Annotated in this window: 87 protein-coding genes, 1 riboswitch and 1 other annotated feature (1 of these 89 running past the window's edge); of the genes, 12 read left to right on the forward strand and 75 right to left on the reverse strand. The window is 45.5% G+C overall.

Translation table 11 applies throughout. From position 1 onward, the window contains the following. The 23 genes from GC096_RS09305 to GC096_RS09415 all read right to left on the reverse strand — a co-directional run. The coding region (locus GC096_RS09305) for a hypothetical protein (protein ID WP_171629974.1) at positions 1-1,925 on the reverse strand (1,925 nt) is incomplete at its 3' end. 69 nt (positions 1,926-1,994) lie between these two features. After that, positions 1,995-4,370, reverse strand: a complete 2,376-nt coding sequence (locus GC096_RS09310; protein ID WP_171629975.1) for a preprotein translocase subunit SecA — start codon at positions 4,368-4,370, stop codon at positions 1,995-1,997. Positions 4,371-4,715: 345 nt separating this feature from the next. Beyond that, entirely contained in the window at positions 4,716-5,051 is a 336-nt protein-coding gene (locus GC096_RS09315) for a hypothetical protein (RefSeq protein WP_171629976.1), read from the reverse strand. After that, positions 5,023-5,244 (reverse strand): hypothetical protein, encoded by a 222-nt coding sequence (locus GC096_RS09320; protein WP_171629977.1) that lies wholly within the window; start codon positions 5,242-5,244, stop codon positions 5,023-5,025. Before GC096_RS09320 ends, GC096_RS09315 begins: the two co-directional genes overlap by 29 nt. Positions 5,245-5,393: 149 nt before the next feature. Next, the gene (locus tag GC096_RS09325) at positions 5,394-7,289 is read right to left on the reverse strand and encodes an ATP-dependent protease PrkA (RefSeq protein WP_056624593.1); all 1,896 of its coding nucleotides are present in this window, start codon (positions 7,287-7,289) and stop codon (positions 5,394-5,396) included. A 177-nt stretch (positions 7,290-7,466) separates the two neighbouring features. Next, positions 7,467-9,755 carry a glycoside hydrolase family 95 protein gene (locus GC096_RS09330; RefSeq protein ID WP_216626076.1) on the reverse strand — a complete coding sequence of 763 codons (2,289 nt, stop codon included), beginning with the start codon at positions 9,753-9,755 and terminating at the stop codon, positions 7,467-7,469. Between the two features lie 11 nt (positions 9,756-9,766). Further along, complete coding sequence (locus GC096_RS09335; protein ID WP_171629978.1) at positions 9,767-11,602, reverse strand: cache domain-containing sensor histidine kinase; 1,836 nt, start codon at positions 11,600-11,602, stop codon at positions 9,767-9,769. Further along, the gene (locus tag GC096_RS09340; RefSeq protein WP_171629979.1) at positions 11,599-12,618 is read right to left on the reverse strand and encodes a response regulator transcription factor; all 1,020 of its coding nucleotides are present in this window, start codon (positions 12,616-12,618) and stop codon (positions 11,599-11,601) included. The genes GC096_RS09335 and GC096_RS09340 overlap by 4 nt, the downstream gene beginning before the upstream one ends. A 79-nt stretch (positions 12,619-12,697) precedes the next feature. Next, positions 12,698-14,824: a glycoside hydrolase family 31 protein gene (locus GC096_RS09345; RefSeq protein WP_171629980.1), complete on the reverse strand. Its 2,127-nt coding sequence runs from the start codon at positions 14,822-14,824 to the stop codon at positions 12,698-12,700. Between the two features lie 12 nt (positions 14,825-14,836). Next, positions 14,837-15,799 (reverse strand): Gfo/Idh/MocA family protein, encoded by a 963-nt coding sequence (locus GC096_RS09350; RefSeq protein WP_171629981.1) that lies wholly within the window; start codon positions 15,797-15,799, stop codon positions 14,837-14,839. A 175-nt stretch (positions 15,800-15,974) separates the two neighbouring features. Further along, complete coding sequence (locus GC096_RS09355) at positions 15,975-17,552, reverse strand: extracellular solute-binding protein (RefSeq protein WP_171629982.1); 1,578 nt, start codon at positions 17,550-17,552, stop codon at positions 15,975-15,977. A gap of 503 nt (positions 17,553-18,055) precedes the next feature. Beyond that, on the reverse strand, positions 18,056-19,960 hold the full coding sequence (locus GC096_RS09360; RefSeq protein ID WP_171629983.1) for an S-layer homology domain-containing protein: 1,905 nt from the start codon (positions 19,958-19,960) through the stop codon (positions 18,056-18,058). Then, positions 19,950-24,857: a X2-like carbohydrate binding domain-containing protein gene (locus GC096_RS09365; RefSeq protein ID WP_171629984.1), complete on the reverse strand. Its 4,908-nt coding sequence runs from the start codon at positions 24,855-24,857 to the stop codon at positions 19,950-19,952. Before GC096_RS09365 ends, GC096_RS09360 begins: the two co-directional genes overlap by 11 nt. Positions 24,858-25,112: 255 nt before the next feature. Beyond that, a complete protein-coding gene (locus tag GC096_RS09370) occupies positions 25,113-25,982 on the reverse strand; it encodes a carbohydrate ABC transporter permease (RefSeq protein WP_171629985.1) in 870 nt (289 codons plus the stop codon). Between the two features lie 28 nt (positions 25,983-26,010). Beyond that, positions 26,011-26,934, reverse strand: coding sequence for an ABC transporter permease (locus GC096_RS09375; protein ID WP_376769485.1), 924 nt, complete (start codon positions 26,932-26,934; stop codon positions 26,011-26,013). A gap of 175 nt (positions 26,935-27,109) precedes the next feature. Next, positions 27,110-28,309 (reverse strand): glucuronate isomerase, encoded by a 1,200-nt coding sequence (locus GC096_RS09380; protein ID WP_171629987.1) that lies wholly within the window; start codon positions 28,307-28,309, stop codon positions 27,110-27,112. Positions 28,310-28,614: 305 nt separating this feature from the next. Continuing rightward, positions 28,615-29,607 (reverse strand): aldo/keto reductase, encoded by a 993-nt coding sequence (locus GC096_RS09385; RefSeq protein WP_171629988.1) that lies wholly within the window; start codon positions 29,605-29,607, stop codon positions 28,615-28,617. 44 nt (positions 29,608-29,651) lie between these two features. Continuing rightward, positions 29,652-31,430 carry a glycoside hydrolase family 36 protein gene (locus GC096_RS09390; RefSeq protein ID WP_171629989.1) on the reverse strand — a complete coding sequence of 593 codons (1,779 nt, stop codon included), beginning with the start codon at positions 31,428-31,430 and terminating at the stop codon, positions 29,652-29,654. Next, positions 31,427-31,801 (reverse strand): cupin domain-containing protein, encoded by a 375-nt coding sequence (locus tag GC096_RS09395; RefSeq protein ID WP_171629990.1) that lies wholly within the window; start codon positions 31,799-31,801, stop codon positions 31,427-31,429. Before GC096_RS09395 ends, GC096_RS09390 begins: the two co-directional genes overlap by 4 nt. Positions 31,802-31,805: 4 nt before the next feature. Next, the gene (locus GC096_RS09400; protein ID WP_171629991.1) at positions 31,806-34,016 is read right to left on the reverse strand and encodes an alpha-galactosidase; all 2,211 of its coding nucleotides are present in this window, start codon (positions 34,014-34,016) and stop codon (positions 31,806-31,808) included. Positions 34,017-34,040: 24 nt separating this feature from the next. Next, a complete protein-coding gene (locus tag GC096_RS09405) occupies positions 34,041-35,423 on the reverse strand; it encodes an MATE family efflux transporter (RefSeq protein WP_171629992.1) in 1,383 nt (460 codons plus the stop codon). Between the two features lie 13 nt (positions 35,424-35,436). Then, entirely contained in the window at positions 35,437-36,822 is a 1,386-nt protein-coding gene (locus GC096_RS09410; protein WP_171629993.1) for a family 4 glycosyl hydrolase, read from the reverse strand. A gap of 411 nt (positions 36,823-37,233) precedes the next feature. After that, complete coding sequence (locus GC096_RS09415) at positions 37,234-38,532, reverse strand: sn-glycerol-1-phosphate dehydrogenase (RefSeq protein WP_246302664.1); 1,299 nt, start codon at positions 38,530-38,532, stop codon at positions 37,234-37,236. Positions 38,533-38,652: 120 nt separating this feature from the next. Between GC096_RS09415 and GC096_RS09420 the strand changes: the two genes are divergently transcribed. Next, the gene (locus GC096_RS09420) at positions 38,653-39,366 is read left to right on the forward strand and encodes a DUF2161 domain-containing phosphodiesterase (RefSeq protein WP_171629995.1); all 714 of its coding nucleotides are present in this window, start codon (positions 38,653-38,655) and stop codon (positions 39,364-39,366) included. A gap of 334 nt (positions 39,367-39,700) precedes the next feature. On the opposite strand, the gene GC096_RS09425 is transcribed toward GC096_RS09420, so the two are convergent. The 5 genes from GC096_RS09425 to GC096_RS09445 all read right to left on the reverse strand — a co-directional run bounded on the left by GC096_RS09425 (position 39,701) and on the right by GC096_RS09445 (position 45,625). Then, positions 39,701-40,651: an NAD(P)/FAD-dependent oxidoreductase gene (locus GC096_RS09425; protein ID WP_376769483.1), complete on the reverse strand. Its 951-nt coding sequence runs from the start codon at positions 40,649-40,651 to the stop codon at positions 39,701-39,703. Between the two features lie 452 nt (positions 40,652-41,103). After that, positions 41,104-42,333 carry an MFS transporter gene (locus GC096_RS09430; RefSeq protein ID WP_171629997.1) on the reverse strand — a complete coding sequence of 410 codons (1,230 nt, stop codon included), beginning with the start codon at positions 42,331-42,333 and terminating at the stop codon, positions 41,104-41,106. A 104-nt stretch (positions 42,334-42,437) separates the two neighbouring features. Further along, positions 42,438-43,760 (reverse strand): ABC transporter substrate-binding protein, encoded by a 1,323-nt coding sequence (locus GC096_RS09435; RefSeq protein ID WP_171629998.1) that lies wholly within the window; start codon positions 43,758-43,760, stop codon positions 42,438-42,440. Positions 43,761-43,919: 159 nt separating this feature from the next. Further along, complete coding sequence (locus GC096_RS09440) at positions 43,920-44,756, reverse strand: carbohydrate ABC transporter permease (protein ID WP_171629999.1); 837 nt, start codon at positions 44,754-44,756, stop codon at positions 43,920-43,922. After that, on the reverse strand, positions 44,756-45,625 hold the full coding sequence (locus GC096_RS09445) for a carbohydrate ABC transporter permease (protein ID WP_171630098.1): 870 nt from the start codon (positions 45,623-45,625) through the stop codon (positions 44,756-44,758). The genes GC096_RS09440 and GC096_RS09445 overlap by 1 nt, the downstream gene beginning before the upstream one ends. 199 nt (positions 45,626-45,824) lie before the next feature. On the opposite strand from GC096_RS09445, the gene GC096_RS09450 reads away from it, so the two are divergent. Genes GC096_RS09450 through GC096_RS09465 form a run of 4 tightly spaced genes read left to right on the forward strand, consistent with a single transcriptional unit; the run spans position 45,825 to position 50,811 of the window. Then, on the forward strand, positions 45,825-47,624 hold the full coding sequence (locus GC096_RS09450) for a cache domain-containing sensor histidine kinase (protein ID WP_171630000.1): 1,800 nt from the start codon (positions 45,825-45,827) through the stop codon (positions 47,622-47,624). A 1-nt stretch (position 47,625) separates the two neighbouring features. Beyond that, entirely contained in the window at positions 47,626-49,254 is a 1,629-nt protein-coding gene (locus GC096_RS09455) for a response regulator (protein ID WP_171630001.1), read from the forward strand. Positions 49,255-49,306: 52 nt separating this feature from the next. Further along, on the forward strand, positions 49,307-49,738 hold the full coding sequence (locus GC096_RS09460; RefSeq protein ID WP_171630002.1) for a hypothetical protein: 432 nt from the start codon (positions 49,307-49,309) through the stop codon (positions 49,736-49,738). After that, on the forward strand, positions 49,738-50,811 hold the full coding sequence (locus GC096_RS09465) for a phosphodiester glycosidase family protein (protein ID WP_171630003.1): 1,074 nt from the start codon (positions 49,738-49,740) through the stop codon (positions 50,809-50,811). Before GC096_RS09460 ends, GC096_RS09465 begins: the two co-directional genes overlap by 1 nt. 432 nt (positions 50,812-51,243) lie before the next feature. Here the strand turns inward: GC096_RS09465 and GC096_RS09470 are convergent, their stop codons facing one another. Beyond that, a complete protein-coding gene (locus GC096_RS09470; RefSeq protein WP_171630099.1) occupies positions 51,244-51,498 on the reverse strand; it encodes an AbrB/MazE/SpoVT family DNA-binding domain-containing protein in 255 nt (84 codons plus the stop codon). A gap of 194 nt (positions 51,499-51,692) precedes the next feature. Then, a complete protein-coding gene (gene trmL, locus GC096_RS09475; protein WP_171630004.1) occupies positions 51,693-52,157 on the reverse strand; it encodes a tRNA (uridine(34)/cytosine(34)/5-carboxymethylaminomethyluridine(34)-2'-O)-methyltransferase TrmL in 465 nt (154 codons plus the stop codon). A gap of 142 nt (positions 52,158-52,299) precedes the next feature. Here trmL and GC096_RS09480 point away from each other — a divergent pair, with 142 nt between their 5' ends. Next, positions 52,300-53,013, forward strand: a complete 714-nt coding sequence (locus tag GC096_RS09480) for a response regulator (protein WP_171630005.1) — start codon at positions 52,300-52,302, stop codon at positions 53,011-53,013. A gap of 71 nt (positions 53,014-53,084) precedes the next feature. On the opposite strand, the gene GC096_RS09485 is transcribed toward GC096_RS09480, so the two are convergent. The 23 genes from GC096_RS09485 to liaF all read right to left on the reverse strand — a co-directional run bounded on the left by GC096_RS09485 (position 53,085) and on the right by liaF (position 78,121). Next, the gene (locus GC096_RS09485; protein ID WP_171630006.1) at positions 53,085-54,635 is read right to left on the reverse strand and encodes an MDR family MFS transporter; all 1,551 of its coding nucleotides are present in this window, start codon (positions 54,633-54,635) and stop codon (positions 53,085-53,087) included. A 56-nt stretch (positions 54,636-54,691) separates the two neighbouring features. Further along, entirely contained in the window at positions 54,692-55,432 is a 741-nt protein-coding gene (locus GC096_RS09490; RefSeq protein WP_171630007.1) for a hypothetical protein, read from the reverse strand. A gap of 25 nt (positions 55,433-55,457) precedes the next feature. Next, a complete protein-coding gene (locus GC096_RS09495) occupies positions 55,458-56,138 on the reverse strand; it encodes a polymer-forming cytoskeletal protein (protein WP_171630008.1) in 681 nt (226 codons plus the stop codon). A 12-nt stretch (positions 56,139-56,150) separates the two neighbouring features. Further along, on the reverse strand, positions 56,151-56,780 hold the full coding sequence (locus tag GC096_RS09500) for a YhbD family protein (RefSeq protein WP_171630009.1): 630 nt from the start codon (positions 56,778-56,780) through the stop codon (positions 56,151-56,153). A gap of 446 nt (positions 56,781-57,226) precedes the next feature. Continuing rightward, positions 57,227-58,213, reverse strand: coding sequence for a class 1b ribonucleoside-diphosphate reductase subunit beta (nrdF, locus tag GC096_RS09505; protein ID WP_171630010.1), 987 nt, complete (start codon positions 58,211-58,213; stop codon positions 57,227-57,229). Between the two features lie 21 nt (positions 58,214-58,234). After that, entirely contained in the window at positions 58,235-60,319 is a 2,085-nt protein-coding gene (nrdE, locus tag GC096_RS09510; protein WP_171630011.1) for a class 1b ribonucleoside-diphosphate reductase subunit alpha, read from the reverse strand. Beyond that, the gene (gene nrdI / locus GC096_RS09515) at positions 60,306-60,665 is read right to left on the reverse strand and encodes a class Ib ribonucleoside-diphosphate reductase assembly flavoprotein NrdI (protein ID WP_056609533.1); all 360 of its coding nucleotides are present in this window, start codon (positions 60,663-60,665) and stop codon (positions 60,306-60,308) included. Before nrdI ends, nrdE begins: the two co-directional genes overlap by 14 nt. Before the next feature lie 590 nt (positions 60,666-61,255). Then, complete coding sequence (gene serC, locus GC096_RS09520) at positions 61,256-62,344, reverse strand: 3-phosphoserine/phosphohydroxythreonine transaminase (protein WP_171630012.1); 1,089 nt, start codon at positions 62,342-62,344, stop codon at positions 61,256-61,258. 80 nt (positions 62,345-62,424) lie between these two features. Then, positions 62,425-62,934 (reverse strand): G/U mismatch-specific DNA glycosylase, encoded by a 510-nt coding sequence (gene mug, locus GC096_RS09525; protein WP_171630013.1) that lies wholly within the window; start codon positions 62,932-62,934, stop codon positions 62,425-62,427. An 18-nt stretch (positions 62,935-62,952) separates the two neighbouring features. Beyond that, positions 62,953-64,185, reverse strand: a complete 1,233-nt coding sequence (locus GC096_RS09530) for a DUF1501 domain-containing protein (RefSeq protein ID WP_171630014.1) — start codon at positions 64,183-64,185, stop codon at positions 62,953-62,955. Positions 64,186-64,196: 11 nt separating this feature from the next. Beyond that, positions 64,197-65,525, reverse strand: a complete 1,329-nt coding sequence (locus tag GC096_RS09535; RefSeq protein ID WP_171630015.1) for a DUF1800 domain-containing protein — start codon at positions 65,523-65,525, stop codon at positions 64,197-64,199. 125 nt (positions 65,526-65,650) lie between these two features. Then, complete coding sequence (locus GC096_RS09540) at positions 65,651-66,208, reverse strand: NADPH-dependent FMN reductase (protein ID WP_171630016.1); 558 nt, start codon at positions 66,206-66,208, stop codon at positions 65,651-65,653. Positions 66,209-66,393: 185 nt separating this feature from the next. Continuing rightward, positions 66,394-67,818: a type I glutamate--ammonia ligase gene (gene glnA, locus GC096_RS09545; RefSeq protein ID WP_171630017.1), complete on the reverse strand. Its 1,425-nt coding sequence runs from the start codon at positions 67,816-67,818 to the stop codon at positions 66,394-66,396. A 239-nt stretch (positions 67,819-68,057) separates the two neighbouring features. Beyond that, on the reverse strand, positions 68,058-69,101 hold the full coding sequence (gene aroF / locus GC096_RS09550; RefSeq protein ID WP_056609517.1) for a 3-deoxy-7-phosphoheptulonate synthase: 1,044 nt from the start codon (positions 69,099-69,101) through the stop codon (positions 68,058-68,060). A 161-nt stretch (positions 69,102-69,262) separates the two neighbouring features. After that, positions 69,263-69,802, reverse strand: a complete 540-nt coding sequence (locus GC096_RS09555) for a DUF2062 domain-containing protein (RefSeq protein ID WP_171630018.1) — start codon at positions 69,800-69,802, stop codon at positions 69,263-69,265. Positions 69,803-69,838: 36 nt separating this feature from the next. Beyond that, the gene (locus tag GC096_RS09560) at positions 69,839-70,795 is read right to left on the reverse strand and encodes a 4-hydroxy-3-methylbut-2-enyl diphosphate reductase (RefSeq protein WP_171630019.1); all 957 of its coding nucleotides are present in this window, start codon (positions 70,793-70,795) and stop codon (positions 69,839-69,841) included. Between the two features lie 46 nt (positions 70,796-70,841). Continuing rightward, on the reverse strand, positions 70,842-72,317 hold the full coding sequence (locus GC096_RS09565) for a sensor histidine kinase (protein ID WP_171630020.1): 1,476 nt from the start codon (positions 72,315-72,317) through the stop codon (positions 70,842-70,844). A gap of 1 nt (position 72,318) precedes the next feature. Then, positions 72,319-73,008, reverse strand: a complete 690-nt coding sequence (locus GC096_RS09570; RefSeq protein ID WP_171630021.1) for a response regulator transcription factor — start codon at positions 73,006-73,008, stop codon at positions 72,319-72,321. A 115-nt stretch (positions 73,009-73,123) separates the two neighbouring features. Next, a complete protein-coding gene (locus tag GC096_RS09575) occupies positions 73,124-74,710 on the reverse strand; it encodes a S1C family serine protease (protein WP_171630022.1) in 1,587 nt (528 codons plus the stop codon). A 139-nt stretch (positions 74,711-74,849) separates the two neighbouring features. Then, entirely contained in the window at positions 74,850-75,263 is a 414-nt protein-coding gene (locus GC096_RS09580) for a YugN family protein (protein ID WP_171630023.1), read from the reverse strand. A 102-nt stretch (positions 75,264-75,365) separates the two neighbouring features. Then, the gene (locus GC096_RS09585; RefSeq protein WP_171630024.1) at positions 75,366-76,016 is read right to left on the reverse strand and encodes a response regulator transcription factor; all 651 of its coding nucleotides are present in this window, start codon (positions 76,014-76,016) and stop codon (positions 75,366-75,368) included. After that, positions 76,013-77,053, reverse strand: coding sequence for a HAMP domain-containing sensor histidine kinase (locus GC096_RS09590; RefSeq protein WP_171630025.1), 1,041 nt, complete (start codon positions 77,051-77,053; stop codon positions 76,013-76,015). Before GC096_RS09590 ends, GC096_RS09585 begins: the two co-directional genes overlap by 4 nt. A 9-nt stretch (positions 77,054-77,062) precedes the next feature. Next, entirely contained in the window at positions 77,063-78,121 is a 1,059-nt protein-coding gene (gene liaF / locus GC096_RS09595) for a cell wall-active antibiotics response protein LiaF (RefSeq protein WP_171630026.1), read from the reverse strand. Between the two features lie 271 nt (positions 78,122-78,392). On the opposite strand from liaF, the gene GC096_RS09600 reads away from it, so the two are divergent. Further along, a complete protein-coding gene (locus GC096_RS09600) occupies positions 78,393-79,682 on the forward strand; it encodes an ammonium transporter (RefSeq protein ID WP_171630027.1) in 1,290 nt (429 codons plus the stop codon). 45 nt (positions 79,683-79,727) lie between these two features. Here GC096_RS09600 and GC096_RS09605 read toward each other — a convergent pair whose 3' ends face one another. The 9 genes from GC096_RS09605 to metA all read right to left on the reverse strand — a co-directional run bounded on the left by GC096_RS09605 (position 79,728) and on the right by metA (position 91,396). Next, positions 79,728-80,108, reverse strand: coding sequence for a hypothetical protein (locus GC096_RS09605; protein ID WP_246302665.1), 381 nt, complete (start codon positions 80,106-80,108; stop codon positions 79,728-79,730). Between the two features lie 78 nt (positions 80,109-80,186). Next, a complete protein-coding gene (locus GC096_RS09610; protein ID WP_171630028.1) occupies positions 80,187-81,710 on the reverse strand; it encodes a methyl-accepting chemotaxis protein in 1,524 nt (507 codons plus the stop codon). Between the two features lie 327 nt (positions 81,711-82,037). Further along, complete coding sequence (locus GC096_RS39055) at positions 82,038-82,688, reverse strand: 3D domain-containing protein (protein WP_281366765.1); 651 nt, start codon at positions 82,686-82,688, stop codon at positions 82,038-82,040. 187 nt (positions 82,689-82,875) lie between these two features. Further along, complete coding sequence (gene thrS / locus GC096_RS09620; protein WP_171630029.1) at positions 82,876-84,810, reverse strand: threonine--tRNA ligase; 1,935 nt, start codon at positions 84,808-84,810, stop codon at positions 82,876-82,878. Between the two features lie 357 nt (positions 84,811-85,167). After that, positions 85,168-86,115, reverse strand: coding sequence for a putative sporulation protein YtxC (locus GC096_RS09625; RefSeq protein ID WP_171630030.1), 948 nt, complete (start codon positions 86,113-86,115; stop codon positions 85,168-85,170). Between the two features lie 683 nt (positions 86,116-86,798). Then, on the reverse strand, positions 86,799-87,935 hold the full coding sequence (mqnC, locus tag GC096_RS09630; RefSeq protein WP_056609487.1) for a cyclic dehypoxanthinyl futalosine synthase: 1,137 nt from the start codon (positions 87,933-87,935) through the stop codon (positions 86,799-86,801). 136 nt (positions 87,936-88,071) lie between these two features. Next, complete coding sequence (locus GC096_RS09635) at positions 88,072-89,250, reverse strand: trans-sulfuration enzyme family protein (RefSeq protein WP_171630031.1); 1,179 nt, start codon at positions 89,248-89,250, stop codon at positions 88,072-88,074. Further along, the gene (locus GC096_RS09640) at positions 89,247-90,416 is read right to left on the reverse strand and encodes an aminotransferase class I/II-fold pyridoxal phosphate-dependent enzyme (RefSeq protein WP_281366775.1); all 1,170 of its coding nucleotides are present in this window, start codon (positions 90,414-90,416) and stop codon (positions 89,247-89,249) included. The genes GC096_RS09635 and GC096_RS09640 overlap by 4 nt, the downstream gene beginning before the upstream one ends. A gap of 35 nt (positions 90,417-90,451) precedes the next feature. After that, positions 90,452-91,396, reverse strand: a complete 945-nt coding sequence (metA, locus tag GC096_RS09645; RefSeq protein WP_171630033.1) for a homoserine O-acetyltransferase MetA — start codon at positions 91,394-91,396, stop codon at positions 90,452-90,454. A 112-nt stretch (positions 91,397-91,508) separates the two neighbouring features. Further along, a riboswitch (SAM riboswitch) is annotated at positions 91,509-91,635 on the reverse strand. A 241-nt stretch (positions 91,636-91,876) separates the two neighbouring features. Between metA and GC096_RS09650 the strand changes: the two genes are divergently transcribed. Beyond that, positions 91,877-92,104: a hypothetical protein gene (locus GC096_RS09650; RefSeq protein ID WP_171630034.1), complete on the forward strand. Its 228-nt coding sequence runs from the start codon at positions 91,877-91,879 to the stop codon at positions 92,102-92,104. A gap of 302 nt (positions 92,105-92,406) precedes the next feature. Continuing rightward, positions 92,407-93,345: a magnesium/cobalt transporter CorA gene (corA, locus tag GC096_RS09655; protein ID WP_171630035.1), complete on the forward strand. Its 939-nt coding sequence runs from the start codon at positions 92,407-92,409 to the stop codon at positions 93,343-93,345. A gap of 87 nt (positions 93,346-93,432) precedes the next feature. Here the strand turns inward: corA and tyrS are convergent, their stop codons facing one another. Both tyrS and GC096_RS09665 read right to left on the reverse strand, forming a co-directional pair. Further along, positions 93,433-94,689: a tyrosine--tRNA ligase gene (tyrS, locus tag GC096_RS09660; RefSeq protein WP_171630102.1), complete on the reverse strand. Its 1,257-nt coding sequence runs from the start codon at positions 94,687-94,689 to the stop codon at positions 93,433-93,435. A 61-nt stretch (positions 94,690-94,750) separates the two neighbouring features. Then, positions 94,751-95,014 (reverse strand) — a binding site (T-box leader). A gap of 65 nt (positions 95,015-95,079) precedes the next feature. Next, positions 95,080-96,093 (reverse strand): HRDC domain-containing protein, encoded by a 1,014-nt coding sequence (locus GC096_RS09665; protein WP_171630036.1) that lies wholly within the window; start codon positions 96,091-96,093, stop codon positions 95,080-95,082. A gap of 205 nt (positions 96,094-96,298) precedes the next feature. On the opposite strand from GC096_RS09665, the gene GC096_RS09670 reads away from it, so the two are divergent. Continuing rightward, positions 96,299-96,592 carry a DUF3055 domain-containing protein gene (locus GC096_RS09670; RefSeq protein WP_056609472.1) on the forward strand — a complete coding sequence of 98 codons (294 nt, stop codon included), beginning with the start codon at positions 96,299-96,301 and terminating at the stop codon, positions 96,590-96,592. A gap of 52 nt (positions 96,593-96,644) precedes the next feature. Beyond that, positions 96,645-96,956, forward strand: a complete 312-nt coding sequence (locus GC096_RS09675) for a hypothetical protein (RefSeq protein ID WP_171630037.1) — start codon at positions 96,645-96,647, stop codon at positions 96,954-96,956. 60 nt (positions 96,957-97,016) lie between these two features. On the opposite strand, the gene GC096_RS09680 is transcribed toward GC096_RS09675, so the two are convergent. Next, positions 97,017-98,501, reverse strand: a complete 1,485-nt coding sequence (locus tag GC096_RS09680) for a tagaturonate epimerase family protein (RefSeq protein WP_171630038.1) — start codon at positions 98,499-98,501, stop codon at positions 97,017-97,019. 177 nt (positions 98,502-98,678) lie between these two features. On the opposite strand from GC096_RS09680, the gene GC096_RS09685 reads away from it, so the two are divergent. Then, entirely contained in the window at positions 98,679-99,527 is an 849-nt protein-coding gene (locus GC096_RS09685) for an AraC family transcriptional regulator (RefSeq protein ID WP_171630039.1), read from the forward strand. 76 nt (positions 99,528-99,603) lie between these two features. Here the strand turns inward: GC096_RS09685 and GC096_RS09690 are convergent, their stop codons facing one another. The 10 genes from GC096_RS09690 to GC096_RS09735 form a co-directional block, all read right to left on the reverse strand. Then, positions 99,604-101,715: an alpha-galactosidase gene (locus GC096_RS09690; RefSeq protein WP_171630040.1), complete on the reverse strand. Its 2,112-nt coding sequence runs from the start codon at positions 101,713-101,715 to the stop codon at positions 99,604-99,606. Between the two features lie 21 nt (positions 101,716-101,736). After that, the gene (locus GC096_RS09695; protein ID WP_171630041.1) at positions 101,737-102,555 is read right to left on the reverse strand and encodes a carbohydrate ABC transporter permease; all 819 of its coding nucleotides are present in this window, start codon (positions 102,553-102,555) and stop codon (positions 101,737-101,739) included. Further along, on the reverse strand, positions 102,555-103,433 hold the full coding sequence (locus GC096_RS09700; RefSeq protein ID WP_171630042.1) for a carbohydrate ABC transporter permease: 879 nt from the start codon (positions 103,431-103,433) through the stop codon (positions 102,555-102,557). Before GC096_RS09700 ends, GC096_RS09695 begins: the two co-directional genes overlap by 1 nt. Positions 103,434-103,498: 65 nt before the next feature. Continuing rightward, positions 103,499-104,833, reverse strand: coding sequence for an ABC transporter substrate-binding protein (locus GC096_RS09705; RefSeq protein ID WP_171630043.1), 1,335 nt, complete (start codon positions 104,831-104,833; stop codon positions 103,499-103,501). Positions 104,834-104,960: 127 nt separating this feature from the next. After that, the gene (locus GC096_RS09710; protein ID WP_171630044.1) at positions 104,961-106,568 is read right to left on the reverse strand and encodes a response regulator transcription factor; all 1,608 of its coding nucleotides are present in this window, start codon (positions 106,566-106,568) and stop codon (positions 104,961-104,963) included. Then, complete coding sequence (locus GC096_RS09715; RefSeq protein WP_171630045.1) at positions 106,543-108,360, reverse strand: sensor histidine kinase; 1,818 nt, start codon at positions 108,358-108,360, stop codon at positions 106,543-106,545. The genes GC096_RS09710 and GC096_RS09715 overlap by 26 nt, the downstream gene beginning before the upstream one ends. A 205-nt stretch (positions 108,361-108,565) precedes the next feature. Next, positions 108,566-109,906, reverse strand: a complete 1,341-nt coding sequence (locus GC096_RS09720; RefSeq protein WP_171630046.1) for an ABC transporter substrate-binding protein — start codon at positions 109,904-109,906, stop codon at positions 108,566-108,568. A 578-nt stretch (positions 109,907-110,484) separates the two neighbouring features. After that, positions 110,485-111,360: a 5'-3' exonuclease gene (locus tag GC096_RS09725; RefSeq protein WP_171630047.1), complete on the reverse strand. Its 876-nt coding sequence runs from the start codon at positions 111,358-111,360 to the stop codon at positions 110,485-110,487. 131 nt (positions 111,361-111,491) lie between these two features. Continuing rightward, positions 111,492-112,034, reverse strand: a complete 543-nt coding sequence (gene ssuE / locus GC096_RS09730) for an NADPH-dependent FMN reductase (RefSeq protein ID WP_171630048.1) — start codon at positions 112,032-112,034, stop codon at positions 111,492-111,494. Between the two features lie 167 nt (positions 112,035-112,201). Beyond that, positions 112,202-115,343: the 3' portion of a glycosyltransferase family 39 protein gene (locus GC096_RS09735; RefSeq protein WP_246302666.1), read on the reverse strand. 95 nt of this gene lie beyond the right edge of the window; the window shows 3,142 of its 3,237 coding nt (coding positions 96-3,237); its start codon lies off the right edge, out of view; the stop codon is at positions 112,202-112,204.

Below are 115,343 nucleotides of genomic sequence, written 5' to 3' on the forward strand. Positions count from 1 at the left end.
CCACCGATCACATTCTGAAGCGAAGCTGGAGCCACCGTTTCACGAGAGTAGTCCGACAAACTGTCACTGGTTGTATCATAAATTACGGTATCGCCTACTACAACCGTAGCTTCAGTACCTAACGTTACGCGAAGCGTCGTCGAATTTTGCCATTCTGCGCTGCCGTCTGTACCTAACGTGTGTCCAGAGATCGTTGACAATTTGTTAAATGTCGCTAAATCCCCACCCACCTTGTTCGTCGGCGCATTAAAGACGATATCAAAAGACTGCCCGCTATGACGATAAGTACTAGAATTATAATTCGCATCAGATGCGGTGATCCCCAATAGATTTGTACCAAACGACCCTTCATCAATCGAATGAGAAGCTTCACTAACAGCGCTTGTGCCTGCCGCATTTTTCAAGCCTGCGCTTTGATCAATGGCGATCGCATCACCCTTATACAACACAGCATTTGTATCCAAATAAACAACCAATGTCTGGTTGCCAGTCCAAGAAACGCTAGGAGCCGTTCCTAAAGAACGTTCAGCAGGAAGGGTCAATTTCGATAGCACATTACTAGTGTTAATGGTTTGATTAGTCGCAATATCAAAAGCAATTGTTAATGTATCCCCAGCGCCAGCGCCGTTCTCGGATGCACCCGCTTCCGCTGCCGTGATGCTTGTAATCGCCGGCACTTGCAAATTCGCAAGTGTAATTGCAACATTACCTGCGCTTCCATTAGCTTTACTCGTATCGAAGTAGTTAACAAACATATTGTTGTCAAATGCTGCAACTTTCAATTCCATTGGTGTAACAGACTCATTCGTAGCCGTAGTTACAGGCTTAAAACGTCCTGTGAATACGCCCGTAGTTGGCCCTGTTTCCGTCAAAGTCAAAGTCAAGCCTGCTACGTCGTCCACAGAGGATACAATGACTATCCCCGAATCCTGAACTGCCGGATTCACATCCAAATCCGTATCATCCAATGATACTTCGATAACTTCCTGACCGTTTACGTTCAGCCTTTCATACGAAATAACCCCCGTTTTCTTGTCCTTGCGCTGCATCGTAGCCGTGGAGGTCGCATTCGCAGTGTTGTCCGCCTTATAAGCGTCAGTGTAGGTCACTGTCACCTGCTCCAGATTTGTTACCGCCTGAATAGCTCCAGCGCTGCTAGCCCCTGAAGTAATCGTGAACGTGCCCGTAAATACACCAGTATTGCCAGCTTCCGTTAAAGTTACTGCAATACCTGGAGCATATGTTGCAGAAGCGACATTAACATCGAGTGTTTTATTGGGAGTGGTAGTAATTAGATCCGCGTCGTTCACCGTAATCGTTACTGTCTCGCCTACGACGGCGTAATTTTTATCAAGCGTAACTGTCCCAGTCACATGATCTTTTCTAGTAATGGTTCTGGCAATCGGATTGAGAGTAGGCGAATGCGTGTCCGAATCAACGACAGTTACCTGGTTATTGTTCTGCACTCTGATTTCAGTACGGTTAAGGTCATTCGAATCTATAACCGTGCCTACATCTACAAGTTTCAATGAACCTGTGAATACGCCAGAGTTAGGATCAGTTTCTGTAAGTTTAACACTAATTGTTTGACTATCATCAGGAGAAGAGACGACGACATAAGTTGTTTCCCTAACACTAGAATCAGCGTTCAAATGGACATCGCTGCCAGTCGTATCGACTGTTATCGTCACGCTCTCTCCGGCAGCCGCATAAGAAGCGCTAACCGATAAAGCAGCTGGAATAATAGCAGAAGCATAAGCCGTTTGAACAGGTAAAAGCGGCAAAAGAGACCCCACCGCCATAATTCCTCCAGTGATGACAGCCGTCTTGTTTTTGGATGAAGTGCCCTTACTTCTTCGCTTAAACTTGGCGCTTGGCTGATTGACTTCTTTTTCATCTTGGTTGTGATTGTTGTTATCCGACATGTTAGCCTCCTATAAATGCAATCAAATTTTACTTAATCTATGATAAATTGAGAGAATAACCAGTCTGTATCAACAAGCTACGTTTGGCCTAAGGCGTTGCAGCTGAAGCCAAACGTTACGCAAGCTGTCCTGACGGATGGCATGCATCATCTCTTCAAACATCGTTGAAATTTCTTTTTCAAACTGTATGTAGGGATCCATGTTGCCATAGGCCTGTAAGCCGACACCCTTTTTAACCTCTTCCACAGCTTCTATGAAATTCATCCAGTGAAGATCTAAGGCTGAAATCATCGCCTGCCTTTCCACCTGATGAACACTCTCACCGCAAAGCTCCGTTATTTCCTCGAAAATTAAGGAAATTTGAGATGCAAGACTCACTGTTATGGTGTCTGCCGTCACCTCATCTTGGAATTCCAGCTTGAGGGGCCTCCGATCGGGAAAAACACTTCGAACTGCTGCCATAATCCCCGCAAAATTGAACGACTCCGCTGAGTTTGAAAAGAAGCCCTGAACAATGTTCAAAATCACATCTGGTATAGAGTCTGTTAACTTGGCATGTACCTCTCCTGTTTCCAGAAGCGCGTCCCTGATCGAATACATCGCCAATCTTTGAAGATTAAGCACACAATCGAAGGCTAGGAGTTGTTTTCTCATGAAAAAATGTTGCGATTCTACTTGTTTCTGAGCGTCACTGATTCCTTTGAAAAAACGTTTTCGAGGGATAGGCTCTAACAAATCGAAATTAGCGTTTTCCAATTCATCCAACAGTCGTTCCGGATAATACTGCCATAACATTTCGTCTTCCAACGAAGCATAAAATCTTGAATACCCCGGATCTCCTTGACGCCCGCTGCGTCCACGAAGTTGGTTGTCGATTCGAGAAGATTCATGGCGGGAAGTACCTAAAACATATAGCCCGCCAAGCTCTTTTACACCAGGCTCAAGTTTGATGTCAACCCCTCTTCCAGCCATGTTCGTAGCAATCGTGACTGCGCCATACGCCCCTGCCTGTTCAATAATTTTCGCTTCCTCGTCAATATGCTTTGCATTTAATAATCGATGTGGAATTCCTGCTACGGTAAGCATTGAGCTTACATATTCGGACCTTTTGATATCCGCTGTTCCAACAAGCACAGGCTGTCCGGTTTCATGGATACGTCTTATATCATTTATGACTCTATTAAATTTCGCTTCTTCCGTGAAAAATAATAGATCTCGCAAATCTTTGCGAATGACAGGTCTATGGGTAGGAATTCTCACAACATCTATACCGTAAATATCACGAAGCTCGTCCTTGGATTCCATCGCAGTACCCGTCATGCCGCATATTTGGGCATACATAGCGAAGAAGTTTTGCAAAGTTATCGTTGCAAGGGTCTTTGGCTGCCCTTGAACCAGAATTCCCTCTTTGGCTTCTATGGCTTGATGTAGTCCTTCCATAAACCTTCTTCCTAACATAGGTCGTCCTGTGCTCGGATCGATAATAACGGCTTCCTCGGATCCGTCATCATGGCGGATAATGACATAATCAACATCTCGTTTGAAGACATAGTTTGCTCGTAATGCCTGAACAATATAATGATAGAGTTCCGAATGCTCTTGCTTTGTCAGATTATCAACAGAAAAAAGATTTTCACAATAATCCATTCCTTCTTCCGTTAACACGACATGTTTATGGGACTCCACGATCTGAACATGGCTTTCGCTAAGTTTTTTTATTTTTTCGTCAATAAAAAATAAATACTGTTGCCCACTACCTGGAGGCGCCGAAATAATCAAGGGAGTGCGCGCTTCATCTATTAGGATACTGTCCACTTCATCTATAATGATATCGTATAAACCACGCTGAACCTTTTCACCTGTGCTCAGCACCAAATGATCCCTTAAATAATCAAACCCAAGCTCCACATGAGTGGAATAAATAACATCTTGTAGGTACTCTGCCTTCCTTACAGCAGGTGACATTCCAGCAATGATGCAACCAACGGTAAGTCCAAGCATGCGAAATATGTCTCCCATTTTGCGACTATCCCGCTCAGCCAAATATTCATTTACTGTAGCAATATGTACGCCGTGCCCTTCCAAAGCTTGCAAAAATGCAGGGAACACAGCGGTTACTGTCTTGCCTTCCCCTGTTTTCATTTCAGCAATATGCCCTCTGTAAAGCATAATTGCCCCGTAAAGCTGGACATCGTGCACAACAATTCCTAAGACTCTACGGCATGCAAGCTTGACTAGAGCATATGCCTCAGGTAGCAGAAATTCTCCGGCTGTTCCACTTCGGATTTGTTCGGATAGTTCTTTTGACCGATGTTGCAATTCTTCATTTGCCAAACGTTCTTCCATCGCTAAATACAGATTATTGATTTCACTAATGATAGAGACAATATCTACCGGCAATTCCACTTGATTTCTAGTTATATTTTTGAATAATCGGGCAAGCATCTACCTGTCACCCCCTTCTGTAAAGATGCCTTCTATATTTCGACATTACCGTCATAATGCTACAAGTTAATATATATCTTACAAAAAGATAGATCATTGGTCCTAATTATAACTAACAATGGTTAATATAGCTATCCATACACCAAATAAAATAATCCAAAAGACCTTAATTTTGTATTTAATACACCAATCAGACATGGGTCACACTTACTATTGCTTTAAATTCAATTAAAAATCTTGTCATAATATGTTTTATTCGACACATTTCTTCCCGCGATTCAATAAAAAAAGAAACCTCATTGGCATTTTTTTGCACAAGAGGTATTCATAGAATTAGATGCTATCCTAGTTTTTCTTGTTATTTCTAAATCCCATCAAATCGCACAGCCCTACGAAAAAAACAACGATGGTTGTGAGAACGATTAGTCTGAAATCCCAAGCATTCGGAAACTCATTCATTTTGGTATCTGTCGCACGGAGAATAAGAACAAAAAACAATAAAAGTAAATCGAAAAACATGCAATAAGCCATCCTTGCTGAGAGTTTATGAAGTGGGAGTTTGTCCATCATTTTGCCGAATCCAAATAAATCGTTCCACTTCCCGGATTCAGACTTCGACTTCTGGGGGGTGTTGTCTTTATCCTCTTGTTTATCAGCGATCGGCTTTGGCTCGGTTGACATTCTCCTTGCCAACTCCCTGCAATGACTCGGCTGCATCCTGCCACATCAGAATAGCCCCTATGAAGCTTACACCTGCAATGAAACTCCCCCCCAACGGTGACAATAGCGATGGCTCCCAGGTCAAGATGATAGCTAGAAAGCTTACTACGATTAAAATATAAGCGCCTGTTATTTTCATTGAGTTCCTTGCCATGATCTTCTACACCTCCTCTATTATGAAGCTAAAGTAGTATATGAGAGATTAATAGATTTCGTGTTAGGCAACAATCGGCATCCTCTGCACAGGGAAAAAGACCTAAGGGGTCGTCACCCACTCAGGTCTTTGGCTTCAAGCGTATTCGCCTATCTGTTCAATAAGCTTCCTACATACCGCAGTAATTCATTGGCACAAACTGGGCAGTATCCATGCTCGTCGATGAGCTGCTTCGTCACATCATTAATTTTCTTCAGCTGCTTCTCATCCGGTGTTTTCGTTGAGGTCGTAATCTTCACGATGTCCTTCAGATCTGCGAATAGCTTCTTCTCAATCGCCTCACGCAGCCGCTCGTGACTACTATAGTCGAACCTTCTGCCTTTGCGTGAGTAAGAGGAGATGCGGATTAAGATTTCTTCGCGGAATGCTTTTTTCGCATTTTCCGAAATACCAATCTGCTCTTCAATGGAACGCATGAGGCGCTCATCTGGATCCATTTCCTCGCCGGTCAACGGATCCTTGATTTTACCCCAGTTGCAGTAGGCCTCAATATTATCTAAGTAGTTGTCGAAAATAGTTCTAGCCGACTCCTCGAAGGAGTAGACGAACGCTTTCTGTACTTCTTTCTTGGCAATATCGTCGTATTCCTTACGGGCAACAGAGATGAAATTCAGGAAGCGCTCCCGCTCATCCTTGGTAATCGATGGATGCTGATCCAGACCGTCTTTCAGAGCTCGCAGCACATCTAGGGCGTTAATACATTGGAGATCCTGACGGATCAAGGCACTTGAAATTCGGTTAATAACATACCGTGGATCAATTCCGCTCATGCCTTCTTCTTGATATTCATTTTGCATTTCCTTCAGATCAGCCTCTTTGTACCCCTCGACGACTTCACCGTCGTACATGCGCATCTTCTTGATCAAATCCATCCCTTGCTTCTTCGTTTCCTTCAAACGCGTGAGAATCGAGAAGATCGCGGCCACACGAAGCGCGTGCGGGGCAATATGGATGTGCGACATATCACTCTGTCCGATAAGCTTATAGTAAATTTTTTCTTCATCGGATACACGCAAATTATAAGGGATCGGCATAACAATCATACGAGACTGCAAGGCCTCATTTTTCTTATTCGCGATAAAAGACTTATACTCCGTTTCATTGGTATGCGCAATGATCAACTCATCTGCACTGATCAGGGCGAAGCGACCCGCTTTGAAATTCCCCTCTTGCGTCAGTGAGAGTAGATTCCAGAGGAATTTCTCATCACATTTCAGCATTTCCTGGAACTCCATGATCCCCCTGTTCGCCTTATTCAGCTCGCCATCGAAACGATACGCACGCGGATCCGACTCAGAACCAAACTCTGTAATCGTTGAAAAGTCAATGCTTCCCGTTAAGTCGGCGATATCCTGCGATTTGGGATCGGAAGGACTGAAAGTACCAATCCCTACCCGGCCTTCTTCGGAGACAAAAACACGTTCCACATGCACATCTTCGATACAACCGTTGTACTCCGTTTTCAACCGCATTTGGCACGATGGGCATAAGCTGCCTTCGATTTTCACATTCAACTCGCGCTCAATCTCTGGTCTCAGCTCCATCGGAATCAAATGAAGCGGCTCTTCGTGCATCGGACACCCTTTGATCGCATAGACTGCCCCTAAATCCGTTTTGGCAAACTGCTCTAATCCGCGTTTCAACATGGTCACAATTGTGGATTTCCCACCGCTTACAGGACCCATTAGCAACAAAATACGTTTGCGAACATCTAATCGACGGGCAGCGGAGTGGAAATATTCTTCCACTAGCTTCTCAACGGCACGATCCAGACCGAAAATCTCTTGATTGAAAAATTTGTAGGATTTGTGGCCAACTTGATCGTTGATACCTTGCGAAGCAATCATGTCATAGACCCTAGAATGCGCAGTTCTCGCGAGTCCAGGATTACTGCGAAGCAATTCTATGTACTCCGCGAACGTACCGGTCCAGCTCAATGAATCCTTCTCCGTACGATGCTCTGAAATTCTTTTGAATATGTCCATGGGTACCTCCTTTCACTGCTGCCTTTAATGGCAATAGGTCAGCTCGTGATGGTGAATTGTGTACTACAATCCTATGCACCCAAGAAGGATAACTTGCCCGAAATTTTAAAATGTAACGGATTTCTCTGTTCCCGATTTTTGAAAATGGAAATGACTAGGAATCCAAGTCAATCTTCCCTATTTTCTGAAAATTTCATATGTGCAACCCGCTTCGACTTGAAATTCGATAACCGAATGTTCTCTGTTCACCAAGATGTCTACGCCTCCACTACGCACCAGAACGGCTTCGCGCGTACGGATTCTGCATGTGCCAGAGCCTGCTGCATGGATCACCGCCTCCGATAATTCGCCATCGGACCATTTCAGATCAATCGTATATCCATTGCGCCCTCGCAAGCCGCTCACAGCCCCCTGTGGCCACGCTGACGGCAGGGCAGGAAGCAAACTTAACTCACCCGCATGTGACTGCATCAGCATCTCCACGATACCCGCTGTGGCTCCGAAATTGCCGTCAATTTGAAAAGGCGGATGCGCATCAAAGAGGTTGAGATACGTTGATTTGCGCAGCATATGGTTCAAGTGCGTATGCGATTGTTCGCCATCCTCAAGTCTCGCAAACATATTAACGATCCACGCGCTGCTCCAGCCCGTATGCCCCCCTCCGTTTGCCAATCTGCGCTGTAGGGTTGCTGCTGCTGCCTCAGCTAATTCTGGCGTTCGATGCGGGCTTATTTGCGTGCCAGGATGCAAGGCAAACAATTGTGAAATATGACGGTGACCAGGATCCTCCTCCGCATAGTCCTCCAACCATTCCATGATTTGACCGTGTCCGCCAATCTGAGGCTTAGGCAGCCGCGCTAGCAGCGCCGTGAGCTGTTCCCGCAGTTCTCCATCCACTTGCAGCTGATCGCTGCTCTGGATACAGGCTGTGAACAACTCATGGATGATCTGCGAATCCATAGCGGGCCCCATGGTCAATGCTCCTCTAGTTCCATCTTCCAATACGTACACGTTTTCGGGTGAGACAGAGGGGCCTGTCACAAGCTGTCCATTTGGCGCCTCCACCAAATAATCTACGAAAAAAGCCGCGGCTTCCTTCAAGATCGGATAGGCTCTCCCCCGTAAAAAATCCTTATCTGCCGTAAATAGAAATTGCTCCCACAGATGTAAGCTCAGCCATGCCGCTCCCATTGGCCAAATGACACATGTCGGAAATAAGCCCTCAGGCCGTGTTTCTCCCCATAGGTTTGTGTTGTGATGAGCGACAAAGCCGGAACATCCATACAAATCTCTTGCGGTTTGCCGTCCGCTCACCTGCATGCGTTCAATATGATCAAACAATGGCTCATGACATTCGGATAGTCCGCATACCTCTGCTGGCCAATAGTTCATTTGCGTATTGATATTAATCGTGTATTTGGACTCCCAAGGCGGTGTAAAGCTGTCATTCCATATGCCCTGAAGATTAGCGGGCAAGCATCCTGGGCGGGAGCTGGCGATCAGCAAATACCGTCCATAGTGAAAGTAAAGCTCCATCAATCCAGTATCCATATGCGAATGCGATTCCTGCATCAGCTTCAATCGCTCATCGGTTGCCAAGTCATCTAACGGATCCTGCTCCGTCAGTTGCAGACTCACCCGATTGAACAACCTTTGATAATCCTGAATATGCCGGCGCTCTAGTTCTTCCGTATTAAACTGCTCTGCGGCCGCGATATGCAGCTGACAGGCAGCTAATGGATCCGACTCTCGGAAGGTACTCGCTGCAGCAAGCAGCAACGTCACGGAACTAGCCCCTTCCACAGACAAGAAATCGCCAATAACAGAGACAGTCCCGCCCTCCGTTTTTGCCTTCAGCACACAGGCATATTCGACACCGTGCTTTCCGCATTCGCCGCTCATCCAAATACTGTCGGCCGATAAACGGCCCGTTTCACCCTCGTACGGTCTGCGATTCAGATTCGCAGAGAAGTTCAGTTGACCAGGTTGATCACATGTAAGTCGGATGATAATCGCTTGATCAGGGTAGCTCGCATACATCGTACGACGATAGCTGACTCCATCTACCTTATAGCTCGTCCGAGCTATGGCATTCTTGATATCCAACTCTCGCCGATAGTCTTCAACTTCACCCTTTTGGCCATGAAAATAAAGCCTCAGGTCTCCCAAAGGCTGATACGGATTATAATATTTGGGCGTGGAGAAAAGAGCCATTCGCGTTAATCGCGTGGCCTCCTCCACCTTCCCTTCGAAAAGCATCTCCCGAATTCCCTCCAAATGACGGGAACCATCGGGGTTAATCCCATCCTTAGGACCTCCGTACCAGATGGAATCTTCATTTAACTGAATTCGTTCCTCCTGTACGTGACCGAAGATCATCCCACCTAACCGACCGTTCCCGATCGGGAGGGCCTCCACCCACAACTTAGCAGGCTGCAGATACCACAGTTTCTCACGATTGTTCAAGAATACGCCCCCTATTCACCGCTTGGCTTATCACTCTGTTTAGGCGATGCAGGCATCACCATGATCATTTTGGTCCCTTGCTCAGCTACGCTTTCAATCCGGAGTCCATAGCTCTCCCCATAGACCATTTGAATACGGCGATGGACGTTCAGCACACCGATGCCACCTTTTTTGCCTGCTTCATCTGTTTCCGTATCCGCCAACCGATTAGCATTCAATTTCGCTTGGAGCTGCGTTAATTTAGCCTCCGTCATCCCTGAACCATTATCCTCAACACTGATCCAGAAAATCCCGTCAACAACGCCTCCGTCAATGCGAACGAAGTGATAATCTTCCAACCCGTCAGGAAAGGCATGCTGAAACACATTTTCGACTAAAGGCTGGAGGGTCAAACGAACCATGACATGAAGCAGATACTCCGGTTTTATAGCAACATCAATCTCGAAATCGCGGCCAATTCTGTGCTTCAAAACAACAATATAATACAAAACATGCTTCAATTCGTTAGCAACAGTAATCTCCTCGAGATTCGTTTGAACCGAGTAACGCAGCATGTATGCCAATGCCTTCACGATTTCAGATATTTCTTCTGATTCTTGAATCGTGGCATAGCAAACAATGGTCTCAAGTGTGTTGTACATAAAATGAGGATTGATCTGCAGCTGCAGAGATTGATACTCCGCTTTCTGGCGTTCCATCCGAATCTCAGAGTTGCTGATTTCAACCTGAACCACGCGGTCAACGGCTTCGGATAGCCGCTTCACCATCAAATTGTAGCGCACCATCAACTCAACAATTTCATCTTTGTGAGGAGGGAGTGGAATCGTAGCCCAGTTCCCCTTCTCCGTCTCTCTCATCCCGCTTTTCAACACTTGAATCGGCTTCGTAATCGATTTACCGAATCTGTACGCAAGTAAAATCGCCAACATCAATGTAAATAAACCGACAATCAACGTTGTCGAACGAATGTTCATTAAAGGCTTACGCAGTTCACGCAACGGCATAGATACGACAAGCTGCCAATCCGAATAATCAGACTTCCGACTCACATACATGCGTTCATCCCCCTCACTGCTGTCGATGAAGGAAGAAGTTCCTGCTTTTTCCATCTTTTCTACAAACGCTTTGGGGACATCGGACCCGACTTTCTCCCCATTGGGATGATAGATGTATCGGCCTTTATTATCAATGATAAATAAGTATCCATATTTACCTAGATCAATCCCTTTCCATAGGGCAGACAGATCCGCCGATCGCATCTCAATAGCGAGTATGCCACTCAGTTCAGGCGAGGTAAATCCTCGAAAACGACGAACTAACGTAAGCATTTGATTCTCTTGACCTTCAATGATCGTATGGTTCAAAATACTTAATTTACCGTCAGCAGCTGTATTGGCGAGAAAATATTCGCGCTGCTTCCGCTTATCCTCGGCGTTGAAGGATTGTTCACCTACACCGTTATAGTAATAGATGGCATTCAGTTCATCGCTAATTACATACACGGATGACAACTTTGGATTACGGATAAATAACGGATCGACACTCAGTTCGCGAATCGTTTTCCGAGCAATATAATAGTCATATTCCTCCCGGTCTGCCTTCAAATCTACAAACTCCATAACCTGTCTGTTTGTCAAAAGAGAGACAATCGACCGCTCATAATCCTTCAAATACAAATCCGTGTGATGAACCGCATTTCCGACGATTTGGTTCATTTGATTCTCAACCATCTCAGCTAACTCTCCGGAAGAAGTCATGTAGGAGAAGATGCCAACACTACTAAGCGAAAGAATGATAACAATCAAGAAATAAACGAATATTTTCTTCGTTAACCCTCTAATTTTCATTTGATACCCAATCCTGCACGATATTCAGAAGGGGATACGCCAACTATTTTTTTGAAGGTTTTTGTAAAATGCGGGTAATCGTCGTACCCCACATCTGTGGCTACATCCACGATTCGGACATAGGGAATGGCCAACATTTCCTTCGCTTTCATCATTCTTTTATTAATCCGATACTGAACAAAGGTCTCTTGGGTTACTTTTTTAAAAAGCGAGCTGAAATACGTCGGTGTCAATCCGACCATGGCCGCAACTTGATCCAACGTGATATCCTCAGATAATCTGCTGTCAATATAGCTTTTGGCCTCTTCCATCGGATCTTTAAAGCTTCCACTTCGAACGGCTTGCAAGCCCTTGGCCATTTGAATTAACCCTTTATTGAATATGTCAACAGCTTCCTTCACACTATCTGCCTGCAAATAGGCTTGCGCGATGGAAGGGGAGTAGTTACGGGCTTGGAAGCGCTTGACTAATAGGGCGTAACAATCATCCAATAGTTCTTTAAGTCCAGCCAGCGATAGTTGCACAGAGAGACAATAGTCACGCCAACGGTCGATTAAGCTGCCTAGCTCCTCCATTTGCAAAGCCCATATTTGCTGCTCCATCTGATCAATCCACTCAATATAACGGGAAGGCGGCATGTAGCCGCGTGAAGGCTCTTTGATTAACTGATTCAGCATGTCATGGACATCCGCTGTCGTAACAGGTTTTAACATATAATGACGTACACCATAATTCATACTTTTTTGCGCATATTCAAAATCACTATAACCAGATATCACAACGGTTTTGATTTGCGGGAAATCTTCATGAATGATTCTGCAGAGCTCTAACCCGTCCATTTTCGGCATACGAACGTCTACTAGCACAAGATCAGGCTCGCAAGCCCGAATTCGCTCCAACGCTTCCACGCCATTCTCAGCTGTCTGAATGCGTGAGAACGCAGGTTGGTACATTTCCGCCATCTTCACGATTCCTCTGCGTATGACAGGCTCATCATCTACGATCAATACATGCATGTTCAGACCTCCTACCCATGTCTCAGAATCAATATCCAATTATGATAACTCACCGTGATCAGTTCTTCAACGGAAAGCGCTACAAACGAATTTGTGCGAAGCGCCACGTGACAGTGCTGTAGGCTTGCGGCTTCTCAGTCGGTCCAGTAAGTTGTCCCTCGTAGGAGCCATCTGTATGTTGGATGACAGTTGCTTTCCACAAGCCGCATACGCCGGCCTCATAGTCAAACGATTCCCCATCATCGTCATATAAATTCCCTTCACCTGCAGCATCACCGAAATGAATCAGCTCAAGTGGGACTTGCGTTCCTAGCGGTGGGACATGCGACAGCGCAGGCATCATAGGAATGATTGATCCATTTTTAACAAATACTGGAATCCTCTCTAGACCGCATTGAATCCGAATGATACAACCACCTTCGTATCGTTCCCCCGTCTCTAATCCATACCAGACTCCCGAAGGGAGTAGGACTTCTCGCTCAGTTTCCCCTTCGACAAGTGGAGCAACTAACAGGGCATCACCGACCATGTATTGGTCGTCCCATTCTCTCACTTTCTTCTTGCCATATGCACCATCTGTCGTGTTCAAGGTTTGCTCAGCTGCTTCAGCTTGGATCGCCTCAGCTTCTGCGATTTCTGCTGGAGACATTACGAATGGCATGGCACGGAAAGGTGGGATTCCCTTCTCCCGGTACGCGGCGAATGCCGTATACAAGTAAGGCAGCAGTCTCATCCGCAGCTTGATATAGTGGCGAACTGTATCCTCAACCTCTGGGAAAGACCACGGTTTCGTGCCGTCCCCCCAGGCATTGAGCATCGCAAGAGGCGAGAAGATGACCGTTTGCATCCGTCTGACCCAGTCTTCGGCATTCCTAGCTCTGCGAACTTCCGGCGTCCACAGCAACCCGCTGAAAGAGGCGTTGCATACACCACGAATGAATTGCTTGTGATCGTAAAGATCTGAATACAAGACATACGGCATGGAAGAAGCCGCGGTATTCGAAGCCCTGACAAGCCCATACGTTCTCCGATTCTTACTGCGGTAAAGTTCTGTCGTCATCTTTTGAAACATTAACCCGTACATTTGTCTCATCTGCTCGCCATCAAGACCCGATGGGAACTGAGCGTGCCCAGGAAACATCCATGAGTTGTTGGTCAGATCACTGCCGTCACATTCATCCAGCTTGTAGCCGGCTACCCCGATATTGACATGCTCCTCTTCATGCTGCTTCTTATAAAGCGACACAGCTTCAGGCAGCGAATAATCCGGAGCAAGCCCTCCCCATACCGAGTGACTCCCCGACAGCGGCTTCAAATCCTCATACAACTCACTCTTCGGTGATACAAAGGGATGCTCCCACAGGTTCACACGAAAGCCTTTACGATCCAGTTCCTTTACGAATTGTTCCGGTTCTGGGAATCGGCTCTTCTCCCATTCATAGGTGACCGGGTAGCTGTGGCTGTGCCAACCAGGTTCGAGTCCAATGACATCACAGGGCATATCATGCTGACGGAACTGCTCTGCTTCTTCGAGCACTTGTTCGTCCGTATATAGCGTCGGAACCCGATGCCAGAAGCCAAGTCCCCACTTCGGAGGCAGCGTGCCTCCACCGCAAAACAAATTATATCTAGCTACGACATCGGAGAGGGTTGGTCCGCCAAACAAATAAACGTGTGCTCCTTCCCTAGGCAGTTTGATTTCCACCCGCGATGCGACTAGTGTCGCTTTCCATCCCTTATTGGTGTTGCGATCACGTATATCCTCGCTTAGCGTTTCCTCTTGTCTCATCGTTGAGCCGCAATACATGGTCACGATGCGCGAAGTATCCACCAACACGCCATACCCTAGATCGCTTATATAGAAGGGTACTGGCGCATGCGTCTCGCCTGTATCTTGCTTAGGATCGCTGTTTACCCGCAAATAACGGTTTCTTCCTCGTTGATTCATTCTTAATAATTGTAAGCCTGTCCCATATAGCTTTTCCGTACGATTAAGCGGGATGGATAGTAAAAGATAATCACCAAGGTCCTTGATTTCGATGCTTTCTCTTGTAAAAGGAGGATTCACTTGCGGAAGCTGCTGCAGCGCCTCATCTTTCGGTAACACCCCCATCAAAGAGAGCGGTGTTATGCCTTGCGGATTTCCAATCGTAAGGCGCCATACGCCAGGTGCTGTTTGTTGCCAATTCGATGTTTGCACACTCATTTCCCCAATCCTTTATAGTGTTGGAACCTCAATGGACATCGTTCTGCCGGACTCATTAGCCAGCTTCGTGTAATGAACAAGTGCTTGGGTTTTCAAATAATCCCTGCCACTCGTTTCCGCTTCGCGTCCTTCACGGAGTGATGCCAGAAATTCGGCCAGTGTATCGGTTTCATCAACACCACTTATGTCATCAATAACGTCAACTTTGCCGTCCCGAATGAGGCGAATTTCTTTATCGACGACTTCCATAGCGCCCTCCGTTCCTTCGATTCGCCAATTGCCGCTCCATGGCGTCTCCGTCCCTCTGGCCGAGATGGATGCGTTGTAGCTCACTGTGATACCACCCTCCAATTCAAAGAAAGCATACGCATTAATAAGCGCTCCTTCTTCTTGCCAAGCGCCAATTGGATTGTACAGCTTCGATTGCACGGACGTCCCTTCTCTACCCGTGAAATAGCGGATAATATCTAAGTGGTGCACTCCGATATCATCCAGAATACTAACGGTATATCTCCGCTGAACATGGTGGTATCTGTAGAACTGTATATCCATAGACGAAATACGGCCGATGACACCTTCGTCCAAAAGCTGTTTCATTTTACGAATATAAGGCATCCTGCGGTAATTCTCTGCAATCATAAACGGGAGCTTATCCCTGGCAGCTCTAGCTACGATCTCGATGGATTCCTCATAATCAAAGGAAATCGGTTTCTCGCACAAGACAGCCAACTTATGATCAAATGCCGCATGGTTCACTGCTGTGTGCCGCATAGGTGAAGTTACATTGACTAGAAAATCAGCTTGTTCGTTCTGCAAAGCCTCTTCTAATGACGTGTAAAAAGGGAACGGATCGTCCAGCATCTTCTCTTTCATTGCTAGATCAACCTCAACAACTGCTGCTAATAATCCTTGATCTCTTAGACGTTTATACCAGCTGAACCCGGCTGAACCTAAACCAACCAATATCGCTTTCATGTAACAAATACCCCCTTAAAGTTCCATAGATTTTAGTTGCCTTCATTATAGGAGATTGACCGTCCAAGAAAAACGTATTAACTTACGGCAGTATGTGTTTTTTTACGATTTTCGAAAAGTAAAGACATCCCTCCGCGAATTCCGTTGCGAAAGGGATGCCTCTTTAGACCTGTACTTATTTCGTGTCAATCATAATCGCGCCTTGCTTCTTATTCCAACGCTCTGTCGCTTCTTTAATAATTTCGGTGCCGCCTTTGGATTTATACTCTTCGATGACTTTCGGCCAATCGGAGATTGGCTCTTTGCCATAAATCATTTTGATCATGTGGTCCACGATGATTTTCGGACCTACGTCTGGTTGAGGCGCTGCTAGATCTGGGAATTTAGCAAAGCTGCTCAAATCCGGATAGAATCCAATACCAGGTAAACCTTCCTTCGAAAGAATCTCGTCAAATGCTTTCAAGGTCGATTGTCCATCATCGTTTAGCTGCATTCTTGGTTTATTGTAGGTAGAGTCATGTACCGCCCAAAGTGTTCCGCTGCGGAACCCTTCTTCATCAATTTCTTCCTTCGTTACTGGGAATTTATAGTTAATCGCGCCACCGCTGTCTTTGGTATACGTATCGCCTTCAATGCCGAAGGTAAAGAATGTTTCTGCGTCCTTGGAAGTCATCATCCACTCGAACATTTTGATAATACCGGCAGCCGTGTCTTGCTTCACATTTTTATTGATATAGAACGTTCGAACGACAGGTGAATAGTAGAAGTAACCGCCTTTGCCTTCCGGACCCTTCGGAGAAGCAATGATATCCGCTTTAAAGTCTGGGTTGAGCGCTCTTAGCTTGGTTTTGGCCCCTGGTAAGCCGGAAGCATTCTGCGACCAGATACCCGCTTTCCCCGCATCTAGGCTTTTATTGTAATCCGTTGCGGAAATGGTAGCGAATTCCTTCGGAATCAAACCTTCTTCGTACATGGTTTTATATGCGGTTAGTGCTTTCTGTACATTTTCCGAATCGAAAAATTTAGGAACCACTTGACCATCCACGAGTTCAAATTGATCTTTATACGGCAGTACGTCGTAAGCTCCTAGAAGAACGTCCGCATACTTGAAATTTTCCCTCATTTGATACGGACTCTCGACACCTAACTTCTTGAAAGCCCTTAGGACATTCAGAAACTCATCTACCGTTTTGGGAGCTTGAAGACCCGTTTTCGCTAGCAAATCGGTACGAATGTAAGTGGCACGACGGGAAGGATTGCTCAAATATTCGGGAATGCCATAAATCTTTCCGTTATACGAAACACTCTCCCACGCTGCTTTGGGTACCATTTTCAACAAATTTGGTCCATACTGCTTCAACAGATCGTCCAGCGGCATGAACACACCATTCTCAACCGAACCTGACATCGACTTACTGCCTGGACCACCGATACTGCCAACAACATCGGGAATATCGTTACTTGCGAACATTACCCCGAACTTGGCATCTTCGACAACCCTAACATCCAAATCCGTATTCGTTAATTCTTCCAACTTCAAGACCCACTTGTCCTTGTTTAAATCGGGAATTCGAGTGTGGTAACCTGTGCTGACTGTCGTTGGAAAAAGTAACGAGAACTTGACTGGTGCTGCCTTTACATTGCCTGATGGTTGTGGTGAAGCCGTGCCTGCCACTTTTCCGTCTGAGGAACACGCGGTTAGTGCGGTAGCTGCCATCATGACAGCTAGACTTAGACTGATTGTTTTTTTCATTGAAAGCCCCTTCTTTCTTCATGTACTGTAAGCGATTCCATCGATCTGTGATTATCATAACGATTACGATCCGATTTCTGAATGTATAAATTTAAGACGCTATGTGATTTTATACGATTGAGGAAAGTCCTGAATTTGATTGCACAGTGCCATCACGATCACACTTGTGTCAAACGTAGTGGGTTCTCCATGTTTAGATGGAAAAAATACAGGTAATATTCAGTATTTCGCTGTGTTTTCGCGAATAGATGAAAAAACTACAGCTAATTTATCTGTTTTTTAAAATATCGAGCTCCTACATGAAAATTAACTGTAGAAAATACAGCTACTCCCTCAAATTCGGGGTACTTGGCACAAATAGATGGAGTAAATCCATTTAGATGACTGGGTGACAGCTAGAATTAGCTCGGTATCGGGAAGTCACCGTATGATGAAGGTAACCATATGCCGTAAACCCAGGTGAAAAAAAGACCGCCAAACAGCTTTGGCGGTCTGGGTGTGAATCAGTTAATAAATTGTAACGATTGCAGCATGCGCTTCAGCATTGTGGCCGCTTGTGCGCGTGTGGCAGGCTCTGTCGGTGCGAAGCTATTGTCCGATAAGCCTTGAACAAGACCTGCTGTCAGCGCCTGTGCGACGGCTGCCTTCGACCATTCGCCGATCGTCGAACGGTCGGCGAAGCGATCAATCACTGTGCTACTGGCTTGGATTTCCTTGCCTCCAACTTTCATCGCGCGCATCATCATCGCCACCATCTGTTCGCGAGTGATGTTGGCATTCGGCCTAAAGGTACCATCCTCATAACCGTTAATCAACCCGGCTTGATGCGCCGTGCTGACGGCTCCAGCGAACCAGTCGCGCGGGCTTACATCACGGAACGCATCTGCTTGCTTCTCTACGAGTCCAAGGGATCGAACTAGCATGGCCGCAAACTCAGCGCGCGTAACTTGCGCCTCTGGTGCAAACTGCTTATCCGTGATTCCGTTAACGATCCATTTATTGGCCAGCAGCTCAACATCCGCTTTGGCCCAATGCCCTGCTAAATCTGCAAATGATTGATTGGATTGGATGACCGTGTACGTACTGTTGTGCGGCGAACGAATCGTAACTTCAGATGATCCATTCTTCGTCGTAAGTATGGCTGGTACGAAATGGATCTGATTATTCGCATCGATCCAGAGCGCAGTTACCTTGCCAGGGTCACCTGTCCATGTCCCCAAGTTAAGTGTGCGGTTCACGTAAACGCCACCAAAATCATTCATTTCTTTCCCGTTGACCGTGATCGTAAATTCGATCGGGTTTGCAACGAGCTGCTTCGCGTTCAACTTGTTCACTGCGGCAGTGACATCGTCTCCGGTTTTACCCGAAACTTTTGAAATTACAACGCTTATGGTTGAATCCTTAGCTATATCTTTAAACAATTGAACTGGCAGCTCATATATGGCACCATTCGCTTTAATCTGAATTACTGTGTTGTTATGCTTACTGATTGCGTTCAGGATTGCTTGGCCTGGCAGTTCCACATTTACGATGGAAGCACCGTCCTTCACTTCAATCACGACGACTGGAATCGCTGATGCTTTCTCCAGTTTATCCCGATCTAAGGTGACTTTCGTAACCGTCTTCCCATCTGCCGTTGTTTCTTTGGTCACTTTGGCATCTTTATCAAGATCGATGATCCCCGTAGTTCCTGAACTTGAACTAGTGCCAGTGCCAGTGCCAGTGCCAGTTCCACTACCTGTCCCTGTACTAGGTCCCGGATCCGTCGTACGCTGTGTAACTGTGATTGTTGCTTCTGCCTTCAAGGAGGTGCCCCCAACTGTTCCCAGCACCTTAAAGGTACCTGCCGAGGCATATTGTGAAGCCTCTATATTGCTCCAGACGACACTTAGCTGCTTAGTCGTATTGTCGCTGTAAACCGCTGTAACTACCGTTGGTAAGATAGGTGCTGTTCCAGCTGTTGTCGTTATGTTGATTGGCGAATAGCTGACAATAACAGGTAGTGGAATGTCTATGGCTGTAACTGTAATATTAGCCAAAGCCTTATAAGTTACGCCGGTGACAGTTCCTTGCACGCTAAAGCTCCCTGCTACAGCATATTGAGATGGATCAATAGCGTCCCAGATGACCCCTCTTTGTCCCGTCGTGTTGTCACTATAAACCGCTGTGACGACTGTTGGTAAAACAGGAGCTACACCCACGCTAGTTGTAATGCTAATCGGTGCAATCCCAACGATGTCCGTTGACATGTTAAGTAAGGTCGGTGCCGAAACCATAAACTTACGTGAATACGGGTCTGTTCCTTTGGACCTTACGGTCACTTTGGAGAAATCAGTCAGGTTACTCGGTAACAGATAAGTAGTTGCTCCTGCTGGTAAATCAGCCAATACTGTTGTCTCATTGTACACCGTATAACCTTCGCTTAAACATCGTCAGATGCTGCGGAGGAAGTGGCGCATTGAACACTTGTACTTGTGTCAAGCGTGGAGGTCCCGTCAGATCTGTGCCTGTATTACCACCAGAAGCATTCTCCACCGTTACTTTGAGATATCTGGCATGATAGGTCTTGCCCAAGTTAATAGGGTGCGAACTATCTGCTGAATCGATACCACCATTACTAGTGCCTGTCTCATACGTATAACCTTGGGCCGTCTGCTTTTCCACTTGTTGAAAAGTCATAGTGTTAAAATCAGCAGCCGATGAATGCTCTCCGATCTCATTGGATACAAACACGGTTGCGCCCTTTAACCTCGTGGATTTGGCAAACAGTCTAATCTGGCTGAAATCCATCGCCTGCCCAAGGTCGATGACAAAGCTGCCTTTGCGCTCCCCGTCGGTACCCAGCCAAGAATAATTGCCGATTTGATCCAAATTGGTAACGTTCGTTACCGTCCATTTGGTCGGGTCTTGTAATACGCCATTGGTCAATTTATTAGCATTTCCGTACATATTCGCCGTAGCTGATTGCATCTGAATCGGATTAGCACCACCTGTTGGCCCAACATTGTACGCCTTCTTATTAAGCGCCAAGTTAACAGATGACAACCCTGATGCAACTTTGCTTATGGTGATGTCCGATAGCCCGAGCTGAACGTCATACGCAGAGTTGGTACCGTTAGCAGAGCTGCGGTAGATCCCCCACTTTGGACGCAAATATTGATCAAACGCAGCCGGATACTCGGTCTCAAAGCCACCTGCTCGTTCGGGTCTTCGCCATAAGTCTTTGACACCGTCACCTGTACCTTGATTACCGAAGACTTGATAGACATCCGGACTGTCAAAGGTATATGCCTTGCCCGTCACTTGATCGGTAATCTTAATGGTCAGCCAACCGCTGTCCGAAATGTGAGCTTTGAGCTCAACTTTAATCCAGTGCCCATCGATTTCTCGTAATGGAATTCGCATTAGCGTCTTATCGCCATCATAACGGTTATGATTGACAACTAGATCACGGTTCGTCGTTCCAGAAATGGACATCGCAAGAATATAGGCGCCGTTCTCACCGCCATTATTGCCAACTGGTAAAGTATCAGGAGCTTGGCGATTCGTAGCCTTCAACTGGAAGATATGCCTGAAGTTTGACTGGTTCCACTGGATGCCGTCTGGAATATTCCACATCCACTCATAGGAAACCAAATCGCCTTCGTATGCGACAAAATCGTTATTCGAATCTTCGCTTGGGCGAATCTCAACTCTTTGCCGATCGGTAGTAGCTGCGCCGTCAACAATATAGCCTACACTCGGGTCGAATACACCTTTGTGACCATACTCGCCATCACGCGTTTTATCCAAGAACTCATTATTCAAACCTCTGCCGTATTCAAAAATCTTGAACACATTTTTTTGCAATGTGCTATCCCACACACTCTGGATATGATCATCCGCGGCTGTCGCCCGAGGCTGATTACCATAGAAAGCGTGATAAGCATCTCTAATTCTTTTCGTAACACCTTCTACAGGTTCATCGGTACCCATGGCTCCGCCTAACACATTGTAAGGAGATACGCCTTCGATTGCGTTCATCTTGATCGTCTTATCATTTGCGCCATAACCACGGGCTATGACATCCAATGCAAATAGCGAAGGGGCGCCGCTGTTAAATTGAAACGTAAATTCATTCGTGCCCAGCGGCAACTTGGCAAGGTAGGGAGATGTGAAAGTAACCTTATTGCCGGCAAATGTGTAATCCGTATTTAATAGAAGCGTACTGTCACCATTCGTAATGCTCGTAAGCACTTTCCCACCCAGGTTAATCGTTGTCGATATAGGTGCAACCTGATCCCATGTACTATAGGTGTCCTTAGCTGGCACTAGTGCGGTAGTGTTCGTATACGGATCTTTACCATAAATCGCTAAGGCGGATAGACCCATCATGGAATTGGCATCATTCGCTCGCTTATCGCTAGGACCAACCAATACGGTGTTTATCATCACATAACGTGCTGTAAACGGATACAGAAAACGCTTCGTATCATAGCCCCATTGCTGACCGTTATACGTCACGTAAGACCACAAACCTTCAGTCTCTGTACCACCAGCTAGCGTCCAACCGTTAGCTTTCCAGTCATACTGCTGTGCCCCATCCGAAGCCGTAGGTGCACTTGACCATGCTGCAGGATCATTGGTGTAATAGACCTCAAATCTTGTAGCATTACTTTGAATATTGGCGATGGTGTTAGGAATTTCAAGGTAAAGTTTATCAATCGTTTTAGGCGCGCCTAAGTCAAGACTTAATGCTAGAGAGGATGGCGAATAGTCACCCTTATAGGCATTAGAGCTTGCATTCCGCCAATACCCGCTGCCGCCTGACCGCAAAGCATCTACACCCGGATGATCATTGGCTTCCGAGCTTACCTTGAGATTGACACCAGCCTGCGGTGTAAAACGAGATGGATCTAACAGGTTAACAGAGCCTGTCGGTATAACCGGAATAACCGTTGCCGAAGGTTCACCGAAAACATTGAATACATTCGCTTTAATTCCGCCAGCACTATTATCGAGTGTGACATCGGATACTAGCAATATATATTGCGCTGCAATCGGCACAGCCAACGTATGATTGGCTTTTTCGTTATTTTCTAGTTGTGTCGTTTTTCCCACGCCTGCGATTGGTTGCCATAGGGAACCATTTGCCGTCTCAAGCGGTTTGCGCGTTGCATCTGAAGTCGCTGATAGGGCATTTCCCTCTTTGAGTTCATTAAAAGCTGCAGCATCATTCGCGTAGTATACTTGATAATTTTTCAAAAACTTACTATTACTCGTCCATTCAATTTGAATGTTACTCACATCTATTTTCTTTTCCAGTTGTACGGCCGCCCAGTATTGATAACCATCTGTCTTAGTTAGAGAGCTGTTGGCCTGCCAAGCTGTCGTAGCATTATCATCAATAAAGTTGTTTTTACTGTTGCTGCTGCTAGAAACAACCTTAAGCGTAGCTCCGGGAGTTACCGCCCAGTTTTTATAACTAGAAAGATTAACTTCAATAAATGGTTTAATATGGGTTGAGTTCGTTATACCTGGGCCATTAAACTCACCATAAATCGTATTGATTCCTGTATGATCTGGATTATAGCCCGATGAGCTCCATGTTACATTCACCGGCTCTATTTTCCCCGTGCTCAGGGTGACATCTAGCTTGGAAGGTAAAGTTAAATTGCCAAATGCCGTACCTTGGGAAGCTGAAATCGCTGCTGGCCTTGCCCATGCAACAACATCTTTCGCTTGTGTATTGGGGTTCCAGCCGTCAGGGAAAATATAGCTGTCCTCATCCCGTTTGATTAAGTGTACGTCAGACAGATACATGGTTGCTGCTTGCCATTCATCCGCATAGGCTGCATCAGCCGGGCTGTTATACAACCCTCGGTAAAGCCCCCATTTGGAACGATTTTGTTGACCCGCTTCAACGGGTAAATCCGTTCTTTCGAGTCTGCCTGTTGTCGGATTGCTCACTTCAGGGCGTCTAGAGGTTTCAGCCGTCATCCCACCTTCGAACAGTACATCGCCTGACTCCAGATCGACAAGTTTACCGTATACATAACCTTTATCTGCTGTTAAGATCGTTACTTCAAAATCCAGCCAGCGATCTGCGATCTCTTCAAAAGGAATCGTGAACAATGGCTTAATGCGATCCGCATTGCTGCCATCTGGATTGTTCCTGAATTCAAGCTGCCCTTTGCCTCCGCTGGAAACTAAGGTCAGTGTAGTCACTGGTTGGCCCGCTGCGTTGCCGGCGATTTCTTTCAATTGAAAGATGTGCCAAAACCGGTGCGGTTCAATGAATTCACCTGCTTTTTTCTCACCAACATCTTGTTGAAACCTTAACGTTTCCGATGGGAGCATAAGTCTCCAATGATGGGTCATAATATCGCCGCCTACGCTATTTGCATCGATGTTGGCTGCGCTGGTATTGCTCTTAATCTCCAATCTCTGCCGGTCACTGCCTACGGCTCCGCGATCACCGTCGTCACGGCCTACACCTCCTGGCGTCACAAAAGGTTTAAATTCGTGAAACCGCAAAATGTCCGAGTTGAGCTTAGACGTGCCTGGTACGCCTGCAATGCCATATTTCGTAAGCGCATTCAAATCATTTCGTCCGATCGTTTGCAAATACATATTGTCTCCCAACCATGATTCATTCACAGTCGAAGCCACAGGGTAGTCACCCGAACGGTCATATACAGATTCTGACCATGGTTTCCCACTGTAAGAAGAAGGGCTCGTTGGACCTTCGATGGAACCCGTACCGCTGCCATTGCCAATTTTGGATGCGCCCATCACATCCCATGCGGACTCGCCTGCCTGAATGTTCAGCGGCAAGTATTTGTCATTTGGCCCCATTGGGCCACTTAAAGAAGGCACTGCCGTATCAACCGTAACCGTTATGGTGTATTTTTTGCTATTGCTGCTGTTATTGTTATCGGTTACTACTAAGTAATATGTCGTGGTTCCGCTGGCTGAAAATTGGTCCATTTTCGCATCGCCTTTGTTAATGCCGCTGGCTGCAAAAGGAATCACCGTTGTTTCGTCACTTCTGTATAGAACTGCGTTTGCACCATTTGTGGTTACATTCAGCATTTGATAGATGGTACCATAGGGTAAGGATACGTCAATTGTGGCATCATCGAGATCGACAACTGCGCCCACTGGCTTGTTCACGTGTATGTCCAAAATGCCCAAGCTGTCCTCCTGTGCTGCGTAAACCGTTTCTACTGGATTCATGTTAATTAATGTAAGAACAAGTGCTAAGGAAAGCACTATGCTTACCGCCTTTTTAAGTACTTGTTGCTTCAACATCTTACTGAACATTCTAAAGCCTCCTTAGAGTCAGTTACACCTACTTGAAACAAGGGGTTATCATTCATATTGCAATCGCTTCCATTATAAATGGTAAGATCATCTCCTTCCTCCCCTGCTTGCCTAAGTGTAAATCACATTCTTATTTCCATAGATGGAAAAATTTACGATTGGGGTTGTTTTATTTACGATATGAGCTGCAATCCGTTAGGTTGAAAAAACCACCCCATATACGCTTACGGGGCGGCCGATTTCACACTATTTGTATTAAGATTTCACCGAACCCACCATCATACCTTGGATAAAATGCTTTTGTAGGAACGGGTACACACATAGGATTGGAATCGTAGCGACGACAATGACCGCCATCTTAATTCCTTCTGGAGATAGAAGCTGCATGAGTTCCGAAGATACATCCGATTGCCCCATCTGATCGGTAAATACAATTTCCCTCAGCCGCACTTGCAGCGGTATCCATTGACGATGATCAATATAGAAGACGGCCTCCGCATAACGGTTCCAGTGACTGACTGCATACATAATTCCCATCGTAGCCATTGCAGGCTTAGATAGCGGCAAGACAATATTCCAGAGTATACGGAACTCGCCGCAGCCGTCCATTCGTGCCGAATCCAGCAGTTCCGATGGTAGATTCAAGAAAAATGACCGCATCACGAATAAATTAAAAGCGCTAATCGCCATTGGCAACATTAAAGCCCAGAGGGTATTCAGCAGCCCCAATTGCTTGATCAACAAATAATTGGGAATTAACGGTGCGCTGAAAATTAAAGTAAACAACACCAACATTAGAATTGATTTACGAAACAAATATTCAGGTCTGGACAACGGATACGCAAGCGTTGTTGTCATAAATAAATTAATAAAAGTACCAAATACCGTAATAATGACACTATTCCTGAACCCGATCCAGATCGTCGGATCCTCCAAAATAAGTTTATAGCTGCCTAATGTGAAGCCTACAGGCCAAAACGATACATCTCCTGCATTAATGGCCGTGTTATTGCTTAAGGACTGAGCAATAATGTGAATAAGGGGCAGCACCATGCTCAATCCGAGAACACCTAACAATATAAGGTTGAAGATATTAAAAATTTTATGGCCTCTTGTCATAATCATAGCGATTCACCTCCGGTCTCCTTCCGTATCAGTACAAGCCTTCGCCAGTCATTTTTTTACTAAACATATTACTGATCATGATCAACAGTAGACCCACAACCGACTTGAACAACCCGATAGCCGTCGTGTAGCTGTATTGACGATCAACAAGCCCTGCTCGATACACAAACGTATCAATAATCTCCCCATTCTCATTGTTAAGCGGGTTAAGAAATACGAAGACGCGTTCGAAACCGAAATCGAGAAAATTACCAATTTGAAGCAAAAATAAAATGACGATGGTTGGTAAAATACTAGGAATCGTGATGGAGAACACTTGACGAATGCGACTGGCTCCATCGATTTGCGAAGCTTCGTACAGGTCAGGATTAATGCCTGCAATCGCTGCCAAATAAATGATCGTTCCCCAACCGCTATCCTTCCAAACGCCAGAACTAATGAGAATGGTTCGAATGTAGCTATTTTCCCCCAAGAAATAGATAGGCTCAACGCCGAACAATGAGAGTAAATGATTAACAATTCCCGTGGAAGGGGACAACACCCCAACAACGATGCCTCCGACGATGACCCACGACAGGAAGTGCGGCATATACACCACCGTTTGTACAATCCGTTTATAAGCCATAATGCGTACTTCATTAATGAGAAGAGCCAAGACGATTGGAATCGGAAAAGCGAAACACATATCATAAATACCGATTAATATCGTATTTTTTAAAATTTGCAGGAAATCGGTGTAGGCGAACATGCGTTGGAAATGTTCTAATCCTACCCAGTCGCTTCCTTTAATGCCCTTGAAAATGTTGTAGTTTTGAAACGCGATAACGGAACCGAATAATGGGATATATTTAAATAGTAAAAAATAAATAATTCCCGGTAATGAGATTACATAAATTGGCCAATGTTTTCGTATAAAAGCCCATTTCTGACTCTGTGATGAGAAATTATACATTGCATGATCGGATGGCTGTATTTTGCTGGCCATGATTTCCTCCCCTTCTTGCTTGCTGCATCGATTTGACTTCTTCATCTTACTAGGGTTGTTCCAAGGCAGACATGGTGAAACTTATAGCGCGCTGTGTTTTTTTACGATTAGAACTATGGGAGCGGTGGGAACGATTACAATATCAATGTGCAACCCCGTAGCGCTTCGCTGCACTGTGGTAGAGCCAATGCTCAGCCACATAGATCGCCGTGTCATAATCAATCCAGCCTGCCTGGATCTGACCCCATAGGAAATCGCTCACAATCCGTTTAACAAGCAGAATCTTGCCGTAGCTCCACTCCATGCACCTGGCATCGGATACAATGAGGGAACTTTTTATTGCCGGAAGCGCCTCGAGACGGTACTGCATACTATCGCGATAGGTACTCGCTCGGAAGTTAAACCACCAATGCCCACCTACATGAACATTCGGAAAATTCCATGCCGCTTGCACAATATCCAAATTGTTAAGCTCAGAGGCCACCACGAGTTCAAAGGTGCAGGCATACGATTCAAACAAAGCTGAGAGCTTCAGGATACGAGTGGGGTCATTGACCGGCGTCGCTGTTCCACACCATGAACGTTCCACGCCGAGAAACAGCTGTATGAGAAGTCCCCGTTGCTCAGCAGCAGCCCCTAGTTCGTGCAGAAGCATCATTAGTATTTCATCCTTTGTATTGCCTTGCCCGACCACAACCTTGCGATTCGCTCTAGCTTCATAGCTCGGCAACGTGGTCATAACACCTGCGTAACCAGCTTCCTTATAGGTATCTAATAGCTGATTCAGTTTCTCTCGCACTTGGGCGAATACCCCAGTTGGATTAGGCGATGACTCGATCTCCTTGACCCAGCCCCCTATTCTCCCATCAATTCGCGGGATTAGGATGGCGTTCTCACGCATGCCTTGGAAATCTGCGTGTTCAGGTATATTCACGACGAATCTGCTCACGTTCAGTCGGTCTGCCACCTCTTGCGCCCACGTAACACGCCCAGCACTCTGTTTAACGGCAGCGTCAGCTTCCTTTATCGAGGCCGCGTCACGGATGACAATACCGTATAAATCTCTGAAAATGTGCGTCATCGCCACATTCATCATTGTATTTCGCGATCCATGGTAAGCTTCCAAGAAAGCAGCGATCCGTTCGTCCTCAGGCAGCTCCATGGCATTCGCTGGGTAACCAGCAGCCTGTAGTTCACGAAACAACCAGAAATAGTGGGCAATCTCCCAGAAGTCGCCAGCACAGAGTCGATCCCCCACAAGGTGGGTGTGCGTATCTACAACAGGCAGCTGCATAATCTGCGCCTCAAACTCTTCCTTCCCCTGCTTCATCTGACTATTCATTCTTCTTCTTCCTCCTTCTACACGTCGTATGTCCTGATGGTACATGGATTGTCTGATCTGTTACATGGGATAACTTCCACAGGGTTGTGATTTTTTATGATCGTTTGAAAAGGAAGATAAACCGCCGCTGTCCTTGTACTACTCCGCTCCCATTTCCCCTCCTGTTCGCGAGTTAGTCGATTTTATCTACTAACTCCAAATTCAAACTTCGCAATACCCGATTTTTAGCTTTACATTTATACTTTCATTTATGCTGAAAATAAAAAGCACCGAGTAGACTTCAATGTCCACGCGATGCTCTTAGATTATTTACTTAAAATGCTATCGATCAGATCCAATTCTTCCTGCGTGAAATTAGGCTGCTTCAAGGCCGCCACATTATCATCTAGCTGACTCACTCTACTTGCGCCAATTAATGCGGAAGTCACATGTCCCTTGCGGAGAACCCAAGCTAAAGCCATCTGGGCAAGACTTTGCCCTCTCTCCTGAGCTAACACATTCAATAGACGTGACTTGGCAATCTTTTCTTCCGTAATATCCTCAGGTCTTAGGAACACACTCCCCCCCGCAGCACGGGAATCGGCCGGAATGTTCTCCAAATAACGATCCGTCAGAAGCCCTCTAGCGAGCGGACTGTAGGCGATAGACCCTACGCCTTCTTTTGCCAAAATATCCTGCAGCCCCTGCTCCAGCCGCCTTTCGAACATCGAGTAGTGTACTTGATGAATGATAAATGGCGTGCCAAGACCTTTCAAAATTGCTGCGGCTTGCTCCGTTTGCTCCGCATTATAGTTGGACACGCCGACATACAGCGCTTTGCCCTGACGTACAGCCTGATCCAAAGCGCTCATCGTTTCTTCCAGAGGCGTCTCTGCATCGAAACGGTGCGAATAATAAATATCTACATAATCCATGCCTAGTCGCTTCAAGCTTTGATCAAGGCTCGCGAGCATGCTTTTGCGGGAGCCACGCTCCCCATAGGGACCATCCCACATGCGGTAGCCAGCTTTCGTAGCGATAATCAGCTCGTCACGATACGGCAGCAAATCCTTTTTCAAAATCTGCCCGAACACTTCTTCTGCTGAGCCAGTCGGTGGACCATAATTATTCGCAAGATCAAAATGCGTAATCCCCAGATCAAAAGCATGACGCGCTAGTGCTCTGCTGTTCTCGAATAGATCGACGCCACCAAAATTGTGCCATAATCCGAACGAAATCGGCGGCAGCTTTAGGCCGCTCTTTCCGCTTCGATTGTACGTCATGTCTACATATCTTCCTTCATTTGCTGCATAGTTCATCTTATCGTTGACCCCCTAAATTAAAACTACCGTAATTCTAATCTTTATCTAATGGAGATAGTTGCAAGCCCTGACGCCGGAATCGCAAGCTTATGAATACCTGATCTCCATTCGACAGACTGCTCCTCCGTAATTTCGCCACAACAGTTGCGAATGGTCACCTGCACAATCCCGATTTCACCTGAAACTTCTACATAGAGTCCTTCCTGTCTTCTGCCATTCACAACGATCCATTGAGTCACTGGCACGGTTGCATCAATAGGCACAATTTGCTCATGATAAGCGACAACAATCTCTCGATCCTCACGAATCGCACGGACTAGCGGATATAACAATTCCGGATTCATTGGCGCAATAGTACCATCCAGTAGTAGCGTTCGATTTTCTTTCCAGAAAGCAAGCCAGTAGGTTAGCATCTTCAAATGATCGGAAGGCAGCTTATCCAAAAGAACGGATACCTGCGGCACCGAAAATAAACAGTTAATTAACTGCAAGGCAGCACTTTCAACAGGTTCCTCTGGATGCCACATGATCATATCGGCATGAGCCGCTGTATTTCCACAAATCAGTCTAAGATCCAGTGTTCGCACGCGATTCTGGATGCTGTCGTTTGGACAATCGGAAGCGCGGAACATGTTGCCGTATTTGCGCATCGCAGGACCAATGTACATTTGACGGAACTCGATCATGATACTAGGGTTCAATTCTCTCAATCTACCGATAGAATCCGTCAATAGACGATCAACAGCAGCAGGTATTGACTCATAATCCTTACCTTCCACTGTGGAAGGCAGCTGCAACTCAGGCGAATAGAACGTATCAATGAAATCAAGCTTAAAGCCGTCCAAGCCCCACTCCTTGACCGCTTTCTCATAGGTATTGATGATATATTCCCGGACATCTGGATATCTCGGATCCAGCACAGCGGCTCCGTGGCTTTCATTAAATCGAAGGATTTTATCCTTGAATCGATTCCATGCCTGACTGTATTTACCGATAAAAGGTACCGAGTACCACAGGATAAACTTCATGCCTAACGCATGAACCGCATCCACATGCCGCTTCATGTCGGGGAATTTGCCCTCATAAGTCTCCCAATCTCCGCAATAGGCATACCCTCTGCGGTTATCTGCCGTTTGCCAGCCATCATCCACGATGACGGCTTCCATCCCTAACTTTTTGGCAATACGACACTGTTCTTCGATTTGGACGTCTGTGACATTCTGGTGCATGCTATACCAAGTCGAATACATCGGTTCCTTAGCAGCCTCTGGAACGAACGCCGGGCGATATTCCGGCATCTCGCTCCACCACGCTTGAACGCCATCAAGGCTTTCATAGTAAGGCACATCTCTCGTATCTACGAGGAGCTTCGCTTCATACGATCGGAAAGGCGCCGTCGTCTCTGTAAACAATTGAACGCAACAATGGAAATCGGCGGTTTCCTCACTGATGCCTCCCGAGTAGTGTACCGTGTTCAGGGCATCTGAATAGGCAAATGTTAGCCTATTACGACCCACACTATTAAATAACGCATAAACAGGAGCAGACGCAGCAGCATTGGAACGCAAAGTACGCATCCAATCGGCCTTAAAGCTCTTATTCCGGTCTTGGGCTGGATGCCAGCTGCCTTGAATATCACAGGCAGGATGTGACCAACGTAGTGTGAGCATGGGAGGCGTTAACGCCTCCTCTGCTTCCAGTCGCAACGTGATGACATCGATACCCTCTTGCAGCTTCTCCGTAAACAGCGTGACGGTGAATCCATGGTCCTCACTTGATAATTGAAAGGAATGGATATCCGTGTTTATGATTTTGTTCACACTGCATCCTCCTGTTGTTGATTCTTATGCCGATTCGGGCCTGCATGACACCAGACAGTGACAATCGGGTCATCCTCACTGGAATTGAGATGGTGATCCTCGCCTGGTTCAATAATCACGATATCTCCCGTCGTAACTGGGATATGCTCCCCGTTCATCTCCATCGTTCCCGTTCCCTGCAAAATAAGAAACGCTTCACAATCTCCATGAACATGGTAGTCTCTTCCTTCAGGACCATCATTCGTATGGCTGCGGTCGCCACGTTTCGCGAAAGATAGACCTCCTGACGATAAATAAGCACCTGGTAATACATCCTGCAAAATATGACCGTTCTTCTTATCCTGCAAATCGCTGAAACGCAGCTTTTTCATCTTGTTATTCCTCCATTTGTATGCGGTAAAGGCGGCTTCGGAAATCGCCCTTCCAGATCGGTAAATTAAGACCTACATGCATGAGTTCGTCTCCCCCAAATATTTCCACACGCGTATCCTGATCTCCCGCATCATAAAGTAAATAATTGCTCTCGGGTGCAAGGCCCTTCAATCGCAATTTCCTGAGAGGTGCGTTCGGCTCTGACAGTACTTGAAAAAAAGCGACCAAAGCTTCCTTCTTATCCTCGGAAACAAACATCCAAGCCGCGCTAGCGTTTTCAAAAGGGTTTATCAATCGGTAAAATTCGCCGAACTGGATCAGCGGCCGCAATTGTTTATAGAGTGCGACTTGCTTCTGCACGTCTTCCTTGTCCGCTTCCGTGAAAGTAGTCAGATCAAGTTCGTAACCGAAGTTCCCCGACATCGCCACATGCCCACGCATATCAAGCGGCGTTGTCCGATGCACTTGATGATTAGGAACTGCGGAAACATGAGCGCCCATCGTACTGATGGGATACACCATACTCGTTCCATATTGAATTTTCAGCCGTTCCACCGCGTCCGTGTTATCACTCGTCCATGTCTGCGGCATATAGTAGAGCATGCCTGGATCGAACCGCCCTCCACCGCCAGAACAGCTCTCGAACAATACGTTCGGAAATGCCGAAGTTATCCGTTCCATCACCTCGTAAAGACCGAGCATATAACGGTGTGCCGTTTCTCGCTGGCGCTCTGGCGGAAGCTGGGCAGAACCGATTTCCGTCATATTGCGGTTCATATCCCATTTCACATACGTGATGGGACTGCTCGCAAGTATATCTGTGATGACCTTCACGATGTAATCTCTGACATCTTGACGCGAGTAGTCCAGGATCAACTGCTGCCGTGCTTCTGTCCTTCGCCGGCCCGGCACATGCAGACACCAGTCGGGATGTGCCCGATACAGCTCACTGTCTGGCGATACCATCTCTGGCTCAAACCATAGACCGAACTCTAGCCCTTGCTGTTTCACTCGGCTTACCAAATCCGGCATGCCTTGTGGGAGCTTGTTACGATCAACGAACCAATCGCCAAGAGAACTTTTATCATTGTCACGCTTGCCGAACCAACCATCGTCCAGTACGAGAAGCTCCAAACCGAGCTCCTTGCCCTCTCGTGCAAGCTCTTCAATTTTAGTCGCGTTGAAATTGAAATACGTGGCTTCCCAATTGTTGATTAGAATCGGCCTGTGACGATCACGGAATTGCCCACGACATAACCGTGTGCGGTACAGCTTATGATAGGTGCGCGACATCCCGCCGAGGCCTTCGGCAGAATAAACGAGAACCGCTTCGGGCGTTTGGAAGGCTTCCCCAGACTCCAAGAGCCACGAGAAATCAAAGGAATTAATGCCCATCACGACACGGGTCGTTCCATAAGGGTCCACTTCGGCTTGAGCAACAAAGTTCCCACTGTAAACGAGGCTGAATCCGTAAACTTCGCCGTGATCTTCATCCGCTTGCTTGGAAAGCAATGCCATGAAGGGGTTCAAAGAGTGACTGCTAGCCCCCCGACGGCTTTCAATCACAGATCCACCTGTAGCAAGGGGGCGTCTTTCGATATGACGCTCTCGCGCCCATGTGCCCGATAAATGAAGCATATCGAAATCGCTGTGAGACATATCGAGCCCGAAGCTCAATGCTCGCAACAGCTTGATGGACTGATTACTCTCATTTACGAATCGAACAGACCGGGTAATGGCATCTAAATCACGAAATACCGTATATGTGAGAATAGCCTTTAATCCGATCAATTTATCACTCAATACGATATCGATGCTCTCTGCTTCGCTCTCAACCTCCGTATAGGTTGATGGAAGTCCCTCCAACGGTGCTTTTCCCGCGTAAATCCGGTGAGACTCATAGACAAGTTCACTGACCGTCGTGCCATCTTCCATTTGAACCTGATAAGCAGGAACTCGATAATCACTCCCGCCATATCCCGGAAATTCCTGCGGCAATGTGTCTAATGACAGTGTAAGATCATCCGGATCCGTGGATGGAGAGAAGGAGCATCGACGTCTCATTGCGAGCAACCCGCCGGGATTACTGCCTCGCACTTGGCGCCCCCAATGAACATGAGCTACATATTTGGAATTGATCAGTTGCATGATATAGCTCGATGACTTCCCTTGAAGATGGAAGGTTTGCGAATTCGAATTGTACACAATCCCCATTTTGACGCGTCCCCTTTGTGCGTATTAAACCTTGAGATGCTTCCAAGCCCCGCGTTTAAACCTCAAATAAATCAGATTAGATCGGAGAAACTGATCACTTGCTACCGCACTCCATAAACCGATCATGCCCCAATGGAAGATATAGACAAACAAGTAGCTCAGAACAACCCTGATTCCCCACACGCCAATGAATGTCGAATATAAAGGATAACGGGTATCGCCTGCTCCTCGTAGAGCGCCTCCAAGAACAAATTGCGAAATTTGTGACACCTGAATAAATCCTACGATGCGAAGTGCCCAAGCCCCTTCACGAATAATCGTCTCGTCATTGGTATACAGCCTAAGGATATGCGGTGCTAACAAGATAAAAAGCGCCCCCATACAACCGGCCACGACCATGCCGTACTTGCGGACCTGCCACACATAGCGTTCAGCAAGATCGGGTTTGCTTACACCAAGGGTTTGCCCAACTAGCGTTGAAGCTGCTATAGCAAAGGCAGCACCCGGCATAAACGAGATGCCAATGACGCTCGTTACAATTTGCGTTGCCGCGACGGCAACGGTCCCCAATCCCGCACATATTTTCACAAACGTCATAATTCCTAATCGCATAATCAACTGCTCTAGACTGCTAGGAATGCCAATGCGCAGCATACGACTAATCATAGCTTTATCCAAACGACTGATCTCTGACCAGCCGATGCGGACCGTAAATCTTCCGCTGAACATGACCGCAATAAAGCAAATCATAGCTCCAGTCTGAACAACCAACGTAGCAATCGCTGCACCCGTAATGCCCATTTGCGGTAAATCGAGATGACCGTAAATCAAGAGAAACCCGAGGGTCACATTCACGCAGCCTGCCAGTACATTGATTTTCATCGGTGTTCGAGTGTCTCCCGAGCCTCGCAGAATAGCGGATAAAGCCGACGAAATGGAGGAAAAACCGATCGAGAAAAACATGATCTTCGCATAGGGCAGTCCAACTTGAACGACCTCATCACTAGCGCCCATCAGTTGAAGCAGACTCTCCGCAAAGGTGACGCCAAGTGCCACAATAACGACAGACAAGGCTGTACCAAGCATAAGCGATTGCCCTGCCGCCAAATTCGCATCCTCCATCTTCCCCGCTCCCGTGGAGCGAGCAACGATAACGGTTGTACCCGAATTCAGCGCTGCAAACAGTACGCCCAACAATAAATACGGCTGGCTTGTTAAGCCAACAGCTGCCACCGCAACAGCCCCGAGGTGTCCGACTAGGATCATCATGACCATTTGGGTTGCGTTCATGAGCAGCATTTCCGTCAAAGATGGTCCTGCCAATTTGAAAATCATCCGGCGAACAGCTTTATCATCCTGCGGATTTATGGAGGCGGATTCGCTGTATGTCGCTGCATCTGCACTCATGGCTGACCCGCCATCAGATGTTCCAACCAGGCAAATATGCTTTCGTATTGTGCATCATCTGATCAAACAATACTTCCGCATCATGGATATCCATATTCACTAACGGATCGTTGATAAACGCCTTGAAGGCTAAGTCTTTGTCCTTTTGAAGAGCAGCCTTCAGAATAAGTTCTTGATTCATCGTATGCTGCAGGACCAGATTATTAACTTCCATTGGAAGCTCACCCGCGTAGACCGGACGCAAGCTATTCGCAGAGAACACTGCATTCGTTTCAACAACTGCTCCCAGTGGAATACCCTTCATTTGACCAACGTTAGGAACATTAATATTCGTTACAAATTGCTCAAGTCCAATCAAACCTTTTAACTGCCTAACTTCTTCTTCACCTGATGTCTTAAGCGGTAGTTTCTCCTCGCCACTAAGCAGCTTCCCGTAAAAAAGCTCAGTTGCCGCATGCTTTTCAACACGACTCTGGACCGTCGTTAACCCAAACTTCCAGGATCGAACCGTCTCCGGATCTTTCAAATACCAAGGAGGCATGAACTCTGCCAAGTGGCGATCACCTGCCGCTGCAATAACCCCATAGCGCCGAAACAAATCAAACTTCACGCGGTTCGCCGCCGTATAGGTGTTCGTAACCCAGGCATCTTTGTTGTGTTCAAATCCTGAATCATAGTATTTATCTACAAACTTGCGATACATCGGAAGTAAATCCATATTGTGATACGTGGCTTGATCGATCCAAGTAAAATGGTTAATTCCCAGTACATTCACTTTCACTTGATCACGGTGTACACCTTCAATGCCTTCCATATCGCGAAGCATGCGAATCAATAACCCTTGCACGCCGAAAATTTCATGACAACAGCCAATGGCTTTGATTTTAGGAAATACTTCATACAGCGTTCGCGTACAGAGCGTCATTGGATTCGTGTAATTAAACACCCAAGCATCCGGAGAATATCGCTCGATCGCTTGGGCAATTTCCACATACATCGGGATGGTGCGAAGCGCTCTCAGCAGTCCCCCAGGTCCCGTTGTATCCCCAACGGCTTGGTAAATACCGTATTGTTCTGGCGCATGGACATCGGATTCCATTTCTTCGAAGGTGCCTGGAAGAATCGAGATAAACACAAAATCGCATCCATTCAGCGCTTCTTGAAGCGTCGGATACGCCTTGTATGCCCACTTGGATTTCGTCTCTGGATAATCAGAAACTGAATTCCCCAGTTTTTCATTATTTTTGGCTTTCCCATAGTCAAGATCATACAAGCGAATCGTGCCCGATAATTGACCATCCAGCGCCAAATCGGCAATCAAATTTTTAGCCCAATACATTGAGCCGCCGCCAATATAAGCGATTTGGATATCGCTGACTTTCTCATTTGCAAATTTCATGTTACGCCTCCTTCATGATGTAGAACCGCCTAGCATTAGCTACCAGTATAGAAAACAATTCCACATTAGGGGATGGCAAAAATTAAGTGAGGTTGTGATTTTTTACACTTTTCACGGAAGCATATTGAAAAACGCCAGCCCTCACTCGAGGACTGACGTTTATATGAAAAGATGGATTATCGCGACATTTGGTTGGGAACGAGGATGCGCTATTATGGCTAAATTCGTGAAATGAACAGCTTAAGGGAACTACAGTGCCTTATTTTCCCGAAAGACACCAAAAATTACGAAATTCGAACAAATAGCGTACCTACGTTCCTCTTGGAGGCAATTTCGAACGAAATTGATAAAATAGCGCATCTAGGTTCCCTTCCAACAATGTCATGCTTCTATTCCCCATTGACCTCGTGCTTACAGCAGACGCTGTAAGCGTAAGATCGTAAACCGGTTGCGCACGAACAGCGCATCCTGCAGCGACGCCTCTACCAGCGCGGGCTCCACGCCCAGCTGATCCGGCGCTACAGGCCCCTGCACCGCCGCGAGCCACGCAGCAAGCTGCTCTGGCGGCGGAACCGCCCGGGCGATGCTGAGCACATCGCCCCAGTGCAATGCGATGCGCGCCCCAAGCGCATGCGCATCCCCACCCATCGCCGATGCATTCTCGGCGATGATGGCTTCGGCCATGGCCCCGTAGGCCGCCCGGATGCGTTCCGCATCCGTCTGCGCACTCGGGGCCTGCCCTTGCGCTAGGCGCGCAGCGGCCTCGTCGGCCGTGAGTGCAAGCAGCGCTTGATAGCGCTGCGCCATGAGCACGGTCGCGACGCCGACCTTCGCGCCGTGCAGCAGCGCCCGGCGGCGCTGCTGCAGAAGCACCATCTCCCAATAATGGGAGAGATGGTGCTCAGCCCCGGAGGCCGGACGCGAGTGGCCGACCAAGAGCATGGAAAGGCCGGATAGGATCAGGCCTTCCATGAGACGACGCATGCCCAGCTCGGTGCGCTGCGCAATCTCTTCCAGATGTGCGGTGCACAGCTCCACCGCCTCCAAGGTCAAGCGAGCACTCAGCTCGCAGAAGTGCTCATCCAGCAGCACGCGGCCGAGTGCCCAGTCCGCGAGCGAGGTATGCTTGCCGAGCATATCGCCGACGCCAGCCGCAATCATGGCTTGCGGCGCTGCAGCAAGCAGCCCCAAGTCAGCGAAGATCGCCTCTGGAGCTGAGCAAGGTATCGTCATTTTGAAGCCACGGACGATGAGTGGAGCGCCTACAGAGGCAAATCCGTCAACCGATGGTGCTGTCGGCACGGAAAGGAATGGCCGATTCGTTCGATGACTAACGAATCGCACAATGTCATGGAGCGTGCCTGACCCCACGGCGATCAAAGCCTTCGACGTCAGTGACGTGTCTAACATCAACTGAACGATAGCTTCCTCGTCCGCTGCTACTTCCCCCATCTCATTCTCACGAATGACACAAGTACCAACCTTCACCTGGCCATCTTCCAATAGGGAGCGCAGCTTGTCACCCGCAACAGCGTATGTATTCGCATCCGCAACGAGCGTTACTTCTTCATAGCCCGCTTCCCTTACATAATCAACAACAGTAGCTAAAGCATCTCGTTCTATGACAATACGGCGAATCGGAATCTCATGCTTTTGCCCGCAGGCACACGCAAAGCTTTTACCCAACCACTCATTTAACAACTCACTCATATCTCTCATCTCCTAACCTGTACGTACAAGTTAATCTACCACCTATTCTAGCGCAACCTATGCTATAATAAAAGCCATTCTATCAGACTTTTTGCACGAAAAGAGGAGAAAGAAACCCTCATGCCGATCCAGACTGAAACCGAGCTGTATGCACCGATTAAACACTTCTTCGAACAGCGGGGCTATACCGTCCGTGGCGAAGTTAAGCACTGTGATTTAGTCGCAATTCGAGGCGATGAGCCTCCCGTTATTGTTGAATTAAAAAAAAGCTTTAATATCCCGCTCCTCGTTCAAGGAATTGAACGGCTGCGGTTAACGCAAGATGTCTATGTAGCCTTCGAGCTGCCAAACAAAGGAAAAGCCCCCCACCGCTTACAATGGGAGGATATTCGTCGACTTTGTCGCATGCTTGGACTTGGTATCCTGACTGTCCAATTCTACAAACGCAAACAGCCCACAGTCGATCTCGTCTGTGAGCCTACTCCTTATACATTACGCCCCAACAAGAGGGCTTCTGGCAAGCTAATGACGGAGTTCCATGAGCGCAGCGGCGACTATAATGTCGGCGGCAGTTCTCAGCAGAAACTTATGACTGCATACCGGGAGAAATCATTGCACTGCGCCTATCTGATGCAGCAGCACGGTCCACTCAGCCCACGCAAACTGCGCGAGATGACCAGCAATATGAACGTGAGCTCACTTCTGCAGCAAAACTATTATCGTTGGTTTGTCCGTCAAAGCCGTGGTATCTATCATCTTACCCCCATCGGCGAGAAAGCCTTAGTAGAGTATGCACACGTGGTTACAGCTTTCCCAACGATAATCATCCCTTAGTCTTTACCTTTATTATCTATATAGATTGACCAAAAGTGAACATAGAGTTGTGCCATCACCTTAACAGCCTTCAGAATCGGATTTAGAGAAAAATAAAGTTATCACACAACGCTATTTACAATAATTTAGCGATTATCACCTTATTTTTACCGAATAGCGTTGTGGGATCATCTTATTTCTCGAAATGACCGGGAATAGTGGCATATAGCGTGATGGGAAAACGTTATTCATTCATAAGAGCAACTTTGTCTCAACTTTTTTATTCCACAGACTATCTTACAGTCTCTCTACTGCCTATCGCTACATCTCGTGCTCCCACTTTCTCATCTTCACCCTAAGACCGAATCACAACCCGATGAACATTCGCCTCTTCATTCATTCTAAGCAACGCCTTGTTGATCCAAATGGCTGCCTGTGAGCCTTCCCCCATCGCGATCGTCACTTGCTCCGCATGAACGCCGACATCGCCAGCCGCCCAGACGAAAGGAACACTCGTCATTTTACTGCGAGGATCGGTCATCACGTGCCGATTCTCCATGCGTTCTGCACCCAGCTGACGAGCTAGATCCGATTTCACTTCATTCCCGCCGAAAGCAATAAAGCCTCGTTCCGCTTCAAGACGTCTGCCATCTTTAAGCACAACTCCCTGGAATCGTCCGGGCGAATCCACCACAACTTCATCCAGATCTTCCGTCAAATAAGTAATGCCTTTATTCTTCATTTCCATAAGAAGCTCACTTTTCACGGCCCGATTTTGGTGATTCACATATGTCATTTGCTCGGTTCGATGACGGAGCTTAATCGCCATAGCTGCCCCTGCATCACCAGACCCCATCACTAGGGTATTCCGATCCTTGATCTCATATCCGTCGCAATCGGGGCATACGTATACCGTTAACCCCAAGCATTCCTTCAGGTTCGGGAGTTCAGGCATCCGGTCCATTAAGCCTGTCGCTAGCAGAAGCGTCCTCGCTTCATAGCCTCGGCCACTTTTTCCCCATAGCTCGAAGCCATCACCGATTCTTCCTTTGGCGACAGCCTGCACAATTTCATCTTGGACAAAAGCTACCCCTAATCGCTCTGCTTGCAGCCTGCCTAATTGGCGCAGTTCATCCCCCGATACCCCATCGGGCCAACCTAGAATATTATGATAGCTCCTGCACAGGGTCGAACGGCCGTAGCCTGCATCAACCACAAGTACTTTATGCTCATATCTGCCCAGTTGAATCGCCGCTTGAAGCCCTGCAATGCCTCCTCCGACGATTAGAATATCTACTTTCTCCATATGCATAATTCCCCTCTTCTCCAATTCACTACCATCTAGGATAACCGAATTCTGGGGCAATCATCCTTCTAAAGGTTGTTTAAGAAATACATCTACTTCTAACCTTGCTCTGCATGTAACTTTTGCGGATTTAACAGGATTTCCTACATCTATTTTCGTGTACAACTAGCCTTTACGGAGTTTAACTGGATTTCCTACATCTAATTTTACTCAAAATGTCCCGTTTGACGAAATTGGTTTGAAATAGCGGGAGAAAATCCAGTTATTTTACAAAATGCGATGATTTCGCTTGAATTAGCTGCAGAAAATCCAGTTATTCACTTGGCCAGGATACCCTGTGGTTGCGCCCACAAAACCCAAAATTTTTAAGCTTTCGCTACGCTCCTCATTTCTAGCTTCTTTCCATCTACTCGGTGCTGATAACCGGGCTTAAGGAACTCTCCCTTCTCCCCCTATCGATTCTTAATCGACCAAATCAAACCAAATTGCGTCAAAGCGGCCAACAGCAGGATCCAAGGAATTAAACCGCCATCCAAATCACTCCCAAAGGTAATGAGAACGAGAATGGAAATAACCCGCCCCACATTTAAGAAAAATTCCCGCACGACCACGCTTTCTACCTTTAATTCCCCTTTAAGAGGAAGTCTCGCAATAAGGCTGTAATAGTACCCTGTCATGGTATTCCCTTGCAGCGGTGCAAAGATGGAGTACAGAATCATAAAGCCGACCACAGACCACACATTTAAACTTCCTATAATACAAGAGACACCAACGAGATAACCTACAGTCGAAATGGTCAAATACATCCTTGCCCTGCCCGCATTCGCGTACTTCGAAATAAAGATCCCCATGACGATACTTAGACTCGAATAGAGGACACCGAGATAACCGACCAAATCTTCCCGCGGCAGTACTTTGAATAAAAGAATGTTAGGTAGAAACAACATCGTGCCCTGCAGCAAGCCCATACCGAAGAAGCCAAGCAGCGCATTCGACCACTCTTGCTTTTTCTTCATAATGAGCCCCGTATATTTCAAATAATACACACGGTGATGCCCGCTTGACGCCTTAATTTTCAAAGAGATTAACGCGGCCAATAGAAACATGATGAAAGCAATAGAGAAGACGATGGTGTATCCGCTTAACCCTTCTTTCAATCGAATGATAAAACCAGCAAGTGCTGGCCCTGCAAGCGTAGCCGCTGTGAAAAACATCATATTGAAAGCGAGATAACGAATACGGTTCTGCTCCGTCGACACATCATACATCAAAGTTAAATAACCGACCCAGTAGAAGCTGCTAGCGAGTCCATTAAATATGGCAAAAAGCACGTAATAATCGACAAGCCGTTCCCCAGCAATGCTCACACTTAAATAGAAGAGACCAATCAGTACAATACCTAGTCGGTACGCTACCATACGGTCCTTCTTCTTAATCATATAACCGCCAATAGCGAACCCAATCGGTGTTAAGATGTACACGATTATGTTGTAGGTTCCATTCACGACAACACTATGCGTTAACCGCCACAAATATAAATTGAGAAACACCCCTGACATGGAAGCACCAAATTGAAAAATGGAATGAATAACTAAAGAAATGACTGCTTCTCGTGATAGTCTTTTCTCAAATGGCAGCGTATTCCCTCTGCTCTGCAGCCAAGCTCTGATATTAAGATTCATGGTAAACCTCCAGTCCTCTTCATTGTAACAGCCATTGCCACATCTGTTAAACAGCAAAAAGCCTCAGCATTGGCGCTGAGGCTTGACGTACGTCTAGATTCGGGTTACTTCTTAAGGCTATCCCATGTTTTCTGGAATTCTTCCAACATTTGATCCTTCGTATACTTCTTAGCAACATAACCTTGCATGATATCGCCGAATTTCTTACTGGAAGCTTCTCCACCTGGGAATTTGAACCAGTTCCAGCTCAATGTTTTGCCAGCTTTGCTGTAAGCGATAATGTCAGCTGCTAATGGTCCAAGTACTTTCTCGTCAGCAGGAATAGATTTGAAAGCAGGGATAAACTTGAATTCATCTGTGATATATTTCTTACCGATATCGGAGGTAACCATCCAGTTCAAGAATTTCTTAGCTTCGTCTTTAACTGCAGAGTTTTTGTTGACTACCCAGTTATTCGGTACACCTACGAACAATTTGTCGTTCGCTGTTGCATCATCGCTGATCGGCATTGGCAAGAAGCCAATTTTGATGTCAGGGTTTGTTTTGGTAATTTGAACTTGTGTCCAGTTACCTTGTTGCGTCATAGCCGCTTTACCCGTTGCGAAATCCGTTACTTGCGTATTGTAGTCGGTTTGTAGAGGGTTTTTGTTGCCATATTGCAATTGCAGGTCAAACAATTTCGCCCACTGGTTGAATACTTCGTTGCCAGTAATTTTCGCTGTACCTTTGTTCAAGCCATCGATGAACGCATTCGGATCCTTCTGATAAGCAAATGGAAGGTTTACGAAATGGTTACCAAGTACCCACCACTCGGCATAGCCTGTTTCAAAAGGAGTGATCCCCGCATCTTTCAATTTTTTAGCTGCTGCTTCTAATTGAGAGAACGTTTTTGGAAGCTCTGTGATGCCCGCTTTGGCAAACAAATCTTTATTGTATTGGAAGCCATATCCTTCAAGGTTAAGTGGTTGACCGTATAGCTTTCCACCCTTTGTCATTGGCTCTTTCGCAACGTCGACAAGATCTTTCACCCATGGTTGATCAGATAGATCTTCCAAGTTATCGATCCATTTATCTAGGTCTGTGAAACCACCGTTGTTGAAAATATCCGGTTTGTCACCTGCGTTAAACTTCGCAAGAAGCGCCGCGCCATAGTCAGCTCCACCGCCGACAGTGTCGACTTGGATTTTGACATTCGGATTCAACTTCTGATATTCTTGCACCATTTTACCAAGCTGATCTGCGATCTCAACTTTGAATTGGAAGATTTTAATGGTAACTGGCTTGCCGCTAGCAGCAGGCGTTGTTGTCGCTGTTGATGTACCCGTAGTTGGAGCAGGACTTGCTGTCTCGTCTTTTTTCCCGCAACCAGCTGCTAGTACGGATAAGGATAATACTGCTGCCACTGAAACCATTGTTAATTTTTTCATGTAGGTAATGCCTCCCTTTAACTTGTATCTTCATTTAAACTCGCTTACTTGTTCTTGCCTTGCTTCCTTACATGATTCATTGTAAACACTTACATCCTGGCTTAACACCGAGTATATTGAACATAAAGGTGGAATATCTTGAACTTATTTGCAATTCTGTCATCCTTTTACTGAACCTGCTGTAATCCCTTCTACGATGTGCTTCTGCAAGAACAAGAAGAAAATAACGATCGGCAATACGCTTAATGTTAATCCAGCAAGCGCTAAATCCCATTGTTTCGTATATTGTCCAAAGAACGAGAAGGTAGCAAGCGGAATGGTCCGCAGCTCCGGATTACCGAGTACGAGAGATGGAAGTAAATAGTCATTCCAAATCCATAAGCTGTTCAAGATGATGATGGTGATCGACATTGGCTTGAGCAGTGGAAATACAATTTTCCAAAACACGCCGTACGCTGAACTTCCATCTACTTTAGCTGACTCTTCAATTTCGAGTGGAATGGACTTGATGAAGCCATGGTACAAGAACACATTTAAGGAAACGCCAAATCCATAATAACAGGCAACTAATCCCAGCTTACTATCCATAAAGCCAACTTGGCTCGCTACGCGAACTAGAGGAATCATGATCGACTGGAACGGAATCACCATGGCTGCAACGAAAGCTAAGAAAACAAGATTATTGAATTTACTTGCTTTTCTCACCATGCGATACGCCGCCATTGAGGAAATGACTACGAGTCCTACATTACTCAATACCGTAATGAACAAAGAGTTGAAGAACGCCTTCGGGAACTTCATGATGCTCCACACTTTGGTGTAGTTATCTAGATATAGTGAGCTTGGCAGCTTCGCCGTATTCGCTGCTAATTCAGGAAACGTTTTTAAGGAATTCGCGATGACGAAGTAGAACGGAATCAAGAAGAGTAAGGCAACTAGAATGCCAAGAACTTCAAGAGCGAATAAGCGACCTGTATACTTTTTGACGGAAGCCATTAGACCTCAACCTCCTTGCGCTTGGTGTACATCACTTGGATGGTTGAAATGATGGCAACCACGATGAAGAATACGAGAGCTTTGGCCGTACCTAAACCATACCGATTGTTACGGAAAGCTTCTTGATAAATATTGATGGAAACCGACTCTGTGGAATTGAACGGTCCGCCTTTCGTTAAGGAGAAGTTCAAATCAAAGATTTTGAATGACCACGAAATCGTCAAGAACAAGCATACGGTGACGGCTGGCATGATAAGCGGAACGATGATGCTTCGTAATACTTGCAAGCGGGATGCGCCATCAATATACGCTGCCTCGAGCATATCCTTTGGCACATTCGACAAGGCCGCTATGTAAATAATCATGAGATATCCAGCGCCCTGCCACACACTAACGATAACAATCGCCCAGAAAGCTGTCGGTGAATCACCTAACCAAGGCAATTCGAAGAAACCGATATGCGTGAGATCGCCAAGGGTTGCAAACCCTTTTACAAAGATAAACTGCCAGATAAAACCGAGCAATAATCCACCGATTACGTTCGGCATAAAAAAGATTGTACGTAATACATTCCTCGTTTTCAGCGATTGCGTGAGCAATAACGCCAGTAAGAAGCCTACGAGATTCGTCAGAATCACGTTCGTCACGGTCAATCGAGAAGTAAAGTTAAAGGCATTGCGATAGTCCTTATCATGGAATAGAATTTGTTTGAAGTTCTCCAGTCCATTGAAGGTCACTTTCGTTGTTACGCCATTCCATTCGGTAAACGAATAATAAATGCTCATCAGAAATGGAATCAAGACCACGATGCCAAAAAAGACTAACGCAGGTCCGATAAATACCCATTGCTGAAGCCATCCGGAAAGCATTCTTTTTGTTTTCACTGGGAAGTCCCCCTTACCATTCTGCTACTATACCCCAAGTATAGAGTGCCGCAGTACCCCAAAACACTGACGATCGTGACCCATTAGGTGGAATTTGTTGACCTCTCCTGCTACAATGTAGGGGAAAATCCCATTATAGAAACCGAGCTGATGAAGTCTGATACGACACAGTATTCGTAATAAATTGATCTTATTTCTGCTAATTGCCACTCTTGTACCCTTCCTTACCTCCCTTGGCGTCTCCTATTTCTTCACCAAACAGAAGGTGACAGAAGATACCCTGACCAACAATTCTGCCCTGCTCTCACAAGGTAAAACGAATCTGGTGAACTATCTGGATGGGGTGGTTCAAGCCTCCCTCACGATTTACACAGGAAGGACTCTCTCTGGGCTCGATCTGTTCTATGATATTATTCAAACAAAACAAGAAATCGATTATCAGAGTGATAAAGTGATTAAAAGCGGTCTTCAGGTCATGTCCCATTCTGTGAAGGAAATCAAACAAATTTACCTGTATGCCTCTGTCAGTAATAGTTCTTTCCTAACCAACAATGACATTCAAGTCAGCATGGCAGGTAAATATGAAGGGCTTAAGCCGTTCCCTGAGGGTAAGCTTGTGTATTTTGAAACAACGCACGAGAGCAACCTATATGGCAAGTCACTCTCTGCATATTCTAACCCATCACCAGTTATTTCTATGCACCGTAACATCATGTACTCACCTAGTAATCAATCCATTGGTGAGCTTATTATTGATTTGAATTTGGACCTCGTTTCTAATATTTCTCAAGGCTTATTCACCCATGATCAAGAGGAACTTTACATTTTAGATGAAACGGGACGTATCGTATTCGGTCCTGATCCAAGCAAGTGGGGACTTCAATTAGACGATAATTGGGGGGATGAAGCTGTTCACAGTACCCTTGACAAAGGAAGCTATGAATGGTCGAAAGGCGCTTTTGCAGGGATTAATATGTATGAGAAAATGCGTACAGACTATTTGAACTGGACGATTGTAAAGCGTCTTCCTTATGAGCAGCTCACCAAGAACGCTCGCCAATTGACGTTCATTAACGCCCTCATTCTTTCATTTTCGATGCTGATTGTTATGGCTGGCACGGTATATATTAGCATTCGTTTTACGGCTCCTATCAAACAATTGATTCGTTACATTACACGCATTCAAACAGGACAAGCTGGACTAGGTGATCATCAGAGCGACATTGAGTTGACCCGAACCGATGAGATGGGGATACTTGCGAACCGTTTCCATGGGCTTATGCAGGATTTGAATCAAATGGTGATGCGCGAATATCGATTAGAACTAGCCAATAAATCGAATCAGTTGATGGCGCTTCAGGCGCAAATCAATCCGCATTTTCTGAATAATGCCTTGCAATCGATCGGAACATTAGCCCTGCAACATGAAGCACCTAAGATCTACACCCTCATTAATTCGTTAGCTAAAATGATGCATTACAGCATGAACACGAACGAATCTGTCGTTCCTCTTCGCAAAGAAATTGATCATATTAAAGCGTATTTGGAGCTGCAGAAGCAGCGTTTTGAACACCAATTTGATATTGTCTATGCGATTGAAGAGGGAACTGGTACCATTTCTATTCCTAAAATGATTCTTCAACCGCTTGTTGAAAATTATTTCAAGCATGGTTTTAAACCTAGCCAGTCGCAAGGCGTCGGTCTGTTGCACATCGAATCAGAGAAGCTGACTACTCCTGAAGGAGACTACTTGAAGCTTACCGTGGCGGACAATGGTATTGGGGTGACAGATCAACGACTCCATGAGGTCCGAAGTCGACTGAAAGCATCATCCGTTGCCGATGATTCCTATATCGGTTTACGCAACGTCCTAACGCGTATCCAGCTCTATTTCAATGATGAGGCAACTTTGGAGATTGACCATGTTCATCCCCAAGGTGTGCGGATTGTCATCCATATTCCGATGAAAAAGGGAGTTACCTGATATGAAAGTACTACTCGTAGATGATGAGAAGCACGTGCGCGATGCCATCCGACTACTGGTGAATTGGAAGCAATACGGGATCGATACCATATTAGAAGCGTCCGATGGAGAAGCAGCGACTGCCTTGGTAAGCAGTGAACATCCGGAGATTATTATGACCGACATGATGATGCCCATCATGAACGGTGTCAAGCTGCTTGAATGGCTGCATCGCCATGCGCCTGACGCCAAGACGATCGTCATCAGCGGTCATGACGACTTCTCTTTACTGCGGCACACTGTGAAGTATGGTGGGACGGATTATATTTTGAAGCCGATAGATCCGGATCAATTGAACGAAGCTTTGGACAAAGCGATTCAGACTTGGCTCAAGGATGAGGAGCAGAGGCATGCGAATCGCGAGCTGAATATCGAGGTTAACCAATTCAAGCCTATTTACTGGGATAAGCTGCTTTCCGCGTTAATAGCCGAACCTGGCACCTACGAACCAGTGGCTGACCAACTGGAGCGTGAACTGCATTTATCCAGGAGTGTTGCAACCTGCCGTGTTGCGATTCTCTCTTTAGATACCATGGAAGCTAGTATTAAAAATAAATTCAGTCAAAATATCGATCTTCTCCTCTTCTCTCTAATTAATATTTGCAATGAATTTCTTGTTCCGCATAAGCGCGGCTACGCCTTCCGGCACTTGCACAATTCGAATGAAATTGTGCTCTTCATATGGGCGGCGCCTGCCATGGCAGAAGAACTGTTGGCAACGATTAATGATGGTATTCGCACCGCCTTGCATGCCAGAGTAGATTTCGGGATTGGAAGTTGCCACAGCTTCCCTATTCAATTGAAGCAATCCTATCAGGAGGCGCGAGACGCCTTGCGGCAGCGTAACCTGACAACCAAAGAAACGTGGATTCACACCAACTGGCTCCCGAGCAAGGGATCCCAGCAAACGTTAACTTTTCACCAATTTGATGAGCAAATTCATCTTGCCCTGCGCAGTGGAAATGTTGAGCAGATCCAGGATATCGTTCAGCACTTGATGGATGCCATCAAAAGTTGTGATGTCATTACACCTGCACAGCTCGAGCATTGGTGGGGGGAATATCGGGTGATGATGCGCCGTTGGATCCAGCAATTGATTCCGGATAGCCGTGAGGAAGACATACAGCCTCTTCTTCTTGAGGATAGCGCAGCCGCGATTATTACGCTTGACGAGAAAGGCCTATTGTCCCTAACTCTCTGGCAGCAAGAGCTTACCCGCAGCCTCATTCAAGTGTCCAAGCTTCATCTGGAGAGTCAACATAAAGATAACAATGTCATTTTCGAAATCGCTAGCTTTCTAGAAAAGCATTATCATGAAGATATTTCGCTTGCGGATATTGCCAGTCGGTTCTATCTAAGCCGTGAGTACATCTCCCGCAAGTTTAAACAGGAGTTCGAAGTCAATCTGTCTGATTACTTAGGACAAATTCGGATGAGCAAGGCCAAGGTGCTGCTGTGCAATCCGAATCTGCGCATTTCCCAGGTTTCTGAGATGGTCGGTTACCAGGATGAGAAGTATTTCAGCAAAGTTTTCAAAAAAATGTCGGGGATGACCCCTGGCGAATATCGAAAAACAGCGAATTCTATCTAAAGTTCCGAGAAAATAATGGAATATGCTATACTAGTAGCAAGAGGTGATTTTCATGAGTATGCCCATTGAGAGCGCAACGGCGAATTCTTTTCCCCGCACGTCGAAAGCAACCCGGGTCAAGAAGAAAACGTATGTCTTCCTATTCGTGGGTTGGGTCATGCTGATCGCAGTCGGAGTAACAGCTACGATGATGTACACTGAACATCTGAGGCAACAAATATCGACCGATATCGCACAGCAAACCCAGCAGCAATTACAAGTTATTCAGCAAGATTATCAGAATCAAGTCTCTCAGTTGAAGGATAGTGTATCTACCGATATGAAGACTTTGCAAGCCAAGGTAGATTCATTGAATGAATTACTGGCATTCACCAAGGATAGCGCTAACAGCAAGACCGATAATAGCAATCAACTTTATACCCAGCTCGCTGACGTCAAGAAGAAGCTAGATGAGTTGACCAAAAATCTGGATGTGTTGAAATAATGACAGCGAGTTCGATTCAGCAAATCAATCGTGTTATGTTGCTGGCCTGCGCACCTTTTCTAGGTATGCTGATTTGGCTGCTCTTCGTCTCCCTGGATATTTCCATCCCAGTGAAGTCTCCGGTTACTTCAACACCGATCAATCTAGCGCAAGAGACGACCACTCTGAACAGCATGTTGACACAGGCGAATTCGGATGCGGTCCAAACGAAAACCGTTATTCAGCAGTATTTCCAGCTGTACGAGAAGAGCACGGCAGAAGTTACCGCTATGCTCCAAAGCGCAGCTTCCCAAATCGCCAAACCCGGACTTATCTATGATGCACGGATTACAGCTAAGCTTGGCAGTCCGATCCGCCAGGCCACCTCCGGCAATATCGACATTCAGCTATTCGCTTTGAATGAAAAACATTATTCAGGTTATGCTCTTAAAGTGAACCTCAAAAGCGATAAAGCGATCAAGCTCGTATTGGGGAATGATAAGCTCGGCTCCAGTGAAACCACTTTGGCCGCAGCTTCGCGCTATGGCGCTGTTGTTGGCATTAATGCTGGCGGCTTCGCGGATGATAATCGCGGTAAACGCTATCCACTTGACACAACAGTAATGAACGGGAAATATGTCAACGGCTTCTTCCCCACCAACAATGATACAGCCTTCATCGGCTTGAACAAAGATCGCAAGCTGATCGGCGGCAAATTCAGCTCACAATCGGAGCTCGATAAGCTGAATCCGCTGATGGGCTCGACCTTCGTTCCTGTACTGATGAAAAATGGCAGCAAGACGTCCATCCCGTACCAATGGCAGAGCTCACCAGCAAGAGCAGCTCGAACCGTGATGGCCAACTATAAGCATGACCAGCTCTTATTCCTTGTCACGGATGGCTACGATGAGAGCGGCAACTCAGGCGCTACGCTTGCTGAACTGCAGGATAAGATGCAGCAACTAGGCGTCGTTGATGCTTATAACTTGGATGGCGGCGGCTCAACCACGCTGGTCTGGGGTGGCAGCGTGATCAATCGCCCGTCGGATGGTAGACTCCGTCCGCTTGCTACGAACTTCTTGTTTTTCAAATGACCCAAATTATTCACACAATATTCGTTTCTTTTTTGGGGATGGTTGGGTATAATAAGCCTTAACTATGTGCAAAAATGGTCTTTAACCCTAATAGGGTACGCTTACGAAGTCAGTTTTCTGCCGAAAACTTTTAGGAGGTGCAGCAATGTTCGGTTTATCTACAACATTTTGGCTCGTTAATTCCGTTTTTCTTTTATTCATCGTTGCTATGTTGACGGCTTCCTATAACGAGGACAAAACAAAAGGCCTGTGAGAAAACCTCTATCGAGGTCAATCAATGATGAGCGACCGCGTTTAGATGTAAGTTTTATCGCCAATAAGAAAGCTGTTTTCGTCTAACGAAAACTTATACTTTCTTATGTGGTAAGCCAAGAAAAAAAAGCATCGCCTTCTCCACTTGGAGGAAGCGATGCTTTTTCTTTTTTTAAACTACTAGGCTCTCGCCTTAAGCAGGTTCATTTCAGTTATACAAACGCCGCAAATATAACGATCTTTGAATTCACTGACACTTTCCATGCTACCGCAGAACACACATTTCGGACGATATCTCTCGAGAATGATATGGTCACCCTGCACAAGAATTTCTACAGGATCTCCCTCGTTCATCTGGTACCGCTTTCTTAACGATTTAGGTAATACGATTCGTCCCAATTGATCGACTTTACGTACGACTCCAGCTGGCTTCATCATAGGACTTCACCTCTCTTTTCCCAGACGTTTTCTACACTTCCGGTAATTTCACATCGACCAACATTTCCATATCGAGCTTACCGATACTATTCGCCGTGAATCATGAAATTCCTTCTGCTAAAGCCCCAAAAACTTTCTTTTCTTGTCAAAAATGTCGGTCGAGCACCAATAAACATAGGATGTAAGTCCCCCTACTCGAGACCTACAAACCCTGTTTGGCGTAATCCCTCATATAAAATAATAGCTGCAGAGTTGGAAAGATTTAACGATCTTACCGTGTCGGACATTGGCAACCGGATTAAGGTATCCGGATGCTGACGCAGCAGCTCCTCTGGCAGCCCCTTGGTCTCTTTACCAAACACGAAGAAATCGCCATCTTGGAACGCAAAATCAGAGTAACGTTTGCTTGCTTTTGTCGACGCAAAGAAGAATCTATGCCCCTCATACGCTGCCATCACTTCATCGAAAGAATCGTAGTAGTGAATCTTCACCGAATGCCAGTAATCTAAGCCAGCTCGCTTCAGGGTCTTATCATCGGTGTCAAAGCCAAGTGGTCTCACCAAATGAAGATGAGCACCTGTTGCCGCACATGTGCGAGAAATATTGCCTGTGTTCGCAGGAATCTCAGGTTCTACTAATACAATATGAAAAGCCATCTCTATTCATTCACCTCGTTCTCTATCCTATTATAACCTGTTCTGGAATGCAATTTAACACAGCGTTAACTTTATCTTAATATCGCGATGATAGAGGTAAGTCATAATAGAATTATCCTTCATTAAAAGGAGCATACCTAAAATGAAAAAGAAAATTCTAATTGTTGATGACGAACCTTCCATCTCCATGCTGATTGAATTTAACTTGAAGCTTGCCGGATTCGAAGTACACTGCGTGTTCGACGGAGAAGCTGTCTTCGGTGCTATTCAATCTTTCCGCCCTGATCTCATTGTCCTTGATCTCATGCTGCCCAAAATGGACGGCTTACAAGTATGCCGCAAGCTGAGAAGCCAGAATAACCTTGTGCCGATTATTATGTTAACGGCCATGCAGGATCTTACCGATAAAATTGCAGGTTTGGACAACGGTGCAGATGATTACATGACGAAGCCCTTCTCACCGCTAGAACTCGTCTCCCGCATTCAAGCGATTCATCGCCGCATCCAGACCCTGCCTTCTACGACGGAAGAAGCACCGATTGCCATCGGCCAAATCTCCGTCAAAGCCGAGCAGCGCGAAGTGACGATGAATGGCGCTCCGATCGAGTTGACACCGAAAGAATTTGAACTGCTTCTTTTCCTCTGCAAGCATCGTGGGAAAGTGCTTAGTCGACAACAGCTGCTTCACGGTGTCTGGGACTATCACTTCCTCGGGGATACGCGCATCGTTGACGTCCATATCTCTCATCTCCGTGATAAGATAGAGCAAAATGCACGTCACCCCGAATATATCATGACCATTCGCAACGTCGGATACAAATTGACGGAACCTGCTATTAAGGAGTCTTACGCTTAAGCTTAGGACTCCAACAAGATGGACATAAAAAAGCCTCATCCAGTAGACATCCTACTTGATGAGGCTTCTTTCTATTGACCTTTCAATTCTGCTGCGGCTTGCTCAGCTTGCTTATGCTCCAATGATTCGGTCAAGCGCTCTTTACTCATGAGTACTGCTGCTATGATAGCCAAAGCTGTTGGAATCAGTGCCCACATGAATGTATATGAAATCGAGGATGATAAGCCAGCTGTAATTTTATCAAGTACAGGTGTAGGGATTTGAGCACGCATGTCAGGTGCCAGCAGCACCCTAGGATCACTAAATGCCGGATTGTCAGCCATGTTGCCTTGCCCGCTTCCAGCAAAAATCTCCTTGAGTTGTGCTGTGAAATCATTCCGTTGAATGATTCCGAATAGTGTAATCCCTAAAGTCATACCTAAGGAACGAACGAAGGAGACTGTTGCATTCACAGAACCACGCTGCGATGGATCAAAGTGATGAATCGCCGCATTGGAAAGTACGGAGAAGCTCGCACCGATCCCAACACCAACGACGATCATGCACATTGTCACATACAAGCGGCTTGTATCTGGTTCAAGCTGTGTCAACATGAACATACCCGCTGCTAGAATGACAACAAAGACCATCATAATGTTCCGGTATGGCATCTTATTCATTAAGAATCCGCCGCCTACCGCTGAGAATACAGAGCCTACCATCATCGGCAAGAGTACGAGTCCTGAATTGGTCGCTGTTCCGCCAAGTACACCTTGAATATAAATCGGAATATACACAGATGCCGTGATAAAGCCCATCCCGCTCAATAATCCAAGCGCATTACTCGTCGTAAACAAACGGTTCTTAAACATCGGGAATGAAATTATCGGTTCGATTACTTTTCTTTCAATGAGGATAAAGCAAATCGTTAGCACAGTGAAAGCTGCAAACAGTCCGATAATTAAGCTCGAATCCCATGCGTATTTATTTCCACCAAGCTCAAGGGCAAACATCATGCTGACAACGGCACCAACAAGCGTAGCGGCGCCCCACCAGTCGATCTTCTGCTTCGTATGAATCGGTGACTCTTTGTAGTAGATCGCAATAAAAATAAGGGCCAAAATACCAAGAGGAATATTGACATAGAAGACCCAATGCCAGTTAATATAATCCGTAATATAGGCGCCAAGCAACGGTCCGAAAATACTGGACAAACCGAATACCGCACCGAACAAACCGCCTAACTTCCCGCGTTGCTCGACGGGTACCGTGTCAAACATGATCGTGAACGCAATTGGAATCAGCGCTCCGCCACCGATCCCTTGCAGTGCTCGGTAGATACTAAGCTGTACAATGCTTTCTGCCGTACCACACAAGATGGAAGCGATCAAGAATACAATTAATCCAAAAATGAAAAAACGTTTACGCCCAAACATATCGGACAACTTCCCAAAAATCGGCATACCCGCCATTTCAGCGACCATATAAGCCGATGTTACCCACACAAACTTATCTAGTCCACCGAGATCTCCTACAATGGTTCCCATCGCTGTGGCAACAATTGTATTATCCATTGACGCCATTAACATGGCCAAGAGTAGACCTGCTAAGACGAAGCCTACTTTATTATTTGAACTCGTCATTCGTACACATTCCTTTACGATTTGTTTTCGCCTAACACCCTACACTTACAGACTTATTACAACTTGCGTGATTCTTTCACAATGGCACCCTTCTTCTTCTCTAAGTGTACCTTGTATTCTACTAAATCGACTTCACAACCAGGACCGATGACAACTTGATTGCCGCGAACAACTTTCGCTCTCGTGTGCTCCACGTAGATATCATCCCCTTCAATAACCGATACCGTTACCTTGGCATGTGGTGAGGGTCTGAAGAACAAGCTAAACGGATGAAGTAAACTCGCTTTGCGAATTCTAATTTTCTCGCCGCCAATCTCTTTCGCCGTTGAATCTTGGAAAAGCCTGATGTCGATCTCTCCTGCGTTCAGGAGTCCCCCAACATCAAACATTCCCTTAAGATTAAACACATCGACTTCGCAATCCCCTCCTGCAGCGATATGCCCTTTAAGTGCGATCTTGGTGCCTTGCATATGCCCTTTCACTTCAATCGTCCCTGAACCAGTAAGTGACCCAATTTCTGCATCACCACTGATACTCACCGTCCCCGAATTTTTCATTCTGTCGCTTCGAACATTTCCCGTCAATGCAAAAGTGCCCACAATGCCCGCTTCGCTTGCCTGCAAGTTACCTTCCATCTCTAATGTTCCGATACATTTCAGAAGCCGGCATTTCGTATCGCCTTCAATGATGCCTTCTCCAACAATTTTCATTCGATCATACAGGCCCCCTGCCGCGGTAGAGCTGCCTGTAATTTTCAAATTACTAATTAGCGAACGTTTGTTTGCATCTATTCCCATTGTACCTCAAACCCTCCTCTCTTTGCTACACTTTTTCACTGCGTTTCACCTTAGATTTCTTATCTTGCTCGAGCTTTGCCGTATATTCGATGAGCCCGATCTCACAACCAGGTCCAATAGTAATATCCGCTCCTCTTACGACATCAGCCGTTGTATATTCCAAGTAAATATGGTCGCCTTCGATGGTTTGAACCGTCAAATGATTACCAATTCCCAGAGGCAGAATCTTCAGCCAACTTGCCAAGCCAATCCCCCGCTGCTTACGTATTTGGATCCGTTCTCCGCCGATTTCTGAAATTTTACTATGCCCATGCAAAGTAACAAGAATCGTATCTGCATTAAGCGTGCCAACCTGCAGCTTGCCGTTGGCATTAAACTTCTCCGCCTCACAGTTGCCTGTTATTATTGAAGCTCCATTAATTTCAAGGTTCTCGCCAACATAATTGCCCTCAATCTTGGCTTTGCCATGAATTCGGGTACGCTTGGCTTTCAGATTCCCCTGAATCGTTAGCGTTCCATGCAATACTGCCGTTTCAGATGTAATACTGCCATTCACTTCTGCGCGCCCATTTAGCGTAAAATCGGAACATATAACGTCCCCTTCCAGACGCCCCATGCCGTCTATTTTAACCGAACGAAAGCTACCACCATTAGAAGATCCTATTCCGGAAATCATCAATTTACGCTTCAATTCTGCTGTATGCATAGTGTCACCTCCTCACGTTGTTGTTATTTTCAGCTTCAGTTCTTCAATCTTCTTCGCAACCTGCACCCGGAGTACGACCTTTACGCCCTGCTCGAAGAACAACTCACTGCCTGTCGTAACGAGTAGAAATAAAGTTAAGCCCATCTTACGTATATAAATCAGATCACAAGGCTTGCCTTCGAACTTGGCATATTGCTCTTGCATCGTCAGAAGCAAATGTTTCCCTTCATCCAGGCTCATTTCACCGGATTGTAAGCAATCCTCTAATAGGAACAGAAACAACGTTTCTTCAAAGCTGAATACCGCGGTCCCTCCCAAAAATGGAGTTGCATAGTCTATTGTTTGCAGAGAAACAATGTTTCGTTTGATTAGCTCTAATTTGTCTATTTTCATGTCATTTGGCACCATAGAGAACACATCCGCTAATTCATCTAGCGATAAATCATCCTTCATATTTATAATTTTATCGATTCGCGCCAGCATCTGCCCCTTCGGAAAGAACGTTTCCTGCCCCGTAAACGCTGATTTTCGTATAAACCATTCCTCAGGAACTAAATTTTTGCGTTTCCAGCGATATAATTGACCATAAGATATCCCTGTTAGCTCGAGAAGCTCCTTTTTTGATATCAAATCATCATCCAACGTACATCCCTCCTTCGCCATTTCAGATTAACATAACATTGTTACGCAGTAAATCAGCCTTGAGACTGAATACTCAAACCTAGAATACCCAAACCTATCTCCACCGCCATATACAAATTTAATGGATTTTATGTTGTTATTTTTGCCAATTCTCGGCATTCGAAAGCAATAGATGGATTCCCTACAGTTAATTTCCGCTATATTCCGCCAAACGCCCGATCATCCTCCAATTAGCTGTACATTTTCCATATATTCACTAAATCCAAGGAAAATCAGTCAATATTAGCTCTATATTTTACATTTATTTGAAGATCTAGCTACTCAACTGACCACACTACTTCTACCCTTACAAGTACTCACACTCTATTCGCAGCCAGCATGTCACAAACAGAAAAAAACCACCCAGCAACCGCTGAGTGGTCCATCATCCTCTATATGCTTACATTTTAAAATACAAAGTCATCGTCCGTCAGAGCCTCAACGTGAATCGTGCGCACGTAACCATTGCCCTTTTTGGAGAAAAAGTCATGCTGCTTCGTCTTCGTACTTAGTCCGTTCAATACAATCGGGTTGATATCCTCTTCCGGGAACATCGGTTCAACGCCCAAGTTCATAAACGCCTTGTTCGCGTTGTAGCGCAGGAATGCTTTCACTTCGTCCGCCAGACCCAGCGGTCCATACAGACTATCCGTGTAGCCTTCTTCATTCGCATGAAGCTCTTTCAACAGCGCACACAACGTCGCGTACGCCTCGTCCTGCTCGGCAGGGCTAAGCTCCGCGTAGACTTCTTGTGCCAGCACGCCTATGTACAACCCATGGATGCTCTCATCGCGTAAGATCAAGTCAATGATCTCGCCGCTGCTTGTCATTTTCCCTTGACCAGCCAAGTACAACGGATAATAGAAACCGCTATAGAACAAATAGCTTTCTAGCAGAACTGACGAAGCCATCGCTAGATACAGCTCTTTGGTCGTATTAATATTCTCATAGTAATGTGAAATCTTATTCGCCTTAAACTGCAAGTGTGGATTCCGCTCCACCCATTGAAACAGCTCGTTGATCTCTTCTGTCGTAGACAGCGTTGTGAAAATCGAACTGTAAGACTTCGCATGGATCTGCTCCATCATCCCCATGAAGCTAAGCACAGCTTTGCGCTGCAATCCATCCACATGCTCAAGAATCTTCGGCATCCCGACGCCGCCCTGCATGGTATCGAGCAAAGTCAGACCGCCAAGTACCTTCATATAGAGCTCACGTTCAACGTTGCTTAGTGTAATCCAGGACATTTTATCATCAGACAATGGAATTTCTTCATCTGTCCAAAATTGCATAATATTTTGGTTCCAAAACGTAATCGTGAAATCATCATCGGGCCGGTTCCAATTCACCGCTTTTTTGACGATAGGTTTATTGATCGTTGGTGCACTTGTCATAAGTGGTAGTCCCCTTCCTAATTATACTGAGCAGCTTACACATTCCTCAACAGATAGCTGATTGGTTCGTGTGTAGTAGAGCGATTTAAGTCCTTTGTGTGCCGCATACAGGTATAATCTAGCAAGTTGTCTTGTTGAAACATCACTGTTTACGTGTAAAATGGTCGAGATCCCTTGATCCACATGCGTTTGAATCTCCGAGATGAGGTCAAGAATCTTGAATTGATCCATTTGATAAGCGGATTTATAGTAGAAGAAATTGTCACGAGCCATGAATGGCATCGGATAATACGTTGTCGAATTCGCATACGTACGTGTTTCAATCGGTTCAACAATTGGCATAACGCTGGATGTTGAATTTTGGATATACGAGATGCTTTGTGTCGGCGCTATTGCCAAACGGTACGCATGGTAAAGACCGTGCTTCTGAACGTCAGCTTGCAGCGCTCTCCAATCACTAGGTGACGGAATCGGCATGCCTTCGAATAATGCTTTCACTTTATCCGAGAGCGGACGGTAATCTATTTCTGTATAACGGGTAAAATAGTTCCCATTCGCATATTCCGATAGCTCAAAGCCTTCGAACGTTTGTCCGGATTCTTTGGCAATCTCCATGCTTTTCTCAATGGAATAGAAATTCATCGCTGCGAAGAAGGTGCGAACGAAATCCTTCGCTTCAGCACTTTCATAAGCAATTTTGTTCTTGGACAAATAGCCGTGCAAATTCATAACGCCAAGACCGACTGAATGCAGCTCACGGTTCGCTTTGGCAACACCTGGCGCATTGTGGATCGTCGTCATATCACTCACCGAAGTTAGAGCGATCATGCCTTCGTGCACTGTTTCGCGCAGCTTTTTACGATCCATCACATTGGCAATATTCATCGAAGCTAGATTACAGCTGATATCGCGAAGAATCGTGTCTTCTTGACCGTAATCATTGATTTCGGACGTTTCTTGCAGTTGGAAAATCTCTGTACACAGATTGGACATCTTGATCGTCCCAATCCCCTTCAAAGCATGATCCTTATTCGCATTCGTACGATTCATCATATATGGATAACCGGATTCCAGTTGAGTAGTCGCAATTTTGGTCAGCATATCACGTGCATTCATGATGACTTTCTTCTTTACTTTCGGGTTCGCTAAGAGTTCATCATACATCTCATCCATGTCCAGATCATCCATGTGCTTGCCATAGGCTTGCAGAACCGTGTAAGGAGCGAAAATATGTAGAGGCTTGTTCTCCTCCGCTAACTTATAAAATTTATTCGGTACAATAAGACCAATCGAGAGTGTTTTCAAACGGGATTTCTCATCCGCGTTAATTTTCTTACTATCAAGGAACTCCATGACGTCCCAGCCAAAAATGTTATAATACGCCGCGCCTGAGCCTTTGCGTTGACCCATTTGATCCGCATAGGAGAACGCATCTTCCATCAGCTTAAGAACAGGAATAATTCCTTTCGCCGCGCCCTCAACGCCTTTGATCGTTTCACCGCGCCCACGAAGCTTCGATAAGTTCACGGCAACACCGCCGCCAATTTTGGAAAGCTGCATACACGTTGCTAATACATAGTTGATGGAGTTCAGTGAATCATCCATTTCTAACAAGAAGCACGATACTAATTCACCGCGACGGCTCTTGCCTGCGTTCAAGAACGTAGGTGTCGCTGGCTGCAAGCGCTGCTCCATCATCGATAGGGCAAGTACGCGTGCTATCTCCGCGTTTCCGCGACCCAAGTACAAGGCTACGATCGCTACGCGATCAGGGAAATGCTCCAGGTACAACGTCTTATCATCACTGCGCAAAGCGTAATCTGTATAAAATTTCGAAGCTGCCATATACGATGCGAACTCGAATTGATTGTCATGTGCCACTTGATACACGCTGTTAACTTCATCTTCGGTGTATTTGTCATAAACGTTCTCGTAGAAGTTATTGTCGATCATATAACGAACCTTCGAAGAGGTATCGGGGAATGTGAGGCTTCGGCTGTGGACTTCCTCTATGAACACCTTAACAGCTTCTTTATCCTTCTCTAATTGAAAAAAACCATCCGTACCGCGTTGCATTAATTCATTATTAAGTTCAATGTGCCGCAATTGCTTGTACCCCCTGAACAAATCGTTCTACATCATTTTTAGTGCCGGATAATTCGAATTTGGTTAATACGGGAACATCATACAGTGCTGAGATCGTATCTGCGCTTTTGGCGAAGCCGTCTCCCCAGTTGCGATTACCGCTTGCTGCAACGCCTTGAAGACGAGAAGAATTACTTTCTAGGAAAGAAGCTACCTTGGGAGGAATTTGTCCAAAGCCAGTTGTATACGTCACGAGTACGAATGGCTCGTCCATTGTCATCGCTTCCTCTATTTGAACCGCGGGCATCTGGAGCTTCGCAATAAAACGGCGAACATTTCCAGTCTTCGAATCGTAAGCAATCAACATAGCTTCCGTCTCCTATCATTGTCAATTCTCTATCTTGTGCCATCACTTGAGGGTAACCTATATGTAGTAAAGATACTAATTCTATCGTCTGTCATTCGCGAGTTCGTCTACCCATTAATCGACAGAATCTGCATTTGCTTCACGACTCCGTAAGCGGTCAAAAAAGCTTGGAACCTGCGGTTTTGCTTGATTTTCGGCTCGATTTGAGCCTTCTGCTAGCAATCTCGCAATGCGCTTTTTATCACGACATCTAGTTGATAGATTCAAATTTATATCAATATATTGTGTTTGTCAACGAGCAATACGACCTATTTACAATTCCAAAACACGCAATCCTAGACGGGGCGTGGCTCGATGGGTTTAGAAAAAATATTTTCGTTTTTTACTTGATTTTTTCGGATATGTCGAAATGACTAGGACATTCATCCTCTACTAGATCTAGTCCAAACTCATCTTCCAATTACCGCTTTTAAAGCTGCTCAGAGACTCTCTACAGGCTTCTAAACCCTTCGATCGAAAATACATGCCTCAGCACAAAAAAAGCTATTCACGCGCACACGAGGGTGCCATGAATAGCTTAATTCATTTTCTCAACTGTTGCGTTGTTGGAAATCCGTCATGAAATCAGCAAGTGCTTTACATGATGCGTAAGGAACTGCGTTGTACGTGGAAGCACGTAGACCACCGACACTGCGATGACCTTTCAAGCCAACGAACCCTTGCTGTTCGGTTTCTTTAATGAACTTCTTCTCTAGCTCTTCATCTTGCAAGCGGAACGTAATATTCATCGCAGAACGGCTTCCTAGATCTACAGGTCCACGGTAGAAGCCATTGCTGCTGTCAATTGCGTTATAAATAAGGCCTGATTTTTCTACATTATTCTTCTGAATAACCGTCAATCCGCCTTGCTCTTCAATCCATTTCAACACCAGATTCACCATATAAATGGAGTAAGCTGGCGGTGTGTTATACAAGGAATTGTTTTTGCTATGCGTTTCATAACGCATCATGGTTGGGATTGTTTTTGGCAAATCAACGAGTAGATCGTCTTTAATAATCGCAACAGTCACACCAGATGGTCCAAGGTTCTTCTGTGCTCCCGCATAGATCATGCTGAACTTGGAAACGTCAACTGGACGGCTCAAGATATCACTGGACATATCACCGATCAGAGGAATGTTGCCTGTTTCCGGGAAGGTTTGGAATTGCGCGCCTTCAATCGTTTCATTGGACGTGATGTGCAGGTAAGCTGAATTCGGATCTAAGTTAATGTCACTCAAAGCAGGAATTTTCATAAATTTCTGTTCTTTCGAACTAGCCGCCAGAGAAACTTCTCCGAATAGTGCTGCTTCTTGCACAGCCTTCTCAGCCCAAGCGCCTGTCAGCACATAGCTGCCAACCTTGCCTGGCTTCAAGAAATTCATAGGGATCATGGAGAACTGAGAGCTCGCTCCACCTGTCAAAAAGAGAATTTGGTACCCATCAGGAATACCAAAAATACGCTTCAATAACGCTTGTGTTTCATTGTGCACTTGCTCATATTCCGAACTACGGTGAGAAATTTCCATAATGGACATGCCAATGCCTTTAAAATCAACAAACTCTTCTTGTGCTCTCTGAAGTACTTCGAGAGGTAAAGCCGCAGGCCCTGCGTTAAAGTTATAGGCCCTGTTTCCCATGAGTGACCACACCTTTGCGTTTTGTATTATGGCTATGATAGCAATATTCTGTGCAAGCATCAAGTAAAACCTCAAACAGGCTATACGAGACTTGTCAGAATTCCTCGATAAATCGCTACCATATCTTCCAGCTTCATTCGCACAAGCCCGCTAGAAGACGGACACACATAATCAATAACGCCTTCTACCATTGGCAGCGGTTGACTCCCCCAGGAGATGCCTCTTCGGCTGCTATACTGCTCATAGACACCCTTTCCCACGAAACAAACTACCTTGGGTCGGTAGGTCTCAATTTTCTCTTTTAGAATATGTCTGCCCTCGCGATACTCGTCTGCCGTAATTTCTGCTGCTGTCAAAGAAGGGCGTGCCACAATATTCGTGAAGCCATAACCGATTTCTAGCAGATCGCCATCCTCTTGCGGCTTGTAGAGCCTTGGCGTTAAACCCGCCTGCAACAAAATGCGATAGAATCGATTACTCGGATTCGCATAATGATGCCCGGTTTCCCCTGATCGAATACTCGGATTATAGCCAACGAAGAGAATTTGCATCCCCTCCGCAATATGATCTGAAATTGCCGCTAGTTCCAACCGTGCACCTCCTACAAGTTAAATGAACTTTAAATTTTCATACGTTTTACCTAGCACTGTAGCTGTATCCCCATTTAACCACGAGTTAATTAATGTACTATAGACAGAACGGAAATCAACCTCATATTTCAAATCTCCATTATCTAAGTTACTCAAGCTCGGATAGGCGCCGTATAGACCGCCCTTCACCTTGCCGCCAATGACAAACATCGGTGCCGCTGTTCCGTGATCGGTTCCACCACTGCCGTTCTCTTTAACTCGACGTCCAAATTCGGAGAACACCATCACAGCGACGCGATCCTGCAGCCCCTGTGCCTGCAAGTCCTGATAGAACGCAGTTAGCCCTTCATCGACCTGCGTCAGCATTTGTGCATGCTGCAGTTTCTCATCCGCATGATCGTCGAATCCACCTACTTCTACATTAAAGAGCCGCGTCCCTGATTTGCCAGCCAGCAGTTTCGTTACAAGCTGTAATTCCCTTGCAAAATTCGTATTGGGATACTCAATTTTCTTCGTATAAGTGGCAGCCAGCGATTGGATCGCTTCAACGCTCTTATAGGCTTCCGATCCTCGAGCAGAAATGACCCGCAATTGATTGGGTGAATTCGATGCCCCATACATATCCAAGAACGCTTTGGTTATTCTATTCTTGTCCATCAACGCTGTCTTAGGATCAAATACATGATAGGACTCCAGGGATTGAATCACTGGAAAGCTTGATTGATCAGAGGCGAAGGCTTTGCTGCCTGATCCGCCTATTTGAATCACTTTTAGCGGATTTGGATTCCTCTGTAAGGAAGATTCCGCATATCGTGCCAGCCAGCCGCTGCGGCTCATTTTCGCAGGCTCCGCGGTTTGCCAAATTTCCATAGAGCGAAAATGTGAATGATTAGGCTCTGGATATCCAACTCCTTGTATAATAGCCATTTTACCTAATTTATACAACGCTGCTAACCCTGTAAGACTAGGATGTAAGCCCACGTGAGAATCGAGCGCCAATATTTCCTTCTGTCCATAGGCAAGCGTAGGCCGTGAATCATAATAGAGGCCCTGTCCATATGGAATCAATGTATTGATCCCGTCATTGCCGCCGCTTAACTGCACAACAACCAACACTGGGTCCTCTACGCTAGTTTCGGAGCTGCCTGCCCATAGGGATTTACCCGTTTCTGTGAAAAGTGCACCGCCAAGCCCGAGGGTTGCGAATAACGCCGTACCTTTGATCAGAAAATCTCTTCTCGTTAATTTCACAAGTTTCCCCCCTATTTCATCTGAGCTTCAGGACTAATCAAAACAAGCTGCAGGAGACCTCGCAAGCCGGTTAGTTTTTGCTTTGTTTGGGTTGTATGTACAATAGTGTCATCGGCGTAGGCACGCAAACTGGCTTGTGTTTGTTCGGATAAGTCCGAGATGCCCATGAGCTCTGCATAGCGCTTCGCCCACTCGATAGGTGACTCCGCTTGATTGGGTTGGAACGCTGGCGAATTCAGCTGTTGTCCGTTCATTTGCTTTGCGATGCCCTCGGCGAACTGATACCTTGCCAACAAACAGTTCGTTGTGAGCCAAGAGGCGCCCCCTCTCCAGCCTGCAACATCAGGAGGGACGAATAGTTCCTGCCCCATCTTTCGCATCGCTTGTACATGCCCCTTGGCGACAGAGAGATTGCAGCATTTCAGGATACCCGCTATATAGTCTGCTGGTGTTTTAATAAGCGACATCCGAATGGAATCTGCGTAGAATTCATCGGAGATGAATAGTTCCTGAAGCACTTCCCCCACCGTATTTTTCTGAGTGATTAATCCCGCTAAGGTCTGAATCCAAAGATCCGAAGGTGTATCTGTTGCAAAATAGTTCAACAATTTCGTCGCTAGAAACGTTGGCAATGCTTGTTGATGAAATAAGATATCAATCACATCGTCTGCATCTAATTTGCCGCTTTCCCCGAGCAACGTCTTGGCATCGTTATCGTGCTGTTTGGCGTTGTAGTTGACCTTATGATCATTTTTATTGTACGTCCAGCCTGTAAAAGCGCGCGCAGATTCCTTCACATCCATTTCGGTGTAGTGACCGATGCCAAGTGTGAATAGCTCCATCACCTCACGGGCATAATTCTCATTCGGCTTGCCTTTCTTATTCTGATTCACATCCAGCCAAATCATCATGGCAGGATCTTTGCCGATTTCGACGAGCAGCTCTTTGAAATTCCCCAATGCATATTGACGGAATAGTTCATTTTGCTTCGCCATGAGCGACGCATCTTTCACTTTATAATTCGCCGTCGCGAAATGTCCATGCCAAAACAACGTCATCTTCTCGATGAGCGGCGCAGGTGAGTTCACCATCCGATAAAGCCAGTACATCTGTTGATCTACGAGTAAGAGCGGATCCAAGGCTTTCTTCCCGTCCGCATGAAACTGGTCAAAGGAGGCTAGCTTCGGAGCCTTGTCGATCAACGCTTCACCCGTTACTAAACGTCGAACCGTTTCCTCCCGTCCTAGCGCCAAGCAAGCTGCAACTTCTTCCTTCGTAGAGCCAAATCCCGCACGCAGTAAAAGATGAACAACTTCCTTGTTGGTCCACTGGACGCCCATGATCTCCCCGCCGTTCATTTTTTTCCATACTGTACCATATAAATGTGTCAAAAGTATGTAGAAATACAAATAACCAAGTCTAGTGACTTGGTTACCTAAATTCGTATTCACACGGGATCGAAATGTTACTTTTTCGCTGATCCCACGAGCTGCCCGGCAAGCTGTAGGAAGGATCCAACAACACGTCGTACTCGCTTATCGACATCCGGATGAATGTCTTTGAAGTTGGCGTCTACATGGAAGCTCTTGCGTTGCTCGCCACCAATCGAAATCCATTCTGGACTGTTAATCCCATGTAGGTTTCGGACTGTCGTCTGCATCTGTGTCAGCGAGCTGACAGCAACCGCTCCACCTGAGGAGCTGACGGACAGCACAGCTTTGTTATGGAAGTGATCCTGTCCAACATGATCAAGCGCATTTTTGAGTACACCGGACATTCCACTATGATACTCAGGCGTTGCCAAGACAATGGCATCGGCGGACAACATCGCCTGTTTAAACGCCCCTAATGCTTGGTGATCATTGCCATCATCTTCAGGTGTATAGAAAGGTAATGGCGTCTTATATAGATCTATTAGTGTTACTTCATGTTGATCTTGTGTTGCCAAATACTCAATATATGTGGCAAGTCTTGTACTCGTAGCAGCTCCATGATTGCTTCCTGCAACAATCGCAATTTTCATCGTAAATTCTTCCTTCCTTAACTGTTTATTTACCGATAATTATACCTGACAATTCCAATTTGTACATACTTATTTAGAATTATTATAAGATGATAATTAATATTATAAGAATAAAAAGAAACTGCTCCTCCATAGCGTCCTATGAAGGGGCAGTTCCTATGATCCTATCCTGTAAGTGCTAATGATTAGCAATCGAAGTAAAGGTTGTACTCGTGCGGGTGAATACGGATTGCAACTTGTTTCGCTTCGCCGCGTTTCAAATCGATGTAGTTATCGATGAAATCTTGTGTGAATACGCCGCCTTCAAGCAAGAAGTCGGAATCAGCTGCAAGTGCATCCAAAGCTTCGTCTAATGTACCAGGAACGCTGCGGATTTCAGCTTTCTCGCTATCAGACATTTCATAGATGTTTGTATCGAAAGGACCGTATCCAAGAGCACGTGGATCGATTTTCTTTTTGATACCGTCAAGACCAGCCATCAACATTGCTGCGAAAGCAAGGTATGGGTTAGCTGTGCTGTCTGGTGTACGGAACTCAATACGACAACCCTTAGGTGTCACAGCTGCGATTGGAATACGAACTGCTGCGGAACGGTTACCTTTGGAGAATACAAGGTTTACCGGAGCTTCGTAACCAGGAACTAGACGTTTGAAGGAGTTTGTACTTGGGTTCGTGATCGCGATCAACGCTGGAGCGTGATACAGGATACCACCGATGTAGTTGATAGCCATTTCGGAAAGGTTCGCATATGCGCCTTTTTCGTAGAACAATGGGTTACCTTCGTTGAAGATGGACATATGAACGTGCATTCCGCTACCGTTGTCACCAAATAGTGGTTTCGGCATGAAAGTTGCAACTTTACCATATTCTCTCGCTGTGTTAGCAACGATGTACTTGTATTTAAGCAGGTTGTCTGCTGTTTTAGTCAATGTGTCAAAACGGAAGTTGATTTCAGCTTGACCAGCTGTTGCCACTTCATGGTGATGACGTTCAATGCGAAGACCTGCATCAGCAAGCTTATTACACATTTCGGAACGGATATCTTGTTGAGAATCCATAGGAGCTACTGGAACGTAACCGCCTTTTACTGGAACTTTATAAGCAAGGTTGCCGCCTTCTTCTTTACGAGCTGTGTTCCAACCAGCTTCTTCGGAATCAACTTCGAAATAGGATTTGTTCATACCATTTTCGAAACGAACATCATCAAAGATGAAGAATTCGGATTCTGGTGCGAAGTATGCTGTTGTACCAACGCCTGTTGTTTGCAAATATTCTTCAGCCTTTTGAGCGATGCTACGTGGATCACGGTCATAACGGTCGCCTTCAGGTGTATGGATGTTGCTCATAATAATCAAAGTAGGGTGTGCTGTGAAAGGATCCACATAAGCGGTTTCCGTATCTGGCATCATTACCATGTCAGATTGTTCAATACCACGGAATCCTGGGATGGACGAACCGTCGAAAGCTACGCCATTCACGAAAGTTTCTTCATCTACTTCAGTAGCTGGTAGTGAGATATGTTGTGCTTTACCGGCAAGACCTACGAAACGAAAATCTACCCACTCAATATTCTTTTCCTTGATAAGGTTCAACACGTTTTGAACTGACATTTAAAAAACCCTCCCATTTCCGTACATTCAACGTACTTTGCATGATTAATGTTCAACTTTTGCTTGTTTTCTTTCACATATTATATAGCGATTCCTCTAACACAGTCAATACTCATGTCAGGTATTTTTTAAAGGAGTGTAAGCTATTCTTACACTATTTTCCCACAATTGCCATAAATCCAAAAACAGGCATGGAATTTCTCCTTATGAAGAAATTCCATGCCTATGAAAACCGTATATTACGCCAAAATGGCTTCTTTCTTCGTATCAAACTTCTTACCAAGTAATGGAGCAAGTTTCTCAAGATCAGATAACAAATGGGCAAATTGATCTGGGAACAGCGATTGTACGCCGTCTCCTGTCATTGAATTGTCCGGATCTGTATGCATTTCGATGATTAACCCGTCCGCTCCAGCTGCAACAGATGCCTTCGTCATCGGAACTACCAACTCTCTGCGTCCTGTTCCATGACTTGGATCTGAGATAACCGGCAAGTGACTTAACGATTTAAGTACTGGAATCGCTGACAAGTCTAACGTATTTCTTGTGTAAGTCTCGAATGTACGGATTCCGCGTTCACAAAGCATAACATTCGGATTGCCGCCTGCGAGAATGTACTCAGCAGCATTCAAGAATTCATCATACGTAGAGCTAAATCCACGCTTGAGCAATACCGGCGTTTGAATTGTTCCTAATTTGCGAAGGAGATCAAAGTTTTGCATATTACGCGTACCTACTTGCAGAATGTCCGCGTATTCCGCACATACATCCACGTACTCCGGTGTCATGACTTCTGTAATGGTAAGAAGGCCATGTTTCTTACCCGCTTCCGCCATCATGATCAAACCTTCAACACCGACACCTTGGAAGCTGTATGGACCTGTTCTTGGTTTAAAAGCACCGCCGCGTAGCACCTGTCCGCCAGCAGCTTTCACCAAGCGAGCAATCTCATCGATTTGCTCTGGTGTTTCAACTGCGCAAGGGCCACCCATGACAACAAGTTGTTCCCCACCGATTTCAACACCTTTAATAGAAATAACTGTATCGGCAGGATGGAAATCACGACTAGCCAGCTTGTAGGACTTCGAGATTTTCACAACTTGCTCAACGCCTGACATTTGACGAAGCTGTTCGGCTAATTTCGGATCCGCTTGACCAATGATCCCAATTACTGTACGATCCTCACCTTTGGAAACATGCGCTTGAACCCCTTGCTTTTCGATAAATTGCACAATTTCCTGAATACGCTCATCCGAAGTTTTGTTTGATGTAATTGCGATCATGTGATCCACGCTCCTATTTCATTTATTATTGAATAATTGATTATCATTTCACTAACACGCTTCAACGCTAGTTCGCTTCTACGCTTCTACGCTTCTATGCTTTTAACCGCTAAAGTAAATATACAACGCTTGACGAGATTTCGTCAAGCGCTAATTTATTTCTATTCTTTTGATTCACCAGGAGCTAACTGATCTTTACGTATTCTACGTTTTTCTTTACGGCGATTCGTGTGGTACTTGAGCAGAAGCACGACTGGGAAATAAGCAATAATACCAAGGAAAAGACCTACGACCATCCCACCGACAATTAAATCCAAACCGCTACGAATAATATTAGAGAGGAGATGCGGTAGATGGTGGATCAGATAGATCTTAAAATGCTTCGGCACTAAATATTCCCCGACCTGCTTATTAAGAATGGAAAAAGGTATATAGATGACTTTACCGAACACAAAGCCAATTAAAGCCGCAGGCAAGTTTGCTCTCAGTAGATAAACCAATGGAAAAATAAGAACAAACGCAAACCCTGCAGTCGGTAATGTGAACATCTCAACAAATAGTCCAATCGAAAAGCCTCTTGCTACCATGGAAGGACCGCCCTTGGCACGTAAAAGAAGTAAATATTTGAATTTGAACCAACGTTTAATACTTTTCCAATCGTAGCGAGCTTTCATCATTTTCACCTTCTGAGTACTTTGCATGCTAGTTTCAATCCCGTCGAGTGGAATAAGCAGGAATTACACGGTACTTGCTGCTTTGGATTTAACAGGGGGAATTAGTTTCTTCATATTAATAGTACGTTTTATTTCCCAACTGGTTTCATCTTTCGCATCGTAATTTTCTAAATAAGTAATGACCTCTTTGGTGATCGGTGTGGGTGTAGATGCCCCTGAAGTTACACCTACTTTACGAACATTCGCCAACCATTCTCTGTTTAGTTCAGAAACATCTGAAATACGGTACGCCATGACGCCAGCGATCTCTTGAGAAACCTGAGCCAAACGGTTCGAATTGTTGCTTTTCGGATCTCCAACGACAATGACCAGATCAACTTCCTTCGCTTGCTCCGCGACGGCTTCTTGACGAACCTGCGTGGCTAAGCAAATTTCATTATGAATTTCAGCTTTTGGGAAAAGCGTCAATAACCGATTCATAATATGTTTAATATCCCACTGACTCATCGTGGTTTGATTCGTAATGATGACTCGATTCGACTTCAGATTAAGGTGTTCAGCCTCTTCCAGCTTCTCAATCAGGTGTACATGATCTGGAGCTACGCCAATAGCACCTTCTGGCTCTGGATGTCCCTTTTTCCCGATATAAATAATGTCATAACCGTCTGCTACTTTTTCACGAATCAGATCATGCGTCTTCGTTACATCCGGACATGTTGCGTCCACAACAGTAAGACCTTTGTCACGCGCCAAACGTCTTACCTCAGGAGAAACCCCATGTGCAGTGAAAATAACAGTCCCTGTCTCCACTTGCTGCAAAATCTTAAGGCGATTCTCGCCATCAAGCGTAATGACTCCTTCCTCTTTGAAGAAATCGGTCACATGCGCATTATGAACAATCATGCCTAAGATATATATAGGTCTGGGAAGATTTAAATTTTTAGCAGTTTGCATGGCGAGAGCCATGGCATCAACAACCCCATAACAGTAACCTCTGGGGGATATTCGAACAACTTCCATCTGTTCCACCTACCTAAACCGTTGTATTTCTTCTAATTATATCTGATTATATGGCATGAGGGAAGTTTGCCGGCAGCCAGATTAAAAAGATACTTCCTTCGTCCTTCCGAGTGGTGACTTCGACCGATCCATCATGCTCATCAATGATCCATTTGGCAATCGATAAACCAAGCCCTGTCCCCGTCGTAATCCCTCTAGATAAATCCGCGCGATAGAACCGGTCGAAAATATGAGGAATATCTTCTTTATCCATCCCTATGCCGGTATCTGAGATCCGTATGCCAATAAAACTGTTTCTACGTATTGCATCAATAGTTACAGTGCCTGCCTGCGTATATTTAAATGCATTTTCAATAAAAATGAACAACAATTGCTGCAGGTAATCACGGTTTCCTTGTACAATGGCATCTTCGAGGGCATCAAGATCCCCCACTTGCCATTCAGCCCTATGCTCAAGCAACTGCGCTCTCCTTACGACTTCGTGAACTAGCGGCTTGAACTCAATCGGGTGTTTCTCCATCAGAACACCAGCATCAGCCCTCGCAAGTGCGAGTAAATCATTGACTAACCTGCTCATCCGCTGCGCTTCCCCGGCAATATCGTGCATAGCTTCCAAGGACATCTGAACCTGGTCTGGCGTAGCCAACTCTTTGGTCCCCGACGTTTGCTTCCACATTTTCTCCAATAAATCCACATTGCCGCGAATCGTTGTTAATGGTGTTCTCAGCTCATGTGATGCATCCGATACGAAACGTCGCTGTGCGCGATAGGCTTCATCTAATTCCACATACGTAATTTGAATACGGGATAGCATGCCATTAATCGTATTCGTCAAACGGCCTATTTCATCTAAAGGTCCATCGTAGTGAATCCGCTTCTCTAGATCGTCTCCACTTTCGATTTGATTTGCGGCATCTATGACTCGCTCAATCGGTTTTAATGCCTTACGTGCTAAGAACCACCCTAGGGAGGCAGCGACGAGAATCGTAAGAATCGCCCAAATAATCAGCGTATTACGAAGCGTTACTGCAGTCTTCTCATAACTACCAATTGGTACGGCAGATTGTAAGACACCGATAAGATTTCTCCCCTGTTCATCGGATCGGATACCTAAATGGTAGATGAGAATATCTTGATTTAGAAACTTGGTTTTCTCAAAAAAACCATCCTGTGTTTGCAATTTATTGATAACCGCTTGACTCAAAGGTAATGTTTGTTGATAATTCTGCAAATTCGCTGATCGATTATAGCTCTTAAGCAAAACATTATACAATTGTAAGAAGGTATTCGTAGATAAGAAATCCCTAGCCTCCAACTCTAAATCGAGCGCAAGACCTTTCTTTGAAAGAACGTAACTTGTCTGAATACGCGCCGCGCTTGTGACAGCTTCCTTCTTCAAATCCTCACGAATTTGATCATAAAGGAAGAAGTTCAGAAGGAAATAGAGAACAATGCCAAAAAGCAGCATCGTGATGGCCAATATGCCTGAATACCATAGCGTAAGCCGCAGGCGAAGCGACATCTTAATTTTCCCCTCTCAATACATAGCCTGCTCCTCTGACCGTTTGAATCAAACGTTTGTGGCCAAATTCTTCTGTTTTCTGTCGCAACAAAGCTATGTAAACCTCTAAGACGTTGGACTCACCGCTGTAATCGTAGCCCCAAATCTTCTCCATGATAATATCCCTCGATAGAACTCGCTTCGGATTCTGCATAAATAGATGCAATAAATCGAACTCTTTCGTCGTTAATTCAATTAGCTTCTCATCGCGGAAAACCTCACGTGTATCTAAATCCAAGATCGCATCTTCAAAGCTAAGCCGATTATTCGCCTGTTCAGGTCGTTCCGTTCTTCGACGAAGTAATACTCGCACTCTCGCAAGCAGCTCTTCCAAAGCAAAGGGCTTGACCAAATAATCATCAGCGCCTAGATCCAAACCTTTGACACGATCACTAATATCGTCCTTCGCAGTCAGCATGAGTATCGGCACTTCGCTGCCGCTCTCACGAATCCGACGAACAACTTCCCAGCCATCGATGTGTGGCATCATGACGTCCAAAATAATAAGCTGCGGCTCTGTCACCAGCATTTGCTTGAGACCTTCCAAACCGTTAGCTGCTGTGGTAACCAAATAGCCTTCAAAAGCAAGCCCACGTCTTAACATGGATGTGATTTTCTCGTCATCGTCAATAACCATAATATTCTCTCTCATTGGTTCGCCCCCATTCTATCTTCTATTGTAGCAAAATTACCGATTAGCACAAAGAAGCAGAGCCTGCAAGCTTGAGGCCGCGGACTCTACTTCCCTTCAATTAAGTGTTTGGAACTTACTGAGCTGGTGTCTCAGCAAGTGTATTTTTGTCTCCTACCGTAACTGGAACTTCTGTTTTCTTACCATCACGAATAATACCTAACGTTACTTTGTCGCCAACTTTCGTTGCTTGAACTTTCGTAATCAACTCTTGTGAGTTCTTGATTTTGGCACCATTCAGCTCAACGATGACATCATATTGACGTAAGCCTGCAGTGAAAGCTGGGCTCTTACGTTGAACACTGCCAACCAAAGCGCCGTCTGTGTTAGAAAGCTTCAATTCACTAACCCAATCTTGACCAATATCTTGCAGACCAACACCAATATAAGGAACTGGCTCTTTCGGAATCGTAACATTATTCTTCAAGTTATCTAGAACAGAAGAAATTGTGCTAGTCGGAATTGCAAAACCAATCCCTTGCGCTTGTGAGCTTACCGCTGTGTTGATCCCAATAACTTCACCGTTAAGATTCAAGAGAGGACCACCTGAGTTACCAGGGTTAATGGAAGCATCTGTTTGCAGTAAATGTTTATACTCACGCGTCCCCTTCTCATCAGGGATACTAATTGGACGTTCTTTCGCACTAAGTACACCTACGGTTACTGTGTGGTCGAACCCATAAGGGTTACCGATTGCAACAACCCAATCACCTACGTTTACGTCATCTGCTTTACCAAGAGGAAGGATCGGGAAATCTTTCGTTCCTTCAATTTTCAGTACCGCCAAATCCAAATCGTAGCTGTTACCCAGCAATTTCGCTTTAAACGGCTTCTCATAGCCTTCTACGGTGATTTGAATTTCATCCGCGCCGTCAACCACATGCTCGTTCGTTAGGATATACCCTGTTTTCTCGAAAATAAAGCCGGTTCCCATACCCGCTGGTTGCAATTGTCCGCTTCCTGCGTCATTTTGACCACTCTTAGGTGTCGTTTGACCGCCACCATTATCACCAAAGAACTGACGGAAGAATGGATCGTCGAACAGTGAGTTTCCACCATTGCTGCGACTCGATGTCTTCGGCTTCACAAGTGATTCAACCTTTACAATGGCAGGTCCTGCATTTTGAGCGATCGCGGCAATATTGCCAGGACGAACAACATCAAGAGCAGCATTCTTCACTTCACCGCCATTACTATTCGAGCTGCTTGCTACGGTAGTCGCTGAACTTGAACCAGAAGCTAACGGTTGATTACCTGAAAACATGTTCGTTTTATCCGCTGTAAACATCAACGCACCGACAACGAGCGCTCCTGCCATGAATGCTGCAAAAATGCTTTTTACCGAAGAACGCTTCTTCGCATTAGGATCCCACGCCGCTGGACCTTGAGGTGCATTCTCCGAACCAAAGCTGAAGGGGCGCAACGTCTTAGGCGGTGTTACTTCAACATTTGAAGTGCCTTCCGAACTTGTAGAAGAAGTTGTTAAGGATTGACCTTCACTTTCTTCATTAAAAGCAGATTTGTAAGGCCCATAGGAGTAATAGTAGGAAGGTCTTTCTTTGTTAGGCTCTTGCCCTTCGTTACCGCGGGATTGCTCCTGCTCGTTGTTATCATTATTCTGCGGCTTGAAAAAGTCGCTGTAGTCTTTTTTATTCTCATCCATGGGTCTTACCTCCATAATTAAAGTTATAAGTGCATGTTCTCTTTGAAGGATCATGTTGTTCTCTATGTGTCTATCATGCACTCACAACCTTAAACGAATATTAAAAAACAATAAAATGGAGGTAAAAATAGGACATTTTTTAATGTATCCATGCACTTTCAACTGATTTTAATACGCTTGCGGCTTCTGTCACCCATTTATCCTCAATACTAGCATCGGAATCCAGTGGTGCTTGGAACTGATCAACCAATGCGCCTGCTGTCTCCATGTTAGCTTCAGGATCTAATCCTTCATTATAAACATGTTTCAGAACAAAAGGAGTACCGACCTCAACGACGGCATCCGTCGCTTCAACATCGCCTTCTATTCTGCCCGTGACGACTTGAACGGGAATTCGTAACCAAACTTTATTCGCCTCATCCAGTGATCGATCAAAGTAGCCATGGTCATAATCCCAACCGCCACCTAAATTAAAATCAAATTGTTCTAGCTGGGCACGCACCTTGTCAAATGTTTCCTGTACCTGCTCCAGTGAGGAAGTTAATGGTTTCATAGCGACTCTACACTCCTTAAGCGCTCATATTATTTTACTTACGCATAGAATGTGCCAATTTGACGTTTTTATGTGCTATAGTCCCTCAATTTGTTCGAACTGTTAAACCCATCCTTTTCGATGAGCGAAAATAGCTAATTGTGTCCGATCGTCAAGCTCACACTTCATCAACAGGTTGCTAACGTGTGTTTTAACTGTTTTGATACTAATAAAAAGCTCTTCGGAAATATCCTTGTTGCTTTTTCCCTCAGCAATTAAGAGGAGGACTTCACGTTCCCGCGTTGTTAGCCCTTCCTGCTCCGGTAATTCGCTCCGCTGTCTAATGCCTCTAGTCAACGCTTGCGACACTTCAGCATTCATGACTGGCATGCCGCGGTAGGCACTCTGAATCGCGTGAATCAACTGATCGGAAGAAACCGTCTTCAACATGTAGCTAATAGCTCCGGATTCAACAGCTTCCAGCACCTTGGCTTCCTCCAGAAAAGAGGTCAGCATAATTACTTTTATCTGTGGAAACTGATCACAAATGAGCTTCGTCGCACCAATCCCATCCAACACCGGCATCGTTAAATCCATTAGAATGACATCAGGCAATGATGTAAGGCTTTCTTCCTTCAACTGATCAAAGGCAGATTGACCATTGGACGCTTCCCCCACTACCTCTAAACCAGGCTCCAATGAAATATAAGTACGAAGACCCACTCTCACCATATCGTGATCATCCACGATCATTACTTTAATGTTCGGATTCATTCTTGTTTTCCCCCTGAATGCCCTGAAAATCGCGGAATACGAACGCGCACGCGAGTTCCTGAACCTAATTTGCTATCAATCTCTACTTCTCCGCCTAGCTTTTGCGCTCGTTCTCTCATGGTTGATAGGCCATGGGAAGCAGAAGGAATATCTCTTCGTTCAAATCCTTGACCATCGTCCTGCAATTGCAGCACATATTGATGCTCTCTCTCGTAGATCGCCAATCGAACTTGTTTGGCCGAGGCATGTTTAATGACATTAGCAAGTCCTTCTTGGATAATGAGAAAAAACTGATGTTCTATCGCCTCCGAAATAATTTCAGGCAGCGAAACATCAAGTTGACCCTGAAGTTCATGGGTCCGGCAATATTCCGGGAACCATTTCTCCAAGGCTTCTTGTAAGCTCATGTCTTTTAATTCGATCGGTCTTAGTTGTGAAATGAGGCCACGCATCTGCTTCTGAGCATGATGGGACATCTCAATGAGCTGATTCATTAGCGCTGGTGCAGCCGCTGGGTTTCTTTCTAATATTTTGGGAAGTGAGGAAGCCGACATATGGATCGCGAATAGCTCTTGGCTCACTGTATCATGAAGATCTCTCGCAAGCCTGCGTCTTTCTTCCATCACAGCGCTCTCTGTCAGCTCCTGATCCCGAATGGCTTCGGCTTCCCCTAGCTTTTGCATCAGCTGCACGCGTTCTTCAATGGAAGTTGCCATGCTGTTAAAAGCATCATACAAGTATAAGAAGGGTTCTACTGGCTCCATGTCAATTCGAACAGTGAAGTTCCCTTTTGACAATTCCAGCATTGCGACATGAAGCTCGTCTACCTTGCGCTGCCACCTTCTAGTTGCAATGAAACCTACGGACAAGCTCACTACAAGAATCGCGAAAGCGAACCACAAACGGAACTCCCAAGAACTCAGTTCCTTCTCGTAATATTCAAGTACGATATAAATACCTGAAACCGTTACAACGCTTGAGATTAGAAAGTAATTCAGCAGCTGCCACTTCATATTGAACATTCGCAATTTGTACATGCTCCATCCTTAACCTATCTTTTTAATGGTAATATCGCCAATAAACATACTTGTTGTTACGACGATTTTATGTTCCGCCTCTTCATAATGTGAGGTTTGCGTTCTGATGTTGCGTAGAAAACCACTTTCACGCCGATCAAGAACCTTCATATCCCCAATAAAGGAGCTTGCCATAACTCGAACCTCAACATCCATATCGTTCGGGATGAAAATTTTCACATCGCCAATAAATGCCGTAACATGAATTGTTGTTTCACCACGTGGAATTGATGCACGCGTAAGATCGATAACAGAATCGCCAATAAAGTGAGAGATCTGAATAGGCTTTAATTCCCAAGCCTCTTGGCCAAGGTGAACATCGCCAATAAAACCATGACGGTGTAGAACATTACCTGAATCGAAATTATGAACGAAGCCATCATATTTATGTTGGTGTTTGTGTTGGGAGTCTGTCCATTCCCCATGTTCCTCGTCCTTTGGATACGTGCCGTGGATATCCTTCAGCACTTCCTTTTCTTCAGCAGTAAGGCCGTGTTTCATAGTACTCGCCGAAGTATGATCCATGTGTTCTTTCGAATTATTGGAGAGATCGCCAGACAGGTTCCAATTTCCAGACTCCCAATGTTTCTTATACCCGGAATGTCGTGCTCGATTCGCTTCTCGCCGAGCTTGTCTTTCTTCCTCTTTTGCTTTCTTAATGGAAGGCCACTCTGGCGACTCTTTCTTGCCCGGTTTAAAAATCACATTTAGTCCAAAAAGTATTAAAGCAACTGGCGCAAGAAATTTAAACATTTCTCCAATAGAAAGGTCGGTTACATTTAGATTTTTCAAGAGAAATATAGTTCCTACGCCGCACATCATCAAGCTGCCTATGGATCCACCCCAATGGTACTTTCGCTGTGAGACAAAGCCAATGAGCCCATAAAAAATCAGAATCGCAGGCCAATACGTAGATACTAAATAGCCGATATCAATTTGAATGATTCCTAATTGATTTAGTAAAAAGAGTGCGCCCGCGGATACGAGTACTAGCCCCCAAATCATTCTTTGAAACATATGCGGATTCATACGTTCTTCCTCCATTTGTGTAAAGCGTTGTTAAGATAACTCTAGTTTATAAGATACAAGGGGGAATGAAAAGAGACGGTAGATTGAAGCCGATCTCCGCCTCAAGACCGATATTTCAAAAGCCTTCACTAGCAAACCTAACATGAGTGTCGTATAAGACGAACATTTCGCTGCATATGTCATGTATTCTTACGTGTTGCGTTGACACCCATGTCATCAGAACCGTATAATTGGGCAGAGAACGCAAGTATTATAAGGAGAGATTACAGGAATGGATCAAATCCAACAACTCACTTCTGGCCTAGACACCATTTGGGTCGTATTGACTGCTGCGATGATTTTATTAATGGAAGGCGGCTTCGCCTTACTAGAAGCAGGCTTTGTCAGACAAAAGAATGCCGTCAGTATTATCATGAAAGTATTTGTCGATATCTCATTCGGTGCGCTTATTTTTTACTTTTTTGGATTTGCACTTATGTACGGTAAAGACATCGGAGGAATCATCGGTACAACAGGCTTTTTCATGGGCGGAGATTTATCACACATCTCGTTGACAATCTCACATGATACCTATTGGTTGTTCCAATGTGCTTTTGTTATTGCCGTTATTTCAATTGTATCCGGTGCTGTAGCAGAACGCATTAATTTTCGTGCTTATATTCTTTATACAATAGCCATGACCGGATTAATCTATCCCATTGCAGGCCATTGGGTTTGGAGTGTTGGCGGTTGGCTCGGCAAGCTTGGCATGATTGACTTCGCTGGTTCCGCTGTCATCCACGGACTTGGCGGGTTCTCCGCACTCGCCGCAGCCATGATTATCGGTCCCCGAATTGGTAAATTCTCTGCCGATGGTAAAGCTAACATTGTCCCCCCATCTAATTTGCCCCTAGCCTCTGTAGGCGCATTTATCTTATGGTTTGGTTGGTTTGGTTTTAACTCTGGGAGCACGTTAAGCGCTACCAATACATCGATTGGCCACATCGCGGTTACCACGATGCTTTCCGCCGCAGCCGGTTGTGCGGCCTGCATTCTGTTCACCATGATGCGCTATCGCAAAGCGGACCCGCCCATGGTGATTAATGGCGCACTCGCTGGACTCGTCGGAATAACGGCAGGTTGCGCATTCGTCAGTGATGCAGCAGCGATCTGCATTGGCGCAATCTGCGGGATTGCCATGGTCTACGCAACGGAAATACTGGAAGCTAAACAGATTGATGATCCCGTTGGCGCTTTTCCCGTACATGGAATCAGCGGAAGTATCGGCACCCTCGCTGTTGGCTTATGTGCGAAGCCGGATGCGATCCGCGAAGGAACAGCTGGCTTATTCTACGGCGGAGGTTTCCACCTCCTAGGCGTTCAAGCACTTGGCCTTGTCACCGTCTGCGCGTGGGGTTTCTTCATCACTTGGGTTTTCTTGAAGCTCATTAAACTTATCGTTCCATTACGTGTGAGTCGCGACGAAGAGTTAATTGGCCTTGATGTTGGCTCACATGGGGTTCCAGCGTACAGCCAAGAAGAAGGATTCTTGGATCTACAACACTTGAAGAATAACCAATGAAAATAAAGAAGAGGACACCGCACACGCAGTGTCCTCTTCTTTATTTTAGGATGAGAATATGTCTTCGAATTCCTCTGGAACCGTAATATCGTCCCCAGGCTTAGAATCATTCATAATTTGTCTAGCTTGCTCGATTTCGGCACGGAGCTTTCTGACTTGCTCCATAGGTTTCTTCACATAATGAATATATTCAACAGCTAGATGATGATCAGGCTTCTTACCGGACAACATGCGCCGAAAAGATGACATGGTTTGATAAGCCCGTTCTTCTTTCATTCTCTTCACTTCATATCGCTCAACAACCTGCTCAATTTCCCGAGCTTGCTGCTCTTTCCGCGTAATAAAAGCCTCCAAGAAGGGAAGTACCTCCGCAGCTTTCCTAGTTGTTCTTAAGGGCATACCATCCGATCGCAATGCTTGCAGCATGTTCCATCACCTATCTCTCCGTGTCAAGATTTATAACAGTAATCTTATTTTACACTAAAAAGAGTGGTTTGAGAACTATTAATTTAACACTAAATCAATTCCGACGACACCAATAGGCGTTCCCATGTCATCTATAACGGATTTCGACAACGTGATGCATGGTTTTTTCGTAATAGCTGACACGTATTCTTCCGAAATGAAGAGCTCACCTGCCATTGCACGCTTCCACCATTCTCTTCCCTTGGCATTCACTAGCCCTGCTTCTGGCTGAGAGTAGATAAAGGTGCCATCTCCGCGATTCGACCATATCGCTTCTATCCCTGCTGTTTTCTTCAAAATCCCATGTAAATGCGAGGCATGCTTATCTTCGACCAACGATTTGATGTCAGGTACGCGAACAAGCGCATTCAATAATTGTTTCATTTCTTCAATGTTGACATGAATAGTTCCCTGCTTGCTCTTCATGCCAACAGCTTGTATGGCCGTGATCAGCTCAGCGGAAGAACGATCTAAATTCTGATTAATATGCTGCAATCTCGAAACCTCGTGCCGCTGCTTCTTCATTTGATCCAGCGTATGCTCGACGCTCGACATCGTCTCATTCATCAAATCCACAACTTCTCCAAGAGATGTTCTGGTCCCAGTAACCAAAGAGGACTGGTGTTTCGTTGAACTCGTGGTACTAGCCACTAGGCTGTTCACATGCAGGATCAATGAAAAGATCGTATCGATCTTGCCTTTCATCACCTTCATCTCATCAATCCCATGTGTCACTGAAGCTTTCTCTTCTGCCACTGCAGCGACAACTTGCGCAACCCCACTTTCAATATCAGCAAGAAGCTCAGATGACTTCTGAACGGCTTCATGACTTTGCGCCGCTAGCTTCTTAATTTCTTGCGCTACCACGGAGAAGCCTCTTCCATGCTCACCAGCTCTAGCCGCTTCAATTGATGCATTCAAGGCAAGTAATGACGTTTGGGCCACGACCTCAGTAATGAACGTATTGATCTCTTCAATTTTCGACGTATGCTCGGTCAAATCTTGAATTTTCTTCTGCATCGTATCATTGTTCACATGCAAATCGTTCATTACTTCATCTGTTGCATTCAAGGAGCGGCAGACGTCCACTACGGTATCTTTGGTTTGTTCACTTTCACGATGCATATGTAACGACGAATCCAGGATCTGATCAGCAGCTGCAGCCACTTGCTGTATCGCAGCAAAAGCTTCCTGGAGCTGTCCAGCGGCATGTTGGCTTCGTCCCTTCAATTCCTCTTCTCCTTGAATAGAGGCATCCGCAATTTGGAGAAGATGACCGATGGAACGATTGACCTCTTCTACTGCCGCTGCTAATCGATCCGCAACAACCTGAGATTCTTGAATAAATGTACGGAATTGTTCTTCGTGATCAAGAGCCCCTTGTTCTCGCTGTTTACCAGATGCACTAGTGCTTAGCAATGCCCCTAAGCCCATTAAGATAAAAACAGCGACGCTAACTACGGTAACCCATTTCGAAGCAGAAAATAAAGCGAATACATTTACAAGCATTCCAATAAGTGCAAAACCGTAAAACCAAGCTCTCTGCTTTGAATCCGTCCACATATGCAACCGGAACTCCTCCCAAAAGGAACAAAATGTTAGTTTTTGTTACATTATATCGAATATAGGAGGGCTTGAAAAGAATTAAAAAACGGAGACCCTCTCAGGTCTCCGTCTTTCCAACAACGCTATTTGTTATTTATTTTGGTTTTGTGTGTTGTTTTGTTGCTGCTTATTAGGTACCGCTACTTCAGTAGCAAATTCCGCGTCTTGCGCTGCTTTCTTGTTGTTGTTGTTGTTCTTGTTCTTTGCCATGTCAATCACCTCCTGTATGAGTATCTTTTCCCAAACAGGATTTTTTATGAATTTCTTTTAGCACAAAATTAACCATTAAAGTGCTTTGGCTGGAGCCAATATTTCATCCTTCAGCTGCTTCCAAATGACCTCGGTGACTTTGCCATTCCCTTTTTTCACCACGAATACCTTGACCGTCTTTTTACCCCATTCTTTATAGACCTGATCCTTCGTGTTGAAATAAAGATCAATTTTCTTCCCTTTAATCGCACTTCCAGTATCTGCAACAACCCCGTAACCGTAACCCGGAATAAACAGTACAGTACCTAATGGGAACACCCTGGTGTCTGCCGCAATTGTTGATAACGCCTTATCATCACGCATGACTTTCATGCCCGAATACGTGATTCCATAAGACGGATGGTCCGGATTTTTTCCTGTTGATTCTTTACCCGCAGAGTACCCAGTCGCTGTCACTTCAACTACCGTGTATTTGGATAAATCAGAATCCAAGTTGGGAATAAAGCGATAACTCGCTTGTTGCTGGTGCTCCTGTGCAACAGGGCGTGCAACCGGAATCACCGCACCCGTTTGATTGTCCTGCTGATCTCGTATATGGGTATCGGTATTTGCCGCCCTATAGTTCCCCTGATAACTAGCCTCTTCTCCGAAAAGCACGACCATAACGGTAAGCACCATCCATGCCAAAATCCATTTGGATTGCTTCGAAGTATCGGTTATTTTCATCGTATTAAGCCTCCCCCTACTAATGTAGGCTTTCCATTTCCTTTCATCACTAAACCTCCACATACAGACTCACTGTATAACATGTCCTTCTTTTAACCACTTATTCACATCGAAACGGATTTTTGGGAACGCAAAAAAGCAGAGAAGTGACTAGCACTTCTCTGCTTCTTATAGGAACAAATGGGAGTTACAGTTTGTTTTTGATTTCTTCTTGAATCATGTTGATGACTTCATTGATCGGCTGCGTACCTAGATCCCCTTGACCGCGTTTACGGATGGACAAACTTTCATTCTTCACTTCATTTTCGCCTACGACAAGCATGAAAGGAATTTTCTCCAGTTGCGCTTCCCTGATCTTGTACCCTAGCTTCTCATTACGATTGTCCGCTTCAACGCGAATACCGGCTTCTCTTAGTTTCTCCGTAACTTGATTGGAGAACTCTTCGAACGCAGGTGAAACCGGAATAACCTTAGCTTGGGTTGGCATTAACCATGTTGGCAACGCGCCAGCGAAATTCTCAAGCAAGAAGGCTGTCATACGCTCCATTGTGGAGATGATTCCTCTATGGATTACGACTGGGCGGTGTTTCTGACCGTCTTCCCCTGTGTATTCAAGTTGGAAGCGTTCAGGCAAAAGGAAGTCGATTTGCGCAGTCGAAAGCGTCTCTTCCTTCTTGAGCGCAGTCTTGATTTGAACGTCTAGTTTAGGACCGTAGAACGCTGCTTCGCCTTCAGCTTCATAGAATGGCAAGCCTAGTTCTTCAACTACTTCACGCAGCATACGCTGGGAAGTTTCCCACATTTGATCGTCTTGGAAATATTTCTCCGTGTCTTTCGGGTCACGGTAAGAAAGACGGAAACGGTAATCAGTAATTCCGAAATCTGCGTACACTTGACGGATCAATGTAACAACGCGGGAGAACTCTTCTTTAATTTGATCCAAACGGCAGAAGATATGAGCGTCATTCAATGTCATTGCACGCACACGGTGCAAACCAGTCAAAGCACCTGACATCTCATAACGGTGCATTGTGCCAAGTTCAGCGATACGAACCGGCAAATCACGGTAACTGCGCATGTCACTCTTGTACACCATCATATGGTGTGGACAGTTCATTGGACGAAGGACAAGCTCTTCATTGTCCATGATCATTTTCGGGAACATGTCTTCTTGGTAGTGCTCCCAGTGTCCAGAAGTTTTGTAAAGCTCAACGTTAGCAAGTACAGGTGTGTACACGTGTTGGTAGCCTAGACGTTCTTCCAAATCGACGATATAGCGCTCCATAGTACGTCTTAGCTTCGCGCCATTTGGCAACCAAAGCGGTAGGCCTTGACCAACTTCACGGGAGAAAGCGAACATTTTAAGCTCACGACCTAGTTTACGGTGGTCACGCTTCTTCGCCTCTTCAAGCAAGTGCAAATGCTCATCCAATTGCGCTTTCTTAGGGAACGCAGTCCCGTAAATGCGTTGCAGCATTTTATTTTTTGCATCTCCACGCCAGTAAGCACCAGCAACACTCAACAATTTGAACGCTTTAATGCGTCCTGTTGACGGCAAATGCGGTCCGCGACAGAGGTCAAAGAATTCACCTTGATCATAGATCGTAAGAACGGAATCTTCCGGTAGATCACGGATTAATTCTAGCTTGAACGGGTCTTCCATCTCTGTGAAAATACGAATCGCTTCCTCACGGGAAACAACGCGGCGTGTAATCGCCAAATTTTCGTTTGAGATGCGCTCCATTTCCTTCTCGATTTTGATCAAATCTTCAGGGTTCAGCGGTGTTTCCAAATCGATATCATAGTAGAAGCCATCCTCAATCACAGGACCGATTCCTAGCTTAACTGCTTTATCGCCATAAATACGCTTGATCGCTTGTGCCATCAAATGCGCTGTGCTATGACGGTACATTTCTAGTCCTGCTTCGCTATCCAGCGTTAAGATTTCAACATCAGCATCATGATCCAGAGCGAAGGATAAATCCACGGATTTCCCGTTTACTTTACCGCCTACTGCATTTTTCTTCAGACCGGATGAAATGGATTCCGCTACTTGCTCAATCGTCGTCCCCACTGCATACTCTCTCACTGCGCCATCTGGTAATTTTACTTGTACAACCATCTTCCCTGCCTCCTAATTGTGTAAGTGAATAGTGAATTGAACGCAAAAAAGCACACTTCATCCCATAAAGGGACGAGTGCGCTCAGCTCGTGGTTCCACCCTAGTTCGATTCGCTCTAACCCAAAGGGAAAGTCGAATCCTCATCAGCATTCGTTAACGGGAATGATTCCGGTACTGTATAGTATCGCACCTGCAAGTCAGGTCGAATTCCACAATACGGCTACAAAGGGGTAAACAATCCGATTCGCTGAAGGAGATTGCAGCCTGGTCTCCTCTCTCTGAGCAGTTCATACAGAAAGTTCTTGTCTTTGATACTAACGCCTTCGATCACTATTATAAATGGCGAGAGGGGCAAGGTCAAGGGGATAGTTGATCCTGCTTTTTGGCATCTCCGAGATAAAGGTCGCACGTGCGGCAATAACTGCACACCGATGTACGGTCTTCGAAGATTTGCCCTATCGTCTTAATAATCGTCAATTCAGGATCCCTTGTATGAATGTAAATGTTGGCAGGAGAGACCGTGATCAGTGTACTCACGATCATATCCTCGAAATTGATGTCCTTCTCCAACATCTCCATTCGAAAGCTGGCATCAAATTCATTCGCATCAATGGGTTCCATCCGATCATTCAGAATGACGAACTCATGGCCGCCTTTGTGAATGAGATGCGCTGCAGGTATTTTGGCCTCTTGAATGTAGACGAAATATTGTAGAAGCGAAATAAATTCCTGATACTGGCGGTCCATCATAAACTCATCAATCGCATATTCGGCAATTTCCCTTAGTTCTTCCCTATACTCCTGAATGCGGAATTTGAGGAAGCCATCTAAGCTAATCTGCGGATTCTCCTCGAGCAATGCGTTTATTTGTTCCTTGAGCAGCCCAATACGACGAAGCCGACTTGGGGAGCTATTCATCAGCGGCAACCCTTCCAGCTCACTCTCTTGGATCAAGGATTGCTTACAGTAACCTTCGATGGCCTCAATGTCAGACTGCTTTTCATATTTAAAATCCTTAGTGATCAAGTTACGTAAAATGCTGGATTCCTTGTCCGCTACAATGTGGCTTGCCAACACTTCAGCTAGGCAAGCTCGTACTTGAACCTCATGAATATGTGGATCGTGGATCACACTTCCTGCTTCCGCTTCCACATAAATAAAAGCACGTGTTTCACACCAAGTGTAGGTAGTCGTCAAACCATTTTGGGCGATATGTAAATGCTGCAGCGCTTGCTTCACCTGTGCGCTTAGCGAACGTACATAGGATTCCTCGACATTGATTAGGGCAATTGCAAACAGTTCCATGTGCTCACTCCTTCCATCTATGCATCCTCCTCTTAAGAGTATATGGTCGATGCGAGGGAGATATACAACGAACAATTTGCCATTTGCGTTAGAAGGGAAAATGCAAAAAAGGAGCAGCACATGGCTGCCCCTCTCGAAAGTAAGGATGGCGCGTTACAACTGCTCTAGCAGAGTCTTAACCAGTAAGAATGGGAGAGCACCAATAGAGATGAAAGCAAAAAGGAATCCTTGTACAAAGCTTTTTAGCAGTTTCACAAAAATCACTCCGATCTTCAATCTCGAATTTGTGGTGTTCCCCCATTGTACTCTTATTGACCCGCGGTTACCTGAAGGTAAGCTTAATTTTCACTTAAAATGGTTAAGAAATCGGTGAATACATCGATGATTTTGAGCAGGTGTTGAGTAAACTCGAGTTAGTCGGTTTCATCGACTATCTCCGGGCCCTTGCGCTCCATTTCATCCGAGATAGTCGGTTTTGTCGACTATCTCGAGGCCCTTGACCTCGATTTCATCCGAGTTAGTCGGTTTTATCGACTATCTCGAGGCCCTTGACCTCGATTTCACCTGAGTTAGTCGGTTTCATCGACTATCTCGAGGCTGTTGACTTCGAAGACAAAAAAACGCTTATCCCTACAAATCCCTCATGTGGATTTGATAGCGGAAAAGCGTTATCGTTCTACAATTTAGTTCTGCATCACAAAATCACGATCAATCTTCACATTCTCGTCGTCAAACACACGTAGAATCTGATACTTGGTGTTCCGCTGCGCAGGGATTTTGCCTGCTTGACGGATGATGTCCAGCGTCGAGGATACGTTGACCTTGTGCGTGGTGCCCGCCGCGGATACAACGTTCTCTTCGATCATGGTGCTGCCGAAGTCGTTGCAGCCATAGCTCAGCGTCTGCTTGCCAACCTCAGGTCCCATGGTGACCCATGAGGATTGGAAGTTCGGCACGTTGTCCAGCATGATGCGGCTGATCGCCAACGTTTTCAAGTACTCTTCAGGCGTAACTTTCTCCGCCTTCATATTCGTGTTGTCCGGTTGGAACGTCCACGGAATGAATGCCAGGAAACCTGGTGTGTTCAGCTTCTGCAGCAGCACATCGTCTTGCGCATCGCGGATACGCAACATATGAAGAGCACGCTCTTCCATAGATTCGCCGAAGCCGATAACCATTGTACCCGTCGTGTGCATGCCTAGCTTGTGAGCCGTCTGCATGACATCCATCCAATCACGCCAAGAGCCTTTCAACTTGGAGATCTTGCGACGCGTGCGGTCATCAAGAATTTCTGCTCCGCCACCTGGCAACGAATCAAGTCCCGCTTCATGCAATTGACGAACGATTTCCTCAAGCGATAAACCGCCGGAAACATCTTTCATTTTCATAATTTCAGCGGGCGAAAAGGAGTGCATCGTGATATCGAAGCGCTTCTTAATTTCTTTCAAAATATTCGTATAGTAACTGAACGGTAGATTCGGATTCGTACCACCTTGCATAAGAATCTCAGTTCCGTCAACATCTAAGGTCTCTTGAATCTTCTGGAAAATTGTTTCATCCGGAAGTACATACCCTTCCGCGGAACCCGGTGGACGGTAGAAAGCACAGAATCGGCAATACACATCACAGATGTTCGTGTAGTTAATATTCCGCCCAATCACGAAAGTCGTGATTGGATCTGGGTGCCATTTTTTCATAATCTGATTAGCGGTGTCGCCAATTTTCTCTATTTGATCGGATTCGAACAGCGTAATACATTCTTCTACATCAATTCGTCCGCCTGCTTGTGCTTTATTTAAAATGCGATCGATCGGTTTCATTGCAACTCACTCCTTTACTTTCTGAAGGCTCGTATCCATTAATCGTACCATACTCATGCCAAAAAAGCAGCACAGGGCTGCTTTTTCCAGTCGTTATTCCTATGCAAATATGAATAATTTCTGAATACTACGGTGCTTAACCGCGCAAAGCTTGTTCCAAATCTTCAATGATATCTTCGATATCTTCTAGTCCAACCGAATATCTCACGAGACCATCTGTAATACCGCGCAATAAGCGAACTTCCTTGGGCATAGCAGCATGAGACATCATGGCCGGATAGGACAAGATACTCTCTACAGCACCCAAGCTCACAGCAACGAGCGGGATTTTAACTTTACTTAGCAACTTCTTCGCTTTCTCGCCAGAGCCAACATCAAATGAGACGACAGCTCCATAACCGAGCGATTGCTTCTCATGAATTTCTCTACCTGGGTGGTTAGGCAGACCTGGGTAGTAAACCACGTCGATATCCGGTTGCTCGGTCAGCCATTGTGCTAATCTGCGAGCGCCCTTCTCGGACATTTCCATACGAGCTTGCAACGTTTTCATACCGCGAATGAGCAGCCATGAATCTTGAATGCCGAGCACGTTCCCCATGCCATTTTGAATTTGTTTCATACGACGACCGAGGCTGTCATTCGCTACAACAGCTAGTCCTGCTAGCACATCACTGTGCCCGCCAAGAAATTTCGTTGCGCTATGCAGTACGATGTCAATGCCTAGCTCAATTGGACGTTGATGATAAGGTGTCATGAAGGTATTATCCAACATCGTAAGCAGGTCATGCTCCTTCGCAAAAGCAGCAATCTCACCAATATCCGTAATACGAAGTGTTGGATTCGAAGGCGTCTCGATGAAAACGGCTCTCGTATTTGAACGTAGAGCTGCTCTCACCTCTGCGATGTTCGTCATATCTACAAACGTAGATTCCACACCCATACGATTCATAATCGTAGTTAGCAAACGATAGGTACCGCCGTACACGTCTTCCGTACAAATGACATGATCTCCTTGCGACAACAACATCAACGCAGAAGAAATAGCTGCCATGCCAGAGGCGAACGCAAACCCACGCGTACCGCCCTCTAGCAATGCGATGTAATCCTCTAATGCTTGACGTGTCGGGTTACCAGACCGTGTGTAGTCGTATTCTTGGTTTGCTTCCAAATCAGCCTGATGAAAGGTTGAAGCCTGATACAGAGGCACGCTGGATGCCCCTGTTGCCTCATCAATTTCAGCGCCAAAATGGATCAGTCTTGTGGCGAATTTACCGTGCGGTTGGCGTTTCTCTTTATCTGAGGAAGAATGGCTCATGATTGCGAAGCTCCTTCCAACTCGGCATGCGCTGCATCTAGGGCATTCGACAAGTCCGCGATCAAATCATCAATATGCTCGATCCCAACAGAGAAGCGAAGCAGACGGTCATCGACACCAATTTGCTCTCTAATTTCAAGCGGAATGTCCGCATGTGTTTGTACAGCTGGGTAGGTCATCAAGGATTCAACCCCGCCTAAGCTTTCTGCGAATGCAATGAGCTCAATATGTCGAAGAATCGGTTCAACTAAGCGAGCATCCTTCACCTTGAAGGAGAATATCCCTGTGTTGCCGCTGGATTGTTTATTTTGAATGGCATAGCCAGGGTGTGATTCAAGCGCCGGATAGTACACGTCTGAAATCAACTTGTGCTGGAGCAAGAAATTCGCAATCGCTGTAGCATTCTGCTCATGACGCTCCATACGCAACGCGAGGGTTTTCATCCCTCTCATCAGAAGCCAGCTGTCTTGCGGTCCAAGCACAGCTCCAATCGAGTTATGGAGAATAGCCATTTGCTCCGAGAGCTCTTTCCCTTTTGTAACAATCAGACCCGCTAATACGTCGTTGTGTCCGCCCAAATATTTCGTCGCGCTATGGATAACGATATCGGCCCCAAGCTCAATAGGACGTTGTAGATACGGCGTAAGCAGCGTGTTATCGACGATGGAGACGATGCCCTTTTTACGGGCCCATGTACAAACAAGCTCAAGATCTGTGATCATCATCAATGGGTTTGTAGGTGTTTCAATAACAAGACCCTTCGTATTGGACTGATACGCACCTTCTAGTGCATCCAAATCATTCGTATCTACATAAGTAGCCGTTACACCGAAACGGGACATGATTCTTTCCAATAGACGATACGTACCACCATATAAATCCAAGGAAACAATCAAATGATCACCTTGGCTGAAGTAGGCGAAAATCGTTTGCAATGCCGCCATGCCTGAGGAACATGCAAAGCCTGCATCTCCGGACTCGAGCTGAGCAATAGCGTCTTCTAGTACTTTACGCGTTGGACTTTTCGTCCGCGCATAATCAAATCCTGTGCTCTGTCCCAGCTTAGGGTGGCGAAACGCAGTTGATTGATAAATAGGAAAGCTAACAGCACCTGTAACAGGTTCTTCAATAGAGCCAATTTGAGCAAGACGACTTTCGATTTTCAACAAGAGAATTTCCTCCTCAGGGTATGGGTTCGATTTTACAATTGCGAGCTTGCCAAGCTTTCATTTATGTTTACCGTCAACTCAAAAGGTGTTTCTTGATATACATAATAGTTCAGCCAGTTCGAGAACAGCAAATTTGCATGGGCTCTCCAAGTGTTGTAAGGCAGTCTACTCGGATCGTTATTCGGGTAATAATTGTTCGGAATATCAATCGGCAGCCCTTTGGCCACATCACGGTCATACTCCCATTTCAAGGAACAAGCATCATATTCGGAATGTCCTGTTACGAAAATATGCTTACCATCGCGCGTTGCGACGATATATACACCAGACTCATCGGATTCTGATAAAATTTCTAAATCTGGACATCGCTCAATATCTTCACGATTAATGTCGGTGTGACGTGATTGCGGAACATTGAACACTTCATCAAAGCCGCGCAACAGCTTCGTATTCGGAACACTTACCGTATGTGGGAATACGCCAAATGTCTTCTTCTCTAGCGCATATTTGCGTACGCCGAAATGATGGTATAAACCTGCTTGAGCCGCCCAACAAATATGCAGCGTGGAAGTCACATTCCGCTTGCTCCACTCAAGAATTTGCGTTAGCTCTTCCCAATAATTCACATCTTCGAAATCCATTTGTTCTACGGGCGCACCCGTAATAATCATACCATCCAGCTTATCGTCTTTGATATCATCAAACGTTTTGTAAAACATATCTAAATGTTCCAGGGACGTATTTTTGGAAGTGTGAGTTTTCGGATGTAGCAACACGAACTCCACTTGCAGTGGCGTGTTCCCGATCAAGCGCAACAGCTGCGTCTCCGTCGTTTCTTTGGTCGGCATTAAGTTAAGCAGGGCAATGCGAAGTGGACGTATATCCTGGTGATACGCGACAGATTCGTCCATGGTGAAGATATTCTCTTGGTTTAAAATTTCTTTGGCAGGCAGGTTGTCAGGAATCTTGATCGGCATCCTGTTCACTCCTCTTCTTTAATTTAGGTTTAGTTGAAAATTCTAATAAAATGCAAAAATGACCTTCCCTGGAATCAGAGAAAGGCCATGAAAAATCAAAGTCAATGTCCTTCTCTTATCTCCCAGATTCGCTGTAAACAGCGTTTCCGCAAGAATTAGCACCGTGCTCCCCTTTTTGCAAAGGTTTGTCGGTTGCCGGGTGTCATAGGGCTAGTCCCTCCACCTACTCTTGATAAGAAAACGTAACGTATGCGATTAGCATTATCATACTATAAAATAAACGAAAGTCAAGATGGTTAGACTTGTACATGTTAGTGATCTTAAAAATTTAGTAGTTGTAGCCAAGCTACCATTAAAATGATACAATTTGTATTGTGACAAACTGTTTAAGTTTAGGTACTTAAGGTTATTACTAAGGATTAGCTTTTCGTAACAGATGTTTCTAAACGAATAAGAATTTTTGAAGAAATGAGGGCTATAATGTCAACCCAAACATCGGATAATTTCTCTGCATTCGCCTCCTTACATCGTTATTTTGCCTTTATTGAAACCGACAAACCTACACTTGAGCAAGCCGAAATCGCTGTCTCACAGCTTCATCTCGTTTATGGTGCTGAGAGTGAAGATGATCTGATGAAGCGCGGCGGTCCTGAGATCATTCAAATGTACACAGACGTCAAAAATAAGATTTTAAATGCCGCCAAGTAAGTTTTGGCGGTTTATTTTTTTTGCACAGACTTTGCCTATTCTCCATAAGCTAACTTATCGACAATTCCCCTTATTGCATCAAACTTTTTGGCTTGAAACAGGGTATATGAACAGGTATACTAGACAAGTATTCGACACGGACGGAAAAGGAGGGCATACGCTTGGACGGAGAACCGAGGAGTAGAACCTGCAAGGCGAATAAACAATTTCAAAGTGTAGGAATGAAGTCGGTTAATCCATCATCCAGGGCATTGCTCTTCTAGATGTACTAACCGGCTGATTCCATTCAAAGGGGTGGGCAGATGAAAACACGGTTGGTTCAAAATGGTATTTTTACGTTAGTTGATGATGTTACTGCTGCGCTTACACCTCCAAGCCAAGGCTTCTATTGGATTGATGCGGGGATCGAGGACTTGGAATTACTTCAGCCTCTTTTCCATTTGCATGATTTGGCCGTAGAAGATTGCCTTAGTGAGGAAGAACAGCGTCCAAAGATTGAATTTTATGATTCCCATTATTTCATTGTTATTAATAGTATTCGTTTCGATGATGAAGAAATTTTCTTACGCGCACTTAATCTATTTCTAAGCAAACATGTGATCATTACGGTAACACGACAAAAAATTAATGAGCTGCGCGCACTCAAACCTTTCCTCTGGGAGGAAGAAGTGAACAGTGCCGATCGATTCTTATATCATTTGGTCGATCTCGTTGTCGATAACTATGTGGCGGTCGGTGACCGAATTGAAGCCAAGATTGAGAAACTGGAAGAAGATATTCTGATGGCGACGAAGAAGTCGCATTTGAATGAGATTATCGGTCTTCGTTCTGAAATTTTATGGTTGAAAAAGGTGCTTGTTCCTCAACGTGACGTCATTGGGACGCTCGGAAAAAAAGAGCTCAGATTGATCGATCATCAGCTTCAGAAGTATTTCGGCGACATTTATGAGAATGCCGTCAAAATCGTTGATACGTTCGATACGCTGCGCGATCTGATGGGGAACTTACGAGAAGCTTATCAATCCAGTCTCGCGAACCGCGCCAATGATATCATGCGCGTGTTTACCGCGTTGACGACGATCTTCATGCCCTTGACTTTCATTACCGGTGTTTTCGGGATGAATTTCGATAATATTCTTGGACTGCATCTAACCCCTCATGGGGATGAAATCGTGCTAGCCTTTATGGGCGTCCTCGGCATAGCCATGTATGTTCTGTTCCGTAAGAAAGAATGGCTATGATCGACTCAGATCGATGTATAGATAAAGGGTGACTTCAAGCAGAAACGTAGTAATACTGCTGAGGAGTCACCCTTTTTGGCATTCAACTTACGATAGCTTGATTCTAACAAACTTCCGTTTCCCGACTTGCAGAATATCGCCATCCACTGGTGTAATTTGCCCATGAATATCCGTCAGCTTCTGTTCGTTGATTTTCACAGCTCCTTGCTCCACGCTCCGTCTAGCTTCCCCATTCGATGATTGCAAGGATAAGCTGACTAACAACTTGATAATGGACAAGCTTCCTGATTCCAGATGGCTACTGTCGAGATTTACTTCCTCAATGTCATCTGGCAAAGCGCGCTTTTGAAAAACAGTAATAAAATGCTGCTCCGCCTCCTCAGCTGCTTCCACACCGTGGTACATCTCAACATACACTTTCGCCAGCTTCAGCTTGGCATCTCTTGGATGGATCGTACCCGCTTCGAGTCCTTGCCGCAGCTCTTCGATTTCCGCATTCGACAAGGCTGTCGTTAACTCGAAATATTTGAGCATGAGCGAATCCGGAATGGACATGGTTTTGCCGAAAATGTCATTCGGCTGCTCGTCGATACCGATGTAGTTGCGCAAGCTTTTGCTCATCTTCTGAACGCCATCCAGCCCCTCTAGCAGCGGCATTAGGATCGCCACTTGACCTTCTTTGATCTCATATGCCCCTTGAAGCGTACGCCCCATCAAAATATTAAAAGTCTGATCAGTTCCACCGAGCTCAATATCACTTTCTAAAGAAACCGAGTCGTAGCCTTGCATAAGCGGGTAGAAAAATTCGTGCACATGTATCGGCTGATTCGCCGCATACCGCTTTGCAAAGTCATCTCGCTCCAGCATGCGAGCAACCGTCACTTTACCAGCTAGTCTCAGCACATCATCAAAGCGCAGTTCACCCAGCCATGTGGAGTTATAGTAGAAGGATGTTTTGTTTAGATCCAATACCTTGGCTAGCTGGGTCTGATACGTTTGCGCGTTATGCTTCACGTCTTCCTCCGACAGCTGTTTGCGTGTCTCGGATTTCCCTGTCGGATCGCCGATGCGCCCCGTGAAATCACCAATAATTAGTTGTACCTCATGTCCCAAGTCTTGGAATTGACGAAGCTTGTGCAGGACGACCGTATGTCCAATGTGGATATCCGGTGCAGATGGATCCAATCCTAGCTTTACTTTCAGCGGCGTCCCTGTCACTACCGCCTTCATAATCTTCTTCTTCAGCGCTTCTTCCGGCACGATTTCCGCTGCGCCGCGTTTGAGGATACCCCATTGATGCTCAACTTGTTGCTGCTGCTCCTCCGTAAGCTTTTCCCATGACAACATACGATCCCTCCATTCGATTAGTTATAAAAGAATACAAAAAAGACAACCTCAACGCCCACAAAGGGACGAGAAGGTTGTCTCGCGGTACCACCCTAATTAAAGAGATTGGTTGCACATCTACTGGCATGCCACTTCTCTTTCACTTAGAAAATTAACGACAAATAGTTTGCCGGGTGTAAGCTACTAATGCTTGAATGAAGCACGTTCCCTCCACCAACTCAGAACTGTAATTCGGACAATATGCTTGCATCGGTTTGCACCTTCCACCGACTCTCTGCAGCAGCGGCAATTCTCCTACTTCGGGCTTCGCCCATGTTCGTCATCGCTTTGACGGATATTAGATTATTGACCATTTAATCATATCCCGCAGGCCTTTGTCAATACACATTAACTAGCGGCTTGGATCGCATTTCTTTCCTTCTCTCTGCGAAAACGTAACCGAAGCAAACGAAGCCATTCATAGGCACGGTCTAATTCTTTCCCCTTCAGTTCTTCCGTCCCGATGAGACTCTTGAGAACGGGCTTTAAATAGCGATCACCTTCAGATTCATACGCATTCCATGCTTTAATTTGCTCCTCCTCAGGAATCGAAGAAAGTTCAGATTCCACGAGAGGATCCATATCGTAGCCTTCACGATCCAAATCTTCCACCCACAACAGCAATTCTCGCCGCGGCATCGTCAGATTCGCCTGAAGATCGGCCAAGTTCCCGCCACCAGCAACGATTTCTAACAGCTTGCGTTTGCTGACCTCACGATCAAGCTCGATTCGCAGCTTCTGCTCTTTCTGAGCAAGCAGCCAACCCTCGAACTTCATCGTATCCACAAAGTTGGCAACCCAATCCAACGGAAAACCGTTCGTGCGCGTACACTCGCCAATCCGTCCAAGCAATTGATCGGCGTACTGCGCCGTTTTCTGCTCGCCAAACCCAGGAATTTGCTGAAGCTCTTCCTTGGTCTGCGGCAGGAACACTGAAATCATCCGTAGGACACGGTTCGTAGCAAGGATGTATGGTGCCTTCTTCTCACGTGCAGCCTGCTCACGGCGCCATGCACGCAGTGATTCGAACACCTCTTCATTCGGATTCTCCTCGCAGTAATACGTTAGCATTTGGGTCATTCTCGCTTTACCTGAAAGTCCTTGCGTAAGATCCAATTCCGTGTGTACCAGAGGCCTGAAGCCGCTTCTGATCTTCTCACGCAAGCCTTGACGGAACGCAAATAGCATCTCATCCCAGCTTATGCCTTGAAACCATTCGTCCTGCGTAAGCTTACCCGTCAAGTCAGGTTCACTCCAGTACACACTCCAAATCCCTTGTTCTTCGACAATCGAAACCTGCGCGGAAATCACTTGCTGATCCCCCGAATTCTTCTCTAACGTGTTCAAAAATACAATGTTCATCTCTTTCCATGCCTCCAGACGTTGATATGAAATAGGTTTAAGAAAAACGAAAAAGCACCTATTCTGCCCGCAGGACAGAAAAGGTGCTTCCCATTTCTAATATCCAAATCATACCATGTTTGTCAGTTAGGCGCAAGAACCGTTTTGCCCCCAGACCCTTATCGGTTATAATAGATTCATACTAGAAAGAGAATGGAGGGCCCTCATGTCTGATTATGACTTTTTATATGATCATCAAGAAGAAACGACAACACGTTTTGTCTGTTTCGTTGGCAATGCTTTACACCGTTTTGACCTCGCGATCATGACCACTACCCGTTATTATGGCAAGAAGTTGGTCATCGATTTGCAATCGGGACGCAGTGCTGTTATTGGACCGGACGATTTGAACGAAGAAGGCTATTTAGAGCACGTTTTCAAAATCAATGAAGAACAGGCGCAAGAGCTTACTGAGTTTTTATCGCAAATTATTGGTTCGATTCATTTTACGGATATTTAAGGGATTGTCGGGGGACACTGGAAAAAGCAAAACCTGAAAAGGAGGCTTATCCATGCGTAAAAAGTCACCACACATCAACCATGTAGAGGGATTAGGCTTCCTCTCAGAAGACCGCCTCGCTGCGTACACCGACCTCAAGTCGGTCGAGTCACAGCGTAATGACATGATCCCCGAGGAGTTTCCCGAAGGGGCTTATGGCACAAGTATGTTGTCAGACTCCCTTGGGAAAAGCACCCCTTGGCGAGAGGATCAACGCCCTACCAACCGTTTTGCTTACGAGAATCGTGAGCTGCACGAAGGTATTACAAGGGACTATCCTGGAGCAGATGATGCAATGGGAGAGTCTACCGAGGGCTTGTCCTAGGTAAATGAGAAACGCCACGAACACCCATTAAAGGGATGTTCGTGGCGTTTTTTCACTTCACTATTTACCGAGCAATTCCAAGTGTCTGCCGATATGATGACGAAGTCCTTCTGCAAAGGTATCTTCTTGATCAGCCAACGTTTGGAAGAACTCATCCGCAAACGTGCGGCTTCCGTCTTCATTCTTCGCTTGAAGAAGCAAACCATACGTGATGTGCAGCAATTGACGTGCATTATTTTCTTCCATGTAATCAGGCAGCTGCGCATCGGTTACATTGCTAAGTGGAGCGATCGCGCTGATGTCTGTCGTTACATGGTAGTAAGCTGTCGCTTCTACAAAGTGATCAAGTGCATATTGGTGCATACGGCGATACAGCGTAGGATTCACTTTGGCTACAACACGTACCGCTTCGAGCCAGTTTGTACCCGCGGTTTTGATATGGAATAGGCCATTCGTGTATTGACCGATCAATGGGAACACACTGAATTTGTCACTGCCGGAATGAATGCTTAGCTTATATTCGAAATGAACTGCAATCGCTGCATGACTAGCTAGCTCACGCTCAAATTGCGCGATATCTCCGATGTAGTCGATCCCTTTTTGGAATTCGCCGCAGAAGCGAGGCGCCATGCTGAAAATCACAACGCCGCGATCACGAAGCTCATTCGCTACCAAATAGTGTGCCTCAGGGGAAGTCGGTGTCGCTGTTTCATCGATGGAAATTTCGAAATCAACCGCACGATCAAGTGTAACGATATACTTGCGGTAGATCGCTTCCATGAAATTAATAGCTGCATCATAGATCAATACATCTTTCTTCAAAGCTTCTGCTGTATAGGCAAGAGTAGCTCCTGGTACATTCGGTGCTGTTTGCAGGTAGCGCTCTTCATAGCGGCTGCGCAAGCTAGCAGGCAGTTGCTCATATTTCGCGGCGATTTCTGCTTCGCTCATGGATTCAATCGTGTTGTCGATATTCTCGGAGCAATCTAGTGTCAACATCGTAAAACCAAGACGCAACGCGTACTCGATGTCTTCTTCTTTCTTCAAGTGGTCGCCGTCAGCGCCGTAACCATCTGTGTAGCCCTCTTGCAGAACGGCATAAGCTGCTGCATCCAATACATCCTCATACGTGCGGCCCGTCAAAGCAAGCTCACGAATACTTTGCTGCGCTAGAACAGGACGAATATCTTTGCCGCGGATCGTTTGGATATGGCCAGGACTTGCAATCCCAAGTCGATCGCCTAAACCCATTGTCGCTACTTGTGTGCCGAACGCTTGTGGAGCTGTGTGTGGCAAAAATTGATTGATAATCAAGCGATTTTCATGTGTAAGTGGAGCTACTTTCTCACCATCTACAACTTCACCTTGCAGTTGGTCGAACAATTCGCCAGATCCTACGACGATTAATTTTTTCCCCTCTGTTGTGCGTACCATAAGCAATGTGGTATCTCCCACTTGTGTTAGGGAAGATGCATACACTTTAATAACTTCGGATGAGAACTCGTTTACTTTCCCTGCGCGTACTGCCTCTATAAGTGCGTTCATATTAAATATCCTCCTATTTGTGCAAGCGTTTGCTAATCAAACTATAACTCCATTTTATCGCAAGTATAGAGCGTTTTCTCTTCATCTATTCCTATTTCAAGTAAAAACTATTCATATTTTTCACTAATTTCATGATATACTTCAGTTACCTCATTTCCAAATAAGGAGTTACCCTATATGTCGCGTACCGTTACCTTCGGCAATGAAGATGAAGGTCCTTTTTACATTCAGCATATTCATCGTTCGGGCCCTTTCGAGAGGACTCAGCATATGCATGATATGTACGAGCTGTATTATTTATACGAAGGAGAACGCATGTATTTTATCCGTGATCGATCGTATCTCATTCTCCCAGGAGATTTGGTCCTCATTAATCGACGTGAGCTTCACGCCACCTCAGATTCAGATAAACTAGGTCATGCGCGAGTTGTCATTAATTTTAGCGATAGCCTATTGGACCACACGAAAGAAGAGGCTCCGTTCCTGCTAGATGCCTTCACACATGCTACGCCTGTTCTGCGGTTGGATCTGCCTACTCGAAGACTTGTCGAAGATATTCTTGGCAAATTAATTCATGAAGCGAAGGATCCCCATATTGGACAAACTTTCGCCATCACACACTTTCTAATTGAATTGCTGTTATTCACAGCACGTTTCGTTCGCATACATCCTATCACTTCACCTGAACACGTCTCGCCCTTACACCGGAAAATATCCACCATCGTGCGATTTATCAACACGCATTTCGATGAACCGGTGCGATTGGAAGATCTAGCCGAACAATTTGAAATCAGCCCCGCCTATTTAAGTCGGATGTTCAAAGAAATCACCGGATTTTCACTCGTTGAATATGTGAACCTCGTTCGTGTGCAAGAAGCTCAGAGACTACTGGCAACGACGAAGCTAAAAGTCATCGTGATCGCTGAACAAGTAGGTTTCGGCTCCCTCGTGCAATTCGGACGTGTTTTCCGTCAAATGACGAAAATGACACCGCTGCGATATAGGCAATCGGCTGTTTTGACATAGGTAGGTAGAACAAAACCGTGCTAGTTAGCTCGTTTCTCGACAAAAAAGCCCGCACAATGCGGGCTTCACTTCCAAGCTACTCCAATCGTTTTACACGTATCATCCTACTCTTATAATCTCCACGCAGCATCAACGGAACACCAATATTCATCAGTGTAGAACCATGCCGGACGCAGACTTCTCCATCGTCAGTCTGCACCTGATAGGAGGCATGTGACTCCAGCCCCTGCAACGGAAAATGCCGAACTTCAGCGCCAAAATGCTGCGATTGCAAGAACGTAAACACAACGCTCTCGCTACGCTCCGTACTGTTGTACTGATAAGCCGCCACATTCGAATCCCGCAGCGATGACAGCCGGTACAGGTCGCCATTCAGAATAACCGGCCTGATTTCCTTATATAGCTCCACGTAGCGCTTCGCTTCATCCAATTCCTCTACCGACCATTTGCTAATGTTCGCCCCAATCCCCAAGCCGCCCATCATCGCGCTATGGAATCGGTACAACAGCGGGAGGCTTCTGCCGTTAAAACCATGCGGCGATTCCGTTACCCAACACATCATGACAGCCGGGCTGTAGGCATAGGAAAATCCCTCTTGAATCGCTAACCGGTCACGCGCATCGGTGTTATCACTAATCCATGCTTGATCAGCATAGCGCAATATACCAAGATCGATTCTCGCACCTCCGCCCGCGCATGTCTCAAACTCCACTTTGGGGAATCGCTCCCTCAGCTCAGCCCAAATGGCGTACAAGTGATCGACATGTTTGATCCACATGGAGGCATCCACATCCTGCCCCGAGACAACCGTACCGGGCTCTGTCACGGTTCGATTCATATCCCATTTGATAAATCGGATATCGTATTTCGTTAGCAAGGTCGTCATGAAATCGAGGATAAATTGCTTCACTTCAGGCAGCCCCACATTCAACAACAATTGATTGCGCAGCTGTGTACCTTCCCGCGTCGGAAATTGATACACCCACTCCGGATGCGCTCGGTACAAGTCGCTGTCCGGGTTGACCGATTCAGGCTCTACCCATAGCCCGAATTCCATCCCTAGCCCTTTAACGTGATCGATCAGTTCCTCGAGGCCATTCGGGAACTTCTCCTCATTGACATACCAATCTCCTAAGCCAGCTCTGTCACTATGGCGCTGGCCGAACCAGCCGTCGTCAACGACGAATCGTTCCACGCCAAGATGGGCTGCCTGCTGAGCCAGCTCCTTTTGTCCTTCTACGGTTACGGCGAATTCCGTCGCTTCCCACGAATTGTACAGCACTTTACGCAGCTTGCTTGTCGGCAGCACGTAATCCCTTTGGTACTTGTGCAGGTTGCGGCTCATCTGACCGAAACCACATGAAGTGAATCCACCGACGAATACTGGCGAAGTATACACTTCACCAGGTACAAGGACAAAGGCGCTGTCAAAATCATTCACGCCTCCTACAATTCGCACATGCCCGAATGTTGATTTCTCCGCAACGATTTTCCAGTTGCCGCTCCAGCCAAGTGCGCCAAACCACACATTCCCAGAGGTTTCGTCGGCTTTTCCATTGTCGACAGCGAACCACGGATTGGCATGAGGACCCGTAAAACCTCTGCGTGATTCCAGCACCTTTTTCCCTTCGGACAAGACCGTCGATCTTAGTTGATACTCTCCTGCCCAACGGCCTGTCACATGCGTCATACGGTAGTCAGGCAGAGCCTGCACCGTCCAAACAGCCGCCATGACCTGCTCAATGCGAACAGACTCGTTCAACCCATTGCGCACCTGCACATATCTTTCAATCAGATCGAACTCTGGGATCGCTTTATAATGAATTTCAACATCTAACGGGTAGTAGACATCCGCCAACCGGAGTAAGATTTCATTTTCGCCAATAATTCGATATCCTTCATACCTCAGCTTCAGGTCCCGTACACCGTCTGCAAACGAAACTTTCAGCGCTGGTTCGGCATAATGGCAACCACCCCAGCCTCCATACTCTTCTGTCTCCCGATCGATTTCCGCATCGAAGGAACTATGCAGTCTGCTTTTCAATACATACGCACAATCCTTAGCTTCTACTTGAGCGCCCCAATACAAGTGCTGGATGGTGCCTTTCTCATTGATCCCAAACACATAGGATGTTTGGTTGGTGCGGATTTCAAAGATATTCTCATTTTCCAAATATTGTACAGACACCTCTACCGTCCCTCCTTGTATCTATCCCTTGATCGCACCGGCGGCAATCCCTTTGATGATGAATCTCTGCATGAATAAGAAAAAGATGATGATCGGAATCATGCCCATAACCGCATAAGCGAAAGCAAGATTCAAGTCACTGCTGTATTGACCGAAAAAGAAATACTGCTGCAGGGGGATCGTGCGATAATTTTTGTCCTGCAGGTAGAGCAGTGGAAGTAAGAAGTCGTTCCAAATGTACAATGCGTTCAGTACGAGTACCGTTGCCGTAACTGGCTTGAGTAAAGGCATCACAACTCGGATAAAAATACCCGGTGTCGAGCAGCCATCAATCCTAGCGGCTTCTTCAATTTCACGAGAAATGCCTTTCACGAAACCTGTGTAAAACAATACGCCCATTTGCACACCGAAACCGCCATAGATCAGCGCTAATCCCCAATGTGAATTCACGAGATGGAATGATTTGCCGATTTGATACAACGGCAGCATAATGACTTGAAAAGGAACCATCATACCCGAGAGGAACAAGATAAATATGAAGTTGTAAAATGGCTTGCTTCTGCGCGCAATTGCATACCCAGCAAGTGCAGAAGCGAAGATAATCAACGCAACGGAGATGACGGTTACAATCAGGCTGTTAATTAATGCTGCAGGATACTTGGACGTACTCCACGCATGCATGTAATTCGCAAAATTCAAGCTCGTTGGCAGCGAATAGAAGGAATCGAAAGTTTGCTTCGCTGTTTTGAGTGACATCAGTAAGGCAATATACATCGGAAATACAAACAATATTGCCAGAATTACAACCGCAGCGAATGTGCTAATACGCGTTATTTTCATTACATCTCCACTTCCCGTCTTCTGAAAATGGATAATTGCACAATCGTCACGAAGACCAGTATAACGAAGAAAATCATTGATAACGCCATGCCATAACCTGCTTTGAAGGAATTGAAGGCTGTTTTATAAATGAAAGTTGTAATAACCTCTGTTGCGAAGCCCGGTCCCCCCTGAGTGGTTACCCAAACGAGATCAAACACTTTGAGCGAGCCGGTCAACACGAGCAGCAGATTAATCGTAATGGACGGCGCAAGCAGTGGTAATGTCACATGCCAGAAAGCTCGACCTGCTCCAGCCCCGTCCATTTTGGCACTCTCTACAAGCTCGCTTGGAATGCCCTGTAACCCAGCGATATAGATAATCATAGGTGCACCTACGCCCTGCCATAGGGCAACAAGAATTAATCCGAATAAAGCATGATCTGGATTACCAAGCGGACTTGTCACATCCAGACCGAATAGGCTCAGTAGCTTGGGAAAACCTGTGCTGAAATTGTATTTCCAAATAAATCCAGATAATACAATTGAGAGAATGCTCGGCAGGAAGAAAATCGTCCGAAACACGTTCTTAAACTTCAAATAAGAATCTAGAAGCAAAGCAAGTAGAAGAGATAACCCATTCACAAGCACCATTAGAATAAATGCATATTTAAACGTATTTCCAAGTGCGGCCCATACGTCCGAGTCTTGAAAAGCATGCACGTAGTTTTCCCACCCAATATACGTCAGCTTGCGTGAAACACCATCCCAACTTGTGAACGAATATCTTGTTCCTATCACGAATGGAATGAGGACGGCTAACGTAAATAACAGAATACCCGGAATAAGGAACAGAACATACCAGAACTCACCACGGATCATTCGTTTCATATTTCCCATAGGTTAAATTCCCTTTCTGATGAATAACGGCATAGGCAATAGCCTATGCCGTTATAACGCTGTCGTTATTTGTGGTTCTTGGCAACCCAATCATCGAGATCCTTAATGATTTGATCAGGTGTTGCTTTCTTGAAGAACACTTTTTGAACATATTGCGTGAATTGGTTGGTCCAATCAATCGTCGTTGTAATATAGGATTGAGAATCGTAGGTAAGTCCTTTATCGAAATACGGCTTAAGATCATTGACCGCTGGCGCGATGTCCGTTGAAGCACCTTTGACAAAGCTTAGTGAGTTAATATTTTTCACCCAAGCGTCTCCGCCCTCTTTGCTAGCCATGAAAGCAAGGAATTTCAATGCTGCCTCTTTATTCGCTGATTTGCTGTTTACGGCGAGAGAGGCGTCAGGGTTAAACTCAAGCTTATTCAAGCTTTCGTCGTTGCTGAACGGATACGGGAAGTAGCCCATTCCTGTTTTGTATAATTCTGGATTTTTCTTCTGAATATCCGCTAAAGGCCAAGTTCCCATGTACATCATGCCTACATCGCCTTTAGAGAAAAGGTCTACGACACCATTGTAATCGACACCAAGCTGATCCTTATTACCGAGGTCAAACAACTCTTGCGCATGGGCGATAACCGTTTTGGATGCAGGATTGTCAGCAAATTTCGCTGTCCCCTTTTCCACTTTGGAGAAGAAGTCTACTTGTTTATCAACAAGCACTGTGTTGCTTGGCAGATCTCGGCTCAACCACATGGCTAACGTCCAGTTGTCTTTCCAGCCAAGGGCGAAAGGAGTTTTGCCCGCTTCCTTTATTTTTTTGGCCGCAGCAATCATCGCGTCGTACGTTCTAGGAACCTGAAGGCCGAGATCACTGAATATTTTTTTGTTATAGAAAACGGCAATTGGGGTAGCGTTAACTGGCATGATATAATTTTTACCGTCGGTTGCTTGCGCTTTCAGAACACCTGGATCGAAGTTGGACATGAAATCTTTTCCCGTCAAATCTTCGAGATACCCGCCGTCATGCAACAGCTTCGTATTGCTGCCCGCATTTAACGTAAATACGTCCACGATGTCGCCGCTAGCTATTTTCGTTTTCAAAAGGGTGTAGTAATCATCATATTTAACAGGCTGTACTTCGACCTTGATGTTAGGGTTTTGCTTTTCAAATTGCTCAACAATTTTGGCAACACCATCTGTGACATCACTTTTGAAATGCATGAAGGAAATCGTAACTGGCTTCTCTACTTTTGCTGTTGCCGCGGCAGTTGCAGCTGGCTTATTCTCGCTGCTTGATGCTGGCGTTGTCGTGCTTATCGTACTGCTATTGCTTCCACAAGCTGACAGTAGAAGAGCCATCATCGTTGCCGAAAAACCTATACTTGCAAACTTTTTCATATCTGTTACCCCTCTTCCTCATTTTCGGTTTAGAACAGTTCACGCTCGTTCTGAATCCTATCTTACGCGCTGAAAGAAGGAATCGTAATAAAATAAATTGTCGTTCTAATGTTCAAAATTTTGGTATTCAAGTCTTAGCCGCATACTTTTCTCGGTATTCCGAAGGCGTTTGTCCCGTAAACTTTTTGAACACTTGGCTGAAGTAACGTTGATTCTCATAGCCTACGAGCTCGGAGATCTCACTAATTTTATATTCGGACATGTGCAGCAGCTCACATGATTTTTCCATCCGTTTACGCGTCACATACTCGATAAAGTTTTCAGAGGTCACGGATTTAAACTGTTTGCTTAAGTAACTTGGGTCGAGATGAAAGCGTGTGGCAATGTCGATTAGACTAATGTCTTCAAAATAGTGCGCATCCAAATAGGAAGCAATCTCGTGAATGGAATGAACAGAGGCGGTCGTCCCCTTGCTCGCACGATATTCCTCGGCAGCCTCGGTGAACTGTTCGATGAAGTGGCTGAACTGACTACGATCCACGATGCCCGTGATCGAACGTGTATCGAAAAGCTGCGGATACGCTAGCACCATGTCTGACATCTCTGCCGCGGCCATTTCAATTAGCTTTTTCAATGTTCGCTGCCCCTCACGGATGGTCAATCCATTCATTTTATCCGCTTTGTGCAGGAAATTCCGCAGCAACTCGCGACACTCAGCCCCATTCCCTGCGGCAAATGCTTGCTGCAAGGTCTTCAGCTCAAACATCGATAACAACTCCGATGAAGAAGCTGCCACTGTTGTAGAATGATCCGGGGAGTTCAACGAAAAATGTATCGCATGCAACGCGTTAGTTCTCAACAGTTCACTGGCAATGTCATAAGCCTCTGGCAATCGTTCCAAATTATTGAATACATTGCTTAACCCAGCTACCACTTCAAGCTGCAGCATTTGGTTTATCACGTTGTGAAAGGACGCAAGTAAATGTCGGATATGTGTCTCATCGTAGGCGGACTCTGGTGCATATAGACAAAGACTCATCCTGTCGTCCGACTTATAGATAAGCGGTGCCTCATCCTGTCCGTCAGAGGAGAGTACCTCAGCCAAAATATTTTCGATACTATACATTAACAAATCTGCATTCCCATGGAATTTCTTGATGGATATGTCATGAAAGTTGCGGAACATACAGACAGCAAGCCGAAAGCTGCCTCTAGCACTAGAGATTGCAAGTTCTTCCGCTTGCATTTGAATATCTATGACATTCGTGATTCGGCGGCTAGTCACATGCCCAAGGAACACTTCTCTGCGGAGCTGCCACATATCTTGGGTGAATTTCTTTTGCTGCTGCAGGGTCAAATGGTTGTGGCTGGCCTCCATAGCTTTCACTAACGCGCTTTTCAAATCCAACAGGGAAATCGGCTTCAGCACGTACTCACAAGCTTGATAAGTCACTGCTGCTTTCATATATTCAAATTGCGAGTAGCCGCTAATGACAATCACCTTGATCTCGGCATAATTGGTGTACAAGGCTTCTAGGAACTGCTGACCGTTCATGACCGGCATGTTCATGTCCGTCACAATAATATGAGGCTTACTAATACGAATAAGCTCCAACGCTTCTTCGCCATGTCGCGCTTCGGCAATAACTTCTACGTCAAGAGCTAGCTCACTAATCATTTTGCAGACGGATTTCCTACCCAATGATTCGTCATCTACGACCATTACTTTGTACAAAGCTGCCACCTCCATTATGATTGTACGGAATTCGTATGCGAATTGTCGTTCCGATGCCTAACTCACTCTCCACCTCTAGGCCAAATGGCGTTCCATAAACCAGTCTTAATCGTTCATGCACATTTTTGAGCCCGATGGATACGCCGTAGAAAACGTCGGATGATTTGTTCTCGAACGATGATCGCACTGCATCCAGCTTATCGGTTTCGATGCCAGGTCCGTTATCTTGAACTGTCAAGACAACGGAATCTATTTCCCGCAGTACGTTCACGCCGATCCGCAGTGACTGCTCCTCTTCCCGCTTGCTGAAGGCGTGCACAATCACATTCTCAATAATTGGCTGCATGACGAATCGAATGATCGCACAATCCATCAGACCAGTATCGACGTCAAACTCAATCTGCAGCGTCTCCTCAAAGCGGAGCTGTTGGATGTACAAGTAATTATTCACGTGCGCAAGCTCCTGACCAATCGTTGAAGCGACATTGCCTTCATAGAAACTGTACCGAAACATGTCGCCTAACGCACGGCACATCTCATGAATTTCATAATCCCCGATAAGTACAGCTTTGCCGCCGATCGTCTGCAGCGTATTGTACAGAAAATGCGGATTGATCTGCATTTGCAGCGCAAGAATTTGCGCTTCTTTATTGAGAAGCTGCATTTCGTATTTGGATTCAATCAACTCGCGAATTTTATCTGTCATGAAATTAAAATTGCCTGTCAGCTCCGAAATATCATCACGATAATTGGCATTCTGCGGCAGACTGACATGAAAGTTGCCCTTGCGAACAGTTTTCATCGCTTTTCCGAGCAGTTTGATGGGTCGGGTAATGTAATGTTGCGCGAGAATCGAGAGCAGTGATATGCTCAGCATCACAAAAATAAATGCCCCAACTGTCGTAAGCAAAATGTTCCTGCGATTCTGTTCCAGTTCAGGGTTCGGATACACAATGGCAAGCGAAATATTGCCATAATTGAGTCGAGAGGTAGCTACAAATAAATCCTTCTTTCTCAAAAATTGAATGTTCTTAGGATCATTTTGCGAACTGATCTCCGGCTTTTCGTATTTCGGTATGCTATCCGCATAGTTGCCATTTGTCTGATAAAAGGGCTCGCCGCTGGCGTTCTGCAAGACGATTACGTTCGGCGAATGATTATTTGCTTCAATCATCTTCGATAATTCCTTGCTCTGGATGTAAAAAACAAGCGTACCAAACTTCGTTCTATAGAACGGATCATATATTGGAATGGAATAAACAAAGAAGTCTTGTTGTACTGTGACATCCTTATAGGTAAACATAAGCGCCTGTTGAAATGGCAAATCGAGCATCTCCTTGTAATGAGGAATGCTCTGATCCATTTTGACGGACTCGTAGCTAGCCGCTCTGGACCAAGAATCTTCCAGCTTATTTTCTTTGCCGAAGATCATGATCTTAATAATGTCTTTGTTTTTATTCTGGATCAGCAAATCATAGTTTTTAATCGATTCCCTGAGCAAAATAATTTCAGCATCATTATAATTAGCCCCATGCTCCATAAGATTCAGGATGCGTTCGAAGCCATATACTTGCAGGGCAGACGAAGAAATATTGCTGAAATATTGATCTAAATACCCAGATAAATACTCAGCATTCTGATCCGAACTTCGGAACATCGAATTTTCCAAAGAACGAGTACTCGACTTATAAAAAATCATGGAGAGTACAAGCATGGGGATCAGGGAGATCAGGACACTACTCCAAACAATTTTCGTACGAATGCTCCTATTAATAAATAGCCATCTGATCATGCCATCATCCCAACTTCCCTGTTGTTCAAATTAAAATTGGATCGATTATACCACATTGTAACATCTCTCCTGCTTCTTACAATTCAACTTTTTGTTTTGTTTATGTTCAAATTTTTGGCTCACGAACAACGCTAAACAGGTACCCACCGTCTAAACACTTGTTCAAAGTGTCCAACAATGGGTACCTGTTTTTTTAAATCTCCTGCTACTTTTTATTTTTGTCCAAAATTGCTGTTGCATCCTTACGGAATGAGACAGCCGCTTCTTGAACCGTTATTTTCTTGTACATTATTTTCTCAGCTGTATCTTTTAGCAGCTTCTCGATTTCGATGGAACCAACTGGGTTCGGAGGATCCATTGGCGCACTGTTTTTCTCAGCCCATGCGACATAATCAAAAACTTTAATTTCATTCGGGCTTAACAACGGTTTCAACGCTTCTTTCACTTTAGAAGCAACAGGTACGCCGCGCTCGCCTTTAATAATTTTATTTGCTTCAATATCATTGATCCAGAAATCAATAAATTTAGCAGCTTCTTCTTGTACTTTAGAACTGCTTGATACGGACCAGTACATACTTGGTTTCAAGAATAACCCTTTGTTTGCATCAGGACCTGGCATTGGCTGCAGCACAAGCTCACGTTTCGAGGCTGTAGCTAAACCAATAAATTGATTAGACCAACCATTGGAAGAAATGGAATTACCCAATGTCAACTCGTCATCTTCTGGCGTGCCTTTCTTTTGAGCAGCTTTATCAAGCGCCAGTACACTTCCAGCGTCATAATATTTCTGAGAGCGATTAAAATAGTCAACAAACAGCTTATCGTCGGTATAACCAAGGGCTGTGCCTTCTGCGTTATACATTTTTTGACCTAGTGTACGCAGGTAATAAGGGAAGAAAACATCATCCCGGAAGCCCCCCGTGATTTTACCCGCAGCTTTCGCTTTAGCCGTAATCTCATCCAAATCATTCCATGTCCAGTTCTTCTCAGGAGGCGTAATATTGGCTTTTTTCAACATCTCGAAGTCCATGATGCTGGTCAAAGCATTAACCCCTATGTTCATAGCTACGAGCTTCCCGCCTACTTGACCACCTGAAACTGCATTTGGACTAACGTCGTCCACGTTCAGAATTTTGCTCTTCGTAAAAGGCGTCAAATCCGCCAATTGGTTTCTTCCACCGTATTGTGTCAAATACGAGATATCCATCTGTATAATATCTGGCAGTTGATTCGCAGCTGCTTGAGGAGCAAGCTTCTTCCAATAATCATCGAAAGCCGCATATTCAGCTTCAATTTTCACATTCGGATGTGCTTTCTCATACATTTCGATAACTTTCAGCGTATAATCGTGGCGCGCTTGACCGCCCCACCAGGCCATGCGAAGCTTTACTGGATCCTTACTTGCACTGACAGTTGCACTAGGAGTCGTTGTTGTTGTTGGCGCTGTTGTAGCTCCTCCACTTTGGTTACTAGAAGTACCCGAAGAACAAGCGGTTGCTGTGAAAATCATGGATAATGACATTAATGTGACGACTGCCTTTTTCATGGTTTTTCTCCCCTTTGTACGTACATTTCGGAAACCGTAATCGCTTACATTTCTATTATCTGCTAAAAATTAACATCCGGTAATCAAAAAAACCGTCATCTTTGTTCAATTTTCAGTTTCCGCTACGCTTGAACTCAGCAAACTTACTCCCGCTTCCACTCTTACCTCTACTCCTACCTCTACCTCTACCTCTACCTCTACCTCTACCTCTATCTCTACTTCTACCCTACCTCTACTCCTACTCCTACTCCTACTTCAACAGCCAAACCAATCTCCACCGCCATAAACAAATTAAATGGATTTTATGTTGTTATTTTTGCTGATTCTCACTATTTGGGAGCAATAGCTGGATTTCCTACAGTTAATTTCTGATAAAAACCACCAAACTATCAATCTTCCTCGAATTAGATGTACTTTTTCCATCTACTCATTAAATTTCAGATAAATCGGCAATATTAACTGTATATTTTACATTTATTTGAAAAACTAGCTACTCAACTGACCACACCGCTTAGCCTAAGACCTCAGGTATAGAAAAAGACAGCACCTGATTTCAGGCACTGTCCCTATTTGATGTCTTATCCGATCAATCTTATTAATCCTTTGTACGCAATTTCATCGAATTTGCTAATGACCTTCTCCCGATCCATCGCCCACGCGCAATCTTCAAGCGCACAAGCGACCGGCGCATCTAAGCGAATCGTTGCCAGATCAAGCGAAAGATGCAGCATATCCAGCTCTGCTTCGATCTTAGCCCTTACACCTTTGGGAAGTGCAGCTAAGTTCTCGAGGATCCCATCAATGTTCACGTATTCGTTGAGCAACTTGGTTGCCGTTTTTTCCCCAATTCCTTTGACCCCTGGATAATTGTCTGCAGTATCACCCGTTAACCCCTTCAGATCAATGATTTGCGCTGGGGTTAGGCTTTTCTCCTCCATGAGCGTTTCTAGCGTGTACACCATGTAGTTGGATTGCCCTTTTTTCATAATAATAACTTCGGTATTCTCATCCACGAGCTGGAGCATATCATGATCCCCGGTTAAGATCTGCACTTTTGTGTAGGGGCTGTATGTACGAGCCAAGGTGCCTATACAATCATCTGCCTCATAACCAATAACGCCGACATTCGGAATGTTAAAGCTGGCTGTCACTTCTTTGACCAAATCAAATTGTGGAATTAACTCCTCGGGAGCAGGTCCGCGATTCGCTTTATAAGATTCGAATTTCTCCGTACGGAAGGTCTTGCTTCCCATATCCCAACAACATACGACGTGAGTTGGTTTGAACGTGCCGATTGCATCGAGTAAATATTTCAGAAATCCATAGACACCATTGATAGGCACACCGTTATCGGTTCTCATGATGTAACCACTAGATGATGTAGCATAAAAACCGCGAAATAATAAGGCCATGCCGTCTACGAGCAGCACAGATTCAGATGAATTTTGTGACATTGATAATAGCTCCCATTCCTGTGAAAATATGAATTCATTACAAGTAGTATAGCACGCCACACAGGTTCCCGACACGCAAAAAACCGCCATCAGCAAAAGTTACCAACGACGGGTTTGCGTGTGCTATGTAATTAGCGGCTTGTATGCCATTTAATTTCCTGAATGAATTCCGTTACGGATTCCTTCAAACGCGAAGTGATTTCATCATCGAGAATTGCTTGACCTTGATCGCCCCAAGTCACTTGTTTATCCAATACATACACACCTTGTAAAATATTCTGTGCACCTAGGACAGACAACACTGGTTTGAGTGCATAATCAATCGCGAGCAAGTGCGCGTAGGTTCCTCCAACCGCTAATGGAAGTACGATTTTACGCTCGAGTCCTTTTTGCGGCAGCAGATCCAAGAATGCTTTCAACACGCCTGTGTAGGAAGCTTTGTAGACGGGCGTAGCTACGAAAACAGCATCTGCTTCAGCCACACGCTTACTCGCATCCACAATGGCTTCACTGTCGAACTTCGCATATAACAAATCCTCAGCAGGCAGGTCGCGAACCTTAATCCAATCTACTTCCAAACCTGCTTGCAGAAGCTCGCTCTTAGCAACTTCAATTACACCATGTAATCGGGAGGTTGGGGTTGGACTTCCTGAAATAATTACTACTTTAGCCATTTTGATTCACGCTCCATTAGCAATTTGTGGGTGAAAAAAGAGACTCCGCCTCCATGTATTCGGGTACATAGTGGGAGTCTCCTGCTGTTCGGTCGACTTATTTTAATTCACAGTAATTCACTTGGAATTATATTACCATGGCTTCTAAGAGACGTCAATCCGTCATTTTAAAAGAAGTTCCAGCCCGGCATCCATCTTAAAAAGAAGGAGTATTTCGCCGGTATAATCATCCCCGACAGGATCGGGTAGAATAGTGCGAATAGCACGAAGACAGCGGCTAAGTAGCCGTAGACCCATTTTCTTCGCTGCAGCGGTCCTTGCTCCAAGTAGTCCTTGATGTAGTAGGTCAAGATCAATACTAGGAAAGGTACCATTGCAAAATAGTGATAAATAAACGTTAGTCGCGGTACCAACATCCACGGCAGGTACTGTGAACAGTAGGCAATGAGCAGCATACGAAGCAATTTGTCCTTGCGTTTGAATGCGAGATAGAAGGACATCAGCACGGCAATAAAGCCTGGCCACCACACCAACGGATTACCGAATGAAACGATGCTCGAAAGCATACCCTGCGGCATCAGCTTCGCTTGATAGTACCAGATCGGACGTATCATCATCGGCCACTCCCACCATGGTGAGGAGAACGGATGTGTTGCGACGAGATCCTTATGGTATTTGTACATATGTACCTGATAGCTCACAACATCTTTCAACTGATGTCCAGGACCTGGTACCATCATGAAAGGAATATAGGATAGTGTGTAGACGCCTAACGGCACGATAACAAACATGAGTACGCACCATAGTATGGTAAGCAATGTATTGCGTACGAAAAGCTTTTGTACCCTTAGGAGCTTCGTAGATTCTTCCACCGAGAGCAGATCGTCATAAACTCCCTCGCTCTCCTCAGCTTCATCACGACTGTTCTCCCTCAGTACTCGCTTGGCAAATTGGTACTCTCTGTACCGCTCCCATAGCGAGATGAATAAGAGGACGGCCAAGCCGGCACCGCCATAAATGACGATCCACTTGGAAGCAGCACCGATCCCGAAGAACAAACCGGAAAGTCCCAGTGGGATTAGCGTCGTCCACAGCTTTTCACGGAAGAAGCTCAACGTTGTATACCGATACATGAAATAGAACATCAGCATGATAAAAAACACACCGTACACATCAATCGTGGAGATTCTTGTTTGGGCAAAATGCATGAAATCAAAGCTAAGTAAAAAGGCAGCAATAAGGGCATATTCGGAACGGCCAAACATCCGTTTTGCGAATACATACATAATTGGAATCATGCCTACTCCGAATAGCGTACCGATAATACGCCAGCCGAATGGATTTAATCCGAACACATAAATACCGATGGAAATGAATATTTTGCCCAGCGGCGGATGTGTGCTTTCATAAGGCTCGATCTTATGGAGATGCTCATAAGCCGTTCTAGCATGATAAATCTCATCGAAATACGTGCCATTCATGTAGGTAGGTGTATATGGGACGACGCTTGGCTCATCAAATAAATGAGCTGTATTCCCATTATCGGCGGCATCCACATCTACTTCCTTTAGACTAGCGATCGGTAATGGCGTCGTTCCCCCATCCCCGAAAATCCCAATTTCATGAAGATGCAGCTTCGCACTCTCTTGCGTATCGATCACAATTTTTACATAGCGAGCTTCTTTATTCGCTTCTACGGTATGCCAGGTGAACACCTTCGTGTGATCAGATTTAACCGCCATAGCATCCTGCCACTGTTCGCCATCATTTGAGAACCAATAGGAATAAGCACCTTCCCCAACGCCAGCAAAACTATTAATACGTGTAATCTGATGCGGGCTGCCGAGATCAGCAATGACCGTCTCTCCCCCACGTGATGGCTGCCAGAACGTCGTTGGATCTTTATGCCCGCCGAGATGGAACAGTGCAATGATCGTATAAACCACCATAAGTACACCTAGATACAGGGCATCTTTACGGGAGAAAAAGCGCCCGCGCTTCCCTCTTTCTATATGATCCTCTGTCTTATGGAAAAGTGCCTTCCACGGTGAGGTTTCTCTTAAATTCGTTGCTTTCTCTTCCAGGTCATCTTCCATTGGAAGCACTTCGACCTTGTTGTCGACTAGAGGCATAGTTTCCTCCACAGTTTCATCCCCATCTGATTTCACGAAAAGCCTCCATCCCAATATACAAGCATAGACAAACATCATAACATTGATCGCTGAAACCGTCAGCATCAAAGGATTGTATCGCGGAATGTGATAGTCCTGATGAAAACTCCGCAGGAGTACATCACCAATATTGATAAAATGCGTAATACTAAAGCCGATAAACAGCCATAGAATTCGGCGATCCTTCAAGTATATGAAGCTCGTTAATGCTAGCAATAGGCCATAGTGCAAGTAGCGCTCATGCATTTTGGTCATACACATAAACATAGCCGTGATAAATAAGAACGATATGTATAAGACAGCACCGCGCTTATTCTTACCGAGCCAATAAAGTAGACAGACATATACGATGGACAGAATCATTAATACGACGCCAATCCATTTATAAGACAAATGCCAGAAACCACTGTTGATGTCCACGAAGTTCCCGCCAAGAAGTGCGAACAGATTAAACGCATTGAGCGATGCATACGGATAGGAAGCTAACGTGCCCGAATACAATTCGATCATCCAGCCATAGCCTCTACCCACTGCAAAAGGAAGGGAAAGAACAGCCATTGTGGCTATGCCTGTCAACACGCTAAGCAGCCAAACCATCAACTTGCGTGCCCTTATGACATCGATCAGTAAGAAGATACCGAACAGCAGCGCTTGAGGTTTAAGTAACAGAGCAAGTGCGATAAAGAAGGCGGCTTGCGGTAGTTTGCCTTTCATCTGCATCAATAATGTAGCCACAATAAACAGCATGAAAAAAGAATCTACCTGTCCCCATACCGCGGAATTCGCCCATATGGCTGGGTTGAAGGCAAATAAGGCAGCAATCCACAGCGCCTGCTTCCAGGTACGTGCTCCTTCGTGCTTACTGAACGCTAGTCGAAATAACAGGTAAACTGTCCCAAGATCTGCAAGGATTGATGGAAGCTTAAGAATAAGTAAGGAGCTGCTGCTTTCCCAAGGGATAGACAGCTTATGATGTACAAAGCCCACAACGTATAGGACATACATGTAGCCAGGGGGATAATCCAGAAAATATTCTTTGGCATTCGTATATAAGTCCTTCAGGCCTACCGTATAAGCGCGATCTGCCCACGCCATGAACGTTCGCACGTCCGTATCATAGCCTACCCAATGGGGGGCC

This window comes from Paenibacillus plantarum, assembly GCF_013141695.1.
GTDB classification, from domain to species: Bacteria; Bacillota; Bacilli; order Paenibacillales; family NBRC-103111; genus Paenibacillus_E; species Paenibacillus_E plantarum.

What these genes read in the sequence shown, in the direction of transcription:
- GC096_RS09310 (WP_171629975.1), bottom strand. Translation starts at nt 4,370, where the DNA reads ATGCTTGCCCGATTATTCAAAAATATAACTAGAAATCAAGTGGAATTG.
- GC096_RS09315 (WP_171629976.1), bottom strand. Translation starts at nt 5,051, where the DNA reads ATGTCAACCGAGCCAAAGCCGATCGCTGATAAACAAGAGGATAAAGAC.
- GC096_RS09320 (WP_171629977.1), bottom strand. Translation starts at nt 5,244, where the DNA reads ATGGCAAGGAACTCAATGAAAATAACAGGCGCTTATATTTTAATCGTA.
- GC096_RS09325 (WP_056624593.1), bottom strand. Translation starts at nt 7,289, where the DNA reads ATGGACATATTCAAAAGAATTTCAGAGCATCGTACGGAGAAGGATTCA.
- GC096_RS09335 (WP_171629978.1), bottom strand. Translation starts at nt 11,602, where the DNA reads ATGAAAATTAGAGGGTTAACGAAGAAAATATTCGTTTATTTCTTGATT.
- GC096_RS09340 (WP_171629979.1), bottom strand. Translation starts at nt 12,618, where the DNA reads ATGCATGTATTGATCGTAGATGATGAGCCTGTCATACGCAGAGGAATC.
- GC096_RS09345 (WP_171629980.1), bottom strand. Translation starts at nt 14,824, where the DNA reads ATGAGTGTGCAAACATCGAATTGGCAACAAACAGCACCTGGCGTATGG.
- GC096_RS09350 (WP_171629981.1), bottom strand. Translation starts at nt 15,799, where the DNA reads ATGAAAGCGATATTGGTTGGTTTAGGTTCAGCCGGGTTCAGCTGGTAT.
- GC096_RS09355 (WP_171629982.1), bottom strand. Translation starts at nt 17,552, where the DNA reads ATGAAAAAAACAATCAGTCTAAGTCTAGCTGTCATGATGGCAGCTACC.
- GC096_RS09365 (WP_171629984.1), bottom strand. Translation starts at nt 24,857, where the DNA reads ATGTTCAGTAAGATGTTGAAGCAACAAGTACTTAAAAAGGCGGTAAGC.
- GC096_RS09370 (WP_171629985.1), bottom strand. Translation starts at nt 25,982, where the DNA reads ATGATTATGACAAGAGGCCATAAAATTTTTAATATCTTCAACCTTATA.
- GC096_RS09375 (WP_376769485.1), bottom strand. Translation starts at nt 26,934, where the DNA reads ATGTATAATTTCTCATCACAGAGTCAGAAATGGGCTTTTATACGAAAA.
- GC096_RS09380 (WP_171629987.1), bottom strand. Translation starts at nt 28,309, where the DNA reads ATGAATAGTCAGATGAAGCAGGGGAAGGAAGAGTTTGAGGCGCAGATT.
- GC096_RS09385 (WP_171629988.1), bottom strand. Translation starts at nt 29,607, where the DNA reads ATGAACTATGCAGCAAATGAAGGAAGATATGTAGACATGACGTACAAT.
- GC096_RS09395 (WP_171629990.1), bottom strand. Translation starts at nt 31,801, where the DNA reads ATGAAAAAGCTGCGTTTCAGCGATTTGCAGGATAAGAAGAACGGTCAT.
- GC096_RS09400 (WP_171629991.1), bottom strand. Translation starts at nt 34,016, where the DNA reads ATGGGGATTGTGTACAATTCGAATTCGCAAACCTTCCATCTTCAAGGG.
- GC096_RS09405 (WP_171629992.1), bottom strand. Translation starts at nt 35,423, where the DNA reads ATGAGTGCAGATGCAGCGACATACAGCGAATCCGCCTCCATAAATCCG.
- GC096_RS09410 (WP_171629993.1), bottom strand. Translation starts at nt 36,822, where the DNA reads ATGAAATTTGCAAATGAGAAAGTCAGCGATATCCAAATCGCTTATATT.
- GC096_RS09415 (WP_246302664.1), bottom strand. Translation starts at nt 38,532, where the DNA reads ATGAGTGAGTTGTTAAATGAGTGGTTGGGTAAAAGCTTTGCGTGTGCC.
- GC096_RS09420 (WP_171629995.1), top strand. Translation starts at nt 38,653, where the DNA reads ATGCCGATCCAGACTGAAACCGAGCTGTATGCACCGATTAAACACTTC.
- GC096_RS09425 (WP_376769483.1), bottom strand. Translation starts at nt 40,651, where the DNA reads ATGGAGAAAGTAGATATTCTAATCGTCGGAGGAGGCATTGCAGGGCTT.
- GC096_RS09430 (WP_171629997.1), bottom strand. Translation starts at nt 42,333, where the DNA reads ATGAATCTTAATATCAGAGCTTGGCTGCAGAGCAGAGGGAATACGCTG.
- GC096_RS09435 (WP_171629998.1), bottom strand. Translation starts at nt 43,760, where the DNA reads ATGAAAAAATTAACAATGGTTTCAGTGGCAGCAGTATTATCCTTATCC.
- GC096_RS09440 (WP_171629999.1), bottom strand. Translation starts at nt 44,756, where the DNA reads ATGGCTTCCGTCAAAAAGTATACAGGTCGCTTATTCGCTCTTGAAGTT.
- GC096_RS09445 (WP_171630098.1), bottom strand. Translation starts at nt 45,625, where the DNA reads ATGCTTTCCGGATGGCTTCAGCAATGGGTATTTATCGGACCTGCGTTA.
- GC096_RS09455 (WP_171630001.1), top strand. Translation starts at nt 47,626, where the DNA reads ATGAAAGTACTACTCGTAGATGATGAGAAGCACGTGCGCGATGCCATC.
- GC096_RS09460 (WP_171630002.1), top strand. Translation starts at nt 49,307, where the DNA reads ATGAGTATGCCCATTGAGAGCGCAACGGCGAATTCTTTTCCCCGCACG.
- GC096_RS09465 (WP_171630003.1), top strand. Translation starts at nt 49,738, where the DNA reads ATGACAGCGAGTTCGATTCAGCAAATCAATCGTGTTATGTTGCTGGCC.
- GC096_RS09470 (WP_171630099.1), bottom strand. Translation starts at nt 51,498, where the DNA reads ATGAAGCCAGCTGGAGTCGTACGTAAAGTCGATCAATTGGGACGAATC.
- trmL (WP_171630004.1), bottom strand. Translation starts at nt 52,157, where the DNA reads ATGGCTTTTCATATTGTATTAGTAGAACCTGAGATTCCTGCGAACACA.
- GC096_RS09480 (WP_171630005.1), top strand. Translation starts at nt 52,300, where the DNA reads ATGAAAAAGAAAATTCTAATTGTTGATGACGAACCTTCCATCTCCATG.
- GC096_RS09485 (WP_171630006.1), bottom strand. Translation starts at nt 54,635, where the DNA reads ATGACGAGTTCAAATAATAAAGTAGGCTTCGTCTTAGCAGGTCTACTC.
- GC096_RS09490 (WP_171630007.1), bottom strand. Translation starts at nt 55,432, where the DNA reads ATGGGAATAGATGCAAACAAACGTTCGCTAATTAGTAATTTGAAAATT.
- GC096_RS09495 (WP_171630008.1), bottom strand. Translation starts at nt 56,138, where the DNA reads ATGCATACAGCAGAATTGAAGCGTAAATTGATGATTTCCGGAATAGGA.
- nrdF (WP_171630010.1), bottom strand. Translation starts at nt 58,213, where the DNA reads ATGACAAGTGCACCAACGATCAATAAACCTATCGTCAAAAAAGCGGTG.
- nrdI (WP_056609533.1), bottom strand. Translation starts at nt 60,665, where the DNA reads ATGTTGATTGCTTACGATTCGAAGACTGGAAATGTTCGCCGTTTTATT.
- serC (WP_171630012.1), bottom strand. Translation starts at nt 62,344, where the DNA reads ATGGGAAACAGGGCCTATAACTTTAACGCAGGGCCTGCGGCTTTACCT.
- GC096_RS09535 (WP_171630015.1), bottom strand. Translation starts at nt 65,525, where the DNA reads ATGGGCGTCCAGTGGACCAACAAGGAAGTTGTTCATCTTTTACTGCGT.
- GC096_RS09540 (WP_171630016.1), bottom strand. Translation starts at nt 66,208, where the DNA reads ATGAAAATTGCGATTGTTGCAGGAAGCAATCATGGAGCTGCTACGAGT.
- glnA (WP_171630017.1), bottom strand. Translation starts at nt 67,818, where the DNA reads ATGTCAGTTCAAAACGTGTTGAACCTTATCAAGGAAAAGAATATTGAG.
- aroF (WP_056609517.1), bottom strand. Translation starts at nt 69,101, where the DNA reads ATGATCGCAATTACATCAAACAAAACTTCGGATGAGCGTATTCAGGAA.
- GC096_RS09555 (WP_171630018.1), bottom strand. Translation starts at nt 69,802, where the DNA reads ATGCAAAGTACTCAGAAGGTGAAAATGATGAAAGCTCGCTACGATTGG.
- GC096_RS09560 (WP_171630019.1), bottom strand. Translation starts at nt 70,795, where the DNA reads ATGGAAGTTGTTCGAATATCCCCCAGAGGTTACTGTTATGGGGTTGTT.
- GC096_RS09565 (WP_171630020.1), bottom strand. Translation starts at nt 72,317, where the DNA reads ATGTCGCTTCGCCTGCGGCTTACGCTATGGTATTCAGGCATATTGGCC.
- GC096_RS09570 (WP_171630021.1), bottom strand. Translation starts at nt 73,008, where the DNA reads ATGAGAGAGAATATTATGGTTATTGACGATGACGAGAAAATCACATCC.
- GC096_RS09575 (WP_171630022.1), bottom strand. Translation starts at nt 74,710, where the DNA reads ATGGATGAGAATAAAAAAGACTACAGCGACTTTTTCAAGCCGCAGAAT.
- GC096_RS09580 (WP_171630023.1), bottom strand. Translation starts at nt 75,263, where the DNA reads ATGAAACCATTAACTTCCTCACTGGAGCAGGTACAGGAAACATTTGAC.
- GC096_RS09585 (WP_171630024.1), bottom strand. Translation starts at nt 76,016, where the DNA reads ATGAATCCGAACATTAAAGTAATGATCGTGGATGATCACGATATGGTG.
- GC096_RS09590 (WP_171630025.1), bottom strand. Translation starts at nt 77,053, where the DNA reads ATGTACAAATTGCGAATGTTCAATATGAAGTGGCAGCTGCTGAATTAC.
- liaF (WP_171630026.1), bottom strand. Translation starts at nt 78,121, where the DNA reads ATGAATCCGCATATGTTTCAAAGAATGATTTGGGGGCTAGTACTCGTA.
- GC096_RS09600 (WP_171630027.1), top strand. Translation starts at nt 78,393, where the DNA reads ATGGATCAAATCCAACAACTCACTTCTGGCCTAGACACCATTTGGGTC.
- GC096_RS09605 (WP_246302665.1), bottom strand. Translation starts at nt 80,108, where the DNA reads ATGCTGCAAGCATTGCGATCGGATGGTATGCCCTTAAGAACAACTAGG.
- GC096_RS09610 (WP_171630028.1), bottom strand. Translation starts at nt 81,710, where the DNA reads ATGTGGACGGATTCAAAGCAGAGAGCTTGGTTTTACGGTTTTGCACTT.
- GC096_RS39055 (WP_281366765.1), bottom strand. Translation starts at nt 82,688, where the DNA reads ATGAAAATAACCGATACTTCGAAGCAATCCAAATGGATTTTGGCATGG.
- thrS (WP_171630029.1), bottom strand. Translation starts at nt 84,810, where the DNA reads ATGGTTGTACAAGTAAAATTACCAGATGGCGCAGTGAGAGAGTATGCA.
- GC096_RS09625 (WP_171630030.1), bottom strand. Translation starts at nt 86,115, where the DNA reads ATGGAACTGTTTGCAATTGCCCTAATCAATGTCGAGGAATCCTATGTA.
- mqnC (WP_056609487.1), bottom strand. Translation starts at nt 87,935, where the DNA reads ATGAAACCGATCGATCGCATTTTAAATAAAGCACAAGCAGGCGGACGA.
- GC096_RS09635 (WP_171630031.1), bottom strand. Translation starts at nt 89,250, where the DNA reads ATGAGCCATTCTTCCTCAGATAAAGAGAAACGCCAACCGCACGGTAAA.
- metA (WP_171630033.1), bottom strand. Translation starts at nt 91,396, where the DNA reads ATGCCGATCAAGATTCCTGACAACCTGCCTGCCAAAGAAATTTTAAAC.
- GC096_RS09650 (WP_171630034.1), top strand. Translation starts at nt 91,877, where the DNA reads ATGTCAACCCAAACATCGGATAATTTCTCTGCATTCGCCTCCTTACAT.
- corA (WP_171630035.1), top strand. Translation starts at nt 92,407, where the DNA reads ATGAAAACACGGTTGGTTCAAAATGGTATTTTTACGTTAGTTGATGAT.
- GC096_RS09665 (WP_171630036.1), bottom strand. Translation starts at nt 96,093, where the DNA reads ATGAACATTGTATTTTTGAACACGTTAGAGAAGAATTCGGGGGATCAG.
- GC096_RS09670 (WP_056609472.1), top strand. Translation starts at nt 96,299, where the DNA reads ATGTCTGATTATGACTTTTTATATGATCATCAAGAAGAAACGACAACA.
- GC096_RS09675 (WP_171630037.1), top strand. Translation starts at nt 96,645, where the DNA reads ATGCGTAAAAAGTCACCACACATCAACCATGTAGAGGGATTAGGCTTC.
- GC096_RS09680 (WP_171630038.1), bottom strand. Translation starts at nt 98,501, where the DNA reads ATGAACGCACTTATAGAGGCAGTACGCGCAGGGAAAGTAAACGAGTTC.
- GC096_RS09685 (WP_171630039.1), top strand. Translation starts at nt 98,679, where the DNA reads ATGTCGCGTACCGTTACCTTCGGCAATGAAGATGAAGGTCCTTTTTAC.
- GC096_RS09695 (WP_171630041.1), bottom strand. Translation starts at nt 102,555, where the DNA reads ATGAAAATAACGCGTATTAGCACATTCGCTGCGGTTGTAATTCTGGCA.
- GC096_RS09700 (WP_171630042.1), bottom strand. Translation starts at nt 103,433, where the DNA reads ATGGGAAATATGAAACGAATGATCCGTGGTGAGTTCTGGTATGTTCTG.
- GC096_RS09705 (WP_171630043.1), bottom strand. Translation starts at nt 104,833, where the DNA reads ATGAAAAAGTTTGCAAGTATAGGTTTTTCGGCAACGATGATGGCTCTT.
- GC096_RS09715 (WP_171630045.1), bottom strand. Translation starts at nt 108,360, where the DNA reads ATGATCAGATGGCTATTTATTAATAGGAGCATTCGTACGAAAATTGTT.
- GC096_RS09720 (WP_171630046.1), bottom strand. Translation starts at nt 109,906, where the DNA reads ATGAAAAAGGCAGTCGTCACATTAATGTCATTATCCATGATTTTCACA.
- GC096_RS09725 (WP_171630047.1), bottom strand. Translation starts at nt 111,360, where the DNA reads ATGTCACAAAATTCATCTGAATCTGTGCTGCTCGTAGACGGCATGGCC.
- ssuE (WP_171630048.1), bottom strand. Translation starts at nt 112,034, where the DNA reads ATGGCTAAAGTAGTAATTATTTCAGGAAGTCCAACCCCAACCTCCCGA.